At 58.6% G+C, this 115,343-nt stretch carries 106 protein-coding genes and 1 pseudogene (2 of these 107 only partly in view); 68 read left to right on the top strand and 39 right to left on the bottom strand.

Annotation, left to right across the window (positions count from 1 at the left end; genetic code table 11):
• A protein-coding gene (locus JF535_RS08075; RefSeq protein ID WP_207001019.1) for an EAL domain-containing protein crosses the window boundary here: on the top strand, positions 1-75 show its 3' portion. The gene continues 3,414 nt to the left of window position 1, outside the view; only the last 75 of its 3,489 coding nucleotides appear in the window; its start codon lies beyond the left edge, outside the window; it ends in the stop codon at positions 73-75.
• 41 nt (positions 76-116) lie between these two features.
• Here JF535_RS08075 and JF535_RS08080 read toward each other — a convergent pair whose 3' ends face one another.
• On the bottom strand, positions 117-923 hold the full coding sequence (locus JF535_RS08080) for an inositol monophosphatase family protein (protein WP_207001021.1): 807 nt from the start codon (positions 921-923) through the stop codon (positions 117-119).
• Positions 924-1,088: 165 nt separating this feature from the next.
• On the opposite strand from JF535_RS08080, the gene trmJ reads away from it, so the two are divergent.
• From trmJ to JF535_RS08185, 21 genes are all read left to right on the top strand, one after another.
• A complete protein-coding gene (trmJ, locus tag JF535_RS08085; RefSeq protein ID WP_242523759.1) occupies positions 1,089-1,901 on the top strand; it encodes a tRNA (cytosine(32)/uridine(32)-2'-O)-methyltransferase TrmJ in 813 nt (270 codons plus the stop codon).
• A 222-nt stretch (positions 1,902-2,123) separates the two neighbouring features.
• Positions 2,124-2,624 carry a Fe-S cluster assembly transcriptional regulator IscR gene (iscR, locus tag JF535_RS08090; protein ID WP_207001023.1) on the top strand — a complete coding sequence of 167 codons (501 nt, stop codon included), beginning with the start codon at positions 2,124-2,126 and terminating at the stop codon, positions 2,622-2,624.
• A 102-nt stretch (positions 2,625-2,726) separates the two neighbouring features.
• Positions 2,727-3,941, top strand: coding sequence for an IscS subfamily cysteine desulfurase (locus tag JF535_RS08095; RefSeq protein ID WP_207001025.1), 1,215 nt, complete (start codon positions 2,727-2,729; stop codon positions 3,939-3,941).
• Between the two features lie 110 nt (positions 3,942-4,051).
• Positions 4,052-4,456, top strand: coding sequence for a Fe-S cluster assembly scaffold IscU (gene iscU, locus JF535_RS08100; RefSeq protein WP_207001026.1), 405 nt, complete (start codon positions 4,052-4,054; stop codon positions 4,454-4,456).
• 58 nt (positions 4,457-4,514) lie between these two features.
• Positions 4,515-4,826: an iron-sulfur cluster assembly protein IscA gene (gene iscA, locus JF535_RS08105; RefSeq protein ID WP_479724302.1), complete on the top strand. Its 312-nt coding sequence runs from the start codon at positions 4,515-4,517 to the stop codon at positions 4,824-4,826.
• Positions 4,827-5,000: 174 nt separating this feature from the next.
• On the top strand, positions 5,001-5,525 hold the full coding sequence (gene hscB, locus JF535_RS08110) for a co-chaperone HscB (RefSeq protein WP_242523760.1): 525 nt from the start codon (positions 5,001-5,003) through the stop codon (positions 5,523-5,525).
• Positions 5,526-5,564: 39 nt separating this feature from the next.
• Complete coding sequence (gene hscA / locus JF535_RS08115; RefSeq protein WP_207001037.1) at positions 5,565-7,445, top strand: Fe-S protein assembly chaperone HscA; 1,881 nt, start codon at positions 5,565-5,567, stop codon at positions 7,443-7,445.
• A gap of 50 nt (positions 7,446-7,495) precedes the next feature.
• Positions 7,496-7,834, top strand: coding sequence for an ISC system 2Fe-2S type ferredoxin (fdx, locus tag JF535_RS08120; protein ID WP_207001039.1), 339 nt, complete (start codon positions 7,496-7,498; stop codon positions 7,832-7,834).
• A 68-nt stretch (positions 7,835-7,902) separates the two neighbouring features.
• Positions 7,903-8,097: a Fe-S cluster assembly protein IscX gene (gene iscX, locus JF535_RS08125; protein ID WP_207001040.1), complete on the top strand. Its 195-nt coding sequence runs from the start codon at positions 7,903-7,905 to the stop codon at positions 8,095-8,097.
• A 192-nt stretch (positions 8,098-8,289) separates the two neighbouring features.
• Entirely contained in the window at positions 8,290-8,715 is a 426-nt protein-coding gene (gene ndk / locus JF535_RS08130) for a nucleoside-diphosphate kinase (protein ID WP_066968158.1), read from the top strand.
• A gap of 92 nt (positions 8,716-8,807) precedes the next feature.
• A complete protein-coding gene (gene rlmN, locus JF535_RS08135) occupies positions 8,808-9,968 on the top strand; it encodes a dual-specificity RNA methyltransferase RlmN (RefSeq protein ID WP_207001050.1) in 1,161 nt (386 codons plus the stop codon).
• A 68-nt stretch (positions 9,969-10,036) separates the two neighbouring features.
• Positions 10,037-10,822, top strand: a complete 786-nt coding sequence (gene pilW, locus JF535_RS08140; protein WP_207001059.1) for a type IV pilus biogenesis/stability protein PilW — start codon at positions 10,037-10,039, stop codon at positions 10,820-10,822.
• Positions 10,812-11,906: a RodZ domain-containing protein gene (locus JF535_RS08145; RefSeq protein WP_207001061.1), complete on the top strand. Its 1,095-nt coding sequence runs from the start codon at positions 10,812-10,814 to the stop codon at positions 11,904-11,906. Before pilW ends, JF535_RS08145 begins: the two co-directional genes overlap by 11 nt.
• Positions 11,907-12,076: 170 nt before the next feature.
• On the top strand, positions 12,077-13,198 hold the full coding sequence (gene ispG, locus JF535_RS08150) for a flavodoxin-dependent (E)-4-hydroxy-3-methylbut-2-enyl-diphosphate synthase (RefSeq protein WP_066968155.1): 1,122 nt from the start codon (positions 12,077-12,079) through the stop codon (positions 13,196-13,198).
• A gap of 59 nt (positions 13,199-13,257) precedes the next feature.
• Positions 13,258-14,520: a histidine--tRNA ligase gene (gene hisS / locus JF535_RS08155; RefSeq protein WP_066966312.1), complete on the top strand. Its 1,263-nt coding sequence runs from the start codon at positions 13,258-13,260 to the stop codon at positions 14,518-14,520.
• 80 nt (positions 14,521-14,600) lie between these two features.
• Positions 14,601-15,338, top strand: coding sequence for a YfgM family protein (locus tag JF535_RS08160; RefSeq protein WP_207001063.1), 738 nt, complete (start codon positions 14,601-14,603; stop codon positions 15,336-15,338).
• Positions 15,335-16,519 carry an outer membrane protein assembly factor BamB gene (bamB, locus tag JF535_RS08165; RefSeq protein ID WP_207001065.1) on the top strand — a complete coding sequence of 395 codons (1,185 nt, stop codon included), beginning with the start codon at positions 15,335-15,337 and terminating at the stop codon, positions 16,517-16,519. The genes JF535_RS08160 and bamB overlap by 4 nt, the downstream gene beginning before the upstream one ends.
• A gap of 130 nt (positions 16,520-16,649) precedes the next feature.
• Entirely contained in the window at positions 16,650-18,044 is a 1,395-nt protein-coding gene (gene der, locus JF535_RS08170) for a ribosome biogenesis GTPase Der (RefSeq protein WP_207001072.1), read from the top strand.
• Positions 18,045-18,263: 219 nt separating this feature from the next.
• A complete protein-coding gene (locus JF535_RS08175; RefSeq protein ID WP_207001074.1) occupies positions 18,264-19,721 on the top strand; it encodes a succinate-semialdehyde dehydrogenase in 1,458 nt (485 codons plus the stop codon).
• A gap of 86 nt (positions 19,722-19,807) precedes the next feature.
• Positions 19,808-20,530, top strand: a complete 723-nt coding sequence (gene tsaA / locus JF535_RS08180) for a tRNA (N6-threonylcarbamoyladenosine(37)-N6)-methyltransferase TrmO (RefSeq protein WP_207001085.1) — start codon at positions 19,808-19,810, stop codon at positions 20,528-20,530.
• Entirely contained in the window at positions 20,527-21,027 is a 501-nt protein-coding gene (locus JF535_RS08185; RefSeq protein ID WP_207001086.1) for a protein disulfide oxidoreductase, read from the top strand. The genes tsaA and JF535_RS08185 overlap by 4 nt, the downstream gene beginning before the upstream one ends.
• Before the next feature lie 47 nt (positions 21,028-21,074).
• Here the strand turns inward: JF535_RS08185 and yacG are convergent, their stop codons facing one another.
• The 5 genes from yacG to pilB form a co-directional block, all read right to left on the bottom strand.
• The gene (gene yacG / locus JF535_RS08190) at positions 21,075-21,281 is read right to left on the bottom strand and encodes a DNA gyrase inhibitor YacG (protein WP_066966291.1); all 207 of its coding nucleotides are present in this window, start codon (positions 21,279-21,281) and stop codon (positions 21,075-21,077) included.
• Between the two features lie 13 nt (positions 21,282-21,294).
• Positions 21,295-21,906, bottom strand: a complete 612-nt coding sequence (coaE, locus tag JF535_RS08195; RefSeq protein WP_207001087.1) for a dephospho-CoA kinase — start codon at positions 21,904-21,906, stop codon at positions 21,295-21,297.
• Between the two features lie 3 nt (positions 21,907-21,909).
• On the bottom strand, positions 21,910-22,794 hold the full coding sequence (locus JF535_RS08200) for a prepilin peptidase (RefSeq protein WP_207001088.1): 885 nt from the start codon (positions 22,792-22,794) through the stop codon (positions 21,910-21,912).
• Between the two features lie 10 nt (positions 22,795-22,804).
• Positions 22,805-24,019: a type II secretion system F family protein gene (locus JF535_RS08205; protein WP_207001089.1), complete on the bottom strand. Its 1,215-nt coding sequence runs from the start codon at positions 24,017-24,019 to the stop codon at positions 22,805-22,807.
• A 109-nt stretch (positions 24,020-24,128) separates the two neighbouring features.
• Positions 24,129-25,841: a type IV-A pilus assembly ATPase PilB gene (gene pilB / locus JF535_RS08210; protein WP_207001090.1), complete on the bottom strand. Its 1,713-nt coding sequence runs from the start codon at positions 25,839-25,841 to the stop codon at positions 24,129-24,131.
• Between the two features lie 511 nt (positions 25,842-26,352).
• On the opposite strand from pilB, the gene JF535_RS08215 reads away from it, so the two are divergent.
• The 10 genes and pseudogenes from JF535_RS08215 to JF535_RS08265 all read left to right on the top strand — a co-directional run bounded on the left by JF535_RS08215 (position 26,353) and on the right by JF535_RS08265 (position 35,397).
• Entirely contained in the window at positions 26,353-26,823 is a 471-nt protein-coding gene (locus JF535_RS08215; protein ID WP_207001091.1) for a pilin, read from the top strand.
• A gap of 113 nt (positions 26,824-26,936) precedes the next feature.
• Complete coding sequence (locus JF535_RS08220) at positions 26,937-28,199, top strand: glycosyltransferase family 2 protein (protein ID WP_207001092.1); 1,263 nt, start codon at positions 26,937-26,939, stop codon at positions 28,197-28,199.
• 42 nt (positions 28,200-28,241) lie between these two features.
• Positions 28,242-30,161, top strand: coding sequence for a DUF2062 domain-containing protein (locus JF535_RS08225; protein ID WP_207001093.1), 1,920 nt, complete (start codon positions 28,242-28,244; stop codon positions 30,159-30,161).
• 62 nt (positions 30,162-30,223) lie between these two features.
• Positions 30,224-30,904, top strand: coding sequence for a class I SAM-dependent methyltransferase (locus tag JF535_RS08230; RefSeq protein WP_242523761.1), 681 nt, complete (start codon positions 30,224-30,226; stop codon positions 30,902-30,904).
• The gene (locus tag JF535_RS08235) at positions 30,897-31,295 is read left to right on the top strand and encodes a hypothetical protein (RefSeq protein WP_207001094.1); all 399 of its coding nucleotides are present in this window, start codon (positions 30,897-30,899) and stop codon (positions 31,293-31,295) included. The genes JF535_RS08230 and JF535_RS08235 overlap by 8 nt, the downstream gene beginning before the upstream one ends.
• Positions 31,292-32,236: a class I SAM-dependent methyltransferase gene (locus JF535_RS08240; protein ID WP_207001095.1), complete on the top strand. Its 945-nt coding sequence runs from the start codon at positions 31,292-31,294 to the stop codon at positions 32,234-32,236. Before JF535_RS08235 ends, JF535_RS08240 begins: the two co-directional genes overlap by 4 nt.
• A complete protein-coding gene (locus tag JF535_RS08245) occupies positions 32,230-33,189 on the top strand; it encodes a fatty acid desaturase family protein (protein ID WP_207001096.1) in 960 nt (319 codons plus the stop codon). Before JF535_RS08240 ends, JF535_RS08245 begins: the two co-directional genes overlap by 7 nt.
• A 177-nt stretch (positions 33,190-33,366) precedes the next feature.
• A pseudogene (locus JF535_RS16710) lies at positions 33,367-33,919 on the top strand (transposase); the annotation flags it as partial.
• Positions 33,920-34,266: 347 nt separating this feature from the next.
• Positions 34,267-34,506 carry an HP1242/YdcH family protein gene (locus JF535_RS08260; RefSeq protein ID WP_066966262.1) on the top strand — a complete coding sequence of 80 codons (240 nt, stop codon included), beginning with the start codon at positions 34,267-34,269 and terminating at the stop codon, positions 34,504-34,506.
• 234 nt (positions 34,507-34,740) lie between these two features.
• Positions 34,741-35,397, top strand: a complete 657-nt coding sequence (locus JF535_RS08265) for a peroxiredoxin-like family protein (protein WP_207001099.1) — start codon at positions 34,741-34,743, stop codon at positions 35,395-35,397.
• 37 nt (positions 35,398-35,434) lie between these two features.
• Here JF535_RS08265 and JF535_RS08270 read toward each other — a convergent pair whose 3' ends face one another.
• A complete protein-coding gene (locus tag JF535_RS08270) occupies positions 35,435-35,662 on the bottom strand; it encodes a hypothetical protein (RefSeq protein ID WP_207001100.1) in 228 nt (75 codons plus the stop codon).
• A 54-nt stretch (positions 35,663-35,716) separates the two neighbouring features.
• On the opposite strand from JF535_RS08270, the gene JF535_RS08275 reads away from it, so the two are divergent.
• The gene (locus JF535_RS08275; protein WP_207001101.1) at positions 35,717-36,739 is read left to right on the top strand and encodes a hypothetical protein; all 1,023 of its coding nucleotides are present in this window, start codon (positions 35,717-35,719) and stop codon (positions 36,737-36,739) included.
• Positions 36,736-37,086, top strand: coding sequence for a hypothetical protein (locus tag JF535_RS08280; protein ID WP_066966250.1), 351 nt, complete (start codon positions 36,736-36,738; stop codon positions 37,084-37,086). The genes JF535_RS08275 and JF535_RS08280 overlap by 4 nt, the downstream gene beginning before the upstream one ends.
• A gap of 80 nt (positions 37,087-37,166) precedes the next feature.
• Here JF535_RS08280 and JF535_RS08285 read toward each other — a convergent pair whose 3' ends face one another.
• The 4 genes from JF535_RS08285 to can all read right to left on the bottom strand — a co-directional run bounded on the left by JF535_RS08285 (position 37,167) and on the right by can (position 41,106).
• Entirely contained in the window at positions 37,167-37,928 is a 762-nt protein-coding gene (locus JF535_RS08285) for a glycerophosphodiester phosphodiesterase (protein ID WP_242523762.1), read from the bottom strand.
• A 146-nt stretch (positions 37,929-38,074) separates the two neighbouring features.
• Positions 38,075-38,602: a flavin reductase family protein gene (locus JF535_RS08290; RefSeq protein WP_207001103.1), complete on the bottom strand. Its 528-nt coding sequence runs from the start codon at positions 38,600-38,602 to the stop codon at positions 38,075-38,077.
• An 83-nt stretch (positions 38,603-38,685) separates the two neighbouring features.
• Positions 38,686-40,341, bottom strand: coding sequence for an FAD-dependent oxidoreductase (locus JF535_RS08295; RefSeq protein ID WP_207001105.1), 1,656 nt, complete (start codon positions 40,339-40,341; stop codon positions 38,686-38,688).
• Between the two features lie 108 nt (positions 40,342-40,449).
• A complete protein-coding gene (can, locus tag JF535_RS08300; protein ID WP_207001107.1) occupies positions 40,450-41,106 on the bottom strand; it encodes a carbonate dehydratase in 657 nt (218 codons plus the stop codon).
• 213 nt (positions 41,107-41,319) lie between these two features.
• Here can and JF535_RS08305 point away from each other — a divergent pair, with 213 nt between their 5' ends.
• Together JF535_RS08305 and JF535_RS08310 are read left to right on the top strand one after the other, a co-directional pair.
• Positions 41,320-41,544, top strand: a complete 225-nt coding sequence (locus JF535_RS08305) for a hypothetical protein (RefSeq protein ID WP_207001109.1) — start codon at positions 41,320-41,322, stop codon at positions 41,542-41,544.
• Between the two features lie 70 nt (positions 41,545-41,614).
• The gene (locus tag JF535_RS08310) at positions 41,615-42,127 is read left to right on the top strand and encodes a GNAT family N-acetyltransferase (protein WP_340674146.1); all 513 of its coding nucleotides are present in this window, start codon (positions 41,615-41,617) and stop codon (positions 42,125-42,127) included.
• A 31-nt stretch (positions 42,128-42,158) separates the two neighbouring features.
• Here JF535_RS08310 and JF535_RS08315 read toward each other — a convergent pair whose 3' ends face one another.
• Both JF535_RS08315 and JF535_RS08320 read right to left on the bottom strand, forming a co-directional pair.
• Entirely contained in the window at positions 42,159-43,004 is an 846-nt protein-coding gene (locus JF535_RS08315; protein ID WP_066966223.1) for an SPFH domain-containing protein, read from the bottom strand.
• A 51-nt stretch (positions 43,005-43,055) separates the two neighbouring features.
• On the bottom strand, positions 43,056-43,517 hold the full coding sequence (locus tag JF535_RS08320; RefSeq protein WP_066966219.1) for an NfeD family protein: 462 nt from the start codon (positions 43,515-43,517) through the stop codon (positions 43,056-43,058).
• A gap of 311 nt (positions 43,518-43,828) precedes the next feature.
• Between JF535_RS08320 and JF535_RS08325 the strand changes: the two genes are divergently transcribed.
• The 6 genes from JF535_RS08325 to JF535_RS08350 all read left to right on the top strand — a co-directional run bounded on the left by JF535_RS08325 (position 43,829) and on the right by JF535_RS08350 (position 49,796).
• Positions 43,829-44,551: a hypothetical protein gene (locus JF535_RS08325; RefSeq protein ID WP_242523763.1), complete on the top strand. Its 723-nt coding sequence runs from the start codon at positions 43,829-43,831 to the stop codon at positions 44,549-44,551.
• A gap of 89 nt (positions 44,552-44,640) precedes the next feature.
• Positions 44,641-45,780 (top strand): phospholipase A, encoded by a 1,140-nt coding sequence (locus JF535_RS08330; protein WP_242523764.1) that lies wholly within the window; start codon positions 44,641-44,643, stop codon positions 45,778-45,780.
• A gap of 20 nt (positions 45,781-45,800) precedes the next feature.
• Entirely contained in the window at positions 45,801-46,220 is a 420-nt protein-coding gene (locus JF535_RS08335) for an NUDIX hydrolase (RefSeq protein WP_207001111.1), read from the top strand.
• Between the two features lie 139 nt (positions 46,221-46,359).
• On the top strand, positions 46,360-48,381 hold the full coding sequence (locus JF535_RS08340) for an aminotransferase class I/II-fold pyridoxal phosphate-dependent enzyme (protein WP_207001113.1): 2,022 nt from the start codon (positions 46,360-46,362) through the stop codon (positions 48,379-48,381).
• Between the two features lie 39 nt (positions 48,382-48,420).
• A complete protein-coding gene (locus tag JF535_RS08345) occupies positions 48,421-49,161 on the top strand; it encodes an SDR family NAD(P)-dependent oxidoreductase (protein ID WP_207001122.1) in 741 nt (246 codons plus the stop codon).
• A 245-nt stretch (positions 49,162-49,406) separates the two neighbouring features.
• Entirely contained in the window at positions 49,407-49,796 is a 390-nt protein-coding gene (locus JF535_RS08350; protein ID WP_207001124.1) for a hypothetical protein, read from the top strand.
• Between the two features lie 29 nt (positions 49,797-49,825).
• Here JF535_RS08350 and JF535_RS08355 read toward each other — a convergent pair whose 3' ends face one another.
• From JF535_RS08355 to leuS, 4 genes are all read right to left on the bottom strand, one after another.
• A complete protein-coding gene (locus JF535_RS08355) occupies positions 49,826-51,484 on the bottom strand; it encodes an acyl-CoA dehydrogenase family protein (RefSeq protein ID WP_207001126.1) in 1,659 nt (552 codons plus the stop codon).
• Between the two features lie 175 nt (positions 51,485-51,659).
• Positions 51,660-52,664, bottom strand: coding sequence for a DNA polymerase III subunit delta (holA, locus tag JF535_RS08360; RefSeq protein ID WP_207001128.1), 1,005 nt, complete (start codon positions 52,662-52,664; stop codon positions 51,660-51,662).
• Between the two features lies 1 nt (position 52,665).
• Complete coding sequence (locus JF535_RS08365) at positions 52,666-53,184, bottom strand: LPS-assembly lipoprotein LptE (RefSeq protein WP_242523765.1); 519 nt, start codon at positions 53,182-53,184, stop codon at positions 52,666-52,668.
• Between the two features lie 228 nt (positions 53,185-53,412).
• Positions 53,413-56,010, bottom strand: a complete 2,598-nt coding sequence (leuS, locus tag JF535_RS08370; RefSeq protein ID WP_207001138.1) for a leucine--tRNA ligase — start codon at positions 56,008-56,010, stop codon at positions 53,413-53,415.
• A 102-nt stretch (positions 56,011-56,112) separates the two neighbouring features.
• Between leuS and JF535_RS08375 the strand changes: the two genes are divergently transcribed.
• From JF535_RS08375 to JF535_RS08385, 3 genes are all read left to right on the top strand, one after another.
• Entirely contained in the window at positions 56,113-56,607 is a 495-nt protein-coding gene (locus JF535_RS08375; protein WP_207001141.1) for a zinc ribbon-containing protein, read from the top strand.
• Between the two features lie 66 nt (positions 56,608-56,673).
• A complete protein-coding gene (locus tag JF535_RS08380; RefSeq protein ID WP_207001143.1) occupies positions 56,674-57,456 on the top strand; it encodes a YdcF family protein in 783 nt (260 codons plus the stop codon).
• Positions 57,457-57,713: 257 nt separating this feature from the next.
• Positions 57,714-58,103, top strand: coding sequence for a hypothetical protein (locus JF535_RS08385; protein ID WP_207001145.1), 390 nt, complete (start codon positions 57,714-57,716; stop codon positions 58,101-58,103).
• Positions 58,104-58,176: 73 nt separating this feature from the next.
• Here JF535_RS08385 and JF535_RS08390 read toward each other — a convergent pair whose 3' ends face one another.
• The 6 genes from JF535_RS08390 to miaB form a co-directional block, all read right to left on the bottom strand.
• Positions 58,177-59,133 (bottom strand): TIGR01777 family oxidoreductase, encoded by a 957-nt coding sequence (locus tag JF535_RS08390; RefSeq protein WP_340674147.1) that lies wholly within the window; start codon positions 59,131-59,133, stop codon positions 58,177-58,179.
• A 288-nt stretch (positions 59,134-59,421) separates the two neighbouring features.
• A complete protein-coding gene (gene lnt, locus JF535_RS08395) occupies positions 59,422-60,987 on the bottom strand; it encodes an apolipoprotein N-acyltransferase (RefSeq protein ID WP_207001149.1) in 1,566 nt (521 codons plus the stop codon).
• A complete protein-coding gene (locus tag JF535_RS08400; RefSeq protein WP_207001157.1) occupies positions 60,987-61,883 on the bottom strand; it encodes an HlyC/CorC family transporter in 897 nt (298 codons plus the stop codon). The genes lnt and JF535_RS08400 overlap by 1 nt, the downstream gene beginning before the upstream one ends.
• Positions 61,884-61,891: 8 nt before the next feature.
• The gene (gene ybeY, locus JF535_RS08405) at positions 61,892-62,440 is read right to left on the bottom strand and encodes an rRNA maturation RNase YbeY (RefSeq protein ID WP_242523766.1); all 549 of its coding nucleotides are present in this window, start codon (positions 62,438-62,440) and stop codon (positions 61,892-61,894) included.
• Positions 62,441-62,450: 10 nt separating this feature from the next.
• Positions 62,451-63,533 carry a PhoH family protein gene (locus JF535_RS08410; protein ID WP_207001159.1) on the bottom strand — a complete coding sequence of 361 codons (1,083 nt, stop codon included), beginning with the start codon at positions 63,531-63,533 and terminating at the stop codon, positions 62,451-62,453.
• Between the two features lie 505 nt (positions 63,534-64,038).
• Positions 64,039-65,418, bottom strand: a complete 1,380-nt coding sequence (miaB, locus tag JF535_RS08415) for a tRNA (N6-isopentenyl adenosine(37)-C2)-methylthiotransferase MiaB (protein ID WP_207001161.1) — start codon at positions 65,416-65,418, stop codon at positions 64,039-64,041.
• 237 nt (positions 65,419-65,655) lie between these two features.
• Here miaB and JF535_RS08420 point away from each other — a divergent pair, with 237 nt between their 5' ends.
• Positions 65,656-65,988, top strand: a complete 333-nt coding sequence (locus tag JF535_RS08420; RefSeq protein WP_207001163.1) for a DUF1820 family protein — start codon at positions 65,656-65,658, stop codon at positions 65,986-65,988.
• 138 nt (positions 65,989-66,126) lie between these two features.
• On the opposite strand, the gene JF535_RS08425 is transcribed toward JF535_RS08420, so the two are convergent.
• Both JF535_RS08425 and JF535_RS08430 read right to left on the bottom strand, forming a co-directional pair.
• On the bottom strand, positions 66,127-67,146 hold the full coding sequence (locus JF535_RS08425; RefSeq protein ID WP_207001165.1) for a collagenase: 1,020 nt from the start codon (positions 67,144-67,146) through the stop codon (positions 66,127-66,129).
• A gap of 85 nt (positions 67,147-67,231) precedes the next feature.
• Positions 67,232-68,221, bottom strand: coding sequence for a collagenase (locus JF535_RS08430; protein WP_207001167.1), 990 nt, complete (start codon positions 68,219-68,221; stop codon positions 67,232-67,234).
• Between the two features lie 432 nt (positions 68,222-68,653).
• Between JF535_RS08430 and JF535_RS08435 the strand changes: the two genes are divergently transcribed.
• The 4 genes from JF535_RS08435 (at position 68,654) to JF535_RS08450 (ending at position 73,219) form a co-directional block, all read left to right on the top strand.
• On the top strand, positions 68,654-70,027 hold the full coding sequence (locus JF535_RS08435) for a hypothetical protein (protein WP_207001169.1): 1,374 nt from the start codon (positions 68,654-68,656) through the stop codon (positions 70,025-70,027).
• 53 nt (positions 70,028-70,080) lie between these two features.
• Positions 70,081-70,845, top strand: a complete 765-nt coding sequence (locus JF535_RS08440) for a hypothetical protein (protein WP_207001171.1) — start codon at positions 70,081-70,083, stop codon at positions 70,843-70,845.
• Between the two features lie 137 nt (positions 70,846-70,982).
• Positions 70,983-72,437: an NfeD family protein gene (locus JF535_RS08445; protein WP_207001173.1), complete on the top strand. Its 1,455-nt coding sequence runs from the start codon at positions 70,983-70,985 to the stop codon at positions 72,435-72,437.
• Positions 72,438-72,457: 20 nt separating this feature from the next.
• The gene (locus JF535_RS08450) at positions 72,458-73,219 is read left to right on the top strand and encodes a slipin family protein (RefSeq protein ID WP_207001175.1); all 762 of its coding nucleotides are present in this window, start codon (positions 72,458-72,460) and stop codon (positions 73,217-73,219) included.
• A gap of 366 nt (positions 73,220-73,585) precedes the next feature.
• Here the strand turns inward: JF535_RS08450 and pgi are convergent, their stop codons facing one another.
• From pgi to nhaC, 3 genes are all read right to left on the bottom strand, one after another.
• On the bottom strand, positions 73,586-75,199 hold the full coding sequence (pgi, locus tag JF535_RS08455) for a glucose-6-phosphate isomerase (protein ID WP_207001177.1): 1,614 nt from the start codon (positions 75,197-75,199) through the stop codon (positions 73,586-73,588).
• Between the two features lie 978 nt (positions 75,200-76,177).
• On the bottom strand, positions 76,178-77,230 hold the full coding sequence (locus JF535_RS08460) for a DUF3549 family protein (RefSeq protein WP_207001179.1): 1,053 nt from the start codon (positions 77,228-77,230) through the stop codon (positions 76,178-76,180).
• 8 nt (positions 77,231-77,238) lie between these two features.
• Positions 77,239-78,753, bottom strand: coding sequence for a Na+/H+ antiporter NhaC (nhaC, locus tag JF535_RS08465; protein ID WP_422880007.1), 1,515 nt, complete (start codon positions 78,751-78,753; stop codon positions 77,239-77,241).
• A gap of 339 nt (positions 78,754-79,092) precedes the next feature.
• Here nhaC and JF535_RS08470 point away from each other — a divergent pair, with 339 nt between their 5' ends.
• The 6 genes from JF535_RS08470 (at position 79,093) to JF535_RS08495 (ending at position 86,646) form a co-directional block, all read left to right on the top strand.
• Complete coding sequence (locus JF535_RS08470) at positions 79,093-80,268, top strand: 1-acyl-sn-glycerol-3-phosphate acyltransferase (RefSeq protein ID WP_207001181.1); 1,176 nt, start codon at positions 79,093-79,095, stop codon at positions 80,266-80,268.
• A gap of 252 nt (positions 80,269-80,520) precedes the next feature.
• The gene (gene dinG, locus JF535_RS08475; RefSeq protein WP_207001183.1) at positions 80,521-82,695 is read left to right on the top strand and encodes an ATP-dependent DNA helicase DinG; all 2,175 of its coding nucleotides are present in this window, start codon (positions 80,521-80,523) and stop codon (positions 82,693-82,695) included.
• A gap of 29 nt (positions 82,696-82,724) precedes the next feature.
• Complete coding sequence (locus JF535_RS08480; RefSeq protein WP_207001185.1) at positions 82,725-83,051, top strand: YqcC family protein; 327 nt, start codon at positions 82,725-82,727, stop codon at positions 83,049-83,051.
• Between the two features lie 292 nt (positions 83,052-83,343).
• Complete coding sequence (locus JF535_RS08485; RefSeq protein WP_207001187.1) at positions 83,344-84,018, top strand: ATP-dependent zinc protease family protein; 675 nt, start codon at positions 83,344-83,346, stop codon at positions 84,016-84,018.
• Between the two features lie 106 nt (positions 84,019-84,124).
• Positions 84,125-85,657, top strand: coding sequence for an inactive transglutaminase family protein (locus tag JF535_RS08490; protein ID WP_207001189.1), 1,533 nt, complete (start codon positions 84,125-84,127; stop codon positions 85,655-85,657).
• Positions 85,657-86,646, top strand: a complete 990-nt coding sequence (locus tag JF535_RS08495) for an alpha-L-glutamate ligase-like protein (RefSeq protein WP_207001191.1) — start codon at positions 85,657-85,659, stop codon at positions 86,644-86,646. Before JF535_RS08490 ends, JF535_RS08495 begins: the two co-directional genes overlap by 1 nt.
• A 100-nt stretch (positions 86,647-86,746) precedes the next feature.
• Here JF535_RS08495 and JF535_RS08500 read toward each other — a convergent pair whose 3' ends face one another.
• The 4 genes from JF535_RS08500 to JF535_RS08515 all read right to left on the bottom strand — a co-directional run bounded on the left by JF535_RS08500 (position 86,747) and on the right by JF535_RS08515 (position 92,870).
• Positions 86,747-89,518, bottom strand: a complete 2,772-nt coding sequence (locus JF535_RS08500) for a valine--tRNA ligase (protein WP_207001199.1) — start codon at positions 89,516-89,518, stop codon at positions 86,747-86,749.
• A gap of 134 nt (positions 89,519-89,652) precedes the next feature.
• A complete protein-coding gene (locus JF535_RS08505; protein ID WP_207001201.1) occupies positions 89,653-90,588 on the bottom strand; it encodes a hypothetical protein in 936 nt (311 codons plus the stop codon).
• Between the two features lie 27 nt (positions 90,589-90,615).
• Positions 90,616-91,041: a DNA polymerase III subunit chi gene (locus JF535_RS08510; protein ID WP_207001202.1), complete on the bottom strand. Its 426-nt coding sequence runs from the start codon at positions 91,039-91,041 to the stop codon at positions 90,616-90,618.
• A 359-nt stretch (positions 91,042-91,400) separates the two neighbouring features.
• Positions 91,401-92,870 (bottom strand): leucyl aminopeptidase, encoded by a 1,470-nt coding sequence (locus JF535_RS08515; protein ID WP_207001204.1) that lies wholly within the window; start codon positions 92,868-92,870, stop codon positions 91,401-91,403.
• A 260-nt stretch (positions 92,871-93,130) separates the two neighbouring features.
• Between JF535_RS08515 and lptF the strand changes: the two genes are divergently transcribed.
• A complete protein-coding gene (lptF, locus tag JF535_RS08520) occupies positions 93,131-94,276 on the top strand; it encodes an LPS export ABC transporter permease LptF (RefSeq protein ID WP_207001207.1) in 1,146 nt (381 codons plus the stop codon).
• Entirely contained in the window at positions 94,263-95,324 is a 1,062-nt protein-coding gene (gene lptG / locus JF535_RS08525; RefSeq protein ID WP_207001209.1) for an LPS export ABC transporter permease LptG, read from the top strand. Before lptF ends, lptG begins: the two co-directional genes overlap by 14 nt.
• 39 nt (positions 95,325-95,363) lie before the next feature.
• On the opposite strand, the gene JF535_RS08530 is transcribed toward lptG, so the two are convergent.
• Positions 95,364-95,870, bottom strand: coding sequence for an RDD family protein (locus tag JF535_RS08530; RefSeq protein ID WP_207001211.1), 507 nt, complete (start codon positions 95,868-95,870; stop codon positions 95,364-95,366).
• 91 nt (positions 95,871-95,961) lie between these two features.
• Positions 95,962-96,462 (bottom strand): hypothetical protein, encoded by a 501-nt coding sequence (locus tag JF535_RS08535; RefSeq protein WP_242523767.1) that lies wholly within the window; start codon positions 96,460-96,462, stop codon positions 95,962-95,964.
• Positions 96,463-97,009: 547 nt separating this feature from the next.
• Here JF535_RS08535 and JF535_RS08540 point away from each other — a divergent pair.
• From JF535_RS08540 to JF535_RS08580, 9 genes are all read left to right on the top strand, one after another.
• Positions 97,010-99,727, top strand: coding sequence for a family 20 glycosylhydrolase (locus tag JF535_RS08540; protein WP_207001213.1), 2,718 nt, complete (start codon positions 97,010-97,012; stop codon positions 99,725-99,727).
• A 342-nt stretch (positions 99,728-100,069) separates the two neighbouring features.
• The gene (locus tag JF535_RS08545) at positions 100,070-101,698 is read left to right on the top strand and encodes a GMC family oxidoreductase (protein ID WP_207001215.1); all 1,629 of its coding nucleotides are present in this window, start codon (positions 100,070-100,072) and stop codon (positions 101,696-101,698) included.
• Positions 101,695-102,516 carry a 23S rRNA (guanine(745)-N(1))-methyltransferase gene (gene rlmA / locus JF535_RS08550; protein WP_207001217.1) on the top strand — a complete coding sequence of 274 codons (822 nt, stop codon included), beginning with the start codon at positions 101,695-101,697 and terminating at the stop codon, positions 102,514-102,516. The genes JF535_RS08545 and rlmA overlap by 4 nt, the downstream gene beginning before the upstream one ends.
• Positions 102,517-102,972 (top strand): tRNA adenosine(34) deaminase TadA, encoded by a 456-nt coding sequence (tadA, locus tag JF535_RS08555; protein WP_479724303.1) that lies wholly within the window; start codon positions 102,517-102,519, stop codon positions 102,970-102,972.
• Between the two features lie 73 nt (positions 102,973-103,045).
• Positions 103,046-103,435 carry a potassium channel family protein gene (locus JF535_RS08560; protein ID WP_340674148.1) on the top strand — a complete coding sequence of 130 codons (390 nt, stop codon included), beginning with the start codon at positions 103,046-103,048 and terminating at the stop codon, positions 103,433-103,435.
• Between the two features lie 205 nt (positions 103,436-103,640).
• Entirely contained in the window at positions 103,641-105,017 is a 1,377-nt protein-coding gene (locus JF535_RS08565) for a hypothetical protein (RefSeq protein ID WP_207001219.1), read from the top strand.
• Between the two features lie 465 nt (positions 105,018-105,482).
• Positions 105,483-106,244, top strand: a complete 762-nt coding sequence (locus JF535_RS08570) for an OmpW/AlkL family protein (RefSeq protein ID WP_207001220.1) — start codon at positions 105,483-105,485, stop codon at positions 106,242-106,244.
• Positions 106,245-106,374: 130 nt separating this feature from the next.
• Positions 106,375-107,331: a DnaJ C-terminal domain-containing protein gene (locus JF535_RS08575; protein WP_207001224.1), complete on the top strand. Its 957-nt coding sequence runs from the start codon at positions 106,375-106,377 to the stop codon at positions 107,329-107,331.
• Positions 107,332-107,360: 29 nt separating this feature from the next.
• On the top strand, positions 107,361-107,675 hold the full coding sequence (locus tag JF535_RS08580) for a chaperone modulator CbpM (protein ID WP_207001226.1): 315 nt from the start codon (positions 107,361-107,363) through the stop codon (positions 107,673-107,675).
• Positions 107,676-107,712: 37 nt separating this feature from the next.
• Here JF535_RS08580 and JF535_RS08585 read toward each other — a convergent pair whose 3' ends face one another.
• Positions 107,713-108,696 carry a calcium/sodium antiporter gene (locus tag JF535_RS08585; RefSeq protein WP_066966063.1) on the bottom strand — a complete coding sequence of 328 codons (984 nt, stop codon included), beginning with the start codon at positions 108,694-108,696 and terminating at the stop codon, positions 107,713-107,715.
• A gap of 243 nt (positions 108,697-108,939) precedes the next feature.
• Between JF535_RS08585 and JF535_RS08590 the strand changes: the two genes are divergently transcribed.
• Positions 108,940-109,860: a DUF533 domain-containing protein gene (locus JF535_RS08590; protein WP_207001228.1), complete on the top strand. Its 921-nt coding sequence runs from the start codon at positions 108,940-108,942 to the stop codon at positions 109,858-109,860.
• A 29-nt stretch (positions 109,861-109,889) separates the two neighbouring features.
• Here the strand turns inward: JF535_RS08590 and JF535_RS08595 are convergent, their stop codons facing one another.
• The 4 genes from JF535_RS08595 to recQ form a co-directional block, all read right to left on the bottom strand.
• A complete protein-coding gene (locus JF535_RS08595) occupies positions 109,890-111,257 on the bottom strand; it encodes a serine hydrolase domain-containing protein (protein ID WP_207001230.1) in 1,368 nt (455 codons plus the stop codon).
• Between the two features lie 184 nt (positions 111,258-111,441).
• Positions 111,442-112,938 (bottom strand): CoA-acylating methylmalonate-semialdehyde dehydrogenase, encoded by a 1,497-nt coding sequence (locus JF535_RS08600; RefSeq protein ID WP_207001231.1) that lies wholly within the window; start codon positions 112,936-112,938, stop codon positions 111,442-111,444.
• 70 nt (positions 112,939-113,008) lie between these two features.
• Positions 113,009-114,343, bottom strand: a complete 1,335-nt coding sequence (gene aptA / locus JF535_RS08605) for an omega-aminotransferase AptA (RefSeq protein ID WP_207001233.1) — start codon at positions 114,341-114,343, stop codon at positions 113,009-113,011.
• Positions 114,344-114,572: 229 nt separating this feature from the next.
• Positions 114,573-115,343, bottom strand: partial view of a DNA helicase RecQ gene (gene recQ / locus JF535_RS08610; RefSeq protein ID WP_207001235.1) — the final stretch only. 1,065 nt of this gene lie beyond the right edge of the window; the window shows 771 of its 1,836 coding nt (coding positions 1,066-1,836); the start codon falls outside the window, past its right edge; the stop codon is at positions 114,573-114,575.

Consider the following 115,343-nt stretch of genomic DNA (forward strand, 5'->3'; position numbering starts at 1 on the left):
ATTGCGAAGCTACAGGCGCGCAGGGGCAGCCACGGGGAGTTGGGGGTTAGCGAAGAGGTCGAAACGGAAAACTGAGCGGGCCTTGAGCGGCCCGCTCCTGATCAGCGGACAGGTGCTTACTGCGGGATTTTTCCGAGATGCTTGCCCACAACCTGCAGCAGGGGCTTGAAGGTTTTCGGCGTGGCACAGACCAGGTTGCCGGATTCCAGGTAGCCATTGCCACCGCGGAAGTCGCTGATCAGTCCGCCGGCCTCTTTTACCAGCAGGGATCCTGCGGCAATGTCCCAGCTGTTCAAATACATTTCCCAGAAACCGTCGAAGCGGCCCGCAGCCACGTACGCCAGATCCAGTGCGGCAGCGCCGGGGCGGCGGATGCCCGCAGTCTGGCCGGCCACTTCCTTCATTACCGCCAGATAGGCATCGATATTCTCGAGGGGCTCTCCGTTGAAGGGGATGCCGGTGCCGATCAGTGCGCCTTTCAGGCCCTGGCGGCTGGAAACCCGGATGCGGCGTCCGTTCAGGGCGGCACCGCGGCCGCGACTGGCGGTAAACTCTTCGCGTTTGATGGGGTCGAGGACCACCGCGTGCTCAATCTGGCCGCGGTAGCGGCAGGCGATGGAGATCGCGAAGTGGGGGCAGCCGTGGATAAAGTTGGTGGTGCCGTCCAGCGGGTCGATGATCCACTCGTATTCCGGCTCAGCGCCTTCCTGCAGGCCGCTTTCTTCGGCCAGGATGCTGTGTTTGGGGAACGCCTTGCGCAGGTGATAGATGATCTCCTGCTCACTGGCCTTGTCCACTTCCGTCACGAAATCGTTGCGACTTTTTTCTTCAAACTTCATCAGGTCGCCGCGCTCCCAGGCGCGTTCGATCAGTTCACCGGCCTTGCGCGCCGCGCGCAGGGCAATATTCAGCATGGGTTCCATAGGAATTCCGCGATCAGTTGTGGATGTCGATGGTAAAAAGCGTTACCGGGCAGGCCGGCGGCGCGATTGTAGGGATTCCTGTGCAATTTTGCTACACTCCGCGCCCGTTTTGTAACAGGCCCTAGTGTAGCCACTCCTTGTAGTCACTCCGACCGGGTAAACCATATGGCGACTTCTCCTTCCGAAACCGCATCCAAATCGGCGTCCCCGCACGCCCTGGCCGCTCTGGACAATATCCGGGTGGTGCTGGTGAATAGCGCGCACCCGGGCAATATCGGTGGCGCCGCGCGCGCCCTCAAGAACATGGGGCTGAGCCAGTTATACCTGGTGCAGCCACGGGAATTCCCCGCCGCGAATGCGGTTTGGCGCGCTGCCGGCGCCGCCGAACTGCTGGACAGTGCGGTGGTTGTGGAAACCCTTGAAGAGGCCGTGGCTGACTGTGGCCTGGTAGTCGCAACCAGCGCACGGGAGCGCCGCATTCCCTGGCCACTGCTGACGCCGCGGGAGTGCGGCGCGCGCGCGGTAGCGGAAGCCCAGTCTCACCCGGTAGCGCTGGTGTTCGGGCGTGAAGACCGTGGCCTCACCAATGAAGAGCTGCAGGCGTGTAACTTTCATGTGCATATTCCGGCCAATCCGGAGTATAGCTCCCTCAATCTCGCGACCGCGGTACAGGTGCTGGTCTACGAGGCGCGTATGGCGGCGCTGGAGGCGGAGAGAGGGGAGGCGCTGAGCTATTCCGACTGGGACCGACCGCCGGCCAAGGCCGGGGATATGGAGCTCTACTACGACCACCTGCAGCTGGCGCTGGGGGAGCTGGGTTTTATCGACCCGGACAACCCCCGGCAGACGATGACCCGATTGCGCAGACTGTTCAGTCGCGTGCGTCCGGATGATATGGAGCTGGGTATCCTGCGCGGCATGCTGACCGCCATCCAGAACCACATTCATCGCGCGGGCGGTAAGGGGCGACCTGACTGATTGGTTCGGTCATTGCGCATACCCGGGCCCCGTTTTCTCCGGCAGTAGAGGCGAGCGCCAAATACCCGAGTGTAATACTCGGCTATATACTTGACTGAAGTAGTTGGTTATTCCATACTCGCGCCCCGATTCAGTGGTGCTGGTCGGGCTGCAGAGCCCGCAGATCGGGCCCACAGGTAAGGGGCTTCCCAAAGACGAGCCGGGAAAGAGCCAGGAGAAAGTATGCGTTTGACAACCAAAGGGCGGTACGCGGTCACAGCAATGCTGGACCTGGCGTTGCACGCCGAGCGCGGACCGATCAGTCTGGCGGACATCTCCAAGCGCCAGGATATATCCCTGTCGTACCTCGAGCAGTTGTTTTCCCGGTTGCGCCAGTCTGGCCTGGTGTCCAGCGTGCGCGGTCCCGGTGGCGGTTACCGCCTGGCCCGCACCACCGCAGAGATTTGCGTGGCCGAAATCATCGACGCGGTCAACGAGTCGGTGGACGCCACCAGCTGTGGCGGCAACAGCGACTGCTCTGCCGGTGAGCAGTGCCTTACCCACTACCTGTGGACAGACCTCAGTCATCAGATTCACGGCTTCCTCACCGGTATCAGCCTAGCCGATATGGTTGCGCGCGCTGAAGTGCAGGAAGTGGCTCGTCGTCAGGACGGGCGCGATGCGGCGGGTGCCGCAGAGCAGGCGTTAGAGCAGAAAGTAGCGATTATTGGCGGCTTGCAGTAAGGTGCCGCCGGCCCGGTCAGGCAGGTGGCCCGACCAGTGAGACATTGAGCCTAATCAGTAGTTTAGCGCCGGTAAACAACCGGCGTGTGGAGAGAGAAGATTATGAAGCTTCCCATTTATCTGGATTATTCGGCAACCTGCCCGGTAGACCCGCGCGTCGCCAGTAAGATGGCGGAGCAGTTGACCATGGAGGGCAACTTCGGTAACCCCGCGTCCCGCTCCCACGTGTTTGGCTGGAAGGCGGAAGAGGCCGTGGAAGATGCCCGTCGCCACGTGGCGGAGCTGATCAACGCGGACCCCCGCGAAATCGTGTGGACCAGCGGTGCCACCGAGTCTGACAACCTTGCGATCAAGGGCGCTGCGCACTTTTACCAGGGCCGTGGCAAGCACATTATCACCTCCAAGATTGAGCACAAAGCGGTACTCGATACCTGCCGCCAGCTGGAGCGCGAAGGGTTTGAAGTGACCTACCTGAATCCGAAGGAAGACGGCATCGTCTACCCGGAGCAGGTGGCAGAAGCCATGCGCGACGACACCATTCTGGTCAGTTTGATGCACGTCAACAACGAGATTGGCGTGATCAACGATATCGCGGCCATCGGTGAGCTGTGCCGTGAGCGCAAGATCATCTTCCACGTGGACGCCGCTCAGAGCCCTGGCAAGATCGATATCGACCTGGCGGAAATGAAGGTCGACCTGATGTCGTTCTCCGCTCACAAAATTTACGGCCCCAAAGGCATCGGTGCCCTGTACGTGCGCCGCAAGCCGCGTGTGCGTCTCGAAGCCCAGATGCACGGTGGTGGTCACGAGCGCGGTATGCGTTCCGGCACTCTGCCTACCCACCAGATTGTTGGCATGGGTGAAGCCTTCCGAATTGCCAAGGAAGAAATGGCGGAAGAGGCCAAGCGTGTGCTGGCCCTGCGTGATCGCTTCTGGAACCAGATTTCTGATATGGAAGAGGTGCACATTAACGGTTCTGTTGAGCAGCGTGTGCCCGGCAACCTGAATGTCAGTTTTGCGTTTGTAGAAGGCGAGAGCCTGATCATGTCGCTGAAAAACCTGGCGATTTCCTCCGGTTCTGCCTGCACCTCCGCGAGCCTGGAGCCCAGTTATGTACTGCGGGCCCTGGGCGTGAACGATGAGCTGGCCCACAGCTCCCTGCGTTTCAGTTTCGGCCGTTTCACCACGGAACAGGATGTGGATATTGCGGCCAAAGAAGTAAGGCAGGCGGTCGAAAAACTGCGCGAACTGTCTCCGCTGTGGGATATGTATAAGGATGGTGTTGATCTCAGCACCATCGAGTGGGCGGCGCATTAAAGCGACTGCGCGAGCGTCTGGCGGCGCCCAGTGACCACCACCAGCCGCATGCTCGCAACGCTTTAATGAAGTTGAAGTGCGAATTTGAGAATATTTGAGAGGGTATAGTCATGGCCTATAGCGATAAAGTAATTGACCACTATGAACACCCGCGCAACGTTGGTCGTCTCGACGACAACGCGGACAACGTGGGTACCGGCATGGTCGGCGCGCCGGCCTGTGGCGACGTTATGCGCCTGCAGATCCAGGTGAATGACAGCGGCATCATTGAAGACGCCAAGTTCAAAACCTACGGCTGCGGCTCTGCCATTGCATCAAGTTCCCTGCTGACCGAGTGGGTGAAAGGCAAGAGCCTGGACGAGGCCGCGCAGATCAAGAACACCGAAATCGCCGAAGAGCTGGCATTGCCGCCGGTGAAAATTCACTGCTCCGTACTCGCGGAAGATGCGATCAAGGCGGCAGTGAAGAATATCCGTGAAAAGCGCGGCGAAAAGTCCGAAGAAGCGGCAGGCTGAGTTCGCGGATCGGCCCAGTGATTATCGGTAGGGAGTAGCAACCGACATGGCAATTACCATGACCCAAGCAGCCCAGGCCCATGTCGCCAAACAATTGGCGAGCCGGGGAAAGGGTATCGGTATTCGCGTCGGCGTAAAGACCGCCGGCTGTTCCGGTATGGCTTATGTCCTCGAATTTGTGGATGAGGCTGCGCCAGAAGATACGGTATTTGAAGGCGATGGCGTGAAGCTGGTGGTAGACCCCAAGAGTCTCGCCTACCTCGATGGCACCGAGCTGGATTTCGTGAAGGAAGGGCTGAACGAAGGTTTTGCCTTCAAGAATCCCAACGTGAAGAATGAGTGCGGCTGCGGCGAGAGCTTCCACGTTTAGACGGAAGCAATCAGGCAGCAGAAGGCCGGATGCCTGGTGCATGCCGGCCTTTTTGTTATCGGTTTTGTTATCGGTGCCACTTTGTTTCCGGCCAAATGTATTGCCCGCTACGGAGCCGTCTAACGGAAGCCTCTCGTAGTACGCGCTAGTACGTGACCCTTATGGAACTGCACCATGGAACTGCAACAGAATTACTTTGAAATCTTCGGCTTGCCCGTGGCTTACGAGGTAGACCGGCAGGCACTGTCAAAGCGATACCGCGAGCTGCAGCAGGAATTTCATCCGGACCGTTTCGCCGCAAAATCGGAGCGGGAGCAGATGCTGTCGATGCAGTATGCCGCGCAGATCAATGAAGCGAACAATACCCTGAAAGACCCGGTGGCCCGCGCGGCTTACCTGCTGCAGCTGGCCGGTGTTGAAATCAGCCCGGAACAGACCACCGCCGATGGCGAATTTCTGATGCAGCAGATGGTGTTGCGCGAACGTCTGGAAGACGTGCGTGGCGCCACCGATCCCGAGGCGGAGCTGGCGTCGCTGGAGCGTGAAGCATCACAGCTGTTTACCGCACAGGAGTCTGCGTTTTCTTCCGCCCTGGATGCCGCTGAGCTCGAGGCCGCCAAAAGTGCGTTACTGAAACTCCAGTTTCTCGCCAAGCTGCAGCGGCAGATTGAAGCACTTGAAGAAGATTTGCTGGACTGAAACGAATTTATTGTTGGACCAACACTTTCACAAAACGATATGGCATTACTGCAGATTTCCGAACCCGGCCAAACCCCTGAGCCCCACCAGCGCAAGCGCGCGGTGGGAATCGACCTGGGCACCACCAACTCGCTGGTGGCGACCGTCCGCAGTGGTTCCGCGGAATCACTGCCCGCCGAAGACGGGCGGGTGATCCTGCCCTCTGCGGTGCGCTATACCGAAAGTGGCGTTGAGGTGGGTTACGGCGCGCGTGCGGCGGCCGGTGAAGACCCCTACAACACCCTGATCTCGGTCAAGCGATTCATGGGGCGCGGTCTGGCAGACATCAAGAGCTTCGGCGATCAGCTGCCGTACCACTTTGCTGAAGACGATGGAGGTATGCCGGCGATCGAAACCGTTGCCGGTGCGGTCAACCCGGTACAGGTGTCTGCGGAGATTCTCAAGGTGCTGGCCAAGCGCGGTGCCGCGTCCCTTGGCGGGCCGCTGGATGGTGCGGTAATTACCGTGCCTGCCTATTTCGATGAAGCCCAACGCCAGGCCACCAAGGATGCGGCTAGGCTCGCGGGCCTCAAAGTGCTGCGCCTGCTCAACGAGCCCACCGCCGCGGCGGTGGCCTACGGTCTCGACAAGCCTGAAGAGGGCAGCGACGCGGTCGACAAAACCATCGCGGTGTATGACCTCGGTGGTGGCACCTTTGATATTTCCATTCTGCGCCTGTCCAAGGGTGTTTTCGAAGTGCTCTCCACCGGCGGTGACAGTGCCCTTGGTGGCGACGATTTTGACCGCGCCGTGGCCGAGTGGATCGCGGTGGAAGCGGGGCTGGGCACCGACCACGACGCCTCTGCCCAGCGCAATTTACTGAATGCCGCCTGCGCCGCCAAAGAGGCGCTGGCAAGCGAGGCAGCCGTAGCGGTCAATTACGGCAACTGGTCGGCGGAACTGAGCCGCGATAAGCTTGCCGAGCTGCTGGATCCGCTGATTGCCAAAACCCTCCGTGCCTGCAAGCGTGCCCTGCGCGATGCGGATCTGTCCGCGGAAGATATTGCCGAAGTGGTGCTGGTAGGCGGCTCGACGCGCACCCTGCGCGTGCGCGAAAAAGTGCAGGAATTCTTCGGTCGCGAACCCCATGCGGATATCGACCCGGATCAGGTGGTCGCCATTGGCGCGGCCCTGCAGGCGGATGTGCTGGTGGGCAACAAGTCCCGTGAAGACCTGCTGTTGCTGGATGTGATCCCGCTGTCGCTGGGCATCGAGACCATGGGTGGTCTCACCGAAAAACTGATTCACCGCAACACCACCATTCCTGTCGCCAAGGCTCAGGAGTTCACCACCTTCAAGGACGGCCAGACGGCCATGGCCATTCACGTGGTGCAGGGCGAGCGGGAGCTGGTGCAGGACTGTCGTTCACTGGCGCGCTTCGAACTGCGCGGCATTCCGCCGATGGTGGCTGGTGCGGCGCATATTCGCGTAACCTTCCAGGTGGATGCGGACGGCCTGCTGTCGGTGACAGCAATGGAAAAAAGCAGCGGTGTACAGGCGGAGATCACCGTCAAACCGTCCTACGGACTGGGGGATGCCGACATCACCCGCATGCTGCAGGACTCCTACGCCAATGCCGAAGAAGACATCGCCGCGCGTGCCTTGCGCGAGGCCCAGGTAGAAGCCGAGCGGACCCTCGAGGCCATGCTGGTGGCGCTGAACGAAGACGGCGCCGATCTGCTGACGGAGGGCGAGCTGGGGGCACTGGAGCGCGCAATGCAGGCGCTGCGCCTGGCCCACAATGGTGGCACCCCGGAAGAAATTCGCAGCCGCATTGACGAGCTGAACACGCTGTCTGAGCCTTATGCCGCGCGCCGCATGGACAAGTCCATCAAACGCGCCATGCAAGGCCACAGCCTGGATGAATTCGACAAGCCCTGAGGGGCCATTCGACAAGCCCCGCGGGGCGTTTAAGACCGAGAGTTGAGAAAATGCCGAAAATAGTTTTCCTGCCCCACGAAGAATTGTGTCCGGAAGGCAAGGTGATCGAAGTGGAGCCGGGTGTCACCGTGTGCGATGCGGCACTGCAGCACGGCGTTGAAATCGAGCACGCCTGTGAGAAGTCCTGCGCCTGTACCACCTGCCATGTGATCGTGCGCGAGGGGTTCGATTCCCTCGGGGAGCCGGACGAGCTGGAAGAAGACATGCTGGACAAAGCCTGGGGCCTGGAGCCCGAATCGCGCCTGTCGTGCCAGGCGGTTGTGGATAAGGAAGACCTGGTGGTCGAGATTCCCAAGTACACCATCAACCAGGTTTCCGAGCGCCACTGAGCCGCGCCGGTTTTTCGGTACGACACCTATTCAGCGCTACGTAATCAGCACACATTGAGGGCAGCAACATGAAGTGGACGGACATTCACGATATTGCCATTGAGCTCTGCGACCGCCATCCGGACGTCGACCCGCTGCAGGTCAACTTCGTCGATCTGCGCCAGTGGGTGATGGATCTGCCGGAGTTTGACGACGACCCTAATCGCTGCGGCGAGAAGATTCTGGAGGCCATTCAGGCGGCCTGGATCGAAGAGAACGAATAGTCGCATTCTCAGTGCGAACTTCACTAGTACAAACTTCACTCGACTATGCGTATAATCCGCGCTCCGCGACCTGCATTGGTTAATTAATCATCAGTTCGCCCGTTGAGAGAATTCAGGGAAGAGCAACTCCGGTTGCTCTTTTCGTATCTGAAAGAAACACAATTTTTTAAAACGCTAGCAATGGAGAAAACCATGGCCCTGGAACGCACCCTGTCCATCATCAAGCCGGACGCCGTAGCCAAGAACGTGATCGGCGAAATCGAGAGCCGCTTCGAGAAAGCCGGTCTGCGCATCGTTGCCATGAAAATGGTTCAGCTGTCTCAGGAAAAGGCTGAAGGCTTCTACGCCGAGCACAAAGAGCGTCCTTTCTTCAAGGATCTGGTTGAATTCATGACTTCCGGCCCGGTTGTTGTACAGGTTCTGGAAGGCGAAAACGCCATCCTGGCCAACCGCGACCTGATGGGCGCTACCAACCCGAAAGAAGCCGACGCCGGCACCATCCGCGCTGACTTTGCCGACAGCATCGACGCCAACGCGGTACACGGCTCTGACTCTGCCGCTTCCGCCGAGCGCGAAGTGAGCTACTTCTTCTCTGACGAAGAAATCTGCGCACGTTAATTGCTGCTGTCTCGCAATAGACGACGTGGGAGCCCGCCCGGCGGGCTCCTGCCGCGTAACTCCTATTCGCACCCCCGGTGCAAGGTGAACCCATGACCGACGTACAAACCGTACAAGCCGAAACCCATCAAGCGGAAAAAGTGAACCTGCTGGGCCTGTCTGTGGACAAGCTCGCGGACTTCTTTGCCGGTTTGGGCGAAAAGCGCTTCCGTGCGGTGCAGGTACTGAAGTGGATTCACCAGAACGGCGTGGACGATTTCGAGCAAATGACCAATGTCAGCAAGGCCATGCGTGCCAAGCTGGCAGAAATCTCCGAAGTGCGCGCCCCCAAGGTCCTCAAGCAGATGGACTCTGCCGATGGCACCCGCAAGTGGCTGATCGAAGTCGCCGGCGGCAATGTGATCGAGACCGTGTATATCCCCGATGGTGACCGCGGCACCCTGTGTGTGTCCTCCCAGGTGGGCTGCTCGCTGGATTGCAGCTTCTGCGCCACCGGTAAACAGGGTTTCAACCGCGACCTGACCGCCGCCGAGATCATTGGTCAGGTGTGGATCGCGTGTAAGTCGTTCGGGCAGTTGCAGCCCAACGGGCCGCGCAAAGTAACCAACGTGGTGATGATGGGCATGGGCGAGCCCCTGCTCAATTTCGACAACGTGGTCGATGCCATGAACCTGATGATGGAAGACAATGCCTACGGCATCTCCAAGCGTCGGGTAACCCTGAGTACTTCCGGTGTGGTGCCGGCCCTGGATCGCCTGGCTGAGGTGACCGATGTGAGCCTGGCCATTTCCCTGCACGCGCCTAACGACGAGCTGCGCAATGTGCTGGTGCCGATCAACAAGAAGTACCCCATCGCCATGCTGCTCGACAGCGCCAAGCGCTATATCGAGAACATGCCGGACAATCATCGCAAGATGACCATCGAGTACACCATGATCCGGGAAGTGAACGATCGCCCGGAGCACGCAGAACAGCTGGCCGAGCTGCTGCGCGATGTGCCGGTGAAGATAAATCTGATACCCTTCAATCCGTTTGAGCTGTCCGACTATCAGCGGGTCAGCAATAACGCTTTGCGACGTTTTCAACAGATTTTGTTGGACAAAGGCTATACCGTAACCGTGCGTACCACCCGTGGGGATGATATTGCCGCGGCCTGTGGCCAGCTGGCCGGTCAGGTGAATGACCGCACACGCCGCTCCGAGCGCTATCGCAACGCCGAGCGCCCGGTGAGGATCGTCAGCCCCCAAGCATAACTCTTGCACCGCCGAAGGGATCCGGCGTGCGCTGGTAGTACGCACCCGATAACCACAAGGTGAAGCTCGTGTTAGCAAAAATTTCCAATCCGGTAGCCATTGCCGGGTTACTCGTATCCCTGCTGCTTGCTGGCTGTGTGACCACTGGTCCCGGTGGCAAGCAGGTCGATCTCGACAAGGCCCGCGAAACCCATATTCAGCTCGGTTTGCGCTATCTGCAGAGCGGTGGCGACAACCGCGAGATGGCCCGTCATCATTTCCAGCAGGCCCTCGAGCTCGGCAGGAAGGACCCGCGCGCGCACCATGGCCTCGCGCTCCTGTATCAGGCCGATGGCGAGCTGCCGGTGGCGGAGTCGCACTTTAAAAAGGCGCTGCGCTACGACCGCGATTTCTCCATGGCGCGGGTGAACTACGGCGTGTTCCTGTACCAGCAAGAGCGCTACGAAGACGCGAAAGAGCAGTTCCTGATCGCCTCGGAAGACCTGACCTACAACCGCCGTTCCTACGCCCTGGCCAATCTCGGCCGCGCGGAATTGCGCTTGCATGAACTGGAAGGCGCCGAGCGCGCATTCAAGAAGGCTCTGGCGTTGAGCAGAGACCTGCCGGTAGCGCTGTTGGAGCTGGCCGAGCTGAAGTTTGAGCAGCAGGATTACGCGCAGGCAAAGCAATATCTGGATCGCTACAGCGAAAAAAATCGCCAGGTTCCGCAATCCCTGTGGCTGGGGATTCGCATTGAAAAAATCTTCGGTAATCGGGACAAGGAAAAGAGTTACGCCCTGGCACTGAAAAACCTCTTTCCCTACTCAGCAGAAACGCTGAAGTACCAGCAGACGATGGCCGAAAATGAGCAGTAGTAATTCGACCCCCGAACAGGCGCAAACCCCAGTGGCCCCAGAGGCAGAGGTAGAGGCGCAGACCGCGACCCTCGGCGAGCAGCTGCGCGCTGCCCGCGAGCAGGCCGGCCTGACCGCAGACGAGCTGGCGCGCCGCCTGTGCATGACCGCAGACAAGCTTGAGGCATTGGAACAGGATGCGCTGGAGCACTTCCCGGGCAGTACCTACGTTCGCGGTTATATCCGCAATATTTGCAAAGAGCTGGGCGCAGACGAGACGCCGGTGCTGGCGGCCTTCGCCAGGCAGGCACCGGCGGAAGCGCCACGTGCGGCCGTAGTCCCCAAGGGGCCGGTGATGGGGGGCGGCGCGGTGGCCGGCGGTGGCTCCGGCTTTGGTCCGCTGCTGCTAGTAGTCGCGATGGCCGCGGCGGGTGGTTACTGGTGGATGGGGCAGCAGGGCACATCAGCAGTGTCAGCGGAGGCCGATCTCGCGGCCGTCGCACCATCCGATACGACGCTCGGGGCCCAGGATTTCGCGGTTGCCGCCGCGCCGAGTCCCGACGTAGAGATGGCCGAGGACTTCGCGCCGGAAACCGACGCTCAGCTGGCCGAAACCCTTGGTGATGACGCGGAGTCTGCAGGCCGGGAGCCTCTGACTGCGCAAGCGCCGCAGCCAGCACGAGAGCCTCAGCCCTCTGAGCAGCTTGAGCTTGCTGAACAGCCTGAACCCACTGTGCAACCCCAGCGAGTGGAAGAGACCACGCTGGCGCAAGTGTCTCAGCCCGTCGAAGCGCCTTCGCTGCAGCAAGCGACGGCGGAACCGACGCAGGCCCATCAGGAGGCGCAGGCTGCAATCCCTGCACAAACTTCGGCACTCGCGCTTTCATTCAGTGAGGAATCCTGGGTGGAAGTGACCGATGCGGCAGGCAACAAGCTGCTGGCTACCCTGCAAGCGGCGGGCTCCGAGGTGGAGCTCAAGGGTGAGGCGCCGTTCAGCCTGATGCTGGGCAACGCTGCGGCCACCACCGTCCGCTATGCGGGCGAGGTAGTGGATAGCGCGCCCCTCGGTAACCGTCGCACCCGCAAGCTGACCGTGGGCGGCTAACCAGGCACCATGCCTTGGGTCGGGTACTGCTGAATCCCCGTGCATGTGCGCCTGCCGCACGCGCACGAGATTTCGGCGGTGCCCTGTAGCTTTGCGCCCAATCTATCTATAATCCCCCCCAATTTTTGGTCATCGTCTTTCTTGCTCAAAAGCCAATACAGGTGCTGTTTATGCAATTCGAGTCACCCATAGTTCGCCGCGTATCGCGCCAGATCATGGTGGGCAATGTGCCAGTGGGTGGCGGCGCACCGATTTCGGTGCAGAGCATGACCAATACCGAGACCTGCGATGTGGCCGCCACCGTGGGGCAGATCCAGCGGCTGGAAAGCGCCGGTGCGGACATCGTGCGGGTATCGGTCCCCTCGATGGAGGCGGCCGAGGCCTTCGGTGAGATCAAGAAGCAGGTGAACGTACCGTTGGTGGCGGATATCCACTTTGACTACCGCATCGCCCTGCGTGTGGCCGACCTGGGTGTCGATTGCCTGCGCATCAACCCGGGCAATATTGGCCGTGAGAAGCGCATTCGCGCGGTGGTCGACAAGGCGCGGGACCTGAATATCCCGATCCGCATTGGGGTCAACGCCGGCTCCCTGGAAAAAGACCTGCAGAAAAAATACGGTGAGCCCACCCCGGATGCGCTGGTGGAGTCCGCTCTGCGCCATGTGGATATTCTCGACAGCCTGAACTTTCAGGACTTCAAGGTGAGCGTAAAGGCCTCGGACATCTTTATGGCCACCGCCGCCTACCGCAAGCTGGCCAGCCAGATTGAGCAGCCGCTGCACCTGGGGATTACCGAGGCGGGCGGCCTGCGCGCCGGTACCGTGAAATCGGCGATTGGTCTCGGTGCGCTGCTGCTGGACGGCATCGGTGACACCCTGCGGGTATCCCTCGCCGCCGACCCGGTGGAAGAAGTAAAAGTCGGCTGGGACCTGCTCAAGAGCCTGCGCCTGCGCACCAAGGGCATCAACTTTATTGCCTGTCCCAGCTGCTCTCGCCAGAACTTCGATGTGGTGAAAACCATGAACGAACTGGAAACCCGTCTGGAAGACATCACCACACCGCTGGATGTGGCGGTGATCGGTTGTATCGTCAACGGCCCGGGTGAGGCGAAAGAGGCGGATATCGGTCTCGCCGGCGGCACCCCGAGCCACGCCATTTATGTGGATGGCAAGCCAGACCGCAAGTTCACCAATGACCACCTGGTGGATGACCTGGAAAAACTGATTCGCGAAAAGGCCGCGGCCAAGGCGGCGCAGGAAGCCAGCATCATCGCCAAAGAAACCATCGATTGAGTCGACCCCGGTGGGTGGACAAAGCCCATTCACCAATAATCAGACGTTAAGGACTTCCGTTGAAACAACTTCGCGCCATCCGCGGCATGAACGACCTGCTGCCCACCCAGTCCCCGGTGTGGCAATACGTGGAAAGCACCCTCAGCGAACTCTTCGCCCGTTACGGGTACAGTGAAATCCGCACGCCACTGCTGGAGGCCACACAGCTGTTTGCCCGCGCCGTAGGCGAGGCAACGGATATCGTCGAAAAGGAAATGTACACCTTCGACGATAAGAGCGGTGACAGCGTCACCCTGCGTCCGGAAGGCACCGCCGGCACGGTGCGCGCAGCGGTTCAGAACAACCTGCTGATCCAGCCCCAGCGCCTGTGGTATTTCGGCCCCATGTTCCGCTACGAGCGCCCACAGAAGGGGCGTCTGCGCCAGTTCCACCAGTTTGGTGTCGAGGTGTTCGGCATTGAAGGGCCGGATATCGACGCCGAAATCCTGATGATGACCGCGCGCCTGTGGAAGCAGCTGGGGGTATCCGAGCATGTTTCCCTGCAGTTGAACTCCTTGGGCAACAGCGATAGCCGCGCCGCGTTCCGCGAAGCGCTGGTGGAATACCTGTCTGCACGCAAGGACCAGCTCGACGAAGACAGCCAGCGCCGCCTGGAGCGCAACCCGCTGCGCATTCTGGACAGCAAAAATGCCCAGACTCAGGAACTGCTGGCGGACGCGCCTTGTCTACTGGACTTCCTCGACGAGGAATCCCGTGCACACTTTGACCAGCTGCGGGCCTTCCTGGATGCCGCCGGCGTAGCCTACGAGGTAAATCCGCGCCTGGTGCGTGGCCTCGACTACTATGGCAAGACGGTTTTCGAGTGGGTAACCGACAGCCTCGGCGCCCAGGGTACCGTGTGTGCCGGTGGCCGCTACGACGGCCTGGTGGAGCAGATGGGTGGCAAGCCGACCCCAGCCGTGGGCTTTGGCCTTGGCGTTGAGCGCCTGGTGCTGTTGCTGGAAACCCTGGAAGTTCTGCCCGACGCCCTGGATCAGCAGGTCGATGCATATCTGGTGGCCGTGGGTGATGTACAATCCGCTGCCCTGGCGGCGGCGGAACAACTGCGCACCGAATTGCCTTGGCTGCGGTTGCAAACCCACTGTGGTGGTGGCAGCTTCAAGAGCCAGATGAAGAAGGCCGACAAGAGCAATGCGGACTACGCCCTGATCATCGGCGAAGACGAAGCCGCGGCGGGGCAGGTGACCGTGAAATCCCTGCGCGCCGACACGGAGCAGCAAACCGTGGCCGTGGCTGAATTGGCGAAAATTTTACAGGCGTGAAACGCCGGCCGCCTGCGCTCGTACGCAGGCACTTCAAGACCGAACTACGAATTGGATTTAGAGAATAAGGCGAATAAGAAATGGCTGACCATTTGACCGAAGAAGAACAGATTGAGTCGCTCAAGCGCTGGTGGAAAGAAAACGGCACCGGCATCGTCACCGGTATCGTGCTGGCGCTGGCCGGTTACTTCGGCTGGCAGTGGTGGCAGGCAAAGGAGCGCGGCGACGCCGAAGCGGCCTCCAACGTCTATCAGGGCTTTGTCGAGGCGGTATCTGCCAATGAAGGCAAGCCGGATAACAAGCAGCTCACCACCGCCCAGTCCCTGGCGCGCGAACTGAAAGACGACTACAACAAGCGCATCTACGCCGCCCAGGCATCGCTGCAGCTGGCCGCCATGGCGGTCGAAAAGAACGATCTCGAAGCTGCGGCGAAGGAGCTGCAGTGGGTGCTGGATAACAGCAACGACGATGCCCTCAAACTCGTCGCCAAGCGTCGCCTGGCGTCGGTCAAGGCCGCACGCGGTGAGACCAAGGAAGCGCTGGAACTGGTGCAGGGTAGTGTGCCGCCGGCCTTTGCCGCGCTGTACGCGGAAACCCGCGGTGACATCCTGCTGCAGCAGGGCGACAAAGACGCCGCCCGCGCCGCATACCAGGAAGCCCGCGCGCAGCTGCTCCCGGAGCAAGCGGCCGGTTCCCGCTTGCTGGACCTGAAAATTGAAGGGCTGGGTGAAGCGCCTAAGGCCGAAGGCGAAAGCGCCGACGATGCCGGGGAAGCCGAAGCAGATAGCGAAGCAGCAACGGAGAAGGACGCGCAATGATAGGGACTTACACAGGCGTGCGCGCGAGTGCGGGCAAGGTGCTGAACCGGGTGGCCGCCGTGGCCCTGGCCGCGGTCATCAGTGCCTGCGCTTCCAACGATGAAAAGGAAGATACGGATCCGGTAAAACTCACGGAGATCACCGAAACCGTCCAGCTGCGTGAAGCGTGGTCGCAGAATATCGGTGACATCGATGCCCTGCGCTACGCGATGCTCAAGCCCGGCATCATCGACGGCAAGGTAATTGCCGCCAACAGTGAGGGCAATGTATTCGCGTTTGATCGCGCCAGCGGCAAGCGCCTGTGGAAAGTGGATATCGACCAGTCCATCAGTGGCGGTGTCGGCGTCGGCCTGGGTATGGCCGTGGTGGCGGATTACCGTGGCCGTATTGTCGCCCTCAACCTGCAGGATGGCAGCCAGCTCTGGACCAGCCAGCTGGGTGGTGAAGTCGTCGCCACCCCGGCGGTAGGGTCCGGCATGGTGGTGGTACAGACGGTCGACGGCAAACTGCTGGGCCTGGATGCCAGTTCCGGTGAGCAACAGTGGCGCCACAACACCGCGTTGCCGGTGCTGACCCTGCGCGGCACCGCCAGCCCGGTGATTTCTGCCGGTATGGTGTTTGCCGGCCTGGATAACGGCAAGGTGATTGCACTGAGCGTGTCTGATGGCCTCACCCGCTGGGAGCAGCGCGTGGCCATCCCGCAAGGCACTGCCGAGCTGGATCGTGTGGTGGATGTCGACGGCACCCCGCTGGTACGCGGTGAGCTGGTATTCGCCGCCAGCTATCAGGGGCGCGCCGTTGCCCTGTCGCGGGATGACGGCCGCGGCCTGTGGGCGCGTGACGCCTCAACCAACCACGGTGTGGCCGTGGGTGCCGGCCAGGTGTTCCTGAGCGGCGCCGATGGCAGTGTCCACGCCTACAATGTGGGTAATGGGCAGGTGCAATGGACCAACAGTGAATTACTGCGTCGCGAGCTGAGTGGGCCGGCCTATTTCGGCGATGTGGTGGTGGTTGGCGACCTGGAGGGCTATGTCCACGCGCTGGATCCGTCCACCGGCCGCTTTGTGGGGCGTACCCGTATCGATCGCGACCCGGTGCGTATCCCGCTGCTCGCGGATGGCGACCTGCTGTTTGCCCTGTCGGACGACGGCGAGCTGGTGGCACTGCGCCTGGAGCGCTAAACCCCGAGTTTATTTTGGCGGGTTTTCGAACCCGCCTGAGGCGCCTGCTTGCAGGCGAACCTGAACCGCCCGCACTCCTGCGGGCGTTCGTATTTCTGGCAAAACTGTTTTGCCCCGAGAAGATCCGATTATGTTGCCTGTAATTGCCCTGGTAGGGCGCCCCAATGTGGGTAAATCCACCCTGTTTAACCGGCTCACCAAAAGCCGCGACGCCCTCGTGGCCAACTACGCCGGCCTCACCCGTGACCGCAAGTATGGCGAAGCGGAGTTCGAAGGCCACAAAATGATCCTGGTGGACACCGGTGGCATCAGCGGCGACGAAGAAGGCATCGATGCGGCCATGGCCCAGCAATCCATGCAGGCCATTGAGGAAGCGGACTTCGTCCTGTTTCTGGTGGACTGCCGCGCCGGCCTCACCCCCGCCGACGACATGATTGCCGAGCGCCTGCGCACCCGCTCCAAACCCACCATCCTGGTGGCCAACAAGGTAGACGGCGTCAACCCGGACATCGCCCTGGCACCGTTCTACGAACTGGGCATTGGCGAGCTGTTTCCCACCACCGCCACCCACGGCCGCGGTGTGCGCGCCCTGATGGAACGACTGGTGGAAGGCTTGCCGGAGCCCGCAGAAGAGGAAGCGCAGGAAGAGGCCACCGGTATCAAGATCGGTATCGTCGGGCGCCCCAACGTGGGCAAGTCCACCCTCGTCAACCGCCTGCTGGGGGAAGACCGTGTGGTGGTCTTCGACCAGCCCGGCACCACTCGTGACAGCGTGTATATCAACTACACCCGCGACGAAAAGCCCTACACCATCATCGATACCGCCGGTATCCGTCGCCGTAAAAACGTCAAGGAATCGGTGGAGAAGTTCTCCATCGTCAAAACCCTGCAGGCGGTGGAAGACGCCAATGTGGTGGTACTGGTGATCGACGCCAGCGAAGGTCTGGTGGATCAGGACATGCACCTTATGGGCAGCGTGATCCAGGCCGGCCGCGCACTGGTGGTCGCCCTCAACAAATGGGACGGTCTCGACCCGGACCACCGCGACTTCGTAAAAACCGAACTGGAACGCCGTCTGCGCTTCGTGGACTTCGCGGATATTCACTTTATCTCCGCGCTGCACGGCACCGGCGTGGGTAACCTGTACAAGTCCATCGAAGATGCCTATCAGTCAGCCACGGACAAGCTCTCTACCAATCACCTCACGCGAATTCTGCAGTGGGCGGTGAGTGAGCACCAACCGCCGCTGGTCAACGGTCACCGAATCAAGCTGCGCTATGCGCACGCCGGTGGTCAGAACCCCCCGGTGATTGTGATTCACGGCAACCAGACCGCGCAGGTGCCCAACCACTACGTGCGTTATCTGGAAAAAACTTACCGCAAGGCCCTGGACCTGCACGGCACCCCGGTAAAAATCGAATTCCGCACCGGCGATAACCCTTACGCGGGCAAGAAAAATAAACTCAGCGATCGCCAGAAGGCCAAGAAACGCCGCCTGATGAAGTTCGTGAAGAAGAAAAAATAACGTTGAGGGTTGAAGCGGCGCCGGGGCGCCGCAATACCCTTAAGCTAAGGGCAGAGAATTCCGCGCAAGACTAAACTTGCGGGAACTCCATGGTGGATGCGCCTTCGGCTTATCCACCCTACAAAAACCAAACTACCCAACCCGTAGGGTGGATAAGCAAAGCGCATCCACCAACTGTAGGACCCTGCCAGCACGCGAACCAACGCACAAGGAGCCCCCGTGATAAACCTTAAAAACCCCGATCTCCTACGCAAACAATCCTACATCAACGGCCAATGGCTGGATGCGGACTCCGGCAACACCCTGGACGTTATCAACCCGGCCAATGGCGAAGTCGTCGCTACCATTGCCTCCTGTGGCGCCGATGAAACCCGTCGCGCTATTGAAGCCGCCAACGAAGCCTGGCCTGCCTGGCGCGACCTCACGGTAAAACAGCGCGCGAAAATACTGCGCGACTGGTACAACCTGATTATCGACAACGTCGACGACCTTGCCGCCATCCTCACTGTCGAGCAGGGCAAGCCCCTGGCGGAAGCGAAAACCGAAATCACCTACGGCGCCAACTACCTGGAATGGTTTAGCGAAGAAGCCAAACGCGCCTACGGCGACGTCATCGCACCGCCCAGCAAAGACAAGCGTATTGTTGTGGTCAAACAGCCGGTAGGTGTGACCGCCTCCATTACCCCGTGGAACTTCCCCAGCGCCATGATCGCGCGCAAAGTTGCCCCAGCGCTGGCCGCAGGCTGTACCTTCGTGGCCAAGCCCGCCTCGGAAACGCCACTATCTGCCCTGGCACTGGCCGTGCTCGCGGAAAAAGCCGGCGTTCCCAAAGGGGTGTTCAACGTCGTTGCGGGTAAAAGCTCGCGGGAAATCGGCGCCGAGATGACCGGCAACCCGTTGGTGCGCAAATTTACTTTTACCGGCTCCACCGCCGTGGGCAAAAAATTGCAGGCCCAGTGCGCCGAGACCATCAAGAAAACCTCAATGGAACTCGGTGGCAATGCGCCGTTTATCGTGTTCGACGATGCCGACCTCGACGAAGCCGTGAAGGGCGCCATCATCTGCAAATACCGCAACGCCGGGCAAACCTGTGTGTGCGCCAACCGCATCTTTGTACAGGAAGGTGTGTACGAGGAGTTTGCCAAGAAATTTACCGCCGCGGTCAGTGCCCTGAAGATGGGGGATGGCACCCAAGAGGGTGTGGAGGTCGGCCCCATGATCAATGCCGGTGCGGTAGAGGATGTGAAAGCGCTGGTGGAAGACGCCGTGAGTAAAGGGGCGAAAAACCTGAACGACGGTGGCCCCAGCGACATGGGTGAGTGCTTCTTTACCCCCACGGTGCTGTCTGGTGTGGACGACACCATGAAGCTGTTCAAGGAAGAAATTTTCGGCCCCGTCGCGCCGCTGTACAAATTTTCCAGTGAAGAAGAAGCCATCCGCATGGCCAACGACACCGAGTTCGGCCTGGCCTCCTATTTCTACTCCCGTGATATCGGCCGTATCTGGCGCGTGGCCGAGGGCCTGGAGTACGGCATGGTGGGTATCAACGAAGGCATCATTTCCAATGAAATGGCCCCCTTCGGCGGTATCAAGGAATCCGGCACTGGCCGCGAAGGATCCAAGTACGGCCTGGACGATTACCTGGAAATCAAATACCTGTGCATGGGTGGTATCTGATCATTGGTGGATGCGCTACGCTTATCCCCCCTACAAATACCGCACTTTCGTAGGGTAGATAAGCGCAGCGCATCTACACAAGAGACATGCAGATAACCCCAATCGCCACCACCCGTTCCTGCTTCACCGAAAAGTTCGGCATCCCCCGGCAGCCCCTGCTGGCGGATGCCAGCCGCGCGGCCATCGAACTGCTGCCACCGTACGATGATCCGGAGGCGGTTAGCGGGCTCGAACAGCACAGTCACCTGTGGCTCACCTGGCAATTTCACCAGGTCGCGGGCCAGTGGTCCTCCAAGGTGCGCCCACCGCGTCTCGGTGGCAATAAAAAACTCGGCGTATTCGCCACTCGCTCGCCATTTCGCCCCAATAATATCGGCCTGTCAGTGGTGCGCCTGATCGAAGTGCGCACGCACCCCAAGGTAGAGTTAATCGTTGCCGGTGCCGACCTGTTACAGGGCACGCCGATTCTCGATATCAAACCCTACATTCCCTATGCCGATAGCGTTCCCGATGCGGTCAGTGAACTGGCCGAGTCCGCGCCACCGGCTACCGCCGTGCATATTCCCCAGGCAATTACGCAGGTTGCCCGGGGCTACCGTGACGATTGGGGCACCGATCTCGTAGCATTAATTACCCAGGTGCTCGCGCAGGATCCAAAGCCCGCCTACCAGCAGCCCGATCCACAACGGATTTACGGCATGGCGCTGTGCGGGTTTAACTTGCAGTGGCGTTATCAAGACGGCGCAATACAGGTGGTGGGGCTGAGCCCGCTACCTATTGAAAGAGAGACTACCGGAGAAGAAAAATGAAGATAAAAAGTGCCGTCTGGTCTCTGGCAAAATTTGTCGTGCTGGCGGCCATCATCGTCAGTTCTGTGTCTTGGTACCACAGCCGCAATATGCCCAAGGGGCAGGCGCCGGAACTGCTGGCCCCGGACATCAATGGCCTGCCCGTCAGCCTGCAGAAAATGACCCAGCAAGGCCCGGTACTGATCTACTTCTGGGCCACCTGGTGTGGGTATTGCCGCGTGGTGTCTCCGGCGGTTTCCGATTTAGCCAGTGAGCACCAGGTCATCACCATCGCCCTGCAATCCGGCACCCCGGAAGAGGTGGCCACCTATCAGCAACAACACAGCCTGAAGTTCCGCACCATCAACGACCCGTCCGGCGCACTCAGTAATAGCTGGGGCCTGCAGGTAACCCCCTCGATCGCGATTGTGGATTCCGAGGGCAAGGTAAGTGCGGTCACGTCGGGGATGACGTCCAAGTTGGGGCTGAAAGCGCGGCTGTGGCTGGCAGACCGCTAAAGCTCGGTGGCGGATCAGTGGCGGATCAGTGGCGGATCAGTGGCGGATCAGTGGCGGGTCTTGGTGGGGTCCAGGTCTTCGCTCATTACATCGTCAAAAACCGGTTGCCCCGGAATCTTGTGGCCCTCGCTGGCCCATTCGCCCAGGTCGATGAGCTTGCAACGCTCACAGCAGAACGGGCGGTGGCGGTTTTCCGGGGTCCACTCGATTGGTTTTTTACAGGTGGGGCAGGCGACAGTAGGGCGGTCAGACATAAATAAACAGCTATCAGGTTTGCGTGGCCAGTTGCACGTATTTCTGGTGAAGCGCGTCGACTTGCGCATTAAGAAACTCCAGCGAGCCGCTATTATCCAGAATATCGTCGGCCTTTGCACACCGCTCCGCGCGCGGCAGTTGTGCGGCCATGATATTGCGGATTTGCTCCACTGAGTTGGCATCCCGCGCACTGGCCCGCTGCAGTTGTAATGCTTCCGGGATATCCACCACACACACGCGCTGCACCAGCTCAGACTGACTGGTTTCGATCAGCAGCGGGGATTCAAGAATGGCGTAGGGCGCAGTATGGGTGCTGGCGCTCGCCGCGAGAGAGGAAATTATTTCTTCGCGAATGAGAGGATGAGTCAGCTGTTCCAGCCAGCGTCGTTCTTCCGGGTGATCAAACACCAGCTTGCGCAGCGCCGCCCGGTCCAGTGATCCATCGGCCTGCATCACACCGGCACCGAAGTGCTCGGCAATGGCCACCAGTGCCGGCCGACCCGGCTGCACCACAACACGGGCCGCCAAGTCTGCATCCACCACGTTCACCCCGTGGTGCCGAAACCGCGCCGCCGCAGCGGATTTGCCGCTGCCGATGCCACCGGTAAGGCCGACGGTAAACACGGCTTAGCTACTCAGCCCAGAGATACGAAAATACCACCCCATGATCTGCTCGCCCCACAGCATGGCGATCCAGGCAGCGCCGGCGAGATAGGGGCCGAAGGCGATGGGCAGGTTCTTGTCCCGCCCGGAAATCAGCGTCCACAGAATACCCACCAGCGCACCCACTGCGGCCGACAGCAGAATCACCAGCGGAAGTACCTGCCAGCCAAACCAGGCACCGATGGCCGCAAGAATCTTGAAGTCTCCCGCCCCCATACCTTCCTTGCCGGTTACCAGCTTGAAGATATGGAACACACTCCACAGCGCCAGATACCCGGCAATCGCGCCGATCACCGCATCCTGCAGTGGCGCAAACACGCCCCACAGGTTGATCAGCAGGCCGGCCCACAGCAGGGGCAGGGTGATATTGTCGGGCAGCAGCTGCTTGTCGAAATCAATCCCGGTAAGCGCAATCAACGCCCAGGTAAACAACACCCCCGCGAGCGCCTGCCAGGTAAAGCCCAGCTGCCACACCACAACAGCGGTAAGAATACCGGTAGCGAGTTCCACCAGCGGGTAGCGTTTGGATATGGGGGCATCGCAGTTGCCGCATTTACCCCGCAGCAGCAAGTAGCTGATAACCGGGATGTTCTGCCAGGGCTTGATCTCTGTCTCGCACTTGGGGCAATGGGAGTGGGGCAGCACCAGATTGTAGGTTTGCGCTAGCGCTTTCTGGTCTTCGGCGGAAGGCGTTTTCTCAAAGTAACTGTAAAAATCCCGCTGGTATTCCCGCTCCATCATGATGGGCAGGCGGTGGATGACCACGTTGAGGAAGCTGCCGATAAGTAGGCCTAAAATAAAAGCGCTGCTTATTAGCAGCGCTGGGTGGGCAATCAAATAATCGTACATGTTGGTCGACTTATACCACGTTGCCGAGCTGGAAGATGGGCAGGTACATGGCAATCATCAGGCCACCTACCAAAATGCCCAGCACTGCCATGATCATGGGTTCTAGCAGGGTAGTCAGGTTGTCCACCATATTGTCCACGGCCTCCTCATAGAAATCGGCCGCTTTTGCGAGCATCTCATCCAGTGCGCCAGATTCCTCGCCAATAGCCGCCATCTGTACCAGCATAGTGGGGTACAGACCTGAAGAGCGCATGGCGCCATTCAGCGGGATACCGGTGGCGACGGAATCGCGAATTTTCAGGGTGGCCTCTTCGTAAACCACGTTGCCGGTTGCCCCGGCGACAGACTTCAGTGCGTCGATGAGAGGGACACCGGCGGCGAACGTTGTGGAGAGTGTGCGGGCATAGCGCGCGGCAATCGAGTTGTATGTGATTTGCCCCAAAATGGGTAGCTTAAGCATCAATTTATCGAAAAAATTCGCGACCTTTTTATTGCGCTTTTTTACTTCCAGTGTTCCACCAATCCCCACGATCAACGCTAATAATGCAAAAAACCAGTTGGCCTGCATCCACTCAGAGATACGCATCACAAATAATGTGAACGCGGGGAGTTCTGCACCAAAGCTGGAAAAGGTTTCGGCGAACTGAGGGACAACTTTCACAAGCAAAATAGCTGTAACTACTACTGCGACAACCAGTACAGCTATGGGGTAGGTCATTGCCTTTTTGATCTTTGCCTTTAGTGATTCTGTCTTTTCTTTATAGGTGGCAATACGCTCTAGCATCGTTTCCAGGGCGCCAGACTGCTCACCGGATGCCACCAAGTTACAAAAAAGGTCGTCAAAGTAGATAGGATGCTTGCGTAGGGCATCAGCAAACGCGGTGCCTGAGGCTACATCGTCTCTTATTTTATATACAAGCTCCTTGAGACCGGCGTTGTCCAAGCCATCCGCGACAATCTCGAAACTTTGCACCAGCGGAACACCGGCTTTCATCATTGTGGCCATCTGGCGAGTGAAAATGGCAATGTCGCCGGGCTTTACCTTCTTGCTACCGCCAAACAGTGGCTTGGGCTTTTTCTGGACTTTATTTGCGATGATGCCCTGGCGACGGAGCTGCGCCTTAATTAGAGCTGGGCTCGTTCCGCTAATTTCCCCCTCAACCTTATTGCCCTTGGCATCCAAACCCTTAAATATATAAGCGGTCGCTACTGCGGCGTTGGCCATCTTGTTATTCCCGTTACTCTTAAAGGCGAAGTTGTGTTGACTAGATAGTTTAGATTTCAAAATTCGGTTGGAGACGTTTAAGCTTTTGCTTCGTGCACCACCTTATGGGTTAATCATTCGTCACTCGGTTAGCTTCTTCGAGGCTGGTAACCCCCATAACTACCTTGCGCAACGCTGAGGTGCGCAAATTGTTGAAGCCTTCTTTCCTTGCCTGGTCGGCGATCTGAATGGAGTTCCCTCCCTCCATTATAATGCGCGAAATTCCATCAGTGATGCGAACTACTTCATACACACCTACACGCCCCTTGTAGCCCTTGGAGCAGTGTTCACAGCCGACAGGCTGATAGATTTTCCACTCGCTCTGGGGAATCGTCACCGCATCGAAGCCCTCTTCCTTCAGGACTTCTTCCGGCAGTTGTGCTGGCTTTTTACATTCACCGCACAACCGCCGCGCAAGGCGCTGGGCAATGATCACACTGACCGACGTGGCGATGTTGAAGGTCGGGACCCCCATATTCATGAGGCGTGTCAGGGTCTCAGGTGCCGAGTTGGTGTGTAGAGTCGAAAGCACCAGGTGACCGGTTTGCGCTGCCTTGATCGCAATTTCGGCCGTTTCCAGGTCTCGGATCTCCCCCACCATCACAATATCCGGGTCCTGTCGCAGGAAGGAGCGCAGTGCCTCGGCGAAGTTCAGCCCTACCTTATTAGAGACGTTAACCTGGTTGATACCCTCCAGGTTGATCTCTACTGGGTCTTCTGCGGTGGAAATATTGCGCTCTGCGGTATTCAGGATATTCAGGCCGGTATACAGCGAGACTGTCTTGCCGGAGCCGGTAGGCCCGGTGACCAGGATCATGCCCTGCGGCTGGGCCAGCGCATCCATGTAGATTTTCTTCTGCTCTTCCTCGTAACCCAGAGCATCGATGCCCAGCTTGGCAGAGGAGGGGTCCAGAATCCGCAGAACGATCTTTTCGCCCCACAGGGTAGGCAGGCTGTTTACCCGGAAATCAATGGCTTTGGTTTTGGACAGCTTCATCTTGATACGGCCGTCCTGAGGTACCCGGCGCTCGGAGATATCCATCTTGGACATCACTTTCAGCCGCGCGGAAATTCGGGTGGCCAGCTGGATTGGTGGGCGGGCTACCTCATGCAGTACGCCATCGGTGCGAAGACGAACTCGATACAGCTTTTCGTAGGGTTCGAAATGGATGTCTGACGCACCGGTGCGGATGGCGTCCAGTAGCACCTTGTTTACAAAACGCACCACTGGGGCTTCGTCGCCGCCGGGATCGTTGTCGTCCTCTCGCTTGGATTCCCCCCCTTCCACATCGAGGCTATCCAAGTCTTCGTCATCCAGCCCCTCCAGGCCACCACTCATATCTCCGCTATTGGATAGATAGCTTTCGATAGCTTTCGAAAGCTTCTCGGTTTCTACCAGTACCGCGTCGGTATTGAGACCGGTGTTGAAATTGATCTCATCAAGCCCAGCGAGGTTGGTCGGGTCCGCCACAGCTACAAACAAGCGATTGCCGCGTTTGTACAGTGGCAATGCGAAATGCTTGCTGATCAATTTTTCATCGACGACATCTTTAGGGAGCAGGTCGAAGTTGTAGCTGGAGAGGTCAAACAGCGGGGTGCCAAAAGCAACGGATGCAATGTTAGCTAGCTCCCGGCTTTTGACCAGCTTGGCTTCCACCGCGTGCTGGGCAAAAGTTTGACCTTCGCGTTTGGCCGCTTTCAGAGCGGATTGCGCTGTGGCTTCGTCAATGGCTTTGTCAGAAACCAGCCGCTTGGCCAGGCCGCTTAGTGGGGTGCTACTCATGGAGGACCGTTAGTCAGGGAATTGAACGTGTGATTTTTGTTTAAATTTTGTTCTTAAGTGCCGGTTTACAAAGCGGATTTTGTAACCAGCATATTGCCTCAATATATCGAATAACCCCCCGGCCGCCAATGGCCCTGATGAGTGTTTACTGCATCCTGTGAACTGGATACCTTCTATCCAATGGGGTGCCATGGACATGCCAGAGCCCAAGATCCGATCCTTGGTTTAGTAAACCCCGCTGGAGAAAGGGTTTAACTCGAGGAGAGAATGCTATTTCAGGGGCTCTAGGCCTTTGTCGAACCTGACAATTTCCGTCACCGCGTACTGAGGGAAGGTTGAAAAGTGTACGGCCTTGTATAGAATTTGAACGATCTGGCGTGTAGCCAATTGATGGCAGGGGGTTACAGTCCATTTTCGCGCTTGCGCGTTTTGCCTCATTACCGGTATCGTAACTGCCGACTTCCTCACGGGATTTCGCCTAACAACAACAGTCTGTATGGAGACGGTTACAATGAAAAAGCAACAGGGCTTTACTCTTATTGAATTGATGATCGTGGTCGCGATCATCGGTATTCTGGCAGCAGTCGCGCTGCCGGCTTATCAGGATTACACCAAGCGCGCGAAGATGTCTGAAGTGATTCTGGCTGGTAGTGCATGTCGTACAACCATCACTGAAGTTGTCCAGTCTGCCGTGGGGACCACTTTGCCAGCGGCAAACGAGTGGGGCTGTGAAACTTCTGGTGCCACCACAAAGTATGTATCTCAAATTGCCACCGATGCTGCCGGTAAGGTAACCATAACTGTACAGAATATCCCGGGTGTTACCGGTGATGTTACTATGGTCCCAATGACCGACCCTACCACAGCTCTCACAAACGCTAACGTTGGTGCAGTTGTTTACGGCTGGCGCTGTGGTCTGGATACTGACGGTACTTCCGTTGATCCGAAGTACCTGCCGGGCTCCTGCCGCGGTAACTTCTAAGTCGTGTAACTCGATATCGAAAAGGTTGTACGCAAAAAGCCCCACTCGTGGGGCTTTTTTTGTTGGGCGAATACTTCTGACTCGCCGGTGAAAGAGAAACAATAGGTGTTCCCATGAATGTATGGCATGAAGTACTTGAAGCCGAGGTGTCGAATGCTGGCGAGAGTAAGCTGGTCTCAAGTACGAATTCTTCGTCGAGAGCCGTTGGCGAAGACGAAGTGCTGACTCTTACCATACTGATGCCTTGCTTGAATGAGGAGCGTACGCTTGCCGAGTGTATCGAAGATGCCTACAGCAGCCTTCAGGCACTTGGTATTGATGGTGAAATTGTTATAGCCGATAACGGTTCGTCTGATCGTTCTAAAGAAATTGCACTGAGCTACGGCGCCAGGGTGATTAGTGTTGCCAAGCGCGGCTATGGGGCAGCATTAATGGCTGGTATCGAAGCAGCACGTGGCCAGTATGTGATCATGGGCGATGCCGACTGCAGTTACGACTTTGGCAGTCTGGAAGGGTTCCTGGATACCTTGAAAGGTGGTGCCGATCTGGTTTGTGGAAATCGGTTTCAAGGTGGTATTGAGCCTGGCGCCATGCCGTTTTTGCATCGATATCTGGGCAACCCGGTCTTGAGCTACCTCGGACGTCTTTTCTATAAAATTAAAATTGGTGATTTCCACTGTGGATTGCGCGGTTTTAACCGCGAAAAGATTCTCGGGCTTGGCTTGGATTGTCCGGGGATGGAGTTTGCGAGTGAGATGATCGTAAAGGCTGCAAAGAAAAACCTGGTAATTCGTGAAATCCCGACGGTTTTGCGGCCGGACAAAAGAGATCGCAAGCCCCACCTGCGGACCTGGCGCGATGGTTGGCGGCATCTCCGCTTCTTATTGATGCATTCGCCAGGATGGATGCTGGGAGTGCCGGGTTGGGCGGCAATTGCACTCGGGATGGCATTAATTGTGTCAACATTGATGTTGCAGTGGGGACCCTTCGGGGTGGTCTTCGGAGCTAACACGCTTATCTTTGCCATGTGCATCGTCTCCTTGGGGGGGCAGCTTGTGCAATTCTCAAATATCGTCGCATATATATCTTTCAGTGTTGGCGCCTCTGAAAAACGGGTGTGCCCGGAGAGGCTAGCCAAGGCGAATCTATTAACGGGTGGCGCGTTCACTCTATTTGGCGGTGGCCTTTCAGCATATTCGCTGCATCAGTGGTGGGGTGCCGGTTTTGGAGAACTTGAATATGGCTCGTTGTTCTCCATTGTTATTCCTGCAAGTTTGTTGCTTTTCCTAGGCGTAACGAACTTGCTGTCTTCTTTGATTGTATATCTACTATCTAACACAGTATTTAGGTCTGGTGTCGGGAGGGCTGCTGCGTAAGTGGGTTTTAGTGCAGTTTTGCCCCACCGTGGCTCTCACGCAATGATGAAGATGTTCAGGTTACCTTTTTCTCCGGTCGAATGCACTGGTGGTGCTATCGCTCTGATTGCATGGTTTTTGCCGGTACTCGCATTCATATTTATTGCAGTGTCCTGGGGGCAAGACTTTAATTGGGACTTGCTCAATTACCACTTTTACTTGCCAGAGGCGGCTCTTCGGGGAGAGTTGTTTGGGAATTACTTCCCCGCTAGTGTCCAGTCGTACCTCAATCCAATCCCGATGTTCCCGGCATATGCGCTATCAAGGGTGTTCGATAGTGCGTTGGTTGTGGCGTGTGGTATTGCTGTTATTCAGTCGGCAAACTTTTATCTTCTTTTTGCGATTTCCTACGTCACGTTGAGTTATGTCGAGGCACGGAGAGATAGGGTGTGCCTGAGTATTATTGCGGCAATGCTTGGCTTGTTCTCGCTCGTAGTGCTGCAGCAAATCGGGTCAACGTTTGTTGACTTGAGTCTATCAATCCCGGTACTGCTAAGCGTGCTGTTGCTTTTGCTAAACCGGATAGAATTTAGGCTTTGGCGGCTGGGTGTCGCTGGCGTTGCTCTGGGCGCGGCACTGGGTATGAAACTGGTGCTCATTCCATTTGTTTTTGCCTCCGCAATACTGCTGTTGTCACGTGACGGTCTGGTCCGGTTTGTTTTGGGCTCTGCTGTTTTTGCAGTGTTTGGCTTGCTGGGGTTCTTACTGGCGGCTGGTTGGATCTATATTGGTCTTTGGGAAAACTACCAGAGTCCTCTTTTTCCATTCTTCAATACGTTGTTCGAATCCCCATTTTTTCCCCAGGAATCTATCGCGGTAGATAGATTTACACTGGGGGGCATGATGGGCCTACTGGTCAGCCCTATTTTGCTGGCCACTCCTGAAGGGTGGATTTACACAGAAACCATCGCGCCTGATTTCAAGTTGGCGATGGTAGTCGGTTTGTTAGTTTGCCTGGGATTTTCTCGGAAACTTTCCCGGGGGCGATTGAGTGTGGTGCTGGTTGTCTATTTCTTCGTCGCCTATGTTATTTGGGCCTTCACCTCATTTAACGGTCGCTACGGAATGCCTCTGTTTCTTCTGATGGGGCCGCTGCTCGTAGGGCTGGTCGTCCAGCTCTTCAAGCACCGATACCGATATGTTGCACTGGTGTGTGCATTTCTTCTGCAATCCGTGCCTGTACTGTCATCCGGTGAGATTGGGTGGAACAGACTGGATTGGGGTGGCTCTGTTCTCAGGCTCGATGACAATGATCCATTTTTCGCTGAGCCGGCGTTAATTGTAACCAGTGAGAAGCTCACCTTGGCGTCGTACTATTCAGAAATGCCCATAGGGAGTCGGATGCTCAACATAGCTGGGCAATATAATTTTCCTCTGGAGGGCGCGTTTTCCGAATACGTGAATGAGAGTCTCGATGAGTTTAGGGGGGCGACATATGCTTTGGGTGTTTCCTCTGATCTGGCAGGTAAGACTCAGTCGCAAGTTATCGAGTCTTGGGCTCGTATTAATCGAAAAGATTTTCTCTCACTCGGCTTGCTTATCAATATAGACACATGTGAAAGTAGAAGGTTGTATTCGCGCGGCCAGGAAAGTGTGTATCTCGCAAAGTGTAAGCTCATGCCTGCTCCTGAAGAGGCGCTTGCAGAATACTCACAGGCTGTGAATCGTTACGATGCGCTCTTCAGTCGCTTCGAGCAAGACTGCGCCCACTGGTTTTACCCAAAAGGGGGGCGGACGGAATTGATTGGGTCGGTATGGCGTCGTTCCTACATGGGCAAAGATCTAAACTTGCTTATCAACGCTGCAGGCGATGTGTCTGTGACCTCAAGCCGGTTGTTCGGAAGTCTCTATATGGGAAGTGTAGATGTTGCCGAACGTGAAGGGGTGTTGCATTGCCAGGGGCGGAAGCTTGAGTTTAAGTAGTGTTACGACTCGCGCCAAGTCGTGTTTGCAGTAGTGATGGGATGTTTCCCCGGATATTTAGCATGGTTAAAGATTACTTTTCACTCGGTCATCCTCTCGCTGCATTCCGTAGCCAAATGTCGCTGCACGCCAGGCGGAGCATGTTCAAGCGTTTTATGGATGAGATCCAGCCCTCGCCGGCAGATCGTATCCTGGACGTGGGGGTTACACCGGACCTCCAATTGGTTGATAGCAACTACTTCGAAGCGTTGTATCCTTACAGAAAACAAGTCACTGCAGTCAGCATTGAAGATGTCACGCCGCTGGTTTATGTGTATCCGGAAGTAGCTTTTCGGCAAGTGCAGCCGGGACCGCTGCCTTTTGCGGATGACGAGTTTGATGTTGTATTTTGCTCCGCAGTTTTGGAGCACGTCGGGAATTTCGAGCAGCAAGAGGCATTTCTGGCAGAGCTGCTACGTGTATCCAAAAAGTTTTACATCACGACGCCTAACCGATGGTATCCGGTAGATTTTCATACGATTTTGCCTTTTATCCATTGGTTGCCCAAGGGGCTGCATCGCAAGCTACTGAAGTTGGTTGGGCATGATTTCCTCGCGCGAGAGGAAAACCTGAATTTGTGTGCTGCCTCTGATGTGAGACGAATGATGGGTGATCGCGCTCACTTCAACATTAGTTACCAGTGGTTTCTTGGCCTGCCGTCAAACATTCTAATCTTTGGTGAGAGTGGCACGGCTGATGCGTGACTATTTCTCTTTTCTATTGGTTGGGGCCCTGACTGGAGTTTTTTCCATAGCAATTATTCAGTCTTCTTCCTACCTGGCTCCCGAATATTTTAGCCAGTACCAGTGGTTGATCTATTTATTGGTTTACCTGTCTTCGTCGGTAGTGAGTTTTGTTGTGCTGACGCTCGGGGTCTTTGGCGGCGAGCTTCGCCGTATGCGCCGCTTGCCGGCGTATCTATGTTGGACGCTTACGATAGCGGTTGTTTCTTCCTGGTTGGCAGTTCTCATATTTGAGTGTCTTTACGGAGTTGTCTGGTTGCGAAGCTACTTTATCGAGTCTCTTGCGCCTGTAATTGCTGTATTATTGCTCTCGCCAATTACGTTTCTTGGATCTAGAAAGTTGCTAGCATGAACTCTGATACCAAAGCTAAGTTGCCAGTTATTTCACAGTCATCATTGTTTTCAGGTGATAAACATTGCGAAATCGCTAGTGGCTATGACTATGAATATCAAACTTGCTCGAACGAATTTCAGTTTGTTCAGTGCGAGCCAAGTGGCTTGGTGATGCTGAAGGAGCGTCCTGCGGATGGAAATATAAATGATATCTACCCGCCTGAGTATGAGCCTTATCTGTTCGATGAGAAGAAAAACTTGCTGGGTTGGTTTCGCTCCCAAGTCCAAAAAAGAAAGGTAGATGTCGTCAGGAAATACGTCTCTGACGATGCGAAGATCTTGGATCTTGGTTGTGGTAGCGGCGTTTTGCTTCGCTTGCTTGAGCGGTTCGGGTCGAAGTTCTGGGAGTTGCACGCGTGTGACTTGAATGAGGAGTCTTTGCGTAGCTTGGAAGCGCACGGGATAACCACTCATTCCACAGGTTATGAAAATATTCAGTTGGATGACTATTTCGATATCATTATTCTGAACCAAGTGCTCGAGCATTTTGCTGACCCGCGCGCGGCGCTTGCCGGTTGTCGGCGTTTGTTGCGTAGTGGTGGTGTGCTGTTAATCGAAACCCCCTCTACGGAAGGTCTCGATGCGCATATTTTCAGGAGCGGTGTATGGGGGGGATACCATATTCCTCGGCATTTTTATCTTTTTAATGAAGATAGTGGACGCAAAGTGCTCTTGGAAGAGGGGTTTGATGTCGATAGTGTCGAATACATGGCGAGTCCTGCCTTCTGGATACAATCCCTGCACCACATTTTTGCTGCGTCCGGTAAACATCTGTTGTCCCGTTTTTTTCGCCTGGGAAATTTGCCTCTGCTCGCTTTCTTTACATGTTTTGATGTGGTTCGCAAAGCGATTGGTTTAAAGACAAGTAATATGCGTATCGTAGGCGTGAAAAAATGCTAAAGAAAAATGATATTCCGGCGCATTTCTTCGTTATCCCTCTTTGGAGGGTGTTATTTTCGATTGCATTTGTTTGGTCAGGGATTCTGAGCTGTTGGTTGGTGGCCAGTTATGGTGAAAGCTATCTATTTGGCTTTGCTGCGATTGTTCTTGTAGGGGTTCTCCAGTATCACTTGAATGTGATCGGCCACGACGGGTTGCACTTCAATGTGGGGCGTTCCAGAAGCGCGAATGATCTTGTTTGTCGTTTTCTGTTGCACGGCCCTTTGTTGTCTCCGCTCTCTCTATTGCGAAAGAACCATTTGAGTCACCATGCCCATCTTGGTGGCGCAAGGGATAATGATCGTCATTACTATGAAATTAGTCGCTTTGGCAACTCTCGGCGATGGATTCTATGGCTGATTTCCAGTTTGCTGGGCGGCATGACCTTTCAAGTCGTTCGGAAGCTACTCTTCTCCAGGGGTGGATCAGGTTCCTCTGCCAAGTCTCCGATTAACGTCGATAGTGTGTTGGCTAAGGATCTTTTCTCCATTGGTCTTACGCAGTTGCTGATATTGGCGCTGCTCTGGTTCTTATTTTCTGGTGTTCATGGGTATTTGGTGTTCTGGCTGCTTCCCATGTTTACGGTCATGTTCGGGTTGAATGTAGTGCGGTCCTGCCTAGAGCATGCGGTTGATGTGTTGGATGCGTCGCGGTATTTGAGTTTTCGTCCTGCGGTTTTGGAGCGGTTCTTTCTTTCGCCGTACAATATGAATTTTCATGCGGAGCACCATTTTTATCCTACAGTGCCGATGCATCACTTACCGGCATTTGGTCGCTTCTTGAGGCGGGCAGGGGTGAAATATGACAGGCTTCCAGGGTATATGTCCCGGCTCTGCTATTTGAGCAGAGTGTCAAGTGCATTTGCGCCAGACAGAGGGGGCGCTGGTGAATTGGTCGATGGCGGTGCCTCTTGATTGTTTTTGATGTATTTACTGAGCCTTCGTTGATTTTCTTTGCGGCTCGGTCAGGTCGATTGATCGGATTCGTTGCTTCAGTGACCGTGACCGCTTACTTTACTGCATTTGTAGTGGTCTATTAATCCCGGACACCAACTTAGGTGGTATGGTTGCAACCTGAATTAGAGGCGTTCAATGAGTAGACAACGTCGATCCTTTTCCCCCGAGTTTAAGCTGGAGGCTGCCCGCTTGGTCCTTGATCAGGAGTATTCGATATCAGATGCCGCTCGGTCTTTGGATGTCGGCACAACTGCCATCTGCCGCTAGGTGAACCAACTAGAGCCCGAACGTGGTGGTGCGACGTCGGCCAGCAAAGCCCTCACCCCGAGCAGCAAAGAATCCAGGAGCTTGAAGCCCGTATCAATCGTCTGGAGAGTGAGAAAGAGATACTAAAAAAGGCTACCGCTCTCTTGATGTCCGACGAAATGAATCGTACGCGCTGATAGAGCGACTATGTGAGCACGAGCCCGTGGAATTTGTCTGTGACTCGTTTGAAGTATCTCGTTCATGCTACTACGAATACAAGTACAGAAAGAATGCCGTTGATGTGCCGGGGCTGGAGCTCCGGACCCAGGTCAACGAGGTCTTCAATCGAGGTCGTGGTTCTACGGGCAGCAGGACAATCGTAGGGTTGCTGAACGATCAGGGAGTGGTTATCGGACGCTTCAGAGTCCGCAGCCTGATGCGATACTATCCGTTTGAAACCATTTCCTGCACCGAAGCGAAGATAAATGAGGCTAAGTATGCTGCGGCAGTGACTACTACGTATCCAAAGCTTGTCAGCCCTTCAAGTGGCCTGCGGATGTGGTCAGATATGGCTTGAAGATTCTTGATCGCCGGGAAAATCGCTACAAAAAGTAGTCTGTCGCGGCCATGTCGAGAGCTGGGGTGTGGGCATGCAAATTGGTGTGAGAGAGATTTTTACTGGGACACTCCGGCAGCGCTTTTGTATCTGTAAAAGCACATAGGCATGTGGGGGGCGCTTGTCGGGACTCTACAATTGCTAGAGGCCCCACTGATGAGGAGTATCAGTCAATGACCATGCGCACCTTAGAAACCGAATTCCCCGATCTCGCCGACAGTATCCGTCACCTCATCCAAGACAGTATTCAGTTCAAGACCGACCGCGACAGTTACCACAAGCTGGATAAGGCTATCCGTGGGCTGGAGGAGCGGGGCATTGCGACGGACGATGACCATTTCAAAGAGCTGAAGACCCAGCGTGCGCGCTTGAAAGATCAGCTGTACCTCAAAGCTAAGCAGCACCAGCCCTAGCGGGGTTTAGAAGGGAGTCTGCACAGTCTGACCGATCATTTCTCAGCGCTCTGCCCAAGCAGAGTGTATTTGTGAGTCTCGGCCTAGGCGCTACCGGTTGCCTCTGATACGGCCTGGGAGTAGGGTCGTGCACTGTAACTGCAGTGCGATTGGCAGCTTGCGCCCCAGATGGGGTTAAGCTCGCCGTATGCGCTTTTTCAGTGATTTTAATAATGCCAATAGGACCTCCATTCGATGAAGTCGACTCTGCTCGCCGTTTTTCTCACTTTCTGGTGCTTTGGCGCCGTTGCCCAGGATATTGCCCTGCCCAAAAAGCTCCCCGAACTCGCCGAAACCAACAGTGCCGACCTCGGCAAAGTGGAGGCGGGTCTGAAGGTGGGGGATACGCCTGCGGACTTTTCCGTGCGGACCCACAAAGGGGAGGCCGTCTCTCTAAACAGCCTGTTGAAAATGGATGCGCCGATTCTGGTGGTGTTTTACCGCGGTGGCTGGTGCCCGTATTGCAACGTGCAGATTCGCCAACTGGCGGAGGCCTGGCCGGAATTTGAGAAGCGCGGAGTGACGCCGGTGCTGATCAGTGTGGACAAGCCGGATGCCAGTGCCTTGGCCAAGGCGACCTATGAAATCCCGTTTCCGGTGCTGTCTGACCCTGAGCTCAAGGCCCATGAGGCGTTTGATGTGGTGGTGGAGATCGACGATGCCACCGCCGAGAAGTACAAGACCTACGGCATCGTACTGGAGGACTGGTCTGGCAAGGACCATCACAAAGTTGCGGCACCGGGTATCTTTCTGGTGAATGCCGATGGCGCGGTGGCGTGGGCGCATGTTTCCCAAGACTACAAAACCCGCCCGAGTGTGGTTCAGCTGCTCGGCATGCTGGATGCGCGCTGATCGTTCGTGATTTTCTGGCGGGTCGGTTCCGGCCCGCCTAGTTACACTTCCCCATCGGCTCAATTTGCTGGGCCAGCATTTCCCCGGTTTTCTCCGCGTTGTAATCCATGATCAGTTGCGGCTCGTCGGTAAAGACGCCGTCGGCGTTCATGCCGACCACCAGTGCCAGATCGTGCGGGTGGTTGACGGTGAATTCGTAGCTCTTGAAGCTGCACAGTTCCTTCTGGCAGTTTTGGAAACCGTGACAAACGTACCAATTTTTCAAGTCCTGATTTCTTCTGTATTCTGCTGCGACTAACAGGATTACGGACAGCATGTTATGGAAAAGGAAAATTTCCCTGAAGATGCGCTCTTCTTTATTGCCGATGGTCACTACAGCACTGATCAAGTCCTTGCGGCGATTTATGGTCATTCGGCCACTTCTGCGAAACAACATTTTCTAAGTGTGAATTCACATCTTGTGGGTGGTGCTGTGCGCCCGGGGCAAGTAGTCATTATTACCTCGCCAGATAATGCAGCCTGCCAGAAATGGGAGGTGGTGATGCAGGAGGCCGTTCGGGTTCACGAGTCTGAGCTACGGGCGATGACCGAACAAGAGAAGAAGGTTCTGGCGAAAAACTATGCATTTTTGAGTGATGTGGCGAGCTATACATCACCGATGTATGGGTGGGCCAATGGCTACTTTTCCCAAAAAACCAAGCTGGTCGAAAACCTGCTGGACCAGATGGATAGGTTGTACCAATCCAGCTACCGAAACCATGGGCACCTGAACTCTAATCACTTCTTTGCGCAGCGACGTGCGCTTTTTACCCAGCTGGATCAGGCGGTGAACGGAATGGTTCGCCGTGAGCTATTTGGTAGCTCGGCTGCTGCTGTTGGGGTCAAAAGACAGCTGGGAATTAGCAGTAAGGCGACCGTGCACCAATGGAAGAGCCAGGTTGAACCGGGGCGAATTCCTGAGTTGTCAGGCCGTTATGTACAGTTGAGAGCTGCGGCAAAAAACTTTGCTCGCCTTGGCTATATTGCGATCGGTCTCGAAGTTGTGGGTGGCTACGCCAATATTCAGAGAGTGTGCACTGAGGCTTCGGGTTCGGTGCTATGTGCGAAGACAAAGTACACAGAGTCACTTAAGGTGGGAGGTAGCGTCGTGGGAGGGGTAGCTGGTGGTGGCTTGGCTGCGTATGGCACGTGCAACTTATTGTTTGGCCTGGAAACTGCCGGGACAAGTTTGCTTTGGTGTGGTCTTCTGGTGGGCGCAGCTGGTAGTTACGTGGGCTCCAAGTCGCTCGGTAAGGGCGGTGAGGTGCTAGGAGAGTTTGTCTATGAGAGGGCCGTGAATTGACTTTTCTGCACGTAATGCTGGGTTTGTATGTACTCGGGGCTTTCCTTTTTCTTGCGGCGGTTGTTAATGCGGTAGTTTTTTACCGTAAATACTATAAAACACTCTCTCGAAAAATTGACGGCGAGTTTACTGATATCGGGTTTATCCTTTCTGCCAGCAGGTTCATGCACTGGGGACACTTTTGCCTGAGTGAAAAGCGTGCCAAGCGTTTTGGGGTTGATACCTATTTTTCGGAATTGCCGAAGATGGCACGTGCGCAGTTAATATTTCACTGGTCCGTGTTTATTTTTTTGGGGCTGGTAATGCTGTTGACTTGGGGCTGGCTGGAGTTTCGAGGTGATGGTTAGCGCTGAGGGGCAAAGCGCATGGTTTCAGTGTGCCATTTACCTGTTTGATTGTTGGCGGCTCGCTGTCTGTTCCAACCCGCCTAATTACACTTCCCCATTGGCTCAATCTGCTGGGCCAGCATTTCCCCGGTTTTCTCCGCGTTGTAATCCATGATCAGTTGCGGTTCGTCGGTAAAGACGCCGTCGGCGTTCATGGCGGCTACCAGTGCCAGGTCGTGCGGGTGGTTAACGGTGAAGACGTAGCTTTTGAAACCGCGCTTGTGGCCGTCGGCGATGATTTCCGGGCACACGAAGTCGAGGCTGTGGTGGATTGAATAGGCTTCAAGCGGTTCACCGCAGGCGGCGAGGTCCAGGGGGACGCCGTCGATGAGTACGCCGCGGCGCACTCTCGGGATCAGTTTCAGGCATTCGTAGATCTGGCGGTGGTCGAACGAGGAGAGCAGGTATTGCTCGTAGGTGGCGCCGTTGTCACGGATATAGGATTCCAGCTCGCGTGCGGCGAGGGCGGCGCAGTTGGGGCCTTTCATTTCTATGTTGAGCTGTGCGTTGTTGCCTACCAGCTCCAGCACTTCCCGCAGGGTGGGTACGCGCTCGCCACCGGGGAGCAGCATCTCGCGCAGCGCCGCAGGGGCGAGCTCGGTGAGCAGTTCCTGCCCCGCCAGAAGGCGGCCGAGGCGGCGGTCGTGCTTGACGATCAGTTCTCCGCCCACATTCCATACATCGATCTCTACCCCGTCGACATCAAATTCGAGGGCGTGCGTGATCGACTGCAGGGTGTTTTCCGTGGCGCGCTTGGGGTAACCCCTGTGGGCGAAACAGAAGAGGGTGTCAGAAGTATGCATCTCGACGTCCACGGTGGCGGAGGTCTCCCAAGGGTGTACCAAAAGTATGACCACGAGGTGACAGCGTCACAATGCAAGGAGGCAGATTCCGCCGGAATTTTTAGACCGTTTGGTGCGGGTAGCAGGTGTCTTTATAACGGGGGTTTTTATTCCCCGGCGAGGGCGCGATAGCGGCCACGGTGGAACACCAGGGGTTCGCCACCGCCGGCTGTGAATTCCAGCACTTCACCCAGCAGGATGGTGTGGTCGCCGCCGTCAATATTCTGCGCGCGGCGGCAGTGGAACAGGGCGGCGCAGTCGTCCAGTTGCGGGATATTCTGCGGGCCCTGGTGCCATTTGACCTGGCCGAACTTGTCGGCACCGCGGCCGGCAAACAGGTTGGATACGTGCTGCTGGTCGCCTTTCAGTACGTGCACCGCAAAGCGCTCGCACTCGGTGAACGCTGCGTAGCCGAGGGAACCGCGGTCGATGCTCCAGAGGATCAGCGCCGGGTCCAGGGAGACGGAATTGAAGCTGTTGACGGTCATGCCCACGGGCTTGCCGCCGGCATCCAGGGTGGTTACCACGGTGACGCCGGTGGCGAAGTGCCCCAGGGTGTCGCGCAGGGCGCGGCTGCGCTCCTCCGGTGACTGAGGGGTTTCGATGGGGGCTGCTGAGTTGCTGGTTACCGTCATACTTCGTTCAAAATCTGTTCAATTTTTGTGCTGGCGGCCATTTTACGGGAAAAATGGCCGCTCTGCGTGATTTTCTTTGAATCTCAGGGCATCCGTGGTGCGCAGCGCTGGCTGAGCGCGTCCCGTTCGGCGATGGCGCTGCCGGTCAGGGCAAAGCCCAGCAGCTTGCCGGTACCGTTGAGGAATTCGGCCTTTACGCCGTCAGCGGTTGCGGTGACCTGCCATTCGCCCTCGTTCCCCGGTTGCGGTGGGCACACCACGGTGGGCCTCAGGGTGGTTTTCACTGCCACCGGCATACAGCCGTACTGCACCGATGTGGGTGTGCCGGCAAGGGTCTGGGCGAGGGCGCGGGCGCACTGGGTGAGCGGGGCGACGTAATACAGGCTGTGCCCGTCTACTTCTGCACAGTCGCCGAGGGCGTAGATACCGGTGTCGCTGGTGCGCAACTGCCGGTCGGTGACGATGCCGCGATTGGTGGCAACGCCGGCGGCCTCCGCAAGGCTGGTATTCGGTTGCAGGCCCAGCGCGGCCAGCGCGATATCGGCTTCGATGATGTCGCCGCTGGCAAGCTGAGCGCGGATGCCTGCGGAGGTGTGCTCGATGCGCGCGACGCTGGTGCCGAGGTGAAAAGTCACCCCGGCCTGCGCCAGTGCCTGCTGGATATCGCGACCCGCCGCTTCCGGCAGCATATTCGCCAGCGGCCAGGGTTGCAGGTCCACGACCTCGACCTGATAACCGGCCTGGACCAGGTCATTGGCAAACTCACAGCCAATCAGCCCGGCGCCAATCAGCAGTACGCGCTTGCGGTTGGTCAGCGCGGTGCGGAAGCGGTGGTAATCGCCGAGGCTGTTGACCCGGAACAGGCGGGCCAAGCCATCGCCCTCGATCGCTGGCAGCGGCGCGCAGTGTGCGCCGGTGGCGAATACCAGGCGGCTGTAGCGCAGTTCGGCACGGATGCCGCCGCTGTCGGAAACGAGCGTGAGTACCTGTGCCTGCCGGTCTACATCGGTGACGTGGGTGTGTACCAGAATTTCTGCGCGCAACTCTTTGGCCATGGCTTCGGCGCTGGCAGTGGCCAGTTGCTGCGGGGTTTTGCCATGGGCAAGGGAGGCAGACAGCAGCGGCTTGGAGTAGAAGGTACCGTCGTCACCACTGATCAACACCAGCGGCGTGCGCTGGTCGAGTTTGCGAAATTCCTTGGCCAGGTGATAGCCGGCGAGGCCGGTGCCGATGATGACCAGCGGATCCTTGTCGTCGAGGGTGACCGGCGCCGAGGCACTGGGTTGCGGTGCGTCAGCGGGTGGCTGGCTCACCAGCACCATGTCGAAATCTTCCTTGCCGACGCCGCATTCCGGGCAGGTCCAGTCGTCGGGGATGTCTTCCCAGCGGGTGCCGGGGGCGATGCCTTCTTCCGGTGCGCCGCGCGCTTCGTCGTAGATCCAGCCGCATACCATGCATTCCCAGATACGATTGCTGGTGGTCTGCGCGGTGGCTTGCGCCGGTTTTGGGGTGCTGCCTGCCGCTGTCTCGCCCTGGGGCTGCGCAGGTTGTGCGCTGTTGTCGGGGACCACCGCGAGCATCACAAACTCGTCTTTGGTGGCGCCGCACTCCGGGCAGGCCCAGTCGTCGGGGATATCTTCCCAGCGGGTGCCGGGTGGAATGCCATCGTCCGGCGAGCCCTTGGCTTCGTCATAAATCCAGCCACAAATCTGGCATTCCCAAACACGAAAATCGGACATGAAGACCCCTGAATACTACTGGTTTCTGGTTCTTTGTTACTGTAAATGGTTGAAGCAATAATCTATTGAGATTCGGGCATTTGTACCACCGATCACCTGGCTGATGCCTCAGCCCTTGCTGCGCTGGGCGATGGTGGTGAGTGCACGGTGGTAAGCCTCGTTGATCTGGCTGGTGTCGTCCACCGTGACTTGCAGATCCTTGATGAGCCCGTTGGACAACCCGTACACCCAGCCGTGCACCGACAGTTCCTGGCCGCGTTCCCAGGCATCGCGTACCGGGGTGGTTTGGCATACGTGGATCACCTGCTCCAGCACATTAAGCTCGCACAGGAGATCCACGCGGTCCTCTTCGCGGAAGAGTTCGATCAGGGTGTGATGCTTGTCACGCACATCCTTGATGTGGCGCAGCCAGCTCTCAATCAGGCCGAGGCGCTGGTTTTCCAGTGCGGCCTTTACTCCGCCACAGCCATAGTGGCCAACCACCATGATGTGTTTCACCTTGAGTGCTTCCACGGCGTACTGGACCACAGACAGGCAGTTGAGATCGGAAGGCACTACGACATTGGCCACATTCCGGTGTACAAACAGCTCGCCGGGCAGCAGGTCCACAATCTGATTGGCCGGCACCCGGCTATCCGCACAACCAATCCACAGATAATTGGGGAGCTGTTGTTCCGAGAGCTTGAGGAAAAAATCTGGCTTCTCCCGACGGGTGGATTCCGACCAGGCGCGGTTTTTTTCGATCAGGTCGTTCAGCTTTGACAAGGCAGTTCTTCCGGCGGTGTGCACGAACCGGGCAGGATAGCGCTTTTACTGGGGCGCGCCAATGTGAGGCTGCGTGCGCCAGTGGCTGGGCCGCCGCAGCACTGTATTCTGCCGGGTGTTCTGTTACTCTGCGGTGGCGCATTTTGGGCACAATTCACCCAAGTACTTTCAGCATATAAAAGACCATATTTAGGACCACACAGGGGTTGGCCTATGGGGCTCAGAAATTCGACAATTCGCCGCCCGCGCCGCTTTAAGCGGCACAATGCGGTGGTGGCGCGTCGGCGCAAAAAAGTGCGTTGGTTGCTGGCGCAGCGTGCCCGGGTTCGTAACTACCGGCGCTTCTTTATGGTCCAGAGCGAATTGACCGCCAAGGCAGAAGCATCGCGCAAAGGAACGCAGAAAGGCACGCAAAAAGGCGCGCAACCGGATACCTGAGTGTTCAGGTAATCTTTGCCGCAAACAATAGGCACGAAAAATAGAACCGAACACAGAGGGAGAAAACAGGGTGGATACTTCTCAGGCGGCGCCGTTGGCAACCGAGTTGGATGTGGTCATCGCGGATTACCGGGATGAGAAGCACGGCAATGACCTGCTGGCATTGATGGATCACTATGCGCGCGACCCTTATGGTGGCGGCGAGCCGCTGTCCGATGTCTGTCATCGTGAATTGCTGGCCCGCTTGGCGGCATTTCCCGGTGCTTTCTCGGTGCTGGCTTATCGCGGGGATGTGGCGGTTGGCCTGTCGAACTGCTTTATGGGTTTTTCCACATTCGTGTGCAAGCCACTGGTGAATATTCACGATGTGGTGGTGACCGAAGCGGCCCGTGGGCTGGGGGTGTGTACCCGGATGATGGAGCAGGTGGCGGAAGTGGCGCGGGCGCGCGGCTGCTGCAAAATCACACTGGAAGTGCTGGAGAAGAATCACCCTGCGCGGGCTGCTTATCGCAAGTGCGGCTTCAAGCCCTACGCGCTGGATGAGGAATATGGCAAGGCAGAATTCTGGCAGCGCTACCTGTAACCGGTAGCGCGGCCAATGCTGGAGCGGCCAATCAGCGGCTCAGCAATCCCTTCACTGCATTGGGCAGATCCGCCGGGAAGATGACGTTCTTGGCGTTGGCCGAGGTCGAGAGCTCTTCCAGGGCGTGGATGTAACGCTCGCCCAGCAGGTACATCACTGGCATTTCCTTGTCGCCAATCGCGTGGGTTACCCGCTCGATGGCTTCGCGGCTGGCGTCTGCCAGCACCACCTGGGCCTTGGCATCGCGCTTGGACGCTTCCAATCGGCCGTCGGCTTCCAGAATGGCGGCCTGCTTTTCACCTTCGGCGCGGGTTACGGTGGCACGGCGCTGGCGTTCCGCGGCGGCCTGTTCTTCCATCGCCTTCTGCATGGTGACCGACGGATTGATGTCCTGGATCTCAACGGTTTTCAGGTTGATGCCCCAGTCGGCGATATCATCGGAAATCGCTTCTTTCAGTTTCGCCTTGATCAGGTCGCGGGAGGACAGCGCGGCATCCAGGGACATTTCTCCCACGATGGAACGCAGCGCGGTCTGCACCAGGTTCTGGATGGCAATCTCGTAGTCTTCCACCCCGTACACCGCTTTCTCCGGCGATACGATATTGATATAGGCCACCGCGTTGGCAATGATGGTGGCATTGTCCTGAGTGATCACTTCCTGCGAGGGGATATCGAGTACGATATCCTTGGTGGTTACCTTGTACGGTACCTGGTCCACGTAGGGAATAATGACATTCATGCCCGGGTTCAGCGTGCCGTGGTATTTGCCTAGGCGCTGCACAATGTGTTTGGAGCCCTGCGGTACGATACGCACGCCCATGCCGATGGTGATGACAACCAGCACCACCAGTGCCAGTACTACGGATAATCCTTCCATACTTTCCCCTTGTTAACGTCGGAATCGGATCGATTGTTTTTATTGCGGAGGTCAGCTCGGGCTGACCACCAGCGTGTTGCCTGAAATATTGATGACCTTGACACGCTCGCCAATGGCAATTTCGCTGTTGCTCATGAACTGCCACTCGTCTTCGCCAAGAATCGGGGCGGGAAAGCGCAGTCGCCCGCGGGGCTTGCCAATATTGGAGTCGATGACAGAACCCACCTGACCGGTGAGCGCTTCCATGGCCATGCCGGAGGTGGTGCGGTCTTTCCAGTTGGGTTTGATGAACTTGAGCCACAGGAACACCAGAGCAACCGACATCCCGGCCCACAACAGCAGCTGTGCGGTGATGGGCATGCCCACCGCCAGCAGCAGTACACCCATAAACAGTGCGGCGAGGCCAAACCAGAACAGGATAAAACCGGAAACGAAAATCTCCGCGGTGACCAGTAACAGCCCCAGCACCAGCCAGTGCCAGTAAGCAATATGCGCATTGAGCCATTCGAGCATGATGGCCTTCTCCTTAGTTGATGCGATTGGATAAACCCGCTGATTATGCCCCAAAGTGGTTACTCAGGTGCATTAAACAATTTTTCGGTTATTACCAAGGGAAAGCATCCCGATTTTCCCTTCGGCTTCCCGCGTTGTCAGGGTGTGAGGGCCGCATAAAAATTTCCACTAAGCGTCACAAATCCGCAGCAAATTTGACTCCTTGTGCAATACTTTTTGCAGGCAAGAGCGCGGTAACCATGCATCAATTTTGTGCGTTTGCATCAGTAGAATCCCCCTCAGCATCAAGAGAAATCACGGACGACAATCTTATGCGATTGACTACTAACCTGGCCCAGGGCCGCTACGAGTACAGCTGCGATGGCAGAGCCATGCCGGTGCAGGACGACTGGCAACTGGGCTGCGATGCGCAGGGCCGGCGTTTGCTGGTAAGCCGGCGGCTGGTCGGTGAGGCCGGTCACGGTATCGAAGTGCGCGCGCTGATGGACGCGGGGCTGGTCACCGAATGCCGGATAACCTGGAAAGACGAGGTCGATGAGGTAAACGCCCACTATCGCCTCGCGCCCCTGAGCGGGCGGCCGCCCCGTGTGGGGGATGCTATCGAGGCGGAATGGACCGGCCCCAACGGTCTGCAGCAGAGCGTGCTCGAGGGCCAAAACCGGCTGCTGTTCCCGCTGATGCGCATCTTCATGGGGCCGCTGCTGTTGCGCCTGAGTGATATGGAGTTTGGTTGTGAGGTGGTGGCGCCCGATATCGTTGATCCCTCCCAGCGCGGCAAGCTGCTTGCGCCGCGGGTGAGCCACCGCCGCGCCGGCCGTATGGCGGGCGATGCCAATATTCAGGGCGTGCATGACCTGGGCCCGGATATCACCGTGTTTTCCTACCAGGGCGACGAGGCCGAGCGGGACACCCACTGTTTTGTCGACCCCAAGGGGCTACTGGTGGGCTACGACTGGCCCAGCAGCACCGGGCGCCTGTGGCAGGTGCGCCTGCGTGGCCTGGAGATGGCCCCGGAATTTACCGCGCTCTGCTAAGTTCGCTGCCCAATAGCCTGACCGACTGCACATTATCGGTCTGCAAACCATGTAAACTGGCGCCCTGAATTCACTCAGGAGCGCCAGTTTTGTTTTTTCCCCGCCGTTTTTTTCTGCTCCCAATCACCACGGGCTTGCTGACAGCGACGTCCACGCTGTGCGCTGTGGGGGTGGCCGCGGCAGACGAGGAACCGCCGGCCTCCAATTACGAGGAGATCGAGCTGCTGCAGACCGATGACTCCCTGCAAAGTGCGGAAAGGCGCCAGCAGAACTGCTTGCGTGAGCAGTTGCTGACGGCGCCGGCCAATATCACCCTGGAAGAAATGCGTATCCGCTGCCGGCTGGCAGTCATGGACGACGACCGCCAGGTGGAGCAGACGCCGCTGTTTGCCTCGGTGCCCGAGGTGGCGCCTGCTGCCGAGGAAGGCGTGCTGGTGAGCCGACGGGCCCAGGCAATTCGCGATGCCGCCGAAAATCCGTTTACCCTGGCCTCCCACAAAACCAACTACCTGCTGCCGCTCACCTATAACCCCAAGCCCAACAAGGGCGGCCTGGAAGATTACGCTCCGGAACGTGATATTGACCTGGATACCGTTGAAATGCAGTTCCAACTGTCGGTGCAGGTGCCGGTGTGGCGCGGGTTTCTGGGCAATGCTTCGTTTATGAGTTTCGCCTACACCAACCGCTCGTTCTGGCAGGCCTACAATTCGGACGAATCGGCGCCGTTCCGCGAGACCAATCACGAGCCTGAGCTGATCATGACCTGGCTCAACGACTGGACCATTTTCGGCTTTCAGAATGTGGCCAATCAGATCGCGTTTAACCACCAGTCCAATGGTCGCAGTGAGCCGCTTTCCCGCAGCTGGAACCGCATCTATGCCAATTTCGCGTTCGAGCGAGACGACGTCTATTTCGCCATCAAGCCCTGGTACCGCATCCCGGAATCCGCCGAGGAGGATGACAACCCCGATCTGGAGTTTTACCTGGGGCACTTTGAATTCGTGGGCGGCGTAGAGCGCAATGGCCACAATGTTTCCATCCTGGTGCGCAACAACCTGCGCTCGGATAACAAGGGTGCCGGTGAGCTGCGCTGGAGCTTCCCGGTGGGGAACCGGGTGCGCGGCTATGTGAAGTACTTCAATGGCTACGGCGAGAGCCTGATCGACTACGATGAATCGGTACAGACCCTGGGAATCGGTTTTGAGCTGGCTCGGGGTACCGGTAGCTGAGTCACGCTGAAGGGGCACGGATGGGATTTGACGATACCTACAAGTTGAGTGCGCACGCAGTGATCACCAACGCGGAGGGGGAGGTGTTGCAACTGCGGGCCACCTATGCGGACAAAACCTGGGGACTGCCCGGTGGGGCCCTGGACCTGGGTGAAACCATCCACGAAGCCCTGCTGCGGGAGTGCCGGGAAGAGCTGGGCCGGGACGTGGTCATCGACTACCTCAGCGGCGTCTACTACCACCGGGTGTACAACTCCCACGTGTTCATCTTCCGCGCCCACCTGAAAGCCTGCGGGACCAATCGCAACGGCGCTATTACCCTGTCTTCCGAGCACTCGGCCTACGATTACTTTGCCCTCAATGACCTGTCGCCGGTGCAGCGCGTGCGGGTGGAGCACTGCCTGAATTTCAATGGTGAAGTCCAGAGCGCAAAGTTCTGAAGTCTGGCCATTTCTTGTGTTTTCATTTCGTATCGAGCCCATTTCACGGTGGTTCTTGCCAATTTGCCCCTGTCTGGCCTAATCGACGCCTGACTCCTTTAGTATCTGGCTTCTATGCTGAAGGATAAGAAGAAGTGTTATGGGTGTAGAACTGACAATGCCTGACCTGGGCAACCTGTGCGAGCAGCGCCAACCACTGGAATGCCGTGTGGCGCTGGTCAGTAATGACCGCGATCTGAGCAGCAGCTGGGTGAATGCCCTCAATGCGACCGCCGCACAGCACGAGAACCCTTACGGCCTGCGCTTTGAAGCCGTGGCCACCAGCGCGCTGGAGCGGTGCCTGCGGGAGGAAGACCAACTGCAGGCGCTGATCATTGATGGCGGCTGCAGCCCCGATGAGCTCAAGGATGCGGAGCAGCTGGCGGACCGCATGCACGCGCTGCGCGCTCAGCTGAATGTGTTCCTGGTGGCGCAAGACTCATTCCTGAACGACCAGGGTGGCGCTCCTGCCTCGGTGCGCAAGCGCTTTGATGAGCTGTTCGACCGGCGCGAGTGCAATTTCAACCACATGTTCCGCCTGGTGCAGGCCTTCATTGCCCGCCGCGCCTCCACCCCCTTTGCGGATACCCTCAAGGATTACGTGTTCTCCGCCCGCGACGCCTGGCATACCCCCGGTCATTCCGGTGGCGACAGCCTGCGCAACAGCCCGTGGGTGGGTGATTTCTACCGCTTTATGGGCGAGCACGTATTCAACACTGACCTGTCGGTCTCGGTGCAGGTGCTGGACAGCCTGCTGGAGCCCCATTCCGTGATCCAGGAAGCACAGGATCTGGCGGCGCAGGCGTTCGGCGCCGAGAAGACCTTCTTCCTGACCAACGGCACCTCCACCGCCAACAAGGTGGTGATCCAGCAGATTCTCGGTGGCGGCGGCAAGATCATTGTGGATCAGGCCTGTCACAAGTCGGTGCACCACGCGGTGGTGATGAACCGGATCGAGCCGGTGTATCTCAAATCCACCCTGCACCCCGAGTTTGGTATTTACGGCCCGGTGTGCCGCGCGGATATTGAAAAGGCGCTGGACGAACACCCGGACGCGGGCCTGCTGGTGATTACTTCTTGCACCTATGATGGCCTGCGCTACGACCTCAAGCCGATCATCGACTACGCGCACGAGCGCGGGGTCAAGGTGCTGATCGACGAGGCCTGGTACGCACACGGCTACTTCCATACCGAGACACGCCCCACGGCGCTGGAGTGCGGGGCGGATTACGTCACCCAGAGCACCCATAAAATGCTGTCGGCTTTCTCCCAGGCCAGCATGATTCATGTGCAGGACCCGGACTTCGATGAATTCCGTTTCCGTGAAAACCTGAATATGTACGCCTCCACCAGCCCGCAGTATTCAATGATTGCGAGCCTGGATGTAGCGCGCAAGCAGATGGTGATGGAAGGCTACGGCCGCCTGCGCCACTGCGCGCAGATGGTGGCGACCCTGCGGCGGGAAGTGGATGCCACCGGCGTGTTCCGCGCACTGAAGCTGGAAGACCTGGTGCCCGCACCACTGGCCAACGACAACATCCGCCTCGACCCGACCAAGGTCACTATTGATGTTTCCGGCAGCGGCTATTCCGGCAAGGAAATCCAGGTAAAACTGTTCGACCAGTTTGGTATCCAGGTGGAGAAAACCACCTACAACACCGTGACTGTGCTGGTAACCCTGGGGAGCACCGAGAGCAAGCTGTTGCGTCTGGTGCACGCACTCAAGCAACTGGCGCGGCAACCGCGCAAGCGCAGCCATGTGGGCACCGCGCGACAGTTGCCGGAGTTTACCCACCTGAACTGCCTGCCCGCCGATGCTTATTTTTCCGATACGGAAGAATTGCCGCTGATGGACAACGGTGTGGCGGCGGAAAAGAAACTGGTTGGGCGCACCTGCGCCGACGAAATTGTGCCTTATCCGCCGGGAATCCCTGTGCTGGTGCCGGGGCAGGAAATCTCTGCCCAGATCGTGCAGTTCCTGCAGCAATTGTTGCAGGGGCAGAACGCCACGGAAATCCACGGGCTGATTTTCCGCTCCGATGAGCCCATGATACGGGTGATGAAGGAGCCACTGGCTTCCGCGGTCAAGTCTTCGCGGAAACCATCGAAAGCAAACAAGTAACCGCTCCGGTTACGGAGCAGCAGATTGGCAGGGACGCCGATGCAGCACGCAGAAACCCCTCCACCGCAGTGTATTCTACTGGCCGGTGCCAGCGGCGGCCTCGGCCAGGCGCTACTGCAAACACTACACAGCCAGTACCCCGACGCCGTGTTGTTGACAATCAGTCGCCACGACATCGACCTGCTTGGCGATACCCACCAGCATTGCACGGCAGAACTGGAAGACCCCGGGAGTGTTGCGGTGGTCAACGGTTGGCTGGCGGAGCGGCCGGTGCCGAACTGGGTGGTGGTCTGCTGTGGCATTCTGCACTGGGACAAGCACGGGCCGGAGAAAAACCTGCGCCAGTGCAATGACGATACCCTGATGCGCAGTGTCACGGTGAACGTACTCACCCACCTGCATCTGGCCCAGGCGCTGGATCCATATCTCAAGCGGCGCTCGCCGCTGACCTGGGCATCGCTGTCGGCAAAAGTCGGCAGTATCGAAGACAATCACCTCGGTGGCTGGTATAGCTACCGCATGAGCAAAGCCGCACTCAATATGCTGGTGCGCAACCTTTCCATCGAATGGGGACGCAAAGTGGATGCGTGCCGGGTGGTGGCCGTACACCCGGGCACCACCGACACGCCCCTGTCGGAGCCCTTCCAGGAAAATATTCCCGCAGACAAACTTTATACCCCCACGCAAAGTGCCGAGAGAATAGTGACCGTACTGCAACAGCTGCAAGAGGAAGATCACGGAAAACTATTGTTCTGGGATGGTTCGCCGATTCCCTGGTGAGTGAGGCCGCTCCGATTGGGTTGCAGGCTATTTAAATCGCTCTGGTTCTCGACCGTTCCGGTATTGCGCCCGCCTTCTGGCGTGACTTTTTTTCTGGTGACACTCGGCTCTTGACAGGGGATGCGGTGGAACTGGTATTGTTTGATTCGCTGATTTTGTTGTTCTCACTCGCAAGAAAGTTTTCTGCGCCAAGCCATTCAGATTGAAACATCCAGGGAAGCTCTATGGAGCAGTGGAAGGCAATCATGCAATCCGCCAATCGCGCCTACCAGGAAGGCCGCGAGAGCGATGCGGAGCAACTTTACAAGTCATCGTGCGAGCGGGTGGTTCCATTACTTACGGAATGGAAAGACCCCGAGGCGGCAATCGCTATGCTGTCGGTCAGTTACCAGAATCTGGCCGATCTGTATTTTCGCCAGGGTCGGTACGACGATGCGCTTGTGGCTTATGCCGGGTTATTGCGTCAGCTGACGGATCTCAGCCAGAGTGGCGACCGCGACGCTGAGTTGGCCCGCTTCGCCGAGGGTGCGTTGCACAAGGCGGGTTCGGAGCTCTCGCAGGAAGTGCGTATGCGCCAGCTGGCGCTGCCGGAAGACAATCCTGATCTGGCGCCGATCCGCTCGCTCATCTCCTGATCCTCTCTTATCCCCTGCGGCGATTCCCGCTAGCTCACCAGCGGGTTTCCCCGTTCGATGATGGATTTTACATCCACGCCAACGGGGAGGGCACCGGTATTCCCCGCGCCGTGTTTCCCCAGCCGGGAGCGTAGAAAACCCTCCGCTACCGCGGTGTTACCCCCCTGAATCAGCAGGTGCGATTGCATGGTGAGCGCCATCTGATCCACCACATCGCGCGCGCGATATTCCAGGTCGTCGAGGTTGCGCAGCGTATCCTTCAGCCGGGTAATTGCGGTATCGAACAGGGTGTCGCTGCCTTTGCTTTTTTCCAGCTCGTCATACCAGGCGGTGAGTACCGCAGGTGTCTTGCCTAGTGCGCGCAGCACATCCAGTGCCTGAATATTGCCCGAGCCCTCCCAGATGGCATTGATGGGCGCATCGCGGTACAGGCGCGCAGTAATGAAGTTTTCGATCACGCCATTGCCTCCCAGGCACTCCATGGCTTCGTAGGCGTGGTGCGGGGTACGCTTGCAAATCCAGTATTTCCCCACCGCGGTGCCGAGGCGCATCAGCAGCTTTTGCTGTGAGTCGTCGAGGTGGTCCATCGACTGTGCCATACGCAGAGTCATGGCGACGGACCCTTCTACCTCCAGCTGTAAGTCTGCGAGCACATTCTGCATCAGTGGCTGTTCGATCAATGGCTTGCCGAATGCGCTGCGCTGGCTTGCATGGTAAATCGCCTGCAGGGTGGCCTGGCGCTGGCCCGCGGCCGAACCGATCATGCAGTCGAAGCGTGTGGCGGCGACCATCTCGATAATCGCCGGTACACCGCGTCCTTCATCACCTACCAGCCAGCCCAGCGCGCCGCGCAACTCGATCTCTGCGGAGGCATTGGAGACATTGCCCGCCTTGTCCTTCAGCCGTTGTACCTGAATGGGGTTTTTTTTCCCGTCGGGACGCCAGCGGGGCACCAGGAAGCAACTGAGTCCGGCCGCGGTTTGCGCCAGCATCAAAAAGGCGTCGCACATGGGGGCGGAAGTAAACCACTTGTGGCCCACGAGTTCGTAAGCGCCATTGCCAACCGGGGTTGCGCTGGTGGTATTGGCGCGCACATCCGAGCCACCCTGTTTTTCGGTCATGCCCATGCCAATGGTTACGGTGGACTTCGCCGTGTGCGGTCGGTTGCTGGGGTCGTAGCCGCGGTCGGTAATTTTAGGTAGCCACTCTTCAGCGAGCACCGGGGATAGCTGGATGGAAGGTAGCGAGGCGAAGGTCATGGTGACGGGGCAGCCGTGGCCGGACTCCACCTGGCTGTGCAGATAGTACTTGGCCGCCCGCACTACGTGCGCACCGGGTTTCGGGTCTGTCCAGGGGGATGCGTGCAGCCCCTCGCTCATGGCCAGCTGCATGAGCTGGTGGTAGGCGGGGTGGTAGTTGACCTGATCGATGCGTTTGCCCACCCGGTCGTGAGACTCGAATTCCGGCTTGTAGTGGTTGGCCTGAAAGCCGCGCTCGATCCACTCCGGCCGCCCGCACACCTCGCCATAGCGCTGCAGATCATCCTCGCCCCAGTGGCCGCCGTAACGGGTGACGGCTTCCCTGAGCGCGGTATCGCCGGCGTAGAGGTTGTGGCCGTGGAGCGGTGCCGGCTGGTTGAACACCTGATGGGTGTTGGCAACATCGGGTGCGGTGGTGTCGTGTGTCATGCGCGCGGTCTCTGCCAGGTTGACCGGGGCGGGTGATGCCGGGTTCGCCGCCGGAGTGGGGTCCGCTGAATATCCTAGCGCGTTCTTGCCCGGTAGGCTTGCCTTGAGGAGCCTGGGCCGTGGTATTTATTGGCATCACCCCGGTCTTGGGGAGGCCGGGAGGGAAGGGGGTGGGTCAGATGCTGCGCTTACCGGAGAGATTGAGCGTGAGTTCCAGCAGGCCCGCCCAGGGATCCATTTCCTTGCCGCCCTTGATGGCGTTGTCGACGGCGCGGGCGCGCAACAGGAAGTTTTGCAGGTGGCGAGGACGCAGGCGCTGGCAGGCCGACTGTACCAGTGGCTGGCGCTTCTGGATGCGCACCAGTCGATTGATGGGCTGGCCCTGCTCGAGCTTTTCCTGGGTCTCCAGCAGCGTGCGGATTTCACGGGCGATGGCCCAGAGTACCACCGGAGCTTCGACGCCTTCGGCGCGCAGTCCCTGCAGTGTGCGGACCGCGCCGGCGGCGTCGGCGGCGAGGGCTTTGTCGATCAGGCCGAAGACGTCGTAGCGGGCGGAGCTGGCGACGGCGTTGTTCATGGTGTCGGCGGTGATCACGCTGTCGTTGGCCAGCAGTTTCAGCTTTTCGATTTCCTGGCTGGCGGCGAGCAGGTTGCCTTCGACACGTTCGGCAAGAATCTGGATGGCTTCGGGCTCGGCATCGAGGCCGTTGGCGCGCAGGCGCTGGTGAATCCAGCGGGGCATTTCGGAGGCGTCTACGGGCCAGATCTGGATCAATACGCCCTTGGCTTCGAGGGCTTTTACCCACTTGCTGTTCAATTGCGAGCGGTCGAGCCTGGGCAGTACCAGCAGTAACAGGGTTTCATCGTTCGCCATGCTGGCGAACTCTTGCAGTGCTTTGCTGCCTTTGTCGCCGGGTTTGCCGCCGGGCAGACGCAGCTCGATAATTTTTTTGTCCGCGAACAGGGACATGCTGCCGGCGGCAGAGAGCAGTTGCCCCCAGTCGAAGTTGTGTTCGCCGTGCAGCAGGTCCCGCTCGCTGAAGCCATGCTTGCGCGCGACATCGCGGATAGTGTCGCAGCATTCCTGTACCAGCAGGGGTTCGTCACCGGTGACGACGTAGATGGGCGCGAGCCCCTGGCGGAGGTTTTGCGCGAGCTGGCGTGGGTTGATCCGTGGCATATCAGGGGGACGCCGGGTTGTCGCGCACGGGTGCGTTGATGTCGATGCGGCGCAGGCGGTCGATGATGCGGCCGATCAGCTCGCGGCGCATTTCTTCCCGTTGCAGGCGTTCTTCTTCCCCTTTACTGACTACTTCGTTGTCGTCCCACTCCAGGGTGCGGTAGACGTCGGCGCGGGCCATGGTGAGTAGGTCGCGGCCGGTGTTGTCGCGCACGCTGTATTCGGCGCTGGTGATGAGTTCGTATTCGGAGGCGCGCCCTTTGGCATCCACGGAGACGGTGCGTTTGGTTTCGGTCTCTTTGTGGATGGTCAGGGTGAAGTCGGCTTCGCTAGGGGCTTCTGCCAGGGGCAGGCCGCTGGTTTGCAGCAGGCGGGTGATGCTTTCGGCGAGCTCGCTTCTGGGGTCCTGGGCGGTGATGTAGAGCTTGCTGCCCGGGGGGAAATTTTTGGGTGCGCCGCGGAGGTGCCAGCCACAGGCTGAGATTACTACCGCCAAGGCTAGGGTGATTGTGCGGAGCATGGTCGTTTTCATTTGAGTCCGTTGCGCTTTGTTCTAGTGCTTTGGCGGTCAGGTGAAGGAGGCAAGTTTTCAGGACCGCTGTGAATACGTCCCTGTACGCTGCGTCGGCGACGTCCGTGTCGCCGACGCTCCTGAAAACTTGCCCCCTTCACCTGACCTTCGCGTCTGATTAATGTGCTTCGTAAGCAAAGGTGGATAAGCGAAAGCGCATCCACCATGACGGGCTAATTAATTGGCGACGATGTTGACGAGTTTGCCTGGTACAACGATCACCTTGCGCACGGTTTTACCTTCGGTAAATTTCAGTACGTTTTCGTCCGCCAGCGCCATTTTTTCCAGGGTTTCTTTGTCGGCGTCCGCGGGCACTTCCAGTTTTGCGCGCAGCTTGCCGTTTACCTGCACCACCAGCGTGATACTGGAGCGCACCAGGGCTTTTTCATCGACTTTCGGCCAGGGTGCGTCGACCAGTTCGCCGCTGTTGCCCAGTGCTTTCCACAGTGCGTGGCTGATGTGCGGGGTGACCGGGGCGAGCAGCATGACGGCGGCTTGCAAGGCTTCGCGTTCTACCGCGAGGCCGTTGGCGGAGTCGCGTTCGGCTACCTTGCCCACTTCGTTCAGCAGTTCCATCACCGCGGCCACGGCGGTGTTAAAGGTCTGGCGACGGCCGTAGTCGTCGCTGACTTTCTGGATGGTTTCGTGGGTTTTGCGGCGCAGTTGCTGTTGCTTGTCGCTCAGGTTGTTTATATCAATTTCTGCGCTGCCATCACCGGCTTCGATATGGCCGTGGACGGTTTTCCACAGTTTGCGCAGGAAGCGGCTGGCGCCTTCTACGCCGGAGTCGTGCCATTCGAGGGTCTGCTCGGGGGGCGCGGCGAACATGGTGAACAGACGCACGGTGTCGGCACCGTACTGCTCTACGGTGGCGTGGGGGTCGATGCCGTTGTTTTTGGACTTGGACATTTTGACCACGCCGCCGGCCACCACTTCTTCACCGGTGGCGCGCTCGATGGCTTTGATCGGCTTGCCCTTGTCGTCGCGTTCTACGTCGACGGCGGTGGGGGCGATCCAGGTTTTGTGGCCGTTTTCTTCTTTATAGAAGGATTCGGCCAGCACCATGCCCTGGCACAGCAAGCGCTTGAAGGGCTCGTCGCTGTTGACCAGGCCTTCGTCGCGCATCAGTTTGTGGAAGAAGCGCGCGTACAGCAGGTGCAGGATGGCGTGTTCGATACCGCCCACATACTGGTCCACCGGCAGCCAGTAGTTGGCGCGGTCGGGGTCGAGCATGCCTTCCTCGAAATCGGGGCAGGTGTAGCGGGCGTAGTACCAGCTGGATTCCATGAAGGTGTCGAAGGTGTCGGTTTCGCGCTCGACCGCTTCGCCGTTGTATTCGTCTTTACACCACTCCGGGTCTGCCTTGATCGGCGAGGTGACGCCGTCCAGTTCCACGTCTTCCGGCAGCAGGATCGGCAGCTTCTCGGCCGGTACCGGGATCTCGGTGCCGTCGGTGAGGTTGAACATGGGAATGGGGGCGCCCCAGTAGCGCTGGCGGGATACACCCCAGTCGCGCAGTCGGTAGTTGGTGGTGACGCGGCCCTTGCCGGCCACTTCCAGGCCGTCGGCGATGGCATTGAAGGCTGCGTCGAAGTCGAGGCCGTCGAAACCACCGGAATTGACCAGTACGCCTTTTTCGGTGAAGGCTTCCTTGTCGAGGTCGATGGATTCGTCACTGGCAGGTGTCACTACCTGTTTGATTGGCAGGTCGTACTTCTTGGCGAATTCCCAGTCGCGTTGGTCGTGGGCGGGCACGGCCATCACGGCACCGCTGCCGTAATCCATCAGTACGTAGTTGGCGACCCATACCGGGACTTCTTCGCCGGTGAGCGGGTGGATGGCCTTGAGGCCGGTGTCCATGCCTTTCTTGTCCATGGTGGCCATATCGGCTTCGGACATGGATTGCTTCTTGCACTCGGCAATGAAGGTTTTCAGTGCTGGATTAGATTCGGCCAGCTCCAGGGCGATCGGGTGCTCGGCGGCGAGGGATACGTAGGTAACCCCCATCAGGGTGTCCGGACGGGTGGTGTACACGTCGAAGTGATCCACGCCAGCGATGGTCTTGGGCAGTGCGAAGGCCAGCTCGACACCCTTGGATTTGCCGATCCAGTTACGCTGCATGGTGCGCACCTGTTCCGGCCAGTCGGGGAGCTGGTCGAGGTCATTCAGCAGTTCTTCGGCGTAATCGGTGATCTTGATAAACCACTGCGCCAGTTCACGACGTTCGACGGTGGTGCCACAGCGCCAGCAGGCACCGTCTTCCACCTGCTCGTTGGCCAGTACGGTGGCATCGTGGGGGCACCAGTTCACTGCGGAGTTCTTCTTGTACACCAGGCCTTTCTTGTACAGGCGGGTGAAGAACCACTGCTCCCAGCGGTAGTAGGACGGCTGGCAGGTGGCCAGCTCGCGGGACCAGTCAAAGCCGAAACCGAGGGCTTTCAGCTGGCCCTTCATGTAATCGATATTGGCATAGGTCCACTTGGCCGGGGCGGTCTTGTTCTGGATGGCGGCGTTTTCCGCCGGCAGACCGAAGGCGTCCCAGCCCATGGGGTGCAGTACGTTTTTGCCCTGCATGCGCTGGTAGCGGGAGATCACATCGGTGATGGTGTAGTTGCGCACGTGCCCCATGTGCAGCTTGCCGCTGGGGTAGGGGAACATGGATAGGCAGTAGAACTTGTCCTTGGCGGGGTCTTCCTTTACCTCGAAGCTTTTCTGCTCGGCCCAGTGCTGCTGGGCGGCGGCTTCGACTGCGGAGGGGTTGTACTGCTCTTCCATCTGTGGGGAACCTATACTCTGTGACTCGATCTTTTGGGGTATTCTGACTGTAAACCGCCGGTGCGGTTTGGCCGGAAAACGGCGAATTATAGGAGGGATAGGATGAGTAAGGAACCTAAAGCCGATACTAAACCCACACAGCAGGTCGATAATCCCGATTTGCTGCTGAACGATGAAAAGCTGTCTGCCGGGCTGCGCCAGGAGCTGGAGCAGCTGGTGAAAGACGAACTGGCGGTGGAGAAGCTGACGGCCAACAAGGCGGCCTTCCTCAAAGCCTGGTTGAAGGACGATGCCCATCGGGCGGAGGACTATCTCGAGGGCCTCGGGGGCGAGCTGAAAACACTGGAAGAGCGCTATGGAGACTGGGTGCTGGAAGCCGCAGACCCCACCAAGGCCGCCTGGCCAGCGCTGATGCTGTGTATCCGCCGGGGAGAACCCTGGGCGCTGGCGGGAGAGACCGTCGGCGAGGGCGAGGAGCTGCAGTGCCTCGGTTGCGGCTACCGCGCGCTGCCGGATGCGGGCAGCCAGGTTACCCCCTGTCACCGTTGTGGCTACGGCTGTTTCCGTCAGGTTATCGGGGGGCTGGACGCCGGCTAAACCGGGGTTCGATTCGCCCGATTAACGAACCCGACCACACACTACAAGGGATATTCGCTGAGCAAGATGGAACTGCACACTGCCCTGGCCATACTCATCATGCCGCCATTTGCCCCTCTGGTTGGGCTCTTGATGGCCTTTGTGTTCTGGTTTTTCCCCGCAACCAATCCCCTTGCCAAATTGTCGCTGCCCCTGGCGATCCTGTGTTTTCTCACCTTGTGGATTTGTGCAACACCCGCCTTTTCGGGTTGGTTGGGGCAGCGCGTGGCCAAGCTCCAGCCGCCGGTGCCGGAGATTGAACCAACGGCGGTTGTGGTGCTCGGCGGCGGGCGCTACCGGGATGCCGTGAGCGGGGCTGAACGTCTGTCGGCGGCCAGTCTGGAGCGGGTGGCCTGGGCGGCCGCGCAGGCCCCGAAAGATCTGCCAATACTGGTCTCCGGCGGGCGCGTGTACTCGGATGAAAAGGTGCCAGAAGCCCAGCTGATGGCGGACGCGCTGGAGAATCTGTTTCAGAGGCCGGTGAGTTGGCGCGAGAATTGCAGCCGCACTACGGCGGAAAATGCCACGAACTCGGCGGCACTTTTGCACGACGCCGGCGTCGAAGGGGTGGTTCTGGTCACCCACTGGTGGCATATGCCCCGTGCGGCGGAGAGTTTTGCCCGCGCCGGCATTCAGGTGCAGCCACTGCCGGTAGGAAGTCCCGGTGAGCTGGTGCCCAGGGCCGAGAGCGGGTTGCTGCGCTGGTTGCCCAGTGCCGCAGCACTGTTGCGTAGTCAGGTGTATTGGCGGGAACTGGTCGCAGACCAGTGGTATCGGTGGCGGCCGCTGCCGGTACGGCGCAGTTGCTGAGGTGCAGTTGTTGAGGTGTGAGTCGCAGATGTCTGACTGTTAGTGGACGCCTGTTCAGGATTGGTGCTTGATGCACCCAGAATGAATAACTAGTATGGGCGCCCTCAGGGAAAGTTTCTCCTGAAACTTTGTTTTGGGACAGGGGGCCAGGAGCAGACCTCTGATGAATGGATCTCTTGACGTGAGTCGTGTTGCGTGCACGGCGGTTACGACCGAATTGCAGATAACAAGATAAGAATAATCGAGGTAACGTTCTGATGACGGGTATTCCTTCAGCCTTTTCCCCAATCCAGTTGCACAATCGTCTGAACCGTCCGGTGTGGATCGGCTTCAAGTTGACCCAGCGGGGCAAGCGTCAGCTGGTGATACTCACTGCTGGCGAAGAGGGTGCGGCCAAACTGAGCAAAAACTTCGAGACGTTTGTCGGACAGATTGTGCGCGAGTTCAAGCTGGACCCGGAGCAGACGGATTTCGTGGAGTTGCGCCAGGACAAGCGCGATAGTGAGGCCGGTGAGCACAGCTGGTTCCGTTGGCATGCACACTGGGTGGGCACTGCACCAATGGAGTGCAAGGCGGATCCGGTGACCTCTGAAGCAGCACGCAGCTATCTGGAAGACGCACTGACACGCAATACCGCCGCTGCCTGACCCCGCCAGCGACAATCGACTGCCAGAGCCCGCTATATGCGGGCTCTTTGCGTTGTAGGGTGGGGGTATCCGCTCAGTGTGTTTTCGACGAGGGGCGGGTTGCGCCATTTTCACCGGAGTGGCCCAGCAGCTCGGCGAGAGCTTTTTCCAGCGTGGGATACTGGAAGCTGTAGCCGCTGTCGAGCGCGGTGCGGGGTTCCATCCGCTGGCTGGCGAGCAATAGCTCGTTGGCCATTTCGCCGAACATCAGGTGCAGCATCCACGCCGGTGAGCGCATCAGGCAGGGGCGGTGCAGCTCGCGCGCCAGCAGGCGTGAAAAGCTGTTGTTGGTGACCGGCTCCGGGGCGCAGGCATTGAAGGGGACGCACAGGTGGTGGTCGATGGCGTGCAACATCAGGCCGACGATGTCGTCCTCATGAATCCAGCTCATCCAGTGTTCACCGGTACTCATGGGGCCGCCAAGCCCCAGGCGGAAAGGTGGCAGCATTTGCGCAAGCGCGCCGCCGTTGGTGGAAAGGACGATGGCGGTGCGCATGGTTCCGACACAGATGCCGGCCTGTTTCAGCGGCTCAGTGGCAGCCTCCCAGTCTTTGCACAGTTCTGCCGAGAAACCGCCGCCGGGGCCACTGCTCTCTTTCAGCAGCTCACCGCCGCGATCGCCGTAATAACCCACCGCAGAGCCGGAAAGTACATAACTGGGCGCTTTTGGCTGCGCCAGAATCCACTGCACAAGTTGCGCCGTGGTTTCCAGCCGGGAGCGACGGATTTCCTGCTTGCGCGCAGTGGTCCAGCGCTTGGAAATGGTTTCTCCCGCCAAATTGACGACAACGTCCACCGGCCCTTCGACCTGCTGCAGATCGCGTACCCCCTGGGCGGACTCGCCACAGAGTTTGTGTACTTTATCGGGAGATCGGCTGAGCACCGTGAGACGATGGCCTCGCGCCAGCCACTTCGCACAAAAAAGACGGCCTATTAATCCAGTGCCGCCAGTGATTAAGCAATGCATAAATCTGGCATCCGTGCCGCACATTGTTTGTTCTGTGCATGGAAAACATTGGCCCGGTCTGTGCCTTGCCGCATCGTGCGTGCGGTGGCACCGGGGGAGCGCTGGGTAACAACGACCTGCCGGACCCGTGGATCGGATGTATACGGCAAGTTTGCCCTCTGCGCCGGGTTGAATATCTCAGGATAATAGCAGCCGCCAAGGCGTTTGCGATGGGAGGCTGGCATTAAATACCTGAATTGGTGCAAGGGAAGTAAAAGGAGGCGGCATCGCAGAGTAAAAAACGCCTCGATGTCGCCAGCCGCCACGCGTGTGTCAGTCCGCCGCTTCGCCGGTGAACACCACCTCGTCATTTCCAGCGGGGCGGCGCTGCAACAGCGCCGACAGCACCAACATCAACGCGGCCAGAATCACCAGACCCCACACGCCGATGTGCATGAACGGCGTGTAACCCGCGCGGGACTCCACCTCGCCAACCATGTGCGCCTGCTCGAACTGGGGCAATTGCGCGGTGATGCGTCCGTCCGGGGCAACAATGGCGGTGACGCCGGTATTGGTGCCGCGCACCAGGTAGCGCCGGGTTTCCAGTGCGCGCATCTGCGCCATCTGCATGTGCTGCAGGGGACCGATGGAACGACCGAACCAGGCGTCGTTGCTGAGGGTCAGCAACACGCCGGCGTCGCCGCTGCTCTGGGCGACCAGTTGCGGATACACGATTTCGTAACAGATCAGCGGGGCCCAGTTGACGCCGGCAGCCTGCAGTGGCGACTGGTCGCTCGGGCCGGGGCGGATAAACGAAGTGGGCAGGTTAAAAAATTCAATCGTGCCGCGAATCCAGTCTTCCAGGGGGACATATTCGCCGAATGGCACCAGATGACGCTTGTGATACAGCTGCTGCTCTTTACCGAATACCGCTGCGGAGTTATGCACCACTTGCCGGAAATCCTGCTCCGTATCGTACAGAACCCCAGTGATCAGGTCGGTACCGGTTTGCTCCGCATTGTTCTGCAGGGCTTCCATCAGATTGAGGGAGCGGTGGTAGATAATCGGTAGGGCGGCCTCCGGCCAGATCACCACATCCACATCCTGGTTATGCAGTGTTTCGGTGGCGCTCTGGTAGCGCCGGATGGTCTCGCCGAGGAACGCCGGCTGCCATTTTTTTTCCTGCGGAATGTTGGCCTGTACCAGCCCGACCTTGGTAGTTTCGCCCCGTGCTGTGGTCCATTCGAGGTTGGACAGTACCAGCCCCATCGGCCATACAAGCATCGCAGTGGTGAGCAGCGCCAGCGCGCGCGGGGATCGCCACGAGGTGAACGTGCGGCGGATAAACAGCGCCGCGACGGCCGCAGTGAAGGCCAGCAGCAGGCCGATACCGTACACGCTCAGGATGGGTGCCCAGCCTGCGAGCCAGGTATGAATATGTGCGTATCCGGCGAACAGCCAGGGAAACCCGGTAAACATCCAGGTACGGCACCACTCGCTGACAAACCAGAGTGCGGCAAACGCGAGGGCGAAGGACACCGGGTTGGCGCGCAGCCGCGCCAGCAGCGGGAAGGGCAGGGCAAACAGCAGGGCCATGATGCCCACAAAGGCACCGGTCAGCAGGAATCCGAGCAGCGGCGAGGAGTTGCCAAAATCGGTGATGGAGACGTAAACCCAGGAGCCGCCGGTGGCAAACAGGCCGATGCCGAAACACAGCGCCAGCCAGAAGATGTTTTTCCCGGTCAGCGGGTTGCTCGCGCCTTCGCGCCCCGGGGCCAGTAACCAGGCAAACAGCCCCAGGGAAAGCAGGCTGCTCCACCAGAGGTTGTACGGGGCGAAAGAGAGGGTCAGAAGGCCGCCCGCGATCAGGGCGGCCACCAGAGGCAGGGTGTTACGCATCAGCCATCTTCTTCAGAGGGTTTGTCAAACCGACTGACACGCAGCAAATGAATCTGCCGGTTGTCGGCGTAGAGGACACGGAACTTGAACTCCCCGAGCTTGGTCATTTCATCGCGCCCGGGCAGGTGGCCGAAAGACTGCATGATCAGGCCACCAATGGTATCGAATTCTTCGTCGCTGAACTCGCACCCGAAGTACTCGTTGAAGTCCTCGATGGGGGTGAGCGCCTTCACTACAAAGTCGTTGTCGCTCACTTTACGGATAAAGCTATCCGCTTCTTCCTCGTCGGTCTCGTCTTCGATCTCACCGACGATTTCCTCGAGAATATCCTCAATGGTCACCACGCCGGAAACGCCACCGTATTCGTCGATGACCACCGCCATGTGGTAGCGGTTCTCGCGGAACTCACGCAGCAGGATATTCAGGCGTTTGCTTTCCGGGATGATATTGGCCGGTCGAATATGGTCTTCCAGGCGGAACTCGTCTACGCCCTTCAGCACCAGCGGCAGCAGGTCTTTGGCGAGCAGAATGCCGCGAATGTCGTCGATACTCTCGCCCACCACCGGGAAGCGGGAGTGTCCAGATTCGATGATTTTGGGAAGGAAGTCTTTGGGGCTGTCTTCGATACTGACTACCACCATCTGCGAGCGCGGAATCATGATCTCCCGCACCTGCTGGCTGGACACGTCCAGCGCACCCTCGATGATGGACAGGGCTTCCGCGTCGACCACCTTGTTTTCGGCGGCGTCCTTGATGATGTCCAGTAGCTCATCGCGGGACTTGGGCTCTTGTGAAAAAGCGCCCAGTATTTTGTCCAACCAGTTTTTCTCCGTCGAGCGGGGCCGGTTGGAAGAGGAGCTACTTGGGGGTTCGTCGGTGGTCATGGATGTGGCCATACTCCGCGTTACTCGTCGGTTCCGTTGTTCATTTGTTCTACCCGCGTGTCTTTTGCGGGCGCGTCTACAGGCCGGTAGGGGTCATCGATACCCAGCTCGGCAAGAATCCGGGTTTCGAGACTTTCCATGATCTCGGCCTCATCGTCCTCGATATGGTCGTAACCCAATAGATGCAGTGTGCCATGGACCACCATGTGTGCCCAGTGTGCGGCAAGGGCTTTGTGCTGCTGTTCCGCTTCCCGCGCGACGACCGGAGCACTGATGACCAGGTCGCCCAGTAACGGGAGGCCCAGTTCCGCGGGGATATCGGCGGGGAACGAGAGCACATTGGTGGGCTTGTCTTTACCGCGGTACTGAAGGTTCAGCGCCTGGCTTTCGTCGTCATTGACGATGCGCAGCGAGATTTCAGCTTCGGTGCGGTGTTCACCCACAGCGGCAGTTGCCCAGCGCGCGAGGTCCGCATCACTGGGGAGTGGGGAGCAGGAGGTGGCCCGCTGCACGTCCATATGGACGTCAGCAGGCGAGCGCGACTGGCTCTCGGACAGGTTTGCGTTCATGGGCGCGGCCTTAGGCCGCATCTTCTCCAGCGCGGCCAGCAGCGTTCAGTGCGGCCGCCTTGCGCGCTGCGCGCTCGGCTTCCTGCTGTGCTTCCACTTCCGCTTCGTGAATACCGTAGGCCTCCACGATACGTTGTACCAGTGGGTGGCGGACCACATCTTTGGCGCCGAAGTGGGTGAAGCTGATGCCGTTGACCTTGTCCAGTACCTCGATAGCGTGGCGCAGGCCGGAGGCGGCACCGCGGGGCAGGTCGACCTGGCTGGGGTCACCGGTAATCACCGCCGTAGAGCCGAAGCCGATGCGGGTCAGGAACATTTTCATCTGTTCGCGGGTGGTGTTCTGGCTCTCGTCGAGAATGACAAACGCGTTGTTCAGGGTACGGCCACGCATATAGGCCAGCGGCGCTACTTCGATGACGTTGCGCTCAATCAGCTTGCCGACGGTCTCGAAACCGAGCATTTCATACAAGGCGTCGTACAGCGGGCGCAGATAGGGGTCTACCTTCTGGCTCAGGTCGCCGGGCAGGAAGCCCAGTTTCTCGCCCGCTTCCACCGCCGGGCGCACCAGCAAGATACGTTCGACAGAATCCTTGAGCAGCGCCTCTACCGCACAGGCCACCGCCAGGTATGTTTTACCGGTACCGGCAGGGCCGATACCGAAGTTGATATCGTTGGTCTGCACCGCGCGCACGTATTTGCGCTGGTTGATACCACGGGGGCGCACGGAACACTTTTTGGTGCGGATCAGTACCATCTGATCCCCTTCGCCGTCTTCCATCTTCTGCTTGCCACTCACCAGCTCTTCCACGCCGGATTCCTGCAGGGCGAGGTGAATCGCGTCCGGGGTCAGGTCGTCGTTACCCCCGGTTTCCTGGTACAGGTTGCTGATGATTTCACCGGCCGCGCGGGCGGATTTGGCATCGCCATAGAAGGCAAACTGGTTGCCGCGATTGCGGATCTCAATATCCAGTCGCTGTTCTATCTGGCGCAGGTGTTGATCAAATTGGCCACAGAGGTTGGCCAGGCGGCGGGCGTCGTTTGGCTCAAGAGTGATACTGTGAGCGAGGGCTTGTGTTTCCAAATTGGTTTCCATGCACCTTTAGTCAGGGGGTTCAGTCTGTAGGTTATACCCATTTCCCTCGTGGGGGAAAGGTTGGTTTGTGACGAATGGGTTCTAAAGGGGCTTGGGGCTTATAACAGGGGAGTATGAGGGGTTGTGGTTGGTCTTTTGGATTCGGTGCTTCGTAGGTGGTTGTGTGGCGGCCCCGCTACCGATAGCCCTTTGTGAGACACGCCGTGAACCCATCCCTGGGGGCTCTTCCGCGAGGTCCCTCTCGCGGAAGGTCTCACAAAGGGCTATCGGCATCGGCGCCTTAGAATCACGGATTTGTGTTCTGCCAGCTTGAATACCACTTTGTCCGGACAGAATTAAGGAGTCACGATTGAAGGCGCTGATGCCGGGATTCGTTTCCGGGACCGTACGCGGCCATGGATGGCCGCGTCCGAGCGCACAGGGATGTGCTTGTAGCGTGTCCCGGAAACGAATCCCGGCAGCAGGGCCGCCACGGCGGCGCTAACTGGCTGCCCCGGAGCCCGAGTTAATTCAGCGGCCCATCCAGCTCCGAAGCCACCAAAGTTCCTCGCAGGGAGTTAGGGAGGGCTTCCTCGATCAGCACATCGGCAAACTTACCAATCAGCTCCATCTGGTCACAGCGGAAATTGACCACCCGGTTGTTTTCGGTCCGGCCCTGCAGCTGGCCCGGGTCTTTTTTGGACACACCGCTGACCAGAACGCGCTCCACATTACCCACCATGCGGCGCGCAATCTCCGTCGCCTGCTGGTTAATGCGGTGTTGCAGCAATTGCAGGCGGTGCTTTTTCACCTCTTCCGGGGTGTCGTCCGGCAGGTCAGCCGCCGGGGTGCCCGGGCGTGGGGAATAGATGAAGCTGAACGAAATATCGAAACCCACATCCTGAATCAGCTTCATGGTGGCCTCGAAGTCGCGTTCGGTCTCGCCGGGGAAGCCGATGATAAAGTCCGAAGACAGGCAGATATCAGGGCGGATGGCCTTCAATCGACGGATTTTCGACTTGTACTCCAGCGCCGTGTGGCCGCGCTTCATGGCCATCAGGATGCGGTCGGAGCCACTCTGGACCGGCAGGTGCAGGTGGTTTACCAGTTCGGGCACCTCGGCGTACACGTCGATCAGCGAATCCGAGAACTCCACCGGGTGCGAGGTGGTGTAGCGAATGCGGTCGATGCCATCGATGGCCGCCACATAGGTGATCAGTTCGGCGAAATCCACCATCTGGCCGTCTTCGCCCGGCGCGCGGTACGCGTTGACGTTCTGGCCCAGCAGGTTGACCTCGCGGACTCCCTGGTCCGCCAGATGCGCCACTTCTTCCAGTACATCTGCCACCGGGCGGCTGACTTCCTCACCGCGGGTGTAGGGAACCACGCAGAAAGTGCAGTACTTGGAGCAGCCTTCCATAATGGAGACGAACGCGCTCACGCCGTCGGCTTCCGGCTGCGGCAGGCGGTCGAACTTCTCGATTTCCGGGAAGGAGACATCCACCACGATGGCACCGCTCTGCTGCTTTCTGGTTTCCATCATTTCCGGCAGACGGTGCAGGGTCTGCGGGCCGAATACCAGGTCCACATACGGCGCGCGTTTGGCGATGGCCTCGCCCTCCTGGCTGGCGACACAGCCGCCGACACCGATCACCAGATCGGGATTTTTTTCCTTCAGGTGCTTCCAGCGGCCCAGCTGGTGGAACAGTTTTTCCTGTGCCTTCTCCCGAATAGAACAGGTGTTCACCAGCAGTACGTCCGCGTCTTCCGGGTCGTCAGTGGGGACCATCTGGTGGGATTCGCCCAGCAGATCCCGCATACGGGCGGAATCGTACTCGTTCATCTGGCACCCGTGGGTCTTGATAAAGAGCTTTTTCACCGGTTTTTCGGACAGTTCAGAAGACATAATGTGCCTGGTTAAAAATTGGTCAATTCGCAAAGGTTGGGCATTATACCGGCCCCTCCAGAGGCTGCATAGACATCGGTGATGTCCCGGCCCTGCACCCTAGTGCAATTTCCGGGCGCTGGTGCTAACCTTCCGCGCTTTTCGCGGATGTGGCCGCGAAACTATCGATTCGACACTAGAATTCACGGGGCATGCCTGTTCCGCCCCGGCCCATTCTGCCCCATTCCAGAGAGACCTATGTCCAACCCGACCTACAAAGTGATATTTCACAACCAGAACCAGGTGTACGAGCTCTATGCCCGCGCCATCTACCAGAGTGAAATGTACGGTTTCATCGAGGTGGAGGAGTTCGTGTTTGGAGAGAAATCGCAGCTGGTTGTGGACCCCAGTGAAGAAAAGCTGAAGACCGAGTTTGCCTCGGTGAAACGCTCCTACATCCCGATGCACAGCATTGTGCGTATTGATGAAGTGGAAAAAGAGGGCACCGGCAAGATCGTTGAAGTCAAGGGCGACAAGATCGCGCACTTTCCCTTCCCGACGCCCATGCGTCACCCGAGCGACAGTGACTAGGTGCGTGTGTCCTGCGGTGCCGGCAGCTAGTTATAAACAGTTAGCGACGCACAGTTGGTAAAAAGGCGGGCCCGGTGAGGGCCCGCCTTTTTTGTGTCTGCACACTGCGCGGTTTTACGCTCTGCGCGGGCGCCCGAACTAAGGCGGTAACAGGTGACTGCGTCTTTGCGCCTCGCTGAGGGCGTGCTGTTTGAGCATCAGATAGCGGCTTTCAGGGCGCGGTGCACCTTCTGCCCCGCTATTGGCCAGTGTCTGGAGCCACTGCTGGTATTGCTGCTCGTAGTTGGTTTCCCAGTGGGCGAGGTGGTCCTGGTAGCTGGCAAAGTTGTTGGCCTTCAGGGTATCCGTCATCGCCAGAACTTCTGCGTAGTGGGTCTCGAACAGAAACCGCACCGCCAGGTAGGTCCAGCTGTACACGTTATCCACGCCGTCACCGTAACGGGTGCCAAACGTCTCCCCGAGTGTTCGCGGTTGGGATTGGGATAGTGTATTGCGTAGCAAATCCAGCACCTCGGGGTTGGTATCCCCCATCGACAGGTACTCGGCCAGCCCTTCCGTCCACCACACCATGTTCCCCGGAAAGTGGTTGAAGCCACCATAGGACACGAAACGTCCCTCCAGGTAATGCACATACTCGTGTTCGAGGTTCCAGATGACGAACTCGGGCAGCAGCCACTGAGCCTCGTGGGCATAGAAGCTGGCCTCATTGTCCGGGTCTGAGGGGTTGCCCTCAATGTAGATGCCACCGTTGTCGGTGTTGATGCCAAACAGTGCATAGCCGTGCTGGTCGTACTCGTCGTAACTATCAAATACCACAATGCGCAGCGCTGTATTGTAATCGTCGGCTACCGGCACGAGCCCGGTTTGCAGGCGTTCATGAAAAAAGGTTTCGCTCGCGGCAAGCGTCGCGCATGACGCATTGAACTCCGTGTCCGTCATCGCCTGTGCCAGCAGAGTGAGTGTGGGTCCACAGACATGGGTTAGCGGCAGAACCTGGTCGATGGTTACGTTATCTTCACCGCCGTCATCGTCATCGTCCTCTTCCACGATGCCACTATCCGGCGGCTCCCCGGGGGAGCCATTTCCACCGGAGCATGCCGAAAGCATGAGCAGCGGGAAGAGGGTAAGGAGAACGGCGAGCGAACGGAGCGTTGACATGGTGTTACCGCGGATACTGTGGGTGATGTGCTGTCAAAAAAAAGGGCCCGGATGGGCCCGATGGTCTCAGGTGATGCGATGCCAATTAGTGGCTGTGCGGGTTGCCTCGCTTTTTGGCTTCTGCGGCGGAGTGGCGCATCAGCATCTGGTCACGCTTGCTGTTGCGCGGCGCACCCTTGGCCCCACTGTTCACCAGCCCGTCCAGCCAGTTCTGATATTCCGATTCGTAGCTGTTCTGCCAGTTGTTCAGGTAGGCGGTGTAGCTGCTGTAATCATTATTTTTAAGTGTGTTGGTCATGGCGATGACCTCGTCGTAATGACGCTCGAACAGGAAGCGGATGGCGAGGTAGCTCCAGCGGTACACCTGATCGGTTTTGTCGCGGTAGGTGGTGTCGAAGATGGAGGCAAGGCTGGGCTTGCGATGACGTGGCTTGTGGTTGCGTGCTACGGCAATGGCCTCCGGGTTGTCATTGCCCAGTGAAAGGTACTCCGCAAGGCCTTCCGACCACCACACCATATTGCCGGGGTAGTGATTGAAGCCGCCGTACGCAATGAAACGGCCATCCAGGTAGTGCACATACTCGTGCTCTAGATTCCAGATCGCAAACTCCGGGCGCAGCCAAGACGCTTCGTGGGCATAAAAGCTGGCCTGGTTGTCAGGATTGGACGGTGTACCTTCGATATAAATTCCGCCGTTGTTGGTATTGATACCGAAAAGATCGTAACCGTAGGTGTCGTACTGGGTGTAGTCGTCAAACACGACCACACGCAGGGCGCTATTGAAATCGTTGGGCACCGGCACCTGGTTGGTTTGCAGGCGCTGGTGGAACAGGGCTTCTTCCGCAGAGAGGTCTGCACAGGTCGCATTCAGCTGGCTTGCGGTCATATCCTGTGCGCGAATCTTTAATGTGCTGCTGCAGCTGTGCTGAATCGGAAGTACCTGGTCAATATCGGCAGCGGTGCCAGGCATTGCCAGCGCAGAAAGGAGCGAGGCCGCGACCAGCGACAGGTGCCGGGCGGTCTTGACGGGTGACGTAAGGGGGTTGCAGGGACTGGTATCTTGAGTGCGAGTCATGGGTGGATTCCTGTTGTTATTTTTTCTACCGGGGATGCCGCCATTGCCCATAGCAAGGATTAAATTTTTGTTATTGTGCGCAAAGCGACTTTGCAAGGTTATGCGATATTTGTTTTTGAATGCAATATTCTTTTTTGTGTGTGGCGCAAAAATCATTTTATATGGATGGCTGTTGACCTTTTGCGGAGGTAAGGCAGGAATGGCGGGAAGAATTGGCGCCAGATTTTCCTCATTGACATCACTTCATCGCATTGGCGCCACAAGGCCGCACAGGCGACTATTCTCAATGTAAGAGGTATTCCATTACTGGACGGTACACCGGAGCGTGTACTGGCCGGTGGGCGCACTTTCTACTGTTTACAGTGGTACAGGTGCGAGAGCTGTGGGGTACTTCCAAAACCTAAAATGTAGTGGAAGTTTTTAGGTGACAGCATGACTTCAATACCGGCCACCAAAGCCGCCATCTCTGCCCTGAAGATTGAGCAGCGCGTAGAGCGCGATGTGAAAGCGGGCATTCCCGAGCACGACCGTGTCAACCATACGGAGAGTGAAGAAAGCCTGCGCTCCTATGTGGTACGCGAGATTATCGGTCGCGTGCATGAAAACCGGCAAACCGAGCTGGACAAGGAACTGGCCGACAGAAGCGAGGTGAACATTCGCCAGCTGTTTCAGGATTTGAAAAATACTGATGCACTGGTCGATAAAAAAGTCAGTGCGCGCATGGCCAATCTGGTGAGCGGTTTGAGGCGCAGTGCGCAGGACTATTCAGCGATGCGAATGGATCTGGAAATCTTCCGGAACCGCAATGGCCTCACCCGTGAAGCGGATTACCGGGAGTCGAGGCTCCTGCATCACTCGGTCATTTTCTTTATCGTTATTCTGGAAACAGTGCTGAATGCATTCTTTCTATCCAAGGGTAGCGACCTCGGCCTGGTCGGTGGTTTCTTTCAGGCGTTCATCATCTCTTTGATCAATCTGGGCTTCGCCGCATTTATGGCGTTTTCGTTGAGAAACTGCTTTCACCAGAGCCTGTTCAGGAAGCTGGGTGCGGCTGTGCTGTGCAGTGCCATCGTCGCGACTTCAGTCACGTTTGTGCTGGGGGTGGGGCACTACCGGGAGGCCCTGGAACAAAATCCGTTTGCCGCCTCGCAGCTGGCGATGACGAGTCTGTGGAGTGCACCCCTGGGTATTCAGGACTTCAATTCCTGGATCATGGTGGTGGTCAGTGGTATCGCCTTGATTTTGCTGACAGCCAAGTTCTTTGTGGTAGATGACCGCTACCCCGGATATACCGCGATCACCCGTCGCGTAAGAAGGCTGCAGAGAGCCTGGGGGGAAGCCTTTGAAGACGCAGTGGAAAGTGTTAACGAGCTGGCGGATGAGATACACGAGGCACTCGCGGATAAAGAGAAGACCATGCGCGCAGAGTTTATCCAGTTCAAGGCGAGTATCGAGCGCAGCGAGGAAATCCACCGTCACTACCATGAGGATATCGTCAAGGCGCAGGGCCTGCTGGACGAGCTTATCCGCTATTACCAGTCGTATTCTGCACGGATGTTGAACCGTCGCGCGGCCTACTTTGGCGAGCTATTGCGCTTCGAGCTGGATAAGTTGCCCCAGTTGAACACCACAGGTTTGGAACAGCACCAGCGTGATCTGTCGGCATTCGAGGTTTTGATGGAGGAACTCGACGGGGTGTACACCGGAGCCATCGATACAGTGAACGACCGCTGTGAGTCTCTGCAGGAATCTCTTGCGGCGCTGGTTGACCAACTCGAAATGGATTACGGTTTGCGGAGAGCATGATGGCGTGGTTTGGCCGCGGTAAAGCCAGGCGCAAAGCGGGGCGCCGTGGGAGGATGACCCGTGAAGACCGGCGTGGGATCGTTGTATTCTCCGGGTGTCTGGTGATTCTTGCGGCCCTGGGTGCGTTCACCCTGAGCGTAGTGCAGGCACCCGAACGGGATTACGACAGGGTCACCCTGTGTAATCCCAACCTGCCGCGCTTCGCCCAGCACATCGTGGTGATCGACGCGTCCGATACCCTGTCGCCTCACCAGACACATTTTCTCGATACCCACCTCTCCAGCCTGCTCGCCGCCGCAGCGGTCAACGACCGATTCTCGATATTTGTGCTGGACGATCACTACAATGGATTGTCCAAACCCGTGGTGGACTTGTGCAAACCCAACTCCGGCAAGGATGTGAGTGCGCTCACGGCCAACCAGCAGTTCATACAGGCCCTGTATCAGGAGCGGTTCGAGCAGCCGCTTGGGAAAGCGATCGAAAAAGCCGTATCTGGCGGTGAGCAGCCGGTGTCGCCGATCTACGAGGCGTTGTCAGATGTAGCAGCGCTCAACCACTTTGACCCGGCGGCTGAAAATGTCCATCTCACCATCGTCAGCGACATGATCCAGAATTCCCGTGCAGGCTCGGTATTCAAGCGGGGCTCGGCAGCCATTGACCAGCTGCCCTTGATTGATTTGCGCCGTGCCCGCACCCGCGTCTTCTGGCTCGACCGCGCCAAGTACCAGCGCTACCAGACTGCCGAGCTGGAAGCCAGCTGGCAGGACTATTTAGGCAGCGTGTCCCGGCTTGAGCAGATCCAGCGCGTCAGGGATTAACGCCTGACGCGCGAACGACGCTGCTGGCTGTCCGCTACCGGTAACGGTCTTTCCGCAACTGGCGTTCAATTCCCTGTGGTCCCTCCCGATTCTGTTACGCTTGTTAATCCTGTACTTTCGCACCCGGGATAACACACATGAAACAGTGGTGTTCGAAAGCGGTATCCGTTGGCCTGTTGCTGATCCTGGCGCAGGTTTTTGCTATTGCCGGTGTGTCGCAAGAGGTGGAGAACTCTGGCGATGCCGACGGGCGTAAAAAGCCCCACATCGCGCAGCTCTCCATCAATGGCCCTATCGGCCCCGCCACCACCGATTACCTGATCCGTACCAGTGAAGCCGCTCGCGAAGATGGCGCGCAGTTGTTCATTGTGAATATGGATACCCCCGGCGGCCTGGACGCCGCCACCCGGGACATCATTCAGCACATTCTTGCCTCGGACATTCCCTACGTTACCTATGTGACCCCGGCTGGCGCCCGCGCGGCCAGTGCCGGCACTTATATTCTCTATGCCAGCCATGTTGCGGCAATGACGCCCTCGACCACGCTGGGCGCCGCCACGCCGGTGCAGATCGGTGGTATGCCCGGGCAGCAGGAGCCACCGGGGAAGGCCCCTTCCGATACTGCGGGTACCTCCGGCGATCAAGAGGAGGGAAGTGCCGGATCGGGCTCGAAGGAGGCTGAAGCAAAAGAGACGTCGAATAAGCCTGGCAGCGCCATGGAACGCAAGGTCGTCAACGACTCTGTGGCCTACATTCGCGGCCTCGCCCAGCGCCACGGCCGCAACGCCGACTGGGCCGAAAAGGCGGTGCGCGACGCCGCCACACTGACCGCCCAGGAAGCGCTGGAAGAAAACGTGATTGACGTGGTTGCCAGCAACCAACAGCAATTATTGGAGCAACTGCCAGACCGGGAAATCGTATTGCCCGCAGGCAAGCAAAAGATCGCCGGTGAAGTCGCAGACCTGCCGGTGGTGGCCTACGAGCCAGACTGGCGCAACGAGCTGCTATCCCTGATCACCAACCCCCAGGTGGCCTATATCCTGCTGCTGGTGGGCATTTACGGCCTGATTTTCGAGGGCTACAGCCCCGGCGCCATTGTGCCGGGGGTGGTTGGTGTCATCTGTCTGCTACTGGCGTTTTATGCACTGCAGGTACTGCCGGTGAATTACGCGGGGCTGGCGCTGATCATCGTGGGCGCATTGCTGATTGCAGCGGAGCTGTTTGTGCCGAGTTTTGGCGCGCTGGGTATCGGTGGGGTGATCGCACTGGTGATCGGCTCGGTCTTGCTGATCGACAGCGATGTGCCGGGCATGCGTGTGTCCAAGGCACTGATTGGCTCCATTGCCGCCGTCAGCGGCCTCGGTTTGCTGGGGCTGCTGTATGCGGTAGGGCACAGTCTGCGCAAGCCGAAGGTGGCCGCCAATAAGGCGATGGTGGGGCGCACGGCGGTGGTATTCGATTTGGCGCCGGAGCTGCTGGTCAAGATCGACGGCGAGATCTGGCGCGCCCGTTGCGACAGTCTGCTGACGGAAGGACAGCTGGTGACGGTCACGGAGGAGCAGGGGTTGATTTTGCAGGTTAGGCCGGAATAAGCCTTTAGGGAGCGATACTTATGATCAGTTACTTTGCCAGTCTGTTGATTCTGGCCGTTGTCTTTATCGTGATGTATGCGATCCGTATCCTGCGGGAATACGAGCGCGCGGTGGTGTTTTTTCTCGGGCGTTTTCAGGCGGTGAAGGGGCCGGGTCTGATCATCATTATTCCGGTGATCCAGACAATGGAGCGGGTGGATCTACGGGTAGTGGTGATGGATGTGCCGACCCAGGATGTGATCAGTCGGGATAACGTTTCGGTGAAGGTCAATGCGGTGGTGTATTACCGGGTGGTCGATCCACAGTCGGCCATCATCAATGTGGAGAATTACCACGAGGCGGTGAGCCAGCTTTCGCAGACGACGTTACGCTCGGTGCTGGGTAAGCACGAGCTGGATGAAATGCTGTCGGAGCGTGACAAGCTCAATGTGGATATCCAGAAGATCCTCGATGAGCAGACGGATGCCTGGGGTGTGAAGGTGACCAATGTGGAGATCAAGCACATTGATCTGGACGAGAGCATGATCCGCGCCATTGCTCAGCAGGCGGAAGCAGAGCGTTCGCGGCGGGCGAAGGTGATTCATGCCGAAGGTGAGGCGCAGGCCGCATTGAAGCTCACTGAAGCGGCGGATCAACTGTCAAAAAATTCGAATGCCATTACCCTGCGGTACATGCAGACGCTGATTGATATTGCCGGAGAGCAGAATTCCACGATTGTGTTCCCGTTGCCGATGGACTTGATAAAACCTTTGCTTGAACAACAGGGGAAAAGTGGAAGTTGAATTCGGTGGTTCCAATTAGGTCGTTGAGTGGCGGCAGAGCACTGGGGTTTCGCTTTCGAAACCGGGCTAGGCGCCCCCCTTCAATACATCCCTGTCGCCGACGCTTTCGAAAGCGAAACCCCAGCACTCTGCCTTCAATTCAAAGGTAGGTGCGTTTTATATGAAGGGGTAATTCCATATGAATAAGGCGCTGAACTTGATGCGAAGGTCGAGTGCCGGGTGTGGGTTTTCAGGAGCGTCGCAAACAGGATGTTTGCGCCGCAGCGCCCAGGGATGGGTTCACAGCGGTCCTGAAAACCCACACCCGGTGCTTGGCCGCCGGTAAAACCACTAAGCGGGGCCACTGGCTTTTCGAAGAAGTGAGAATTACTTAAGAAGAAGTTTGAGAAGATGGGCCGTGGACCCATCCCAATCCTCCGGAATCTCCCCATCAATGGCCGCATGCACGCCATTGCCAAGCACCTTGCCTAACTCCACGCCCCACTGATCGAAGGGATTGATGTCCAGCAGGCAGCCAAAGGTAAACACCTTGTGCTCGTACAGCGCCAGCAGGCTGCCCAGGTGGAACGGATCCAGCTTTTCCACAATCAGGGTATTGCTCGGGCGGTTGCCGGGTACCACTTTATGCGGTGCTAGCTGATGTACTTCTTTGTGGGTGTGGCCTGAGGCCTCCAGCTCTTTGCGCGCTTCGGCCAGGGACTTGCCTTTGAGCAGGGCCTGGCTTTGGCTCAGGCAGCAGGAAAGCAGCCACTGGTGCTGCTCCACCAGCTCGGAAGTCGGCTGTTTGATCGCCACAAAGTCCGCCGGAATCATGTCCGTACCCTGATGCAACAGCTGATGGAAGGAGTGCTGGCCGTTACTGCCTTCGGCGCCCCAGATCACGCTGCCGCTCGGGTAGGGTAGCGGTTGCGCATCCCGGGTTACGCTCTTGCCGAGGCTCTCCATATCCAGCTGCTGCAGCCACGCCGGGAACTTGGCCAGGCGCTGGGCGTAGGGCAGTACTGCCAGGCTGCCGGCACCCCAGCATTGGCGATACCAGAAGTGGATCAGTGCCATCAGCACCGGCAGGTTCTGTGCAAAAGCCGCTTCCGCAAAATGAGTATCCATGGCATGGGCGCCCTTCAGCAAATCACTGTAGGCGTCAAAGCCGCAGGCCAGTGCGATGGGCAAGCCGATGGCCGACCACAGCGAGTAGCGTCCACCCACCCAGTCCCACATGGGGAAAATATTCTGCGCCGCAATGCCAAAGTCCTGCGCCGCCACCAGGTTGCTGCTCACCGCAACAAAGTGTTTTTCAAGGTCAGATTCGGCACAGCCAGCATTGAGTACCCACTGGCGCGCGGAGAGGGCGTTCTGGCGGGTTTCCAGGGTGGAGAAAGACTTGGAGGCGACGATGAACAGGGTCTCGTCAGCGGGCAGCGAGGCGAGGGTATCACTCAGGTCGGCACCGTCGATATTGGCGACGAAGTGCACAGTAAGACCCTCTTTGTGCCAAGGGCGCAAGGCTTCGCAGACCATGCGTGGACCCAGGTCGGAGCCGCCGATGCCGATGTTGACCACATGGCGGATGCGCTTGCCGCTGAAGCCCGTCCAGTGGCCACTGTGGACCTGTGCGACGAACTTCTCCATCTGCACACGGCAGTCCGCTACCGCCTGCTCGTGCTCGGTGCCGGGCGCTCCCTGAAAGCGCAGGGCGGTGTGCAGTGCCGGGCGATGTTCGGTGTTATTGATGGTGGCGCCGCTGAACAGTGCCTGGATGCGCTCTTGCAGATGTGCGGTATCGGTATATCCCAGCAACAGTTGCCGTGTTTCTGCACTGAGCAGGTTCTTGCTGTAGTCCAGATAGATGCCCGCAGCCTCGGCACTGAAGTCCTGGGCGCGGTCTGCTGACGACGCGAACAGATCTCGGAGCGACCAGCGCTGCTGGTCCTTGTGCTGCTGTAATTTTGCGATGGCGGCGGACAGGGGGAGAGCATCCATGATCAAAGATTCTTTGCTGATGGTGAGAAAGGAAAGGCGCAAATATTAGCGACAATTGGCCGGTGCGGCCAGTTTGGCTGACAAATCCGCTGGCTTTGGGGGACGCTGTATAGCGAAGTGACAATAGAATGCTGTGTGTACTGGTATCGGCTAGAGGAAGCGGTATTTAGGCGAAGAGCGGTCTGTGCAGGTGTCGTGGGGAGGGAGTGAGGTCGTCGTACGCTTTGGTGCTTGCGTTACTTTTTCGAGGTCTGTTTACAAGCCACGCTCTCAAGTCAAATTAGCTGAGCCCAAAATGCAAAATGCCGCTTCGAGAAGCGGCATTTGCATGGACCTGAAAGAGAGCGGTTATTTAACCACTTTCATACAGCGCACGTTATCGGATGCCATCCAGCAATCCGCGTCCGCAGGACAGGCCATTGAAGTCGGAATTTGTTCTGACCCAGGCGGGCAGGCGGCCGGCATCGGAGCCGGTGCACAACAACCTGCGAGGACCAGTGCACAAATAATTCCGGTTAAGTACTTGGCTGGAGTGAAATTCATCCCCTAACTCCTTTCCGTTGATGTTAGTCAATAGCATAGACAATAAAACGTCACCTGTTTGGTGTGCTTTGTAAAAATCTTTTCTACAAACATACCGCCCAATGGAGTGTAATAGGCGTGCGGTTAAAATAGCCGCCAGAGATGAATTCAGGATAAAACCGCCGCCACTTTGTCACCGTCACGGGCCTGAATTTAAAGGGTTATCCGCCAAATTGCGCATTTGCCCATTGCCGGGCGGGCAAGAATTTTTTTCAGGGCACTGAAAGCGGATTTATTTTCCTTTTTGGGTGCACTGTTTTGCGATAACCCGCGCCAGAAAGTGTAAAAAACAGCTGGAATGCGTGAAATAAAGTCGATGAATTGCGCGCATATTTTTATGCGCGCTGTGCAGACAGGGTAGGAGACGGGTTACTTTGGCGCGCGGATGTTTTTATTTCAATTTCCGCTGGGAGCCAGAAATTCACCAAATGCGCGCGCCACGCACTCTTTGCGTTCCGGGTTTCTCAGCACGCCGAGCAGGATGTTGCGCAATTGTGGAAGAAACAGCAGGTCGGTGAGCAGCAAGTTAAAGGTTTGCTGGGGCTGGCTGTCACTCAGGTTTTCCAGCCACAGCTGTGCAAGCTCCGGCACCTGAAGATCGTCACTGCAGCGGCTGCCAATTGCGGCCAGTACCTCGCCCTGGCGCCCAACCTTACCCTGCAACACCTGCAGCAACCACTGCTGGCGCATGCCCCCGGCAACGCTGTGGGATACGCCGCGGATTACGCCGATGATCAGATTCAGGTCGGGCTCACTGTCTGCCAGGGTCTGTTGTGCGCGGTGAATCAGCGGCTCTGCGAGCCTGTGATCAATTGCCTCGCTCTCCAGGCACTGGCACAGGGGAACCAGTGCGGGGGTGGCGAAACGAGACAGGTTCGCCGCCAGTGCCTCCCGCTCTTCTTCCCAGCGCACCGCGAGGTCCGCGATACCCTGCAGGGCCAGCTGGTCCCATGGGAATGAGGCCGGATCTTTTGCGTAGGCGCGTGCGGCCGGGTAGTGGTCGCTGGCCGGGCGATGCAGCAGTTTCGCGGCCTTCGCATGGAACACAGCGCGCTTTTCTGCCGCAGGGGTAAACACCAGCCCGCTGTTCTCCAGCGCCTGCTGCAGGTGTTTCCCCGGGTCCTGCTGCCCGTTACTGCCGTTTCCCTCAGGGTAGAGCGCCCCGTGCAGCTGTTTCAGGAAGCGGTCGCGGATCGGCAGCAGGAGCTTGCCCTGTTCGTCGAGCGGCAACTGCAGGAACCACACCACCGGGTCGCCGCCGGCAGGATCTGTTGGCCACAGTAACAGGCCGCACCAGGCCTGGCGCAGGTACGGGTATGGCCAGGGCGCGGTGCCTGCCTCGAACGCTTCTGCAGTTTTCCGGCTGACTGGCTGCACGCGGCGGCCCACATCAAACCACCGCAGGTTGAATGCTGCGGAGGAGATCAGATCGGTGAGGGTATTCGACATCGGTTCGGTTAGGCCTTTTCTGCATCCGGCAGGGCTTGCTGGGTGCCCAGTGGCATCTGCTTGAAGTGCAGCCAGCCGTAGGCGATGGCCAGCAGCGGGCAGATGATGTTGAACAGGGCAAAGGGCGCATAGGTAAATGTGGCGATTCCCAGGGTGGCACTCATGTAGGCACCACAGGTATTCCAGGGAATGAGCACCGAGGTGATGGTGCCGGAGTCTTCCAGCGTGCGCGACAGGTTCAGCCCGTGCAGGCCCTTGCTTTCAAAGGCCTCGCGGAACATGCGGCCGGGGATGATGATCGCCATGTACTGGTCGCCCGCCGCGGCGTTCATGCCGAAACAGGTAAGAACCGTTGAAGTGATCAGGCCGCCCACAGTCTTCACTCCGGAGAGCGCCCAGTTCACGATGCGCTCCAGGAAGCCGGCACGCTCCATCACACCACCAAAGCCCATCGCGGAAATGATCAGCCAGATGGTGTTCAGCATGCTGCTCATACCTCCCTTGGAGAGCAGGGCGGCAACGGCTTCGTTGCTGGATGTGGATTTGTAGCCGTCAAACAGGCTGTGCCACGCCCCCTTGAGCAGGCTCAGGGGGCCTTCGCCGCCGGCCAGCTGACGGGTGGCATTGGGCTCGAAGATCATGGCGATCAGACAGCCCACCAGCGCGCCGATAATCAGCGTGGGATACGCGGGGATTTTTCTCCACGCCATAAACAGCAGCAGTGCCAGCGGCAGCATACTGACGATGGAGATGCTGAACTCCTCCTGCAGGGAGCCGAGCAGTTTCTGGATATCGTCCGCCGAGGCGTGGTCGGTGTTGGCGGTGAGGCCGATGGTGGCAAAGACTACCAGCGCGATGGTGAATGCCGGGATGGTGGTCCACAGCATGTGGCGGATATGCAGGAACAGGTCGTTGGAGGTGACCGCCGCCGCGACGTTGGTGGTATCGGACAGGGGCGACATCTTGTCACCAAAGTAGGCGCCGGAAATGACCGCACCGGCGGTGATGGCGGGGTTGAGGCCCAGTGCGGCCGCGATACCCATCAGTGCCACACCGAGGGTGCCCGCGGTGGTCCAGCTGGAGCCGATGCTGAGCCCGACAATGGCGCAGATGATACAGCTGGCGGCGTAGAACCACTGGGGTGACAGCATTTGCACCCCGTAATAGATCATTGAAGGCACGGTGCCAGCGAGGATCCAGCTGCCGATCAGCGCGCCCACCGCCAGCAGAATCAAAATGGCACCAAACACCAGGCTCATGCCATGCAGCATGCCGCCTTCCATCTCTTTCCAGGTAAAGCCGTTCTTCATGCCCATCAGGGCGGCAACCCCGGCGCACAGCAGCAGCGCGATCTGGTTGGGGCCGTAGGAGGAGTCGGCGCCGAAGAAGTAGACGGAGAGGGATAGTAGTGCGATGAGTATCAGCAGGGGGATCAGTGCATCCAGCAGGCTGGGGGTGTGGTGCGAGTACTGCGAATCCTGCGGCTGGGACTCACTGGCATTGCCGGGACTGGTCTGGCTCAAGGTGCTCTCCTATATCTGGCCTCAGTCGGGCCTCAGTCGGGCCGCCCTGCTCGTGGCGGGGCTGCCGTTCAGTTTCTTGTTATGTGTGACGCAAAGCGGTCTATTCTCGGGGCGGGGCGGATATATGTCCATAGTGGCCGGATGCGGGGTGATTACAGACGCGGATAACCGCAGAGTCCGCCGAGGCACTGGCAGTTCGCCCGCGCATCCGGTATGTTCTGCGCCGGTTTCGCCCGCCGCACCCTTATTGGCTGCTGGCTGGGCCACAATAAGAAAGCGCCAGTGCGCGGCGTCCGCTGAGTGAGATGGCGCGCTGGAGTTGGCAGGTAATTGAATTCCATGAATGTGAGAAATCTGGATACGAGTCAATTCGATGAGATCCGCCCGTACCGGGACGATGAGGTGCGCCCGGCGCTGCGCCGTCTGGTAGAAGACCCGGAGATGTCCCGGGTGGTGGCCCACTTCCTGTTACCCGGCATGGCGAGCAAGCTGGAGCGGCCGCTGGCGTGGCTGGTGCGTCAGCTTGTGCGCTTTGAATTCCGCAAGGCGCACAATGTGCGCGGTGTGCAGGATGTGATCGCCAAGTACCTGGAGAAAGCCGTGAACCGCACCAGTTGCGGCCTGAGCATCTCCGGTCTCGATACCCTGCCAAAAGACCGGGCCTGCCTGTTTGTGAGCAATCACCGGGATATCGCCATGGACCCGGCGCTGGCGATCCTCGCCATGTATAAAGAAGGGCATGAGACATCCCGTATCGCTATCGGCGACAACCTGCTGTCCAAGCAGTTTGCCACCGACATTATGAAGCTGAACAAGTGCTTTGTGGTGAAGCGCAGCTCTGGCAGCCGCCGTGAGAAGCTAATGGCGGCGACCACTCTTTCCCGTTATATCCACCATTCCATCGTCAATGAGAACGAGCATGTGTGGATTGCCCAGCGCGCCGGCCGCGCCAAAGACGGTCGCGATCGTACCAACCCTGCACTGGCAGCCATGTTTGGTATGGCCAAGCCCAAGGAGCAGTCGTTTGCGGAGTTCTGGCGCGAGCTGCACATAGTGCCGCTGGCGATTTCCTACGAGTGGGACCCCTGTGACCGTCACAAGGCGCGCGAGCTGTATATCACCGAACACCAGGATGAGTATCAGAAGAAAGCACACGAGGACCTGGGCAGTATCGCCAAGGGCGTCGTGGGCCAGAAGGGGCACATTCACGCGGCCTTCGGCACGCCCATTGAGAAGGATTTCAGCGATGTCAGCGCATTGGCCGATGAGATTGACCGCCAGATTATCGGCAACTATGTGCTGCATCCCACCAACCTGATCGCCTACCAGATGATCTACGGGGAGGCCCCGAACCTGCCGGTAGGCTATCCGCCCAAGCCCTGGCACCCGGACGAGCACCAGGAAATCCGAGAACAGTTCGAGGCCCGCATGGCCAGGATTGACGAGCGCTGGCGGGACAAGGCTATCCAGGGTTATGCCAACCCTGTGGTATCGCGCCTGGCCTACGAATCTTAGTTCTTTCGGGGCTCCGAAGCTGGACCTGTGGCGGCGAAGCGCTGGGCAGGGGTTTTCAGGACCGCTGTGAATACATCCCTGTAAGCTTCGTCGCAAACGTCCCTGTTTGCGACGATCCTGAAAACCCCTGCCCAGCACTTCGCCTTCGCCATTACCTATGTTCTCTGCACGCGAAACCCGATTGGCTAAACCCTGAACAAGCATGGATAATGGCCGGCTGATTTAATCCATAGCGAAGCCAGCCGGTCCCCAGTGCTCAACGAAAAAGACAAAGAATCCATACAGAAAGCCTATCGCCAGTTTCTCAACGGCCGTGAACTGAAAGCGCGTTACGGCCAGAAACTGATGATTGCCGCCATTGCCCGGTCTTTGGGTGGTATCGAGCGCAATGGCGCCGGCGAGCGGGATCACGGTAAAACCGATGGGCAACACATCTGCGTGGTCGAGGCGGGCACCGGTACCGGTAAAACCGTCTCCTACCTGCTCGCCGCCATCCCCCTGGCCATCGCCCACGACAAGACCCTGGTGGTCTCCACGGCCACGGTGGCTTTGCAGGAACAGATCATCAACAAGGACCTGCCCGAGCTGATCCGCCACTCGGGCCTCAAATTCGAGGTTGCCCTCGCCAAAGGGCGCGGTCGCTACCTCTGCCTGTCCAAGCTCGATCAACTTCTCACTGAACTGACCTCCAGCGGCGTGGGCGCCTCCATGGCGCTGTACGAGGACGAAAAGCCCCAGGTGGACGAGGTGGGGGTCAAGCTGTACCGGGAAATGGCCGACCAGCTCTCCACCGGCAAATGGGACGGCGACCGCGATAACTGGAAGGACACCATCGAAGGCGAAGACTGGAGCCGCGTGACCACCGATCACCGCCAGTGCAGCGGCCGCCGTTGTCCCCATGTCAGTAGCTGCAGCTTTTTCCGTGCCCGCGAGAGCTTGGGGAAAAGCCGGGTGATCGTGGCCAACCACGATCTGCTGCTGGCAGACCTGGCCCTCGGCGGCGGGGCGATCCTGCCGGCACCGGAAGATTCCATTTATGTGCTGGACGAGGCACACCACCTGCCGGACAAGGCACTGAATCACTTTGCGCATCACAGTCGCGTGGGCGCCACCACCGGCTGGCTGGATCAGGCCAACAAGAACCTGAGCCAGTTGCTGGGCGAGATTGGTGACGGTGGCGAGCTGGATCGGGCGGGTGAAGATCTGCCCGCGCTGTTTACGTCGGCCAAGCAGAAGCTGGAAATGGCCTGGCCGCTGCTGGAAGACCTGTGTGAATTTGATGAAGACCGCCGCGGCGGTGGCTCCGGCCCCGGACGCAGTGCGCGCCACCGCTTTGAAGGCGGTGTGGTGCCGGAACCTCTGATGCAGCTGGCAGACCAGCTGCGGGAAGACTTCGACGAGATGGAAGCGTTGCTGGGCAAAATGGTGCAGGTGGCCCAGCGCATGATGGAAGACGCCCACAGCCCGGTGCCGATTGTGGATCTGGAACGCTGGTATCCGGTGCTGGGCGGCTGGCATGGCCGTGCCGAGGCGAACCTGGAACTCTGGGCCAATTACTCCCGCGCCGATGAGGGCAGTGTGCCCCAGGCGCGCTGGGTCACACTGGTGGACTGGGGTGGCTCGTTTGATTTCGAGGTATGCAGCTCACCGATCCTGGCAGGCAAGACCCTGGAATACAGTTTGTGGCGGCGCTGTTACGGCGCGGTGCTGACGTCGGCCACACTGACAGCGCTGGGCCGTTTCGACCGTCTTAAATTGCGTGCCGGGACCCCGGATAACGCCAGTTACGAAGTTGTGCCCAGCCCGTTTGATTTTTCTCGCGCGGAGCTGCGGGTGCCGAAAGATGCGGTGGAAGCCAACAATGCGGACCTGCATACCGACGCGGTGATTGAAGCGCTGCCCGGTTTGCTCAGTGACGAAGGTGTCGGTGGCGGCAGCGGCGGCGCCCTGGTGCTGTTTGCATCGCGCCGGCAGATGGAAACCGTGTACGAGTCGCTGCCCGGCACCTGGCGTAACCGTATCCTGATGCAGGGGCAGCAGTCCCGCCAGCAGTTACTGGACAGTCACAAGAAAAGCGTGGATAGCGGCGGCCACAGTGTGCTGTTCGGCCTGGCCAGCTTTGCCGAGGGGTTGGACTTGCCCGGCGACTACTGTCGCCATGTGATTATCGCCAAATTACCCTTTGCGGTGCCGGATGATCCCATCGAGGCCGCGCTGGCCGAGTGGATCGAGGCCAAGGGGGGCAACCCCTTTATGCAGATAACAGTGCCCGATGCGGCGCTGAAGCTGGTGCAGGCCTGCGGCCGCCTGTTGCGCACGGAGCAGGACAGCGGCGTCATTACACTGCTGGACCGGCGCATCGTCACCAAACGCTATGGCCGTGCCATGCTCGATTCCCTGCCGCCATTCCGGCGCCTGATCAACTGAACATCAAGCTGTTTTTTGCCTGGATTGTTATGAAGTCGATTTACCTGGATATCGCCACCCTTCTGCTGGAGCTGGAAGCCGAGCTGCGCAGCCTCGAGCTGTGGGAGGCGGAGCCGCCGGCGCCGGAGGCGCTGGCGAGCACCCAGCCGTTTTGTGTGGACACTTTGACCCTGCCCCAGTGGCTGCAGTTTGTGTTCCTGCCGCGCATGAGCCAGATGGTGGAGCTGGAGCATCCGTTGCCGCAGAACTGCGGCATCGCGCCCATGGCGGAAGAGTATTTCCGCGGAAGTTCTTTGTTGGCGGCCGGGCTGACGCGCAAATTAGCTGAGCTCGACGAGCGCCTGGAGCGAGGGTAGGGAGCAGGGGGTGCGGCTCGGGTGGCACGTGCCTGTCGCTTGATTCGTCCTGACTAGTTGGTACCATGCGGTCCAGTGAATAATCGGGCATTATCCACTTTTCACCCTCAGACGCTGCCGAGCCTCCCCTTGTTGGGCCCGGTGCAGTTGCTTCCCGGATAAGGTAACATCCGGGGTTTGCAAAAATCGGGTGACAGGGATGGCCCGAATTTGATACCGCCAGGATTACTTAAAAACAGCGCACAAGGGGTCGGTCTCCCGCCCTTAAGGTAGTAATAAACAGATGCGGTTTTTGCCTTCAATTTCTCTGTTGCTCGCAATGCAGCTACTGGCTGGTTGTGAAAGCCTGCTGCCCTCTGGAAAACCGGGCACCGCTGTAGAGCCCGTGTCGCCTGCCGTGGAAACGCCACTGGATCCTGCCCAGTGCCCGCCGGTGGAAGCCGTTGTCTGCGCAGAGCCGGAAATCAAAGTGGTGGAGCGGGTCATCGAGCGCAACTATGAAAAAGTTGTGGAGGTGCCTGTCGCCAAAGACAAACTGGTACTGGGCTCGGAAGAATTTTTTACCGTTGAGCCGGGTGGCGTGCGCCTGCGCTCTCTGGTTGATACCGGTGCTGCCACCAGCTCGCTCAGCGTACTGGAGTTGACCCCATTCGAGCGAGACGGCAGCAACTGGGTGCGCTTTAAACTGTCCGATGGCAGCGAGGCTGCGCCAAAAAAGATCGAGTTGCCGATCAAGCGCCATGTGCGCGTGGCGCGTCCGGGGTTTGACCGCCAGCGCCGGCCGGTGGTCACCATGAGCCTCACGGTGGGTGAAGTCACCCATATGGTGGAGGTGAACCTGGTCGAGCGCAGTGAGTTTGAGTTCCCGCTGCTGGTCGGGCGCAACTTCCTGAAAGATGCCGCGGTGGTCGATGTGAGCCGCAGGCAGGTACAAACGACACCAAGGCTCCCTTCCTTCAGCAAATAGTCCCTCGTATACCTGAAAGTGTGGGCCCGTCGCTGGCAGAACGGTCGGCAACAAGCAAAAATAAGCAGCCATAAGCTGCAAACAATCATTAATTGGGGAATGGCGAATGTCGCCACGGGCTCAGGTCTATATTCTCGCCGCGCTGCTTGCACTGATGGGCGCCGGCCTCACCATCTATAAAAACGTCGAACTCGGTTTCCCGCTGCTGCCGGGCGAATACCGTACCGTCTGGACCATTGAGGCCAAGGTGCGATTCACCGCCGATGGCGGGCCTGCCAAGGCCGCGCTGACCCTGCCGAGGGAGCAGCGCAACATGGAGGTGCTGGGGGAAACCTTCAGCTCTTCCGGTTACGGTTTCAACGTCATTCGTGAAGACGACGAGTACCGCGCAGTCTGGGCCAAGCGCCAGGCCAATGGCGTACAGTCGCTGTTCTACCAGCTTGATGTGCACCAGACCCCTGGTGCGGCGCTGGAGCAACCGCTGGATCTGAGTACCGAGGTGGTTAAGCCACTGCTCGGTGCCCGCGAGCAGGAGGCGGTCCGTCAGGCTATCTACTCGCTGGTGGGAACGGCCCGGGAGCGGTCTTCCGATACCCGTACCTTCACTTCCGAACTGCTGGTGGCATTGGCGGATAATCGCAATCAGGACCGCAACCTGATCTTTGGCTACTACAAGGGCCGCTCCTATGTCGATGTGGCACTGCTGGTACTGGCGGCCGCAGATATTCCGGCACACCGGATTCGCGGCCTGTACCTGGAAGATGATCGCCGTCGGCTGGACCCGGAAGATCTGCTGGAAATCTATGACGGCAAGCGGTGGGTGGTATTCGAACCCCTAAGCGCATCGCCCGGCGTGCCGAAAAACTTTTTCATCTGGCAGCGCGGCGGCAAGAGCTTGCTGGACGTCGAGGGTGGGCGCAATTCCGGTGTTACCTTCTCGGTGATTTCCAATGATGTGCCGGCGCGCGACGTGGCCATGTTGAGCACCAGCCAGGAAAAAGAAGCCCTGGTGGATTTCTCCATCTACAGCCTGCCGATTGAGCAGCAGAGTATCTTCAAGTTGATCCTGTTGGTGCCGGTTGGCGCACTGGTGGTGGTGTTGCTAAGGGTGTTTGTCGGCCTGCGCACATCGGGAACCTTTATGCCGGTACTGCTGGCCATTGCGTTTATCGAAACCCAGCTGTTCACTGGTCTCGCCATTTTTGTCCTGATACTGATTCTGGGGTTGTGGATTCGCTTCTATTTAAGTCGGCTTAACTTGCTCCTTGTGGCGAGGATCGCCGCCGTGGTGGTCACGGTGGTGATCCTGATGGGGGCCATCAGTGTGGTGAGCTACAAGCTGGGTATCGAGCAGGCACTGACGGTGACCTTCTTCCCGATGATCATTCTGGCCTGGACCATCGAGCGCATGTCCATCGTATGGGAGGAAGATGGTCCCTACGAAGTGGTGATACAGGCGGGTGGCAGCTTGCTGGTGGCGGTGATTGCCTGGTGGGTGATGACCAACCGCTACATCGAGCACTGGACGTTCAACTTCCCCGAACTGCTGCTGGTACTGCTGGGCTTCATCATGATTATCGGTAACTACACCGGTTACCGGGTGGGTGAACTGGCGCGATTCCGCCAGCTGGTGCGCTGATGATCCAGCTTCCGTCTTTTTTTCGCGGTGGTCTGGTTTCACCCTTCGCGCTGAGGCGGCTGGGGGTGCTGGGCATGAATGCGCGCAATGTGCATTACATCGCGCGCTACAACGACCGCGATAAATATCCCATCGTTGACGACAAGCTCAACACCAAGCGCCAGGCCAAGCGCTATCGCATCCCGGTTCCCGAGCTCATCGCGGCCTTTGAAACCCAACCCAGCCGCAAGCGGGTGATGGACGTCATCGAGCCGCTGGAGAAGTTCGTGATCAAGCCCGCGCGGGGCTCCGGTGGCAAAGGTATTCTGGTGATTGTGGGGCGTGACGGTGAAGACTATGTCAAACCCTCTGGCAACAAGGTCACCGCGCTGGACATCCAGCGTCATGTGAGCAATATCCACAGCGGCCTCTACAGCCTGGGTGGCAAACCCGACCGGGTAATGATCGAAGCGCTGGTGGATTTCGATCCGGTGTTCGACAAATACTCTTTCGAAGGCGTGCCAGATATCCGCGTGATCGTATTCCGCGGCTTTCCAGTAATGGCGATGCTGCGGTGCTCTACCCACGACTCCGACGGCAAAGCCAATTTGCACCAGGGGGCGGTGGGCGTGGGTGTCGACCTGGCTACCGGTAAGGCATCCCACGCGGTGCAGCGTGGCGTTCGTGTGGATATACACCCGGATACCCAGATGCCGTTTGCCGATCTGGAAGTGCCGGACTGGCGCGAGCTGGTGAAGCTGGCGGCCAGTTGCTACGAAATGACCGGCCTCGGGTATCTCGGCTGTGACATCGTGCTGGATCGCAAACGTGGGCCGCTGTTGCTGGAAGCCAATGCCCGTCCGGGGCTCGCCATCCAGATCGCCAACGGGATCGGCTTGCGCACGCGCCTGGAGCATATCGAGCAGATGGATCTGGAACAGCTGGAAAAAAATGTGGAAGAAAGGGTCGCGTATTCCATGGACTATTTTGCGGCGAAGCCAATGACGTAAACACGGCTTGGCCTGATGCAGAAAGTGCAGCGGATTTGATTCGATAAAAACAAAAGAGGCGAGCAAATGCTCGCCTCTTTTGCGTGTAAGACCTGCCTTTTTACAGGTTCTTCAGCGACTCCAGCTGCTCAGTAAAACGCACGCGGGCGCTTTCCAGTTCAGCCAGTCGTTCCCGCTCTTTGTTGACCACCGCCTCAGGGGCTTTGTCGACAAAATTCGGGTTTTTCAGTTTGCCGGCGACTTGCGCCAGGTTTTTATCCAGCTTGTCCAGCTCCTTCTGGACCCGGGCACTTTCCGCCTCTACGTCGATCAGGCCGGCCATGGGTACGAGCAGCTCCAGGTCGCCCACCAGTGCGGTGGAGGAGGCCGGAGCTTCAGCGCCTTTTTCCAGCCAGTCGATGGATTCCAGACTGGCCAGTTTGGTCAACAGGCTGCGGGTCTGCTTGAGCAGGGCCGCATCTCGTTCATCACCGTTGCGTAGGATCAGGGGGATTTTCTTCGCCGGGGAGATATTGATTTCACCGCGAATATTACGCACCCCTTCGATAACCTCTTTTAGCCAGGCAATGGCCGCTTCAGCGTTTTCATCGATGCGATGCTCGTTGGCTTCCGGGTAGGGCTGCAACATGATGGTGTCGCCGGCCTTGCCTGCCAGGGCTTTCACACGCTGCCAGACTTCCTCGGTGATATACGGCATCATCGGGTGCAGCAGGCGCAGGACGGTCTCCAGCACACGGATCAGGGTGCGGCGGGTGCCTTTCTTGACTGCGTCGCTGGCGTTGTCATCCCACAGTACCGGCTTGGACAGTTCCAGATACCAGCTGCAGTATTCACTCCAGACAAAATCGTACAGCGCCTGGGAGGCCAGGTCGAAGCGGTAGCTTTCGATGGCTTCTTTCACCGCGATCTCGGTGCGTTGCAGTTGCGAGATGATCCAGCGATCGGCAATGGACAGCTCGAAATCTTCGCTGCCGCCCTGCCCGCAATCGTGGCCTTCGCAGTTCTGCAGCACGTAACGCGACGCGTTCCAGATTTTGTTGCAGAAGTTGCGGAAGCCTTCAATGCGGCCTACATCGAACTTGATGTCGCGTCCGGTGGAGGCCAGCGAGTAGTAGGTGTAACGCAGGGCGTCGGTGCCATAGGCGGCGAGGCCCTCCGGGAATTCCTTGCGTGTCTGCTTTTCAATCTTTTCGCGCAGATGCGGCACCTGCATGCCCGAAGTGCGCTTCTGTACAAGACTCTCCAGGTCGATACCATCGATCAGGTCGATGGGGTCCAGCACGTTGCCCTTGGACTTGGACATCTTCTGGCCCTGGCCATCGCGCACCAGGCCGTGGACGTACACGTTTTTAAACGGCACTTCTTTTTTGAAGTACAGGGTCAGCATCATCATGCGAGCGACCCAGAAGAAAATGATATCGAAGCCGGTCACCAGCACGCTGGTGGGGTGGAAGGTGTTGAGCTCCGGTGTTTCTTCCGGCCAGCCGAGGGTGCCGAAGGTCCACAGGCCGGAGGAGAACCAGGTATCGAGTACGTCGTCGTCCTGACGCAGTTCGATATCGCCCAGATTGTGTTTCTCGCGCACTTCCTCTTCCGAGCGGCCAACATACACCTTGCCGTCGTTGTCGTACCACGCCGGGATGCGGTGGCCCCACCAGAGCTGGCGAGAAATACACCAGTCCTGGATGTCACGCATCCAGGAGAAGTACATGTTCTCGTAGTTTTTCGGCACAAATTCCACGCGGCCGTCTTCCACCACCTTGATGGCTTCCTCCGCCAGCGGCTGGGTTTTCACATACCACTGATCTGTCAGCCACGGCTCGATCACAACGCCACTGCGGTCACCGCGAGGGACCTTCAATGTGTGCGGCTCGATTTTTTCCAGCAGGCCCAGGGCATCCAGGTCTTCTACTACCTGCTTGCGCGCAGCGAAACGCTCCATGCCGCGGTATTTCTCCGGCACGTTGTCGTTCAGGTTCGCATCCTGATCCAGGATGTTGATCATCTCCAGATTGTGGCGCTGGCCCATTTCGTAGTCGTTGAAGTCGTGGGCCGGGGTGATCTTCACACAGCCGGTACCGAACTCTAGGTCGACATAGTCGTCGGCGATGATCGGAATTTCACGGTCCGCCAGCGGCAGTTTGATGGTCTTGCCAATCAGGTGCTTGTAGCGCTCGTCTTCCGGGTGCACCGCCACGGCGGTATCACCCAGCATAGTTTCCGGGCGGGTGGTGGCGACTACAAGATGGCCGGAGCCGTCGGTCAGCGGATAGCGGAAGTGCCACAGGCTGCCCTGTTCTTCCTCGTTCAGCACTTCCAGATCGGAAATGGCGGTGTGCAGTTTCGGGTCCCAGTTCACCAGACGCTTGCCGCGGTAGATCAGGTCGTCTTCGTACAGGCGGATAAAGACTTCCTGCACCGCCTTGTAGAAGCCGTCGTCCATGGTGAAGCGCTCGCGGGACCAGTCCGGGCTGGCGCCGAGGCGACGCAGCTGGCGGGTGATATTGCCGCCGGACTCTTCCTTCCACTCCCACACCTTTTCGATAAATTTGTCGCGGCCCAGCTCGTGGCGATTCTTGCCCTCGGCGGCCAGCAGGCGCTCTACCACCATCTGGGTGGCGATACCTGCGTGGTCAGTGCCCACCTGCCACAGGGTGTTGTCGCCTTTCATGCGGTGGTAGCGAATCAGTGCATCCATGATGGATTCCTGGAAACCGTGGCCCATATGCAGGCTGCCGGTGACGTTGGGCGGCGGAATCATGATGGAGTAGGGGGCGGCCTGGGTATCGCCGGAGGGTTTGAAGTAACCACTCTCTTCCCAGGTTTTGTACCACTGCTGTTCGATGGCGTTTGGCTGGTATGTCTTGTCCATGCGCGGGGGAATGCCTTGCTTTGAATCGCTTTGCCGCCCGGGGCCGGCTATGCGGTCACTCGAGGCGAATGAGTCTGTGAAAAAGGGGCGGAATTATACCGCCGGCGACAGCCGGGGCAAAAGGTATGGCCGGGTTAGTCGGATTTGGTGTCTTCCGGGTAGATTTCGTTGACCATCAGGGTGATGTTGGCGCGCAGCTGTCGCTCGAGTTCGGGCAGCTGCTCGGCCATCAGTTGCTCAATGAGGCGCTCGCGCGCACTGGGGACCGGTGCGGTGTCCTCTCCAGGAGAGGTATCCGCTGCCGCGTCATCGCTAGCCGGGGCTTTGGGTGCGGCTGGCGCCGCTGGTTTCGCGATGCTTTCCTCTGGCGCTGTGCCGGAAGACTCCGCTTCCGCACGCGGAACCCTGCCGCCGGTTAGGCGGGCGCGAATGTGTGGTGGCAGAAAGGGGTTCTCGGTCAGCGCGGCGGGCAGTGGCTTGTGCGCGCTGGCGGCTGGCCTGGCGGTGGGTTGCCTGGTTGCCGTCTGCTGGGTTGCGGTCTCACTGCGGGTGTCTGCAGCGGGCTTGCTGTCGGCTACCGGCTCCGCTTTTTGAGGGGCTGGGGCCGGCTTACGCGGGGCGTCGAACAGGCCCGGTTGAAACTCTTCCTTGGCGCTTTCCTGGCTCGGAGGGGCAGGCTTTTGATCGCTGAGTTCCGCTGCCTCTGGCTGATCTGCGCTTTCCGCAGGTGGCTCGTGGCGCGGCAGGTTCTGCAGCGGGCGCAACAGTTCGCGGTCGGTTTCGCTCAGCAGCGGGGTGTATTCCTCAACCGGCTCCTCATCGACGGGACTGAACAGGATGGGCAGGTCGGCTTCCTGCAGCGGGCGCGGAGAGACAGGTGCCGGCTGGTTCCCATGCGGGCTCTCGGGCTTGCCGTCCACCTCTTTTGCGGGTGCTGCCACCTGATCCAGCAGGGGGATATCCGCCTCCATGTCGCTGCCGAGCAGGTCGCGGAGAGAGTTGAGCTCGCTGAGCAGCTCTCCGGGCGGCTGGCCGTGGCGATGTTTTCTGTTTTTCTTGCGACCGGACATGGAGCTGGCTTTGCTTTCCGCTTGGGATCAGTTGGGTATTTTGTGTGATTGTAACGGATATCCACGATCGCGGAAGTGACTGTATCGCGTTCTCGAGCGGGCGAGGGAGTCCGGGTGCTGGCAGACGATTTCCGCCAGACGGTCAAACCGGCTGAACCAGCCGGGAATGTCGGTGCACAGGTTGATGAGCAGGCCGTGGTGCTGGCCGGGATCTTCGCCGCTATTGATTTCAATGGCGGCCTGCTGGTCGAGGTTCTGTGGCGCATGGGGCAGGAAGCTGTCTTCCCGAAAGGTCCACAGGCGTTCGTCCAGTTGCTCGGCCTGCTGCGGGCTGTCCACGGCGATCAATACCCGCAGGCCGTTGCGGAACGCTTTTTCGGCAAGACGGCAGGCAAAGTCCGGAATTGCATCTGGATTCTCTGAGGCCAAAACGTAGAAGTCGATACGGGTCATCGGCGATCGCTTTCAATACACAAATGGTCATTGCGAAGGCGCCGATGCTCGGTGCAGCTTTGTGAAACCTTCCGCGAGAGGGACCTCGCGGAAGAGCCCCCATGGATGGGTTTACGGCGTGTTTCACAAAGCTGCACCGGGTAGCGGCGCCGCCACTTCGGTTGTTCCGTGCTCCGGAATCTAGAGCGGTAGCGGTGCAGGGGCTGGTGACGATTTACGAGACACGAGCTAGGCGCCCCCCCCGATAACCCATCCATGGGGGCTCGGACGCGGCCATCCGGGCCGCGTACGGTCTCGCAAATCGTCACCAGCCCCTGCACTTTCGCGTCAGCTGTTTTGCTTCGGTTGAACCAGAATCTTCACTTTTTATTCAGGATGTATTGCAGCAACAGCGGCACCGGGCGTCCGGTAGCGCCTTTGGCGGCACCGGATTTCCAGGCGCTGCCGGCGATATCCAGGTGGGCCCAGTTGTAGTCTTCGGCAAAGCGCGCCAGGAAGCAGGCGGCGGTAACGGAGCCGGCTTCGCGGCCACCGATGTTCTGCATATCGGCAAAATTGGAGTTCAGCATCGGCTGGTACTCGTCCCACAAGGGCATGCGCCAGGCGCGGTCACCGGTGGTTTCACCGGCAGCCAGCAGCTCGTCGGCCAGTTTGTCCTGATTGGCATACAGGCCTGTCGCATGGTTGCCGAGGGCGATGACACAGGCCCCGGTGAGGGTGGCCACGTCGATCACCACGCTGGGCTTGAACTTGCCCGCCCAGGTGAGGGCGTCGCACAGTACCAGACGGCCTTCCGCGTCGGTGTTCAGGATCTCGATGGTTTTGCCGCTCATGGAGGTGACGATATCACCGGGCTTGCTGGCGCGGCCGCTGGGCATATTTTCCGCAGCGGCAACCACACCCACCACGTTGACCGGTGCATTCATTTCCACCAGCGCGTTCATCACGCCAAACACACTGGCTGCGCCGCACATGTCGAACTTCATTTCATCCATCTGCATGCCCGGCTTAAGGCTGATGCCGCCGGTATCGAAGGTGATGCCCTTGCCCACCAGTACAATCGGCTTCTGGCCGGTCTTGCCACCCTTGTAGTTCATCGCGATCATCGCCGCCGGCTCGTCGCTGCCCTTGGCGACGCTCATGAACGCGCCCATGCCGAGGGATTCCATTTTCTTGTTGTCGAGAACCGTGGTGGTCAGCTTTGCGTGTTTTTTGGCCAGTGCCTTGGCCTCGGAGGCTAAATAGCTGGGGGTGCAGATATTGCCGGGTAGGTTGCCCAGCTCGCGGGCAATATTGCTGCCCATGGCCTGGCCGCTGCCAAGATCCACACCCTTCTGTGTGGCCTTCAGCTGCTTTTTGTCGGCAGCGTGTACGATGAATTTGGCCAGCGGGTAGGGTTTGGCGTCGCTGTGACAGCGGGTGAATTTGTAGCCAGCGAGACCGGCAGCTAGCGTAATCTGCTGTGCCTGCCAGGTCGCATCCACGCCTTCGACAGAAACCTCGGAGAGGTAGCTGGTGGCATCTTTCAGGGACTTCACCCCATTGGCGCTGGCACTGGCCAGCTTGCGGAACTCGGTGGCGGAAACGGGCGTTTTACTGGTGCGCACCAGCAACACACGCTCGGCGCTGCCATCCAGGGTAGGAACCAGAAGGGTGCTGCCGGCGGCACTGCCGAGGTCGCCGCGCTTGAGCAGCTTCGCCAGATTGCCGCCATTTGCCTTGTCGAGAATACTGCCGCTATCGGTGAAGCGATTTTTGTTGTCGACGGCGAGAATGGCGCAAGCGCTGCGCTGTTTGCTGATATCGGTGACCTTGGCGGTGAACTGCATGTAAATGGTTCCTTGATGTTCTTTGGGCCCCGCGGCTCTTCCCGCAGCTCTTAAGGGCTCGATGCGAGCGGTCTGTCGCGGCGCCGGTTGTGAGCGGACCGAGACATTGCCGGGCTTTTTGGTGATAATGCGCCGCACAAGTTTAACCCGAGAAGGATCGGATTGCTTGATCCGGTGTCCTATCCGGATGTATCTAAACTGGAATTTGGCATTCCACTCGCTTCTTTTTTCGAACCGCAATCAGGGACGCTGGACGCTCAGTGATTATTTTCCGCTACCTCTGTCGCGAACTGCTTGGCGCGACCCTGGCCGTCAGTGCCGTGTTACTGCTGATGGTGATGAGTGGCCGTTTTGTGAAGTACCTGGCGGAGGCCGCGTCGGGCGAGCTGTCTGCAGGTATTCTGTTCTCGCTGATGGGGTATCGCTTGCCCGGCTTTCTCGAACTGGTGATCCCGCTTGGGTTCTTCGTGGGCATTCTGCTGGCCTACGGGCGTCTGTATATAGAAAGCGAAATGACCGTGCTGCACGCCTGTGGTTTCAGTGAACGCCAGTTGCTGCGTTATACCCTGGTGCCGGCGCTGCTGGTGGCGGCCTTTGTTGCCGCCATGAGCCTGTATCTGACGCCCACCGGCATCGAGCGTACCTCCCACCTGCTGACGGCGGATAAAACCCGCAGCGAATTTGATCACCTGGTGCCGAAGAAGTTTGTCGCCACCAGTGGCGGCCGCGCGGTGTATTACGCCGAAGGTCTCAGTGACGACAAATCCACCATGCACGATGTGTTTCTCGCCGAGCTGGGCAATTCCCGCGGCAACATGGAAACAGATCACCAGATTGTTACCGTGGCCCGCGAAGGGGTGCAGCGCATCGATCCGGCCTCCGGGCTGCGTTACCTGGTGCTCCGCGATGGCTACCGGTACGAGGGCGTGCCGGGGCAGAGTGACTACCGGCAGATGGCATTCGACAGTTACGAGGTGCTGCTGGAAATTCCACGCCTGCGCACCAAGTCCAGTGAAAAGCTGCAGTCCATGTCTACCGCTGCGCTGTGGAAAAGCGACAATCCCCGCGAACGGGTCAACCTGCACTGGCGCTTCAGTTTGCCGGTGCTGGTATTGGTCGTGGCCATTCTGGCGGTGCCCCTGAGTCGTACCAATCCCCGTCAGGGACGCTATGCCAAGATGATCCCCGCGGTGCTGCTGTACATCGTTTATCTGGTTGCCCTGCAGAGTGTGCGCGGTGCCATTGAAGACGGCAAGATTGAACAGGCGTGGGCGATCTGGCTGGTGCACCCGCCGTTTTTGATTCTGGGGCTGTTACTGCTGGGTGGGCGCAATCACAAGCCGCGCAAGCGTCGCGCCGAGCCCCCCGCAGGTGACGCGAATGGAGGTGCCCATGTCCCGGCTTGATCGTTATATCGCCCGCACCGTCACCATGGCGATTCTCGCGGTGCTGCTGGTTATTCTCGGCCTGGACGTAATCTCAGCGATCGTTGACCAGCTGGGTGACCTTGGGGACGGCTACCAGTTTATGAACATGCTGGAGTACATACTCTGGTCGCTACCGGAACGTATATATAGCCAGCTGGGCTTTTCTGCGCTGGTGGGCTGTATGGTGGGTCTGGGAACCCTTGCCGGCACCAGTGAGCTGACGGTGATGCGGGCCGCGGGTATATCCATTGGGCGTATTGCATGGGCGGTTATGAAGCCGGTGCTGGTGCTGATCGTACTGGGACTGGCGCTGGCTGAACTGGTGATTCCGGTCACCAACCAGACGGCAGAGAGCCGCAAGGCGATTGCCCAGGGTGAGCTGGAAAATTCCGGCCTGGAGCAGGGGTTGTGGCTCCACGATCGCGATGAGTTTGTCCACTTTAATGCCGCCCTGCCGGGTGGCACCCTGTTTGGCATCACTCGTTATCGGTTTGATGAGGATCGTCAGTTGCAGCGGGTGGTGTTTTCCGAGCGCGGGCTGTATGAAGATGGCCGCTGGACGTTGCAAAACAGCCGGCAGACCAGCCTGACCCCCGAGCGTGCCACCAGCAGTCAGGAGGCGCGTTCCTTCTGGGAGTCGGATATTTCACCGGATCTGTTCTCCCTGGTGGTGCCCATGCCGGCGGATCTGTCGCCGCGCAATCTCTGGTCCTACGGCAAGTTTCTCGATCGCAAGGGCGAAGATTCAGCCCGTTACTGGCTGGCGTTCTGGCGTAAGGTATTGCAGCCGCTCACCATCGCGGGTTTGGTGATGATGGCGATTTCGTTTATTTTCGGGCCTCTGAGGGAGGTGACCACCGGCTTGCGGGTGTTTACCGGGGTGATCGTGGGGATTGTGTTCCAGACGGTGCAGGATATGCTCGGCCCATCGTCGGTTGTGTTCGGGTTTTCCCCGTTTATCGCCGTACTCGTGCCCATTCTGGCGAGCTTTCTGCTCGGCTGGTTGCTGCTGAAGCGGGCGCGCTAACCGCGCCCCTCACTTCTACATCACAGGCTTCTGCTCAGCCTACAGTTTCTTTTCTTTCTTCTTTTTTGGCAGTCGCCGAACTTCGGAGTCCGAGGCCAGGTCGTGCCAGCTGGCACCGTCGGCGCGCAGGTAGCCCCATAGAAACCCGAGGCAGAACACACCCAGCGACACCGGGCCAACCAGTGCACGGATAAAGCACTGGTACCAGCTCAGCTGTACACCGTTATTGTTGGCTACCATCAGGCGCCAGGCGCGCATGCCGATGGTTTGCCCTGCGGCGCGCCAGGACCAGAAAAAATAGCCCGCTGTAACCAGCAGCAGGCCGAACCGATACAGGGGGCCGCCGACGCAGGGGGTATAGTCCAGGTGTTCCGGTTGGCACTGCAGGCCACCAAAGGTGGTCGCCACCATCATCGCAAAGAATCCATACACCATCCAAAGCCCGGCAACGATCAAAATATCGTAAATCAACGCCATCAGCCTTGGCAGCACGCCGGCGTGGGGAAGTTGGTTGAACTGGGTGGGCGCCTTGACTGAATCGGGCACGGTCGTCTCCGCTAGTTTGAACTGGCGGGGATTCTAGCAAAAAGCAGGGCGAGAGGGGCGGAGAGGGGAAGGGAGGGCGTGCGCCCTCCGCTCAGAACTCGTACTGTACGGAAATCTTGAACTTGTCGTCGGACAGCCGGAAATCGTAATCCAGCGCGCTGTTGAGCCGGCCGCCGCTCTGGGTATAGCGCAACAGGGGATGTTGCTTGCTGCGCTTGTGTTGTTCCATATAGGTTTTGAAGCCCATCTTCAGGATTTCGTTCACTGCGCGGCCGCCGGTCACATTGTGTGTTTGGTCCGGGCGGGTGTGTAGCTCCAGCCATTGATGGTTCAGGCGTCGATGTACCATGCCCATGGAGTTATTGCGCAGGTTTTCCGCGGATTCATACAGGGCCTGGTTGTCCATGCCAAAGGCGCTATCGATAAAGAAGGCGTTGTCGGCTTGAAGGTTCAGTGCGCTGGTGGAATCGGGAATGAAAATATCGTCGGCGAGCAAGTGGGTGGAAACAGGAAGAAAAGCCAGTGCGACCACGGCCGGCAAGCGGCAGGCATGACGTCTATTGAAGCGAAACCGAATACTGCGAGTTTCCATTTTTCCACCCCGGGGCGTTTTACTTGGCTCAGAACGCTGATGAACAGCTACTGAATTTATTATGGCTCACCCTTTATAAACCGTTGTATCTCACAGTTTCCGGTACTTTGCCAATGAAAAGCCTGACTGCTGTGGGTTTCCTGGTCATGTTCGTTAAGGCCGCGCCATTGCTGAATATTTAGAGTCTTGCCCGGTTTACGGGGGCTGCGCTGAGGTTTCCGCCAATGTTTTTTAGGAACAAAACTTTTTAGTTTTAGGGGCGCTTTATAAAAAAATTGTCTAGTGGCCCAGATATTGGATCACTAGTTATCGGGATGGTTCGTCAGTCATGGGACGATTGGCGTCAAAGTGGTCGGAAATGAATGGTGGGTCGGTGAGCAAGGCTGCGCGCTGATCGGGCAAGTAAGAACCAGTGCATCGAGCACTGGTTGACAGCGCTGTCTTTTTCATTAAGGTGGATGCTTGACCGAATCGAATATTTCCTGCTTCACCACATAAGAACACTAGGGCATCGGTGCTCGATGCTTCATCTATAAAGAGAAGATTGATGAAACGGCTTCCCCTTTTTGCCAGCCTGGCGTTGTCCGCCTTTATCGCATCCTGCGCAGACCCCGAGTCCGCGGGCGAGTCTCCGTCAGGCGCGGTTGCCGCAGCGCCAGAGCGTATCGCTACCCATTTTGATGTCACCCAGGAAGTGCTCGTCAACTTCCAGGGCGCCGATGCGGCGCTTCGCGCCCAGTGCAAAAAGGCCGGGGGTAGCGGAGCAACTTGCTTCACGTACCGGATCAGCCTGATCAACAATGGCCCGGCCATTGGCGCCGATGAGCGTGACTGGCAGCTGTATTTCCACAGCGTGCGCCGCGCCTTGGCCCTGACTAACAGTGATGCCTTCACACTGGAGCGGGTCAATGGCGATCTGCATCGGCTGACGCCAACGGATTCTTTCGCGGGGATCGCCAGTGGTGAAACGCTGCCGCTGGACTTGCTCGCCGAGAACTGGATACAGTTTGAATCGGACTTCCAGCCGCGCCTGTTTGTGGTAGGTGCGGATGGAGAGCCCCTGGTGATCCGCTCCACGGACACCGACGACCTGAGTGATATGGTGCTGCCGATCACCAAGAACGATCCGAACAACTGGAAGCGGGCGGCGGATGATGCCAACACCCTCGCTACCGCCGCGAGCCGCTTCGCACAATTTTCCGCAGATGCTGCGCCCGTAGCCGAGAGCGGCTGGCGCAGCCGTATTATTCCCCAGCCCGTGTCGATGACCCTACCGCAAGGTGCATCGGTGGTGTTGCCACAGGGTATTGCCCTGGCGGCGGAAGGTTTGAGCGGTGGCAGTGTTGCGGCACTGGAGCAGCGCATTGCGACACTTGGCCTGGCTGCAGATGGCGCCAAAGGGTATCCGGTGGTGGTGGCCGTGAACGCGGATGCGTTCGAGGGGCAGCCAGCGGGCGCGTATCGGCTTTCCGTCACTGAGGAAGGTGCTAGCGTGAGTGGCGCCGACGAGAGCGGTGCTTTTTATGGCGTCCAGTCTTTGCTGGCGTTGGTGGACCTGAGCAGCAACAGCCTGCCGCAGGCGGTGGTCGAGGATGCCCCGCGTTTTCCCCATCGTGGTCTGTTCCTGGATGTGGGGCGTAACTTCCACAGCAAGGAAGTGGTGCTGAAAATGCTCGACCAGATGGCGGCGTACAAGCTGAATCGGTTCCACTTCCATCTCTCGGATGACGAGGGTTGGCGGCTGGAAATTCCGGGCCTGCCGGAGCTGACCGAGATTGGCGGCCAGCGCTGTTTCGATCTGGACGAAAATCGCTGCCTTTTGCCACAGCTGGGCTCCGGCCCCAATACCGATAACTTCGGCAGTGGCTTCTACAGCGTGGAGGACTATGTCGAGATCCTGCGCTACGCGGCGGATCGCCAGATCGAGGTGGTGCCGGAATTCGATATGCCCGCCCATGCCCGAGCGGCCGTTGTGGCGATGGAGGCGCGCTACCGCAAGTTGCAGCCGTCCGATCCGGCTGCGGCCGAAGCCTATCGCCTGATCGATCCGCAGGACGATACCCAGTACCTGTCGGTCCAGTTTTACAACGACAGCTATATCAACCCCTGTATCGATTCGACCTATCGATTTGTGGGCAAGCTGATCAGTGAAGTCAAAGCCATGCACGATACCGCCGGTCATCCGCTGCAGAGCTGGCATTTCGGTGGCGATGAGGCCGTCAATATTCTGGCCTCCGATAGCTTTGAGGTCGGCCCGGGGGAAAACCCGGAGAAGGGGGATGTCACCGCGGAACAGCGCAACAAACCCTGGAGCAATTCCCCGCAGTGCCAGAAACTGATCGCCAGTGGCGAAGTGAACGCCATTGATGAACTGGGCGAGCTCTACGCCAAACGTGTCAGCAAGCTGGTGGCGGATGCGGGCATTCCCACCATGGCGGCCTGGAACGACGGTGTGAAGAAAATCAGCGATGCGGACCGGGAGTTGGCGACCGAGCACAACTACGTGAATTCCTGGGCGCCGCTGTTCTGGGGCGGTGGTGACGAGAGCGTGCACTTTGCCGAAACCGGATTCGACCTGGTGCAATCCCACTCCGATTTCCTGTACTTCGATATGCCGCAGGAAATCGATCCGAAAGAGCGTGGTTATTACTGGGCATCGCGCTACACCGATACCCGCAAAACCTTCAGCTACACGCCGTTGAATACGGCCCAGCTGGCGGAACTGTATCCCAACCGGGACGGTCGCGGCTGGACCGCGACCTCGCCATCGGAGGATTTTGCCGCCAGTGTGCGCGGTATCCAGGGGCAGTTGTGGAGTGAGGTGGTGCGCACCGATGAGGCAGTGGAGTATCAGGTGTATCCGCGCCTGCTGGCACTGGCCGAACGCGCCTGGCATCAGGCGTCGTGGGAGCTGCCACTGAAGCAGGGGCAGACGTTCTCCGCGGAAACTGCCTTTGTCGACAAGCGGGCACTGGCAAAAGACTGGTCCAGCTTTTCCGCGGCACTGGGGCGGAAGGAACTGCTGAAACTGGATCGTGCCGGTATTGGCTACCGGGTGCCGGTGCCCGGTGCAATCGTCGCAGACGGACAGGTGAAAACCGCCTTGCCGTACCCTGGCCTGGCGCTGGAGTACTTTGACGGGCACGCCTGGCAGGCGCTGACCGATGACGTGGCGCCAGAGTCTGTGAAATCGGTCCGTGCGCGCAGTGCCGATGGCGAACGTGCCGGGCGTGCGGTGGCGCTGGATACGGCCCAAGCCCTCTAGACCATTATTCTGGTAGCGGGTGCCCGGCAATCGGGCGCCCGGTTATTAATACCGGCCGGCTCACTCTTTTCACCCTGATATCCGGCTCAGGACCTTCCTCGCCTCACTCTCCTGCTTTTTCACTTCGCACCATCCACTGCGAGCTCCCGACGGCGCGTGTCTACAATTGCTGGAGCAGTCCCCGGTAACGGCGGGGGAATCTCTCACGGATTTCGGAATTGCTCGGCTATTACCGCTCGGTTTGCGCTTTTTCATGGGGTTTCGGTGTTAGATTGCGCCATACACGCCCGATGTCGGTGGTGCCATCTACGCATAAACATAATTTTTAACAGGGAGAAGGCCATGGCGCGAAGCAAGGTGTATGACTACGTAATTGTCGGCGGGGGCTCCGCGGGGTGCGTACTCGCCAACCGGTTGAGTGCGGACGAGCAGAACCGGGTGTGTCTCCTGGAGGCGGGCCCGTCTGATCACAGCCTCCTTATCCAGATGCCTGTTGGCATTGGCTACCTGCTTCCCGGCAAGCGCTTTAACCTGCACCACTACACCGAGCCCCAGCCCAACCTGGATAATCGTCGCCTGTTCTGGCCGCGCGGACGTGTGCTGGGTGGCAGTAGCGCGATCAATGCCATGATCTACACCCGTGGCAATCCGGGTGATTACAATGCCTGGGAAGCCGCGGGTAACCCGGATTGGGGCTGGTCCGGCATGTTGCCGTATTTCCTGCTGGCGGAGGGCAACCAGCGGGGCAGTGATGCCTACCATAGCGGCTTCGGGCCACTCGCGGTCTCAGACCTGAAGTGGAAATCGGCGGCCGGCGAGGCGTTCCTGGGCGCCGCCCGCGAAGCCGGGCACCGGCTCAATCACGACTTTAACGGGCACCAGCAAAACGGGGTGGGTTTCTACCAAGTCACCCAGAAGTTTGGCCGCCGTTGCTCGGCTGCCACAGCCTACCTGTATCCGGTTAAAAATCGCCCGAACCTGAGTATTTTCACCAGTGCGCCCGCCGCCAGACTGGAATTCAAGGGCGATCGTGTTGCCGCGGTTCGGATGCTCAATGGCGATCGTATCGTCGCCAATAAAGAGGTGATCCTGAGCGCCGGGGCCATTCAGTCGCCGCAGTTGCTGATGCTTTCAGGGGTTGGGCCCGAAGAACAACTGAAAAAACTGGGTATTGTTCCCCAGTGCCATCTGCCCGGTGTTGGGCAGAACCTGCAGGATCACCTGGACATTACCCAGGTGGTGCAGACGAATACAGCCGTCGGGTTTAACGATGCCCTTTGGCCCAAACTAAAAGCCGCACTGCATTTCCCCGAGTACCTGCTGCTCAATCGCGGCATGTTGACCAACAACGTCGCCGAGGCCGGCGGTTTTGCCAGTTCCAGTGTGGCGGGCGAGTATCCGGATATTCAGTTCCACTTGAGTGCGGTGCCTCTGTTTAACCACGGGTTTACCAAAAAGCCGGGCAACGGCTACTCCCTGCATGCGTGTGCCCTCCGTCCCAAAAGCCGTGGCAGCATTTCCCTGGCCTCCCGGGATCCCAAAGCGTTGCCGGTGATACAGCCCAATTATCTGTCCCATCCCGAGGACCTTCAGGTGCTGGTAGAGGGATTCGAAATGGTGCGAGAGATTATCGAGAAAAGCGCGTTGAAAACCGTGCACAAAGACTGGTGGTCACCGGCGCAAGCTTTGCGTGAGCCGGACGCCATTACCGACTTTATCCGTAAGAATGCAGAAACCATTTACCATCCCGTCGGCACCTGCAAAATGGGGCAGGATGAGATGGCGGTTGTGGATAGCGCGTTGCGTGTACGTGGCGTCGATGGACTGCGTGTGGTGGATGCCTCCATAATGCCCACCCTTATCAGTGGTAACACCAATGCGCCGGTGATTGCCATTGCGGAAAAAGCGGCAGAGATGATCCTCGAAAAGTCCGCGGTTCATCAGCAGCAGGAAATCAGCGAAAGCGTATGATCTGGCAGTGCCCGCATTGTAAACAACCCCTCGACTTGCAAGCGCAAAGCTGGCGGTGTGCCACCGGGCACAGCTTTGATCGCGCCAAGGAAGGGTACGTCAATCTTTTGCCGGTTCAGCAAAAGCGCAGTCGGGAGCCGGGGGATTCGGCAGAAATGCTCAATGCACGCCGCCGGTTCCTCGAAGTGGGGCATTACGAACCACTGGCTGACGCCATAGGCGCGCAGTTGCGGAGCCATTGCGCGGCGCCGGCACAGCTTCTGGACCTGGGCTGTGGCGAAGGCTGGTATGCGCGCAGGCTATCGGAGCGGGGCTGGCCGGATGCGCAGATCGCCGGGGTAGATATTGCCAAAGCCGGTGTCCGGCTGGCGGCAAAAAAACAGCCCCGGGCGCACTTTGCTGTAGCCTCGAACTATCATCTTCCCGTGGCCGATCACAGTGTGGACGCCATTTTGCGCGTATTTGCCCCGGGGCCTGCCGAGGAACTGGTGCGGGTGCTCAGGCCCGGTGGAATTTTACTGGACGTGTCGCCGGGCCCGGATCATCTGTGGACGCTAAAAAGCCGGCTGTATGAAAAACCGCAGCCGCACGAGGCACCGGCTTCCTTGGACGGACTCGACGCGGTGAGTGAAATGCGCTGTGTATTTCCCCTCGTGATAAATACGAACGCGCAAGTGCGGGATTTTCTCTCCATGACCCCGTTCGCCTGGAAAGGGCGTGCGGAGGCCCGTGAAGCACTGGAGCGGGAGGACGCATTGCTGCTGGAGGCAGATTTTTTGCTGCGGGTTTTCATGAAGAATTCAGGACAGGAAGAGTAAGTGGCGACGCCGCGAGATTTTCGTTTTATGCAGCAGGCCCTGACACTCGCCGCCCAGGGCGCCGAACTCGGTGAAGTGCCGGTGGGCGCTCTGGTGGTGCTCGACGGAGAGGTAATTGGCGAGGGGTTCAATCAGCCAATTTCTGCGTCCGATCCCAGTGCCCATGCCGAGGTGATGGCGCTGCGTGCTGCCGCGGCCAGGCAGAAGAATTATCGCCTGCCGGGTGCCACGCTGTATGTGACCATTGAACCCTGTACCATGTGTTTCGGCACCCTGATTCACGCCCGTATCGCGCGCCTGGTGTACGGTGCCCCTGAGCCGCGCGCCGGTGTGGTGGCCAGTCAGTTACAGTTGGCCGAACAGACGTTTTTCAACCACAAAATTGCGGTGGAGGGCGGGGTGATGGCCGACGAGGCCGGCACCCTGGTGCGGGAGTTCTTCCAGAAAAGACGTTAGAGCAACGTTAGAATAGACGCTAGATATGTTGTTGACGCTCCTTATCAATTCGCTATTGGTCGCGGCGGCGGTCGTGCTTCACCATGAAGCACTCAACTTCCTGTTTTGGTTGGGACGTAAAGTCAGTGTGCGTCGCAACGTGAATGTGCTGATTGGGGTGTTCGGTGCACTGGTGGCGCACGTTGTCGAAATCTGGATGTTTGCCCTCGGTTACCTGTATATGTATCACTCGCCCTATTTCGGTACGCTGGAAGGGAACTTTAACGGCACCCTGATTGACTGCGTCTACTTTTCCTTTACCACCTATACCTCGCTTGGTATTGGCGATATCGCGCCCCATGGCGCCCTGCGTTTCACCGCCGGGCTCGAAGCGCTAACCGGACTGGTGCTGATCACCTGGACGGCCTCCTTCCTGTTTCTGAAAATGCAGCGCTACTGGCAGCGAGAGCTGGGTCAGCGTTAGCCTCCCCACACGTCACAGGTTTCCTCTTGTTCCGCTACTCGCTAGCTGCGGTATCTGCTGCAGTCTGGCCACCGCTCGTTTGCCTCCGAAAATGGGTGTGATACCTTGAGCCGGTTCTGGTAACCCTTTGACCGGCGTTTTGTCAGCTATTTTTTCAATCGCTTTTTCTTTTGAATGTCAGGGCCAATTTATGACAGGAAATCCTATGAAAAATACATTGTCGATCATGTTACTCGCGTTGCTTTGCAGCTCTGCGCTAATGGGGTGTGACAGCAGGGCTCCACAACCGGGAAAAGAGCGCGAAGAAAAAGCGATAGAAGTAGCACCGGAGGGCGAGACCGGTGACCAGACCAGTGAGGCTGACCCGGAACTCGACGAGATTGCGCAGGCGTATGTCCGTCTGGTGCTCACCCTGGGGAATCACGACAAAAGCTATGTAGATGCCTATTACGGCCCTGAGCAATGGAAGACGGATGCTGCGGCGGATACCGCCTCTCCGGCGGAGCTGGCAAGCCGCGCAGAAGGGCTGCTGGCCAGATTGCCGGGAGAAATCACGCCGGCGGGCGACCTGCAGACTCTGCGTAAGCACTACCTCAAAACCCAGCTGACTGCGCTCGCGGCGCATGCGCACCATATTGCCGATGCGAGCTTCCGCGATTTCCAGGAAGAGGCCAAGGCGCTTTACGACACCGAGCCCCCGGTGCAGACCTATGCCGAGTTTGACCCGGTACTGGCCCAGCTGGAGCAGGAATTGCCCGGCGATGAGCCGCTACATGTGCGGGTACAGCAATTCCAGCAACAGTACCGCATACCGGAGGACAAACTGGAAGTGGTATTCAACGCCGCCATTGACGAGTGCAAAAAGCGCACGCTGGCACATATGTCGTTGCCGTCCACAGAAAGCTTCAAGCTGGAATACGTGCAGGACAAGCCGTGGAGTGGTTACAACTGGTATCAGGGAAAGGCCCACAGCCTGATTCAGATCAACTCCGGGTTGCCCATCTACATTGATCGTGCCGTAGACCTGGGTTGTCACGAGGGCTACCCGGGGCATCACACCTACAATGCACTACTGGAGCAGAAACTGGTACAGGAGCAGGGGTGGCCCGAGTACAGCGTGTATCCTCTGTTCAGTCCCCAGTCGCTGATTGCGGAAGGCAGTGCCAACTACGGTATCGAGCTGGCGTTCCCCGGCGCGGAGAAAACCCGTTTCGAGCAGGAAACCCTGTATCCACTCGCCGGCCTGGATCCCGCCACTGCAGAAAAATACCAGCGCGTTCTGTCGCTGTTGGCGCAGCTTAAGTTTGCGGAAAACATCGTTGCCCGGGAATATATCAATGGCAAGATCGACCGCGACGAGGCCGTTGCCCGTTTTCAGAAATACACGGCCATGAGCCCGGAGAAGGCGGCGCAGCGTGTGCAGTTTGTGGATACCTACGGCGCGTACGTGATCAACTACAACTGGGGCAAGGCGCTGGTGAAGCAGTATATCGAGGGAAACACGGAATCCAGCGACGCGCGCTGGCAGAAATTTTCCCGTCTACTCTCATCGCCGCGACTGCCTTCTTCCTTGAACTGGTAATACGGTCGTCGGCTATCGATTTATCTACGTACGTTATCTGCATGAGGGGTGGGAGTCCTACCCACCCTACATTTCTTTACACATTTCCCTGCACATTTTCCTGCAATTTTTTACGACCTGAATGTCGCCTGAATTCCGCTGACGGAAATTTTCCTATCGGAATGTTCGCAAAGGAGGTTTTCCACAGGCTTGGCGTGAAAATTATTTTGTGTGGATAAGTTTGGCGCAGGGTGCATCCAAAATGGCGCGCAATTGTTTATTTTTGTGGCGCTGCGGGTTTGCGCACATTTCGCTGTCTGGCGGTGGAATTATTTAAACAGAAGGGTTTGGCGTCAAAGCTGTGCAAAAGTTCCACAAGTGAAGATTTTTTTTGGTTGTTTTTTCTACAGCTGGTTATTTCCGTGTCTAGACTGACAGTGATTGGGTTAATTGCTGTTTGATTTGCCGAATACGATGGAGTTCTCAATGAAAAAGACACGCGTTCTGACACCGCTTGCAATCGCTGTAGCCGCTCTGATGAGTGCACAATACGCTGCTGCGGATATGTGGAGTGATGGTGATTTTGTTGTCCGTGTTGGTGCCAGCTGGGTAGACCCGGACGATAATGATGACAACCTGAGACTGAATGATGGTTGGTTCAAGGAAGGCTATGACATCGATAGCGATACCACCTGGAATATCTCCGGTGCTTGGCTGCCGGTAGAGCACTGGGGTGTAGAGCTGATGTACATCGGGTCTACCAAACACGATATGGACCTGAAGAGTGTTTCCCGTGGCAATGTGACCATCGACGATATTGGCTATAGGGTAGGTAGCTTCGATGCCAGCTACTCCAATGCTTACGTTAACTGGTATCCGCTGAGCCGCGACTGCATGGGGCAGCCTTACGTTGGTATTGGTGTGAACTACACCGACTTTAGCGATGAAGGTTTTTCCCGCCGCTTCAACGACGATCTCATCAATGATGGTGTGATTGTCACCGATGCAGATGTGGGCTTCCAGCACTCGTGGGGCTTCACCGGCCAGCTGGGTGTGGACTTCCGTTTTGGTCGCGATAGCGCCTTCTTGGTAAACGCTGCGGTTCTGTACATCGATGCAGATACGGATATCAACGTTTACTACAAAGACGCTCAGTCCAACGACCCGTCCATCACTCGTCGCGCAACGGCGACCGATGTGGATTACAGCCCCTGGGTATTCAACCTGGGTGTTGGTTACTCTTTCTGATCACCTTCGTGGTGTAAAGAGTAGCGTTCACGGATGAACGGAAAGGCACCTTCGGGTGCCTTTTTCATTGCCGTCATTTCACTTCTGCAGGACTTCTTCAGGGCTTTTTCTTAGGGATATTGGTCTGCCCATGGAATATCGCGATTACTACCAGATTCTGGGTGTTGAGCGCAGTGCGGGACAGGATGAGATCAAGCGGGCCTACCGCAAGCTCGCGCGAAAATATCACCCGGATGTGAGCAAAGAGGGCGACGCGGAAGATCGCTTCAAGGAAGTGAGCGAAGCCTATGAAGTGCTGAAGGACCCGGAAAAGCGCGCTGCGTACGATCAGCTGGGGAGCAACTGGAACAGCGGCCAGGACTTTAACCCACCACCCAACTGGGATCAGGGGTTCGAGTTTCACGGTGGCGGTTATACCGAAGCGGACCCGGAGGCATTCAGTGATTTCTTTGAGAGCCTGTTCGGGCGCGGGGGATTCCACCGCGGCGGTTTTCAGCAAGGTGGCCGGCAGTTTCACGCCCAGGGCGAAAATACCTACGCGCGTATCGCAATTGATATAGAAGACAGTTACCGCGGAAGCAAGCGGCAGATTACGCTGAAGCATTCCGAGCTGGGTGCGGATGGGCGCCCTGTGGTGAAAGAGCGCACCCTGAATGTCACCATTCCCAAAGGTGTTACCGAGGGGCAGCAGATTCGGCTGGCGGGGCAGGGGCAGCCCGGAATGGGGCAAGGCAAGGCCGGTGACCTGTTTCTGGAAATCCACTTCAACCCGCATGCGCGATTCAGCGTGGAGGGCAAGACGGTCTATCTGGACTTGCCGGTGGCGCCGTGGGAGGCAGCCCTGGGTGACAAAGTGCGGGTGCACACCCCCGATGGGCCGGTCAACCTGACACTGCCTGCGAACAGCAAGAGCGGCAGCAAACTGCGGCTCAAAGGGCGCGGCTTGCCCGCCAAAGAGCCGGGTGACCTGTATGTGGTGGTGGACATCGTTACACCGCCGGCAACCAACGATGCGGAAAAGGCGGCCTATCGCCAGTTTCGCGATGCCTTCAAATTCGATCCCCGCGGTGACGCGGGTGGCGTCTGACTCGGAATCGGAATCGGGAGTTCATGCTTATGCCAACGGAATATGAGCCCAGCGAAGCGGCGGTGATTCTGGATGAAGACAGCCTGCTCACCCTGCGAGAATTGTGTATTGCCTGCTCCCTGTCGGCGGAGCAAGTGATGGCGCTGATGGACGAGGGGGTGATCGAGCCGCATCGCGCCAGTCGTTCGCTGGCGTTCAGTGGCGTGTGTGTGCGGCGAGTCAGGCGTGTGGTGCGTCTGGAGCAGGACCTGGGCGTCAATCACGCCGGTGCGGCGCTGGCACTGGAACTGCTGGAAGAGATCGAGCAGCTCCGTGCACGTATTCGTCGTCTGGAGCGGCGCTAGCGTTCCTGTTGATTGCTAATGGTTCTTGGCCAGGCGCCTAGAGCGCCGCACTGGTGATTTCGTAAATCAGATAGCCGGTATACGCCACATACGCGGCGAGCAGCGCGGCACCCTCAAAGCGGTTGATGCGCCCCTGTCGACCGCGGAAGCCGTAGCCAAAAATAAACAGGGCAATGGTGAGCCCCACGACCATTGGCCAGTCGCGGGTGATGAGCTCTGCGGGCACGGTGTCCATGGGGGCGATCGCACCGGCGATACCCACAACCGCCAGCAGGTTGAACATGTTTGAACCCACCACATTGCCGATGGCGATATCGTGCTCGCCCTTGCGCGCGGCGGCAACGGTCGCCGCCAGCTCGGGCAGTGAGGTGCCGAGAGCAACAATGGTGAGGCCGATGATCAGGTCGCTGACCCCCAATTGATGGGCGATGGTCACCGCCCCCCACACCAGTATTCGTGAGCTCACGATCAATAAAATCAGGCCGGCGCCCACCCAGAACAAGGCCGTGCCCAGCGGCATGTCGTGCTGCTCCAGCTCCGTATCCATTTCTCCTTCAATCGCATCGCCCTTGCCGCGCAAGGCGGAGAAAATAGACCAGCCGATCAAGCCGAAGAAGCCCGCCAGCAGAATGAGAGACTCGAGACGGCTGAGCCCCCCGTTCCAGAAAAATGCCGCAGTCAAACAGGTGATCGCCAGCAGCAGCGGAAGCTCCTTGCGGATGATCTTACTGTTGACGGTCAGGGGGATGAGGATCGCGGTGGCGCCGAGGATCAGGCCGGTATTGGCAATATTCGAGCCGTAGGCATTGCCCAGCGCCAGCCCCGGGCTGCCGTCCAGCGCGGCCATTGCCGACACCACCATTTCCGGCGCAGACGTGCCGAACCCCACGATGACCATGCCGATCAGCAGCGACGGCATACCCGCATGCTTGGCGGTGGCTGCCGCGCCATCGACGAAGCGGTCAGCGCTCCACATCAGCAGGACAAATCCGGCGAGAATGGCGAGCAGGGCAAGAGTCATGGGGATCCTTTCTTTCTGGTGTGCGCTTTTCGTGTGCGCTTGCTGATGAGTGCCTGAAAATTGGGCGCGCCAGTGGCGGCGCGCAATCGGGGGCCGATTGTAACGACTCTTCCGCAGCCTTGCAGTGCCGATTGCGCCAGGGTGCTTGATCACTGCGCAAGACGCCACAGACAGCGTTGGTGGTGCCTGGCCTCGGACCCTAAAGTTTGGGCTGATTCTGATACTGGCAGAGGCCATGGGTTTATGAACAAAAAATTGCTTCTGGGTGCGCTGATCGGCGCCGGAATGTCCATGCTCAACAAGAAAATCCGCCAGCAATCGGCGCCTGCACCGGGCCGGCCGCCTGCCGATTTCCACCGGCCGGACTTCAGCAAGGTGCCATCCCCCAATGCGTCCGACGGCCCCAGTCTGGACGATATTCTAGCCCGGGCCGGCCAGCCCGGTGGCCTGAATTCCGGCGGTAGTCCTGCCGGGGGCGGCGCGCAGCGTCCTGATGGGGATATTTTCGGTGGCGCCATTCCCGCCGGCGCCGGTGCCGGGGGCGCTGCGGTATTGATGGAGATCGCGCGGCGTATCTTTGCCCAGATGCAGCAGTCCGGCGGCAGCGGCGGCGCGATGCCTGGCGGTGCCGGGGGTGGTCTGGGCGGCGGTCTCGGCGATGTGCTCGGGCAGATCTTTGGCCGTGCCGGCGGCAAGTTTGGTCAGCAGGGACCGCAGGGGCCGCAGAGTAATCCGGGCAACTGGCAGAATACGTCACCGCGTGGCAATGGCGGCCTGTTCGGGTTTGTGAATACGGCAGACGACGCAGATTCCGGCGATGGCGAGGCCCAGGCGGATGTGATGCTGAAGGCGATGGTGGCCGCTGCCCAGGCGGATGGCACCATTGACGAGGCGGAGCAGCAAAATATTTTGCAGGCGCTCGACGGCCAGCTGGATGCTTCTGACCTGGAGGCGTTCCGGCACTACCTGACCCAGCCGGTGAGCATGGACGACGTGGTCTCGGCCGCAAGCGATCCGGCCACCGCATTTAACCTGTACCTGGTGTCCGCCATGTCGATCAATCCGGACAACCCCCGGGAAAAACAGTACCTGGATACGCTGGCGGAAAAGCTCGGGGTATCCGAGCAGGCGGTAGAGGCGATCGAGCAGCAGTTGCCGCGCTAGCGCGCCAGCCGCTGCCGGCCTGCCGGTAGTCAGCTTTGTGGCAGTAGCTGCGCGAAGTTCTGGCCGGTGGGATAGTCCCCCGCGCTCCAGCCCAGGCGCACAATCACGGTGCCGGTGGTGGGGGAGATCATCACCACCTGCTTGCGGTTGCCGAGCATAAAGTAGCTGTCTTCCGGCAGCTCGGGAAAGCGCAGGGTTTCCCCGCCGCGGTTCAGCCAGAACTGGTAGCCGTAAGCCGGGTCATTTTCACTGTGGTTGCGGCGTCTCGCTGCGGCCACCCATCCTTCGGGCAGCAGGCGCTGCTCGTCCCATACGCCGTCATTCAACATCAACAGGCCGAGCCGCGCCCAGTCGCGGGCGGAGGCATAGATATAGGAACTGCCGACAAATACGCCGCTGGCGTCCACCTCGAAGGTGGTGTGACGCATACCCAGTGGCACCATGATCTGGCGTTGCAAAAAATCGAGGCTGGCTTGCGGGCTGCCGCCAAGCTGGTTGTGCAGCCAGCGCGCCAGCAGGTTGGTGGTGCCGGAAGAGTAGGAAAAGTGCGTGCCCGGCGTGTGCGCAAGCGTACTCTGCAGCGCAACCTCGGACGCGCTGCGGGCGCTAAACAGCATGCGGGTGGCATCGCTGCCCGGCGCATAGGTCTCGTCGAAATCCAGCCCCGAAGTCATCTGCAGCAGGTTCTGCAGGCTGATCTGGCGGCGCGCGTCGGACCACTCCGGAAACAGGGGGGAGGATGTGTCCTGTTGTGGCTGTAACGCCTGTAATCTGCCCACCATCATCGCCGTCAGGCTCTTGCCCATGGACCAGCCGAGCAGCGGCGTTTGCGCCGTGATGCCGTCTGCGTATGACTCAGCAACCAGCTTGCCATCTTGCACCACCAGCAACGCGCGGGTTTGCAGCCCGGATTGATTGTCTCGGGCCAGTATCTGGTCGAGAGTCTGCTGTAGTTTGGGGGCGATATGTGGCGCGGCGCTACCCTGCGGCCATTCACCGGTCGCGCTGTGCCATTGCCCGGGATTTACTGGCTCGAGCTTTACCTGATCGAGGGCGCGTGTGTCGCCGATGTCGAGGGTGCAGCCCAGCCCGGGGCGGTAGCTTGCACTGGTCTTGCCCAGGCCAAACAGCGACGCGGTAACACGCTGGTTGGCGTATTCCAGATTCAGCAGGCGGTTGGCGGCAGAGTAAGAGGCGAGGTCGTCGAGATTGCGGGCCGGATCAAACCCGGACACATAATGGCCGGAGCAGGCCAGTTTTGCGCCCATCCCCGTAGCTACCCGCACAGCGTTGCCGGCCTGGGTGATGGAAAAACCCAGCAGGGAGGGTGCGAGCAGCGCCAGTAGCAGAAGCAGGCCTGCGAGCGTGGCCGCTGCAGAGAGAAGGATTTTTTTCATGGAAACACGGCTCGAATCGATCGCTTGATCGGGGATTCTAACAACCGGTTTGCCGCGGGCGGGAGGTTATCCGAGGCCACAGAAAGGGCCGGGGCAAATAGGGCAGGGGTAAAAAGGGCCGGTACAGAAAGCCAGTGCCCGCAATTTCTGGGGCACTGGCCGGGCTGTTATCGCCAGGTAACAATCAGCCGTTGCTGGGGAAGGTAAACTGCGCACCTTCACGCACACCGCTGGCAGGCCAGCGCTGGGTGATGGTTTTACGCTTGCTGTAGAAGCGTACGGCGTCCGGGCCGTAGGCGTGCAGGTCGCCAAACAGGGACTGTTTCCAGCCGCCGAAGCTGTGGTAGGCCACCGGCACTGGCAGGGGCACATTGATGCCCACCATGCCCACCAGAATGTTGTCGGCAAAGTAGCGTGCGGCCTCGCCGTCGCGGGTGAAAATACAGGTGCCGTTGCCGTATTCGTGCGCGTTGATGATGTCCATGGCTTCCTGCATGGTATCTACACGCATGACGCACAGAACCGGGCCGAAGATCTCGTCGCTGTGAATGACCATGCCTTCCTTGACCCGATCAAACAGGCTTGCACCCAGGTAGTTGCCATTTTCAAATCCGGCGACTTTGAGGCCGCGGCCGTCCACCACCAGGTCTGCACCTTCTTCCACGCCCTTGGCGATATAGCCTTCGATTTTTTCCAGCTGCGCCTTGGTCACCACGGGGCCCATGTCGTTGCTGTTGTCCATGCCGTCCCCCACCTTGAGGTCGGCAATCTGTGCCTTGAGCTTTTCCACCAGCGCGTCGGCGGTAGCGTCGCCCACCGCAACGGCGACGGAAATGGCCATGCAGCGTTCGCCGCAGGAGCCGTAGGCGGCGCCCATGAGTGCGCTGACGGCGTTATCCAGGTCGGCATCCGGCATGACGATGGCGTGGTTCTTGGCTCCGCCAAACGCCTGTACCCGCTTGCCATTACGACAGCCGGTTTCATACACGTACTTGGCAATGGGGGTGGAGCCCACAAAGCTCACCGCATGTACCCGGTTATCCGACAGCAGCGTATCGACCGCTTCTTTATCCCCGTTGACCACGTTGAGCACGCCCGCGGGCAGGCCCGCTTCCAGTGCCAGTTGCGCAATCAGCAGTGCGGAGCTGGGGTCGCGTTCGGAGGGCTTTAAGATAAAAGTGTTGCCGCAGGCAACGGCCATCGGCCACATCCACAGGGGCACCATGGCCGGGAAATTGAACGGTGTAATGCCTGCGCAAACGCCCAGCGGCTGGAACTCGCTCCAGGAATCAATGGCGGGGCCGACATTTTTGCTGTGCTCGCCTTTCAACAGCTCAGGTACGCTACACGCGTATTCCACATTTTCGATGCCGCGCTGCAATTCGCCCATGGCATCGTTCAGTACCTTGCCGTGTTCGCGGGTAATCAGCTCGCAGATTTTGTCGGCGTTCTGCTCCAGCAGGTCTTTGAAACGGAACATGATGCGTGCACGCTTGATCGGCGGCGTGTTGCGCCAGGCCGGATAGGCGGCCTGCGCCACGGCAATCGCTTCCTCAACGGTAGCCTTGCTGGCGAGTGCGACTTTACTTTCTACCAGATTGGTAGACGGATTGATGATGTCCTGCTGGCGATCACTGCGGGTGTGCATTTCGCCATTAATCAGGTGGCCGATGGTATTCATGGTGTTTCTCCCGAGGGATTGCTCCCTATTCGAAATCATTGTTCGAGCGCGTTGGCTGTAACGAATGGGTTTACTGGGTGTCTTGCAGGATGTCCCGCAGGGTTTCCGCGATCTGGGTAATCTGATTGCGCTCGATAATAAACGGCGGTGCTACCGCAATCGTATCACCGGTCCAGCGCAGCAGGATGCCCCGGCGGTAGGCCTCGAGCACCACTTCCATCGCACGCCTGCCCGGTTCGCCGTCACGTGGCTGTAACTGGATCGCGCCGGCGAGGCCGTAGTTGCGAATGTCCACCACATGCGCAACGCCCTTCAGGCTGTGCAGCGCCTCTTCAAAATACGGTGCCATTTCATTGACACGATCGAACAGTTTTTCGTTTTCGTAAATGTCGAGGGTCGCCATGGCGGCCGCGCAGGCCACCGGGTGGGCGGAATAGGTATACCCGTGTGCCAGCTCCGGAATATGTTCCGGGCCCTGCATGAAGGTTGCGTAGATGTCTTCGCTGGCAAAAACCGCACCCATGGGGATGGCGCCGTTGGTGATGCCTTTGGCGGTGGTAATGATGTCTGGCTGTACCTCAAACTCCTGCGCCGCAAACGCGGAGCCAGTGCGTCCGAAACCGGTGATGACTTCGTCGAAAATCAGCAGGATGTCGTGCGCACTGCACAGCTCGCGCAGTTTCTTCAGGTAACCCTTGGGCGGCAGAATCACGCCCGCGGAACCGGCGAAGGGTTCCACCATGACCGCGGCAATATTTTCGGCACCCTGCAGGTTGATGATATCCAGCAGGCGATTGGCCATGGCTTCACCGCCGTGTTCCGGCAGGCCGCGGGAGAAAGCGTTTTCCGGCAGCAGGGTATGCGGCAGGTGATCGACATCGAGCGCCGGGCCGAAGGTTTTGCGATTGCCCACCATGCCGCCGACGGAGATGCCGCCGAAGTTGACCCCGTGGTAGCCCTGGGCGCGGCCCACCAGGCGAATTTTTTCCGGACGGCCCTTTGCTCGCCAGTAGGCGCGCGCAATCTTGAGCGCGGTGTCCGCGGCTTCCGAGCCGGAGTTACAGAAGAACACCCGGTTCAGGTCGCCCGGTGCCATATCCGCGAGGCGCTTGGCGAGCTTGAAGGCGGTGGGGTGGCCGAATTGGAAGGCGGGCGAATAGTCGAGGCCGGTGAGCTGGCTGGAAACCGCATCGGCGATCTCCTTGCGGCCGTGGCCCAGATTGCTGCACCAGAGACCGGAGAAAGCATCCAGCACGGAGCGGCCGTCGGCTGTGGTGTAGTGCATACCTTCCGCTGCGACGAACAGGCGCGGGTCGGACTTGAAATGGCGGTTGCCGGTAAACGGCATCCAGTGGGCTTCGAGCTCTGCGGGGCTCAGGCCGGCGAGGCTGTTCAGTTCAGCCATGGTTCACCTCGTGACATCAACGGGTTTTATTGTGGATCAGTTATTGCGATCGGTTGAATGTCGACGAGTTTAGGGGCGATTAATAAACTTTACAATAGTTGAATAATGCTTCGGTTATAGTGGCCGGGCAGGCTTATCTGGGTGTTTGGTGAGCGAGAATAGGGGCTGCCAGTTTTTTTGCGGTCCGAGTGTTAAATATATTAACCGGTAATCTGGTGGCGCGCCGGTCTCAGGCAGGGGCCTGGTCAAATTCTCGGATCAGCTCGAAAAACGGTGCACCAAACCGCGCCAGCTTGCTGTCGCCGATACCGGAAATCGCCAGCATTTCCGCGTCATTGCGCGGGCGGGCGGTCAGCATTTCGCGCAGGGTAGCATCGTGAAACACCACATAGGGCGGCACACCGCGCTCTTCCGCCAGGGACTTGCGCAGCGCCCGCAAGGCGTCCCACAGCGGCAGATCGTGGTCCGCGATCTCCACCGCTGCGCGTGCGCCAGCGGACTCCCGTGTAGCCCTGGCGGGCGCCTTGGGCAGGGTGCGCAGCTGTAGTGTCTCTTCTCCGCGCAGCACCGGACGGCACTGTTCGGTGAGTTGCAGCGCATTGAAGGCTTCCGCATTGACCTGCAGGTAGCCGCGCACCACCAGTTGGCGGGTCACCGCGCGCCATTCGTTGGCGCTCAGGTCACTGCCGATACCGTAGGTGGAGAGCTGGTTGTGGTTGAACTGGCGGATCTTCTCGGTGTCGGCGCCGCGCAGTACATCAATGACGTGGGCGGCGCCGAAGCGCTGTCCGGTGCGGTAGATGCTCGACATCAGCTTGCGCGCGGCGTCGCTGGCATCCCAGGTGGCGGGCGGCTCCAGGCAGGTATCGCAGTTGCCGCAATCAGCTTCCAGTGTCTCATTGAAGTAGCGCAGCAGCGCACGACGGCGGCAGCTGGTGATCTCGCAGAGGCCCAGCATGGCATCCAGCCGTTGCCGCTCCTGGCGCTTGTGCTCTTCATT

Source organism: Microbulbifer salipaludis (genome assembly GCF_017303155.1).
GTDB lineage: Bacteria > Pseudomonadota > Gammaproteobacteria > Pseudomonadales > Cellvibrionaceae > Microbulbifer > Microbulbifer salipaludis.

Bases quoted from the DNA above. Each gene is read 5' to 3' on its own strand.
- JF535_RS08460 (WP_207001179.1), bottom strand. From the start codon at position 77,230: ATGTCGAATACCCTCACCGATCTGATCTCCTCCGCAGCATTCAACCTG.
- JF535_RS08385 (WP_207001145.1), top strand. From the start codon at position 57,714: ATGACGGGTATTCCTTCAGCCTTTTCCCCAATCCAGTTGCACAATCGT.
- JF535_RS08575 (WP_207001224.1), top strand. From the start codon at position 106,375: ATGGAATATCGCGATTACTACCAGATTCTGGGTGTTGAGCGCAGTGCG.
- JF535_RS08595 (WP_207001230.1), bottom strand. From the start codon at position 111,257: ATGAAAAAAATCCTTCTCTCTGCAGCGGCCACGCTCGCAGGCCTGCTT.
- JF535_RS08275 (WP_207001101.1), top strand. From the start codon at position 35,717: ATGGAAAAGGAAAATTTCCCTGAAGATGCGCTCTTCTTTATTGCCGAT.
- iscX (WP_207001040.1), top strand. From the start codon at position 7,903: ATGAAGTGGACGGACATTCACGATATTGCCATTGAGCTCTGCGACCGC.
- JF535_RS08285 (WP_242523762.1), bottom strand. From the start codon at position 37,928: ATGCATACTTCTGACACCCTCTTCTGTTTCGCCCACAGGGGTTACCCC.
- JF535_RS08320 (WP_066966219.1), bottom strand. From the start codon at position 43,517: ATGCTCGAATGGCTCAATGCGCATATTGCTTACTGGCACTGGCTGGTG.
- rlmN (WP_207001050.1), top strand. From the start codon at position 8,808: ATGACCGACGTACAAACCGTACAAGCCGAAACCCATCAAGCGGAAAAA.
- JF535_RS08390 (WP_340674147.1), bottom strand. From the start codon at position 59,133: ATGTGCGGCACGGATGCCAGATTTATGCATTGCTTAATCACTGGCGGC.
- JF535_RS08295 (WP_207001105.1), bottom strand. From the start codon at position 40,341: ATGTCCGATTTTCGTGTTTGGGAATGCCAGATTTGTGGCTGGATTTAT.
- JF535_RS08375 (WP_207001141.1), top strand. From the start codon at position 56,113: ATGAGTAAGGAACCTAAAGCCGATACTAAACCCACACAGCAGGTCGAT.
- hscA (WP_207001037.1), top strand. From the start codon at position 5,565: ATGGCATTACTGCAGATTTCCGAACCCGGCCAAACCCCTGAGCCCCAC.
- iscA (WP_479724302.1), top strand. From the start codon at position 4,515: ATGACCCAAGCAGCCCAGGCCCATGTCGCCAAACAATTGGCGAGCCGG.
- JF535_RS08335 (WP_207001111.1), top strand. From the start codon at position 45,801: ATGGGATTTGACGATACCTACAAGTTGAGTGCGCACGCAGTGATCACC.
- JF535_RS08445 (WP_207001173.1), top strand. From the start codon at position 70,983: ATGAAACAGTGGTGTTCGAAAGCGGTATCCGTTGGCCTGTTGCTGATC.
- leuS (WP_207001138.1), bottom strand. From the start codon at position 56,010: ATGGAAGAGCAGTACAACCCCTCCGCAGTCGAAGCCGCCGCCCAGCAG.
- JF535_RS08440 (WP_207001171.1), top strand. From the start codon at position 70,081: ATGACCCGTGAAGACCGGCGTGGGATCGTTGTATTCTCCGGGTGTCTG.
- JF535_RS08400 (WP_207001157.1), bottom strand. From the start codon at position 61,883: ATGGCCACATCCATGACCACCGACGAACCCCCAAGTAGCTCCTCTTCC.
- holA (WP_207001128.1), bottom strand. From the start codon at position 52,664: ATGCCACGGATCAACCCACGCCAGCTCGCGCAAAACCTCCGCCAGGGG.
- iscR (WP_207001023.1), top strand. From the start codon at position 2,124: ATGCGTTTGACAACCAAAGGGCGGTACGCGGTCACAGCAATGCTGGAC.
- JF535_RS08585 (WP_066966063.1), bottom strand. From the start codon at position 108,696: ATGACTCTTGCCCTGCTCGCCATTCTCGCCGGATTTGTCCTGCTGATG.
- JF535_RS08510 (WP_207001202.1), bottom strand. From the start codon at position 91,041: ATGACCCGTATCGACTTCTACGTTTTGGCCTCAGAGAATCCAGATGCA.
- JF535_RS08325 (WP_242523763.1), top strand. From the start codon at position 43,829: ATGCGATTGACTACTAACCTGGCCCAGGGCCGCTACGAGTACAGCTGC.
- JF535_RS08260 (WP_066966262.1), top strand. From the start codon at position 34,267: ATGACCATGCGCACCTTAGAAACCGAATTCCCCGATCTCGCCGACAGT.
- JF535_RS08505 (WP_207001201.1), bottom strand. From the start codon at position 90,588: ATGTCCGGTCGCAAGAAAAACAGAAAACATCGCCACGGCCAGCCGCCC.
- rlmA (WP_207001217.1), top strand. From the start codon at position 101,695: ATGATCTGGCAGTGCCCGCATTGTAAACAACCCCTCGACTTGCAAGCG.
- JF535_RS08080 (WP_207001021.1), bottom strand. From the start codon at position 923: ATGGAACCCATGCTGAATATTGCCCTGCGCGCGGCGCGCAAGGCCGGT.
- aptA (WP_207001233.1), bottom strand. From the start codon at position 114,343: ATGGCTGAACTGAACAGCCTCGCCGGCCTGAGCCCCGCAGAGCTCGAA.
- hscB (WP_242523760.1), top strand. From the start codon at position 5,001: ATGGAACTGCAACAGAATTACTTTGAAATCTTCGGCTTGCCCGTGGCT.
- JF535_RS08345 (WP_207001122.1), top strand. From the start codon at position 48,421: ATGCAGCACGCAGAAACCCCTCCACCGCAGTGTATTCTACTGGCCGGT.
- JF535_RS08480 (WP_207001185.1), top strand. From the start codon at position 82,725: ATGAAGTCGATTTACCTGGATATCGCCACCCTTCTGCTGGAGCTGGAA.
- JF535_RS08535 (WP_242523767.1), bottom strand. From the start codon at position 96,462: ATGGAAACTCGCAGTATTCGGTTTCGCTTCAATAGACGTCATGCCTGC.
- JF535_RS08365 (WP_242523765.1), bottom strand. From the start codon at position 53,184: ATGCTCCGCACAATCACCCTAGCCTTGGCGGTAGTAATCTCAGCCTGT.
- lptG (WP_207001209.1), top strand. From the start codon at position 94,263: ATGTCCCGGCTTGATCGTTATATCGCCCGCACCGTCACCATGGCGATT.
- miaB (WP_207001161.1), bottom strand. From the start codon at position 65,418: ATGTCTTCTGAACTGTCCGAAAAACCGGTGAAAAAGCTCTTTATCAAG.
- JF535_RS08215 (WP_207001091.1), top strand. From the start codon at position 26,353: ATGAAAAAGCAACAGGGCTTTACTCTTATTGAATTGATGATCGTGGTC.
- ybeY (WP_242523766.1), bottom strand. From the start codon at position 62,440: ATGAACGCAAACCTGTCCGAGAGCCAGTCGCGCTCGCCTGCTGACGTC.
- JF535_RS08230 (WP_242523761.1), top strand. From the start codon at position 30,224: ATGGTTAAAGATTACTTTTCACTCGGTCATCCTCTCGCTGCATTCCGT.
- JF535_RS08570 (WP_207001220.1), top strand. From the start codon at position 105,483: ATGAAAAAGACACGCGTTCTGACACCGCTTGCAATCGCTGTAGCCGCT.
- JF535_RS08240 (WP_207001095.1), top strand. From the start codon at position 31,292: ATGAACTCTGATACCAAAGCTAAGTTGCCAGTTATTTCACAGTCATCA.
- JF535_RS08350 (WP_207001124.1), top strand. From the start codon at position 49,407: ATGCAATCCGCCAATCGCGCCTACCAGGAAGGCCGCGAGAGCGATGCG.
- JF535_RS08545 (WP_207001215.1), top strand. From the start codon at position 100,070: ATGGCGCGAAGCAAGGTGTATGACTACGTAATTGTCGGCGGGGGCTCC.
- JF535_RS08145 (WP_207001061.1), top strand. From the start codon at position 10,812: ATGAGCAGTAGTAATTCGACCCCCGAACAGGCGCAAACCCCAGTGGCC.
- JF535_RS08490 (WP_207001189.1), top strand. From the start codon at position 84,125: ATGTCGCCACGGGCTCAGGTCTATATTCTCGCCGCGCTGCTTGCACTG.
- JF535_RS08205 (WP_207001089.1), bottom strand. From the start codon at position 24,019: ATGGCCAACGCCGCAGTAGCGACCGCTTATATATTTAAGGGTTTGGAT.
- JF535_RS08225 (WP_207001093.1), top strand. From the start codon at position 28,242: ATGATGAAGATGTTCAGGTTACCTTTTTCTCCGGTCGAATGCACTGGT.
- iscU (WP_207001026.1), top strand. From the start codon at position 4,052: ATGGCCTATAGCGATAAAGTAATTGACCACTATGAACACCCGCGCAAC.
- JF535_RS08095 (WP_207001025.1), top strand. From the start codon at position 2,727: ATGAAGCTTCCCATTTATCTGGATTATTCGGCAACCTGCCCGGTAGAC.
- JF535_RS08600 (WP_207001231.1), bottom strand. From the start codon at position 112,938: ATGAATACCATCGGCCACCTGATTAATGGCGAAATGCACACCCGCAGT.
- JF535_RS08380 (WP_207001143.1), top strand. From the start codon at position 56,674: ATGGAACTGCACACTGCCCTGGCCATACTCATCATGCCGCCATTTGCC.
- der (WP_207001072.1), top strand. From the start codon at position 16,650: ATGTTGCCTGTAATTGCCCTGGTAGGGCGCCCCAATGTGGGTAAATCC.
- lnt (WP_207001149.1), bottom strand. From the start codon at position 60,987: ATGCGTAACACCCTGCCTCTGGTGGCCGCCCTGATCGCGGGCGGCCTT.
- JF535_RS08515 (WP_207001204.1), bottom strand. From the start codon at position 92,870: ATGCAGTTCACCGCCAAGGTCACCGATATCAGCAAACAGCGCAGCGCT.
- ispG (WP_066968155.1), top strand. From the start codon at position 12,077: ATGCAATTCGAGTCACCCATAGTTCGCCGCGTATCGCGCCAGATCATG.
- pgi (WP_207001177.1), bottom strand. From the start codon at position 75,199: ATGGATGCTCTCCCCCTGTCCGCCGCCATCGCAAAATTACAGCAGCAC.
- JF535_RS08565 (WP_207001219.1), top strand. From the start codon at position 103,641: ATGAAAAATACATTGTCGATCATGTTACTCGCGTTGCTTTGCAGCTCT.
- JF535_RS08340 (WP_207001113.1), top strand. From the start codon at position 46,360: ATGGGTGTAGAACTGACAATGCCTGACCTGGGCAACCTGTGCGAGCAG.
- pilB (WP_207001090.1), bottom strand. From the start codon at position 25,841: ATGAGTAGCACCCCACTAAGCGGCCTGGCCAAGCGGCTGGTTTCTGAC.
- tsaA (WP_207001085.1), top strand. From the start codon at position 19,808: ATGCAGATAACCCCAATCGCCACCACCCGTTCCTGCTTCACCGAAAAG.
- JF535_RS08305 (WP_207001109.1), top strand. From the start codon at position 41,320: ATGGGGCTCAGAAATTCGACAATTCGCCGCCCGCGCCGCTTTAAGCGG.
- JF535_RS08470 (WP_207001181.1), top strand. From the start codon at position 79,093: ATGAATGTGAGAAATCTGGATACGAGTCAATTCGATGAGATCCGCCCG.
- JF535_RS08540 (WP_207001213.1), top strand. From the start codon at position 97,010: ATGAAACGGCTTCCCCTTTTTGCCAGCCTGGCGTTGTCCGCCTTTATC.
- JF535_RS08185 (WP_207001086.1), top strand. From the start codon at position 20,527: ATGAAGATAAAAAGTGCCGTCTGGTCTCTGGCAAAATTTGTCGTGCTG.
- JF535_RS08430 (WP_207001167.1), bottom strand. From the start codon at position 68,221: ATGACTCGCACTCAAGATACCAGTCCCTGCAACCCCCTTACGTCACCC.
- bamB (WP_207001065.1), top strand. From the start codon at position 15,335: ATGATAGGGACTTACACAGGCGTGCGCGCGAGTGCGGGCAAGGTGCTG.
- JF535_RS08410 (WP_207001159.1), bottom strand. From the start codon at position 63,533: ATGGAAACCAATTTGGAAACACAAGCCCTCGCTCACAGTATCACTCTT.
- JF535_RS08420 (WP_207001163.1), top strand. From the start codon at position 65,656: ATGTCCAACCCGACCTACAAAGTGATATTTCACAACCAGAACCAGGTG.
- JF535_RS08160 (WP_207001063.1), top strand. From the start codon at position 14,601: ATGGCTGACCATTTGACCGAAGAAGAACAGATTGAGTCGCTCAAGCGC.
- JF535_RS08580 (WP_207001226.1), top strand. From the start codon at position 107,361: ATGCCAACGGAATATGAGCCCAGCGAAGCGGCGGTGATTCTGGATGAA.
- JF535_RS08495 (WP_207001191.1), top strand. From the start codon at position 85,657: ATGATCCAGCTTCCGTCTTTTTTTCGCGGTGGTCTGGTTTCACCCTTC.
- fdx (WP_207001039.1), top strand. From the start codon at position 7,496: ATGCCGAAAATAGTTTTCCTGCCCCACGAAGAATTGTGTCCGGAAGGC.
- JF535_RS08220 (WP_207001092.1), top strand. From the start codon at position 26,937: ATGAATGTATGGCATGAAGTACTTGAAGCCGAGGTGTCGAATGCTGGC.
- yacG (WP_066966291.1), bottom strand. From the start codon at position 21,281: ATGTCTGACCGCCCTACTGTCGCCTGCCCCACCTGTAAAAAACCAATC.
- trmJ (WP_242523759.1), top strand. From the start codon at position 1,089: ATGGCGACTTCTCCTTCCGAAACCGCATCCAAATCGGCGTCCCCGCAC.
- JF535_RS08425 (WP_207001165.1), bottom strand. From the start codon at position 67,146: ATGTCAACGCTCCGTTCGCTCGCCGTTCTCCTTACCCTCTTCCCGCTG.
- JF535_RS08500 (WP_207001199.1), bottom strand. From the start codon at position 89,518: ATGGACAAGACATACCAGCCAAACGCCATCGAACAGCAGTGGTACAAA.
- JF535_RS08290 (WP_207001103.1), bottom strand. From the start codon at position 38,602: ATGACGGTAACCAGCAACTCAGCAGCCCCCATCGAAACCCCTCAGTCA.
- JF535_RS08355 (WP_207001126.1), bottom strand. From the start codon at position 51,484: ATGACACACGACACCACCGCACCCGATGTTGCCAACACCCATCAGGTG.
- JF535_RS08590 (WP_207001228.1), top strand. From the start codon at position 108,940: ATGAACAAAAAATTGCTTCTGGGTGCGCTGATCGGCGCCGGAATGTCC.
- JF535_RS08265 (WP_207001099.1), top strand. From the start codon at position 34,741: ATGAAGTCGACTCTGCTCGCCGTTTTTCTCACTTTCTGGTGCTTTGGC.
- JF535_RS08315 (WP_066966223.1), bottom strand. From the start codon at position 43,004: ATGGAAGGATTATCCGTAGTACTGGCACTGGTGGTGCTGGTTGTCATC.
- JF535_RS08235 (WP_207001094.1), top strand. From the start codon at position 30,897: ATGCGTGACTATTTCTCTTTTCTATTGGTTGGGGCCCTGACTGGAGTT.
- JF535_RS08200 (WP_207001088.1), bottom strand. From the start codon at position 22,794: ATGTACGATTATTTGATTGCCCACCCAGCGCTGCTAATAAGCAGCGCT.
- JF535_RS08435 (WP_207001169.1), top strand. From the start codon at position 68,654: ATGACTTCAATACCGGCCACCAAAGCCGCCATCTCTGCCCTGAAGATT.
- JF535_RS08450 (WP_207001175.1), top strand. From the start codon at position 72,458: ATGATCAGTTACTTTGCCAGTCTGTTGATTCTGGCCGTTGTCTTTATC.
- JF535_RS08245 (WP_207001096.1), top strand. From the start codon at position 32,230: ATGCTAAAGAAAAATGATATTCCGGCGCATTTCTTCGTTATCCCTCTT.
- ndk (WP_066968158.1), top strand. From the start codon at position 8,290: ATGGCCCTGGAACGCACCCTGTCCATCATCAAGCCGGACGCCGTAGCC.